At 63.9% G+C, this 115,343-nt stretch carries 93 protein-coding genes, 2 pseudogenes and 1 riboswitch (1 of these 96 running past the window's edge); of the genes and pseudogenes, 56 read left to right on the top strand and 39 right to left on the bottom strand.

From position 1 onward, the window contains the following. The 6 genes from MESS2_RS27315 to MESS2_RS27290 all read left to right on the top strand — a co-directional run. A protein-coding gene (locus tag MESS2_RS27315; protein ID WP_008877832.1) for a sugar ABC transporter ATP-binding protein crosses the window boundary here: on the top strand, nucleotides 1-1,077 show its 3' portion. Its footprint begins 432 nt before the window's first position; 1,077 of the gene's 1,509 nt are visible here — the last part of the coding sequence; the start codon falls outside the window, past its left edge; its stop codon occupies nucleotides 1,075-1,077. Between the two features lie 127 nt (nucleotides 1,078-1,204). Then, on the top strand, nucleotides 1,205-1,969 hold the full coding sequence (locus tag MESS2_RS27310) for an SDR family oxidoreductase (protein WP_008877831.1): 765 nt from the start codon (nucleotides 1,205-1,207) through the stop codon (nucleotides 1,967-1,969). A 12-nt stretch (nucleotides 1,970-1,981) separates the two neighbouring features. Next, nucleotides 1,982-2,767, top strand: coding sequence for a glucose 1-dehydrogenase (locus MESS2_RS27305; protein ID WP_008877830.1), 786 nt, complete (start codon nucleotides 1,982-1,984; stop codon nucleotides 2,765-2,767). Nucleotides 2,768-3,240: 473 nt separating this feature from the next. Further along, nucleotides 3,241-4,215 (top strand): ABC transporter substrate-binding protein, encoded by a 975-nt coding sequence (locus MESS2_RS27300; RefSeq protein ID WP_008877828.1) that lies wholly within the window; start codon nucleotides 3,241-3,243, stop codon nucleotides 4,213-4,215. A gap of 76 nt (nucleotides 4,216-4,291) precedes the next feature. Then, nucleotides 4,292-5,371 (top strand): quaternary amine ABC transporter ATP-binding protein, encoded by a 1,080-nt coding sequence (locus tag MESS2_RS27295; protein ID WP_008877827.1) that lies wholly within the window; start codon nucleotides 4,292-4,294, stop codon nucleotides 5,369-5,371. Then, nucleotides 5,368-7,347 (top strand): ABC transporter permease, encoded by a 1,980-nt coding sequence (locus MESS2_RS27290; RefSeq protein WP_008877826.1) that lies wholly within the window; start codon nucleotides 5,368-5,370, stop codon nucleotides 7,345-7,347. The genes MESS2_RS27295 and MESS2_RS27290 overlap by 4 nt, the downstream gene beginning before the upstream one ends. Before the next feature lie 15 nt (nucleotides 7,348-7,362). Here the strand turns inward: MESS2_RS27290 and MESS2_RS27285 are convergent, their stop codons facing one another. Next, complete coding sequence (locus MESS2_RS27285; protein ID WP_008877825.1) at nucleotides 7,363-8,721, bottom strand: NAD(P)-binding domain-containing protein; 1,359 nt, start codon at nucleotides 8,719-8,721, stop codon at nucleotides 7,363-7,365. A gap of 342 nt (nucleotides 8,722-9,063) precedes the next feature. Here MESS2_RS27285 and MESS2_RS27280 point away from each other — a divergent pair, with 342 nt between their 5' ends. Next, nucleotides 9,064-9,780, top strand: coding sequence for a helix-turn-helix domain-containing protein (locus MESS2_RS27280; protein ID WP_040594143.1), 717 nt, complete (start codon nucleotides 9,064-9,066; stop codon nucleotides 9,778-9,780). Nucleotides 9,781-9,946: 166 nt separating this feature from the next. Here the strand turns inward: MESS2_RS27280 and MESS2_RS27275 are convergent, their stop codons facing one another. From MESS2_RS27275 to MESS2_RS27260, 4 genes are read right to left on the bottom strand one after another with little or no spacing between them, the layout of a single operon-like run. Beyond that, a complete protein-coding gene (locus MESS2_RS27275) occupies nucleotides 9,947-10,987 on the bottom strand; it encodes a heme-dependent oxidative N-demethylase family protein (RefSeq protein WP_008877822.1) in 1,041 nt (346 codons plus the stop codon). A gap of 9 nt (nucleotides 10,988-10,996) precedes the next feature. Beyond that, entirely contained in the window at nucleotides 10,997-11,962 is a 966-nt protein-coding gene (locus MESS2_RS27270; protein ID WP_008877821.1) for a PDR/VanB family oxidoreductase, read from the bottom strand. Next, the gene (locus MESS2_RS27265) at nucleotides 11,959-12,555 is read right to left on the bottom strand and encodes a dimethylamine monooxygenase subunit DmmA family protein (RefSeq protein WP_008877820.1); all 597 of its coding nucleotides are present in this window, start codon (nucleotides 12,553-12,555) and stop codon (nucleotides 11,959-11,961) included. Before MESS2_RS27265 ends, MESS2_RS27270 begins: the two co-directional genes overlap by 4 nt. 40 nt (nucleotides 12,556-12,595) lie before the next feature. Continuing rightward, entirely contained in the window at nucleotides 12,596-13,729 is a 1,134-nt protein-coding gene (locus tag MESS2_RS27260) for an aminomethyl transferase family protein (protein WP_008877819.1), read from the bottom strand. Between the two features lie 285 nt (nucleotides 13,730-14,014). On the opposite strand from MESS2_RS27260, the gene MESS2_RS27255 reads away from it, so the two are divergent. The 18 genes from MESS2_RS27255 (at nucleotide 14,015) to MESS2_RS27165 (ending at nucleotide 35,639) form a co-directional block, all read left to right on the top strand. Next, nucleotides 14,015-14,302 (top strand): hypothetical protein, encoded by a 288-nt coding sequence (locus MESS2_RS27255; protein WP_008877818.1) that lies wholly within the window; start codon nucleotides 14,015-14,017, stop codon nucleotides 14,300-14,302. Nucleotides 14,303-14,312: 10 nt separating this feature from the next. After that, nucleotides 14,313-14,690, top strand: coding sequence for a hypothetical protein (locus MESS2_RS27250; RefSeq protein WP_008877817.1), 378 nt, complete (start codon nucleotides 14,313-14,315; stop codon nucleotides 14,688-14,690). A gap of 15 nt (nucleotides 14,691-14,705) precedes the next feature. After that, nucleotides 14,706-14,867: a hypothetical protein gene (locus tag MESS2_RS31600; protein WP_008877816.1), complete on the top strand. Its 162-nt coding sequence runs from the start codon at nucleotides 14,706-14,708 to the stop codon at nucleotides 14,865-14,867. A gap of 14 nt (nucleotides 14,868-14,881) precedes the next feature. After that, complete coding sequence (locus MESS2_RS27240) at nucleotides 14,882-16,276, top strand: APC family permease (protein WP_008877815.1); 1,395 nt, start codon at nucleotides 14,882-14,884, stop codon at nucleotides 16,274-16,276. Nucleotides 16,277-16,427: 151 nt separating this feature from the next. Continuing rightward, nucleotides 16,428-17,117 carry a hypothetical protein gene (locus tag MESS2_RS27235; protein WP_040594133.1) on the top strand — a complete coding sequence of 230 codons (690 nt, stop codon included), beginning with the start codon at nucleotides 16,428-16,430 and terminating at the stop codon, nucleotides 17,115-17,117. Continuing rightward, on the top strand, nucleotides 17,114-17,437 hold the full coding sequence (locus MESS2_RS27230; protein ID WP_008877813.1) for a hypothetical protein: 324 nt from the start codon (nucleotides 17,114-17,116) through the stop codon (nucleotides 17,435-17,437). The genes MESS2_RS27235 and MESS2_RS27230 overlap by 4 nt, the downstream gene beginning before the upstream one ends. 85 nt (nucleotides 17,438-17,522) lie before the next feature. After that, nucleotides 17,523-18,419 carry a class II glutamine amidotransferase gene (locus tag MESS2_RS27225; protein WP_008877812.1) on the top strand — a complete coding sequence of 299 codons (897 nt, stop codon included), beginning with the start codon at nucleotides 17,523-17,525 and terminating at the stop codon, nucleotides 18,417-18,419. A gap of 4 nt (nucleotides 18,420-18,423) precedes the next feature. Further along, nucleotides 18,424-19,155 carry a GltB/FmdC/FwdC-like GXGXG domain-containing protein gene (locus MESS2_RS27220; protein ID WP_008877811.1) on the top strand — a complete coding sequence of 244 codons (732 nt, stop codon included), beginning with the start codon at nucleotides 18,424-18,426 and terminating at the stop codon, nucleotides 19,153-19,155. A gap of 6 nt (nucleotides 19,156-19,161) precedes the next feature. Continuing rightward, nucleotides 19,162-20,490, top strand: coding sequence for an FMN-binding glutamate synthase family protein (locus MESS2_RS27215; protein WP_008877810.1), 1,329 nt, complete (start codon nucleotides 19,162-19,164; stop codon nucleotides 20,488-20,490). 34 nt (nucleotides 20,491-20,524) lie between these two features. Next, nucleotides 20,525-21,832, top strand: a complete 1,308-nt coding sequence (gene glnT / locus MESS2_RS27210) for a type III glutamate--ammonia ligase (RefSeq protein ID WP_008877809.1) — start codon at nucleotides 20,525-20,527, stop codon at nucleotides 21,830-21,832. A gap of 36 nt (nucleotides 21,833-21,868) precedes the next feature. Continuing rightward, on the top strand, nucleotides 21,869-23,122 hold the full coding sequence (locus tag MESS2_RS27205) for a sarcosine oxidase subunit beta family protein (protein ID WP_008877808.1): 1,254 nt from the start codon (nucleotides 21,869-21,871) through the stop codon (nucleotides 23,120-23,122). A 16-nt stretch (nucleotides 23,123-23,138) separates the two neighbouring features. After that, nucleotides 23,139-23,414, top strand: coding sequence for a sarcosine oxidase subunit delta (locus MESS2_RS27200; RefSeq protein WP_008877807.1), 276 nt, complete (start codon nucleotides 23,139-23,141; stop codon nucleotides 23,412-23,414). A gap of 253 nt (nucleotides 23,415-23,667) precedes the next feature. Then, entirely contained in the window at nucleotides 23,668-26,649 is a 2,982-nt protein-coding gene (locus MESS2_RS27190) for a sarcosine oxidase subunit alpha (RefSeq protein ID WP_008877805.1), read from the top strand. After that, nucleotides 26,642-27,271, top strand: coding sequence for a sarcosine oxidase subunit gamma (locus MESS2_RS27185; RefSeq protein ID WP_008877804.1), 630 nt, complete (start codon nucleotides 26,642-26,644; stop codon nucleotides 27,269-27,271). The genes MESS2_RS27190 and MESS2_RS27185 overlap by 8 nt, the downstream gene beginning before the upstream one ends. A 126-nt stretch (nucleotides 27,272-27,397) precedes the next feature. Then, a complete protein-coding gene (locus MESS2_RS27180) occupies nucleotides 27,398-29,770 on the top strand; it encodes a trimethylamine N-oxide demethylase (RefSeq protein WP_008877803.1) in 2,373 nt (790 codons plus the stop codon). A 247-nt stretch (nucleotides 29,771-30,017) separates the two neighbouring features. Further along, nucleotides 30,018-31,727 (top strand): trimethylamine N-oxide permease, encoded by a 1,710-nt coding sequence (locus tag MESS2_RS27175; RefSeq protein ID WP_008877802.1) that lies wholly within the window; start codon nucleotides 30,018-30,020, stop codon nucleotides 31,725-31,727. Nucleotides 31,728-31,928: 201 nt separating this feature from the next. Then, entirely contained in the window at nucleotides 31,929-34,031 is a 2,103-nt protein-coding gene (locus MESS2_RS27170) for an oxidoreductase (protein WP_008877801.1), read from the top strand. A gap of 69 nt (nucleotides 34,032-34,100) precedes the next feature. After that, on the top strand, nucleotides 34,101-35,639 hold the full coding sequence (locus MESS2_RS27165; protein WP_008877800.1) for a trimethylamine methyltransferase family protein: 1,539 nt from the start codon (nucleotides 34,101-34,103) through the stop codon (nucleotides 35,637-35,639). 33 nt (nucleotides 35,640-35,672) lie between these two features. On the opposite strand, the gene MESS2_RS27160 is transcribed toward MESS2_RS27165, so the two are convergent. From MESS2_RS27160 to MESS2_RS27105, 12 genes are all read right to left on the bottom strand, one after another. Next, nucleotides 35,673-36,344: a TetR/AcrR family transcriptional regulator gene (locus MESS2_RS27160; RefSeq protein ID WP_008877799.1), complete on the bottom strand. Its 672-nt coding sequence runs from the start codon at nucleotides 36,342-36,344 to the stop codon at nucleotides 35,673-35,675. Between the two features lie 43 nt (nucleotides 36,345-36,387). Further along, the gene (locus tag MESS2_RS27155) at nucleotides 36,388-37,950 is read right to left on the bottom strand and encodes an ABC transporter substrate-binding protein (RefSeq protein ID WP_008877798.1); all 1,563 of its coding nucleotides are present in this window, start codon (nucleotides 37,948-37,950) and stop codon (nucleotides 36,388-36,390) included. Further along, nucleotides 37,947-38,963: an oligopeptide/dipeptide ABC transporter ATP-binding protein gene (locus tag MESS2_RS27150; RefSeq protein WP_008877797.1), complete on the bottom strand. Its 1,017-nt coding sequence runs from the start codon at nucleotides 38,961-38,963 to the stop codon at nucleotides 37,947-37,949. The genes MESS2_RS27155 and MESS2_RS27150 overlap by 4 nt, the downstream gene beginning before the upstream one ends. Further along, complete coding sequence (locus tag MESS2_RS27145) at nucleotides 38,960-39,928, bottom strand: ABC transporter ATP-binding protein (protein ID WP_008877796.1); 969 nt, start codon at nucleotides 39,926-39,928, stop codon at nucleotides 38,960-38,962. The genes MESS2_RS27150 and MESS2_RS27145 overlap by 4 nt, the downstream gene beginning before the upstream one ends. Further along, complete coding sequence (locus tag MESS2_RS27140; RefSeq protein WP_244440096.1) at nucleotides 39,925-40,812, bottom strand: ABC transporter permease; 888 nt, start codon at nucleotides 40,810-40,812, stop codon at nucleotides 39,925-39,927. The genes MESS2_RS27145 and MESS2_RS27140 overlap by 4 nt, the downstream gene beginning before the upstream one ends. Continuing rightward, nucleotides 40,796-41,746: an ABC transporter permease gene (locus MESS2_RS27135; RefSeq protein WP_008877794.1), complete on the bottom strand. Its 951-nt coding sequence runs from the start codon at nucleotides 41,744-41,746 to the stop codon at nucleotides 40,796-40,798. The genes MESS2_RS27140 and MESS2_RS27135 overlap by 17 nt, the downstream gene beginning before the upstream one ends. A gap of 18 nt (nucleotides 41,747-41,764) precedes the next feature. Further along, on the bottom strand, nucleotides 41,765-43,774 hold the full coding sequence (locus tag MESS2_RS27130) for a CocE/NonD family hydrolase (RefSeq protein WP_008877793.1): 2,010 nt from the start codon (nucleotides 43,772-43,774) through the stop codon (nucleotides 41,765-41,767). Between the two features lie 125 nt (nucleotides 43,775-43,899). After that, nucleotides 43,900-45,393 (bottom strand): aldehyde dehydrogenase family protein, encoded by a 1,494-nt coding sequence (locus MESS2_RS27125; protein ID WP_008877792.1) that lies wholly within the window; start codon nucleotides 45,391-45,393, stop codon nucleotides 43,900-43,902. A gap of 124 nt (nucleotides 45,394-45,517) precedes the next feature. Further along, on the bottom strand, nucleotides 45,518-48,664 hold the full coding sequence (locus tag MESS2_RS27120) for an efflux RND transporter permease subunit (RefSeq protein ID WP_008877791.1): 3,147 nt from the start codon (nucleotides 48,662-48,664) through the stop codon (nucleotides 45,518-45,520). A 248-nt stretch (nucleotides 48,665-48,912) separates the two neighbouring features. Then, complete coding sequence (locus MESS2_RS27115; protein WP_008877790.1) at nucleotides 48,913-50,055, bottom strand: efflux RND transporter periplasmic adaptor subunit; 1,143 nt, start codon at nucleotides 50,053-50,055, stop codon at nucleotides 48,913-48,915. 58 nt (nucleotides 50,056-50,113) lie between these two features. After that, nucleotides 50,114-50,719 carry a TetR/AcrR family transcriptional regulator gene (locus tag MESS2_RS27110; RefSeq protein WP_008877789.1) on the bottom strand — a complete coding sequence of 202 codons (606 nt, stop codon included), beginning with the start codon at nucleotides 50,717-50,719 and terminating at the stop codon, nucleotides 50,114-50,116. A 304-nt stretch (nucleotides 50,720-51,023) separates the two neighbouring features. Next, nucleotides 51,024-52,664, bottom strand: coding sequence for an acyl-CoA synthetase (locus tag MESS2_RS27105; RefSeq protein WP_008877788.1), 1,641 nt, complete (start codon nucleotides 52,662-52,664; stop codon nucleotides 51,024-51,026). A 204-nt stretch (nucleotides 52,665-52,868) separates the two neighbouring features. On the opposite strand from MESS2_RS27105, the gene MESS2_RS27100 reads away from it, so the two are divergent. From MESS2_RS27100 to MESS2_RS34215, 5 genes and pseudogenes are all read left to right on the top strand, one after another. Then, complete coding sequence (locus MESS2_RS27100) at nucleotides 52,869-53,834, top strand: sugar-binding transcriptional regulator (RefSeq protein WP_008877787.1); 966 nt, start codon at nucleotides 52,869-52,871, stop codon at nucleotides 53,832-53,834. Nucleotides 53,835-53,926: 92 nt separating this feature from the next. Further along, entirely contained in the window at nucleotides 53,927-55,981 is a 2,055-nt protein-coding gene (locus tag MESS2_RS27095) for a bifunctional aldolase/short-chain dehydrogenase (RefSeq protein ID WP_008877786.1), read from the top strand. Nucleotides 55,982-56,092: 111 nt separating this feature from the next. Next, nucleotides 56,093-56,353, top strand: coding sequence for a type II toxin-antitoxin system ParD family antitoxin (locus tag MESS2_RS27090; RefSeq protein WP_413468400.1), 261 nt, complete (start codon nucleotides 56,093-56,095; stop codon nucleotides 56,351-56,353). Next, a pseudogene (locus tag MESS2_RS34220) lies at nucleotides 56,346-56,477 on the top strand (type II toxin-antitoxin system RelE/ParE family toxin); the annotation flags it as partial. The gene MESS2_RS27090 and the pseudogene MESS2_RS34220, both read left to right, overlap by 8 nt. A 40-nt stretch (nucleotides 56,478-56,517) precedes the next feature. After that, complete coding sequence (locus tag MESS2_RS34215) at nucleotides 56,518-56,634, top strand: hypothetical protein (RefSeq protein ID WP_008877784.1); 117 nt, start codon at nucleotides 56,518-56,520, stop codon at nucleotides 56,632-56,634. A 55-nt stretch (nucleotides 56,635-56,689) separates the two neighbouring features. On the opposite strand, the pseudogene MESS2_RS27080 reads toward MESS2_RS34215, so the two are convergent. The 3 genes and pseudogenes from MESS2_RS27080 to MESS2_RS27070 all read right to left on the bottom strand — a co-directional run bounded on the left by MESS2_RS27080 (nucleotide 56,690) and on the right by MESS2_RS27070 (nucleotide 60,398). Further along, nucleotides 56,690-57,743: pseudogene (locus MESS2_RS27080) on the bottom strand (substrate-binding domain-containing protein). A gap of 47 nt (nucleotides 57,744-57,790) precedes the next feature. Next, the gene (locus MESS2_RS27075; protein ID WP_008877781.1) at nucleotides 57,791-58,786 is read right to left on the bottom strand and encodes an ABC transporter permease; all 996 of its coding nucleotides are present in this window, start codon (nucleotides 58,784-58,786) and stop codon (nucleotides 57,791-57,793) included. An 85-nt stretch (nucleotides 58,787-58,871) separates the two neighbouring features. Continuing rightward, nucleotides 58,872-60,398 (bottom strand): sugar ABC transporter ATP-binding protein, encoded by a 1,527-nt coding sequence (locus MESS2_RS27070; protein ID WP_008877780.1) that lies wholly within the window; start codon nucleotides 60,396-60,398, stop codon nucleotides 58,872-58,874. A 136-nt stretch (nucleotides 60,399-60,534) separates the two neighbouring features. Here MESS2_RS27070 and mtnK point away from each other — a divergent pair, with 136 nt between their 5' ends. The 12 genes from mtnK (at nucleotide 60,535) to apnL (ending at nucleotide 76,123) form a co-directional block, all read left to right on the top strand. After that, complete coding sequence (gene mtnK, locus MESS2_RS27065; protein WP_008877779.1) at nucleotides 60,535-61,821, top strand: S-methyl-5-thioribose kinase; 1,287 nt, start codon at nucleotides 60,535-60,537, stop codon at nucleotides 61,819-61,821. Further along, nucleotides 61,818-62,912 (top strand): S-methyl-5-thioribose-1-phosphate isomerase, encoded by a 1,095-nt coding sequence (gene mtnA / locus MESS2_RS27060; RefSeq protein ID WP_008877778.1) that lies wholly within the window; start codon nucleotides 61,818-61,820, stop codon nucleotides 62,910-62,912. The genes mtnK and mtnA overlap by 4 nt, the downstream gene beginning before the upstream one ends. A 226-nt stretch (nucleotides 62,913-63,138) precedes the next feature. After that, entirely contained in the window at nucleotides 63,139-64,155 is a 1,017-nt protein-coding gene (locus MESS2_RS27055; protein ID WP_008877777.1) for an ABC transporter substrate-binding protein, read from the top strand. A gap of 78 nt (nucleotides 64,156-64,233) precedes the next feature. Continuing rightward, nucleotides 64,234-66,714: an ATP-binding cassette domain-containing protein gene (locus MESS2_RS27050; RefSeq protein ID WP_008877776.1), complete on the top strand. Its 2,481-nt coding sequence runs from the start codon at nucleotides 64,234-64,236 to the stop codon at nucleotides 66,712-66,714. Then, entirely contained in the window at nucleotides 66,711-67,730 is a 1,020-nt protein-coding gene (locus tag MESS2_RS27045; protein ID WP_008877775.1) for an ABC transporter permease, read from the top strand. Before MESS2_RS27050 ends, MESS2_RS27045 begins: the two co-directional genes overlap by 4 nt. Before the next feature lie 109 nt (nucleotides 67,731-67,839). Beyond that, nucleotides 67,840-68,667, top strand: a complete 828-nt coding sequence (locus tag MESS2_RS27040; RefSeq protein ID WP_008877774.1) for a phosphogluconate dehydrogenase C-terminal domain-containing protein — start codon at nucleotides 67,840-67,842, stop codon at nucleotides 68,665-68,667. Between the two features lie 279 nt (nucleotides 68,668-68,946). Next, nucleotides 68,947-69,888, top strand: a complete 942-nt coding sequence (locus MESS2_RS27035; RefSeq protein ID WP_008877773.1) for a D-ribose ABC transporter substrate-binding protein — start codon at nucleotides 68,947-68,949, stop codon at nucleotides 69,886-69,888. A 96-nt stretch (nucleotides 69,889-69,984) separates the two neighbouring features. Continuing rightward, complete coding sequence (locus MESS2_RS27030) at nucleotides 69,985-70,629, top strand: DUF2291 family protein (RefSeq protein ID WP_008877772.1); 645 nt, start codon at nucleotides 69,985-69,987, stop codon at nucleotides 70,627-70,629. Nucleotides 70,630-70,643: 14 nt separating this feature from the next. Beyond that, nucleotides 70,644-72,197, top strand: a complete 1,554-nt coding sequence (locus MESS2_RS27025; protein WP_008877771.1) for a sugar ABC transporter ATP-binding protein — start codon at nucleotides 70,644-70,646, stop codon at nucleotides 72,195-72,197. Beyond that, the gene (locus tag MESS2_RS27020) at nucleotides 72,190-73,254 is read left to right on the top strand and encodes an ABC transporter permease (RefSeq protein WP_008877770.1); all 1,065 of its coding nucleotides are present in this window, start codon (nucleotides 72,190-72,192) and stop codon (nucleotides 73,252-73,254) included. The genes MESS2_RS27025 and MESS2_RS27020 overlap by 8 nt, the downstream gene beginning before the upstream one ends. A 2-nt stretch (nucleotides 73,255-73,256) precedes the next feature. Next, entirely contained in the window at nucleotides 73,257-74,291 is a 1,035-nt protein-coding gene (locus tag MESS2_RS27015; RefSeq protein ID WP_008877769.1) for a Gfo/Idh/MocA family protein, read from the top strand. Then, complete coding sequence (apnL, locus tag MESS2_RS27010; RefSeq protein WP_008877768.1) at nucleotides 74,288-76,123, top strand: D-apionate lactonase; 1,836 nt, start codon at nucleotides 74,288-74,290, stop codon at nucleotides 76,121-76,123. The genes MESS2_RS27015 and apnL overlap by 4 nt, the downstream gene beginning before the upstream one ends. 2 nt (nucleotides 76,124-76,125) lie before the next feature. Here apnL and MESS2_RS27005 read toward each other — a convergent pair whose 3' ends face one another. Next, nucleotides 76,126-76,839, bottom strand: a complete 714-nt coding sequence (locus MESS2_RS27005; protein ID WP_008877767.1) for a transcriptional regulator NanR — start codon at nucleotides 76,837-76,839, stop codon at nucleotides 76,126-76,128. A gap of 165 nt (nucleotides 76,840-77,004) precedes the next feature. Between MESS2_RS27005 and oiaX the strand changes: the two genes are divergently transcribed. The 5 genes from oiaX (at nucleotide 77,005) to dhaL (ending at nucleotide 82,051) form a co-directional block, all read left to right on the top strand. After that, entirely contained in the window at nucleotides 77,005-78,255 is a 1,251-nt protein-coding gene (oiaX, locus tag MESS2_RS27000) for a 3-oxo-isoapionate-4-phosphate decarboxylase OiaX (protein WP_008877765.1), read from the top strand. Nucleotides 78,256-78,259: 4 nt separating this feature from the next. After that, the gene (locus MESS2_RS26995; protein WP_008877764.1) at nucleotides 78,260-79,594 is read left to right on the top strand and encodes a four-carbon acid sugar kinase family protein; all 1,335 of its coding nucleotides are present in this window, start codon (nucleotides 78,260-78,262) and stop codon (nucleotides 79,592-79,594) included. Nucleotides 79,595-79,627: 33 nt separating this feature from the next. After that, nucleotides 79,628-79,771: riboswitch (FMN riboswitch) on the top strand. 76 nt (nucleotides 79,772-79,847) lie between these two features. Further along, entirely contained in the window at nucleotides 79,848-80,321 is a 474-nt protein-coding gene (locus MESS2_RS26990; RefSeq protein ID WP_008877763.1) for a 6,7-dimethyl-8-ribityllumazine synthase, read from the top strand. A gap of 73 nt (nucleotides 80,322-80,394) precedes the next feature. Beyond that, the gene (locus MESS2_RS26985) at nucleotides 80,395-81,402 is read left to right on the top strand and encodes a dihydroxyacetone kinase subunit DhaK (protein ID WP_040594141.1); all 1,008 of its coding nucleotides are present in this window, start codon (nucleotides 80,395-80,397) and stop codon (nucleotides 81,400-81,402) included. A gap of 10 nt (nucleotides 81,403-81,412) precedes the next feature. Continuing rightward, on the top strand, nucleotides 81,413-82,051 hold the full coding sequence (dhaL, locus tag MESS2_RS26980; protein WP_008877761.1) for a dihydroxyacetone kinase subunit DhaL: 639 nt from the start codon (nucleotides 81,413-81,415) through the stop codon (nucleotides 82,049-82,051). A gap of 62 nt (nucleotides 82,052-82,113) precedes the next feature. Here dhaL and derI read toward each other — a convergent pair whose 3' ends face one another. From derI to MESS2_RS26965, 3 genes are read right to left on the bottom strand one after another with little or no spacing between them, the layout of a single operon-like run. After that, on the bottom strand, nucleotides 82,114-82,557 hold the full coding sequence (gene derI / locus MESS2_RS26975; RefSeq protein WP_008877760.1) for a D-erythrulose-4-phosphate isomerase: 444 nt from the start codon (nucleotides 82,555-82,557) through the stop codon (nucleotides 82,114-82,116). A 39-nt stretch (nucleotides 82,558-82,596) separates the two neighbouring features. Continuing rightward, nucleotides 82,597-83,355: a triose-phosphate isomerase gene (locus MESS2_RS26970; protein ID WP_008877759.1), complete on the bottom strand. Its 759-nt coding sequence runs from the start codon at nucleotides 83,353-83,355 to the stop codon at nucleotides 82,597-82,599. Between the two features lie 11 nt (nucleotides 83,356-83,366). Further along, nucleotides 83,367-84,134: a DeoR/GlpR family DNA-binding transcription regulator gene (locus MESS2_RS26965; protein WP_008877758.1), complete on the bottom strand. Its 768-nt coding sequence runs from the start codon at nucleotides 84,132-84,134 to the stop codon at nucleotides 83,367-83,369. Between the two features lie 294 nt (nucleotides 84,135-84,428). On the opposite strand from MESS2_RS26965, the gene fba reads away from it, so the two are divergent. Continuing rightward, complete coding sequence (gene fba / locus MESS2_RS26960) at nucleotides 84,429-85,493, top strand: class II fructose-bisphosphate aldolase (RefSeq protein ID WP_008877757.1); 1,065 nt, start codon at nucleotides 84,429-84,431, stop codon at nucleotides 85,491-85,493. 182 nt (nucleotides 85,494-85,675) lie between these two features. Here fba and MESS2_RS26955 read toward each other — a convergent pair whose 3' ends face one another. The 10 genes from MESS2_RS26955 to MESS2_RS26910 all read right to left on the bottom strand — a co-directional run bounded on the left by MESS2_RS26955 (nucleotide 85,676) and on the right by MESS2_RS26910 (nucleotide 97,451). After that, nucleotides 85,676-86,617 carry a sugar phosphate isomerase/epimerase family protein gene (locus tag MESS2_RS26955; protein ID WP_040594140.1) on the bottom strand — a complete coding sequence of 314 codons (942 nt, stop codon included), beginning with the start codon at nucleotides 86,615-86,617 and terminating at the stop codon, nucleotides 85,676-85,678. Continuing rightward, nucleotides 86,617-88,134, bottom strand: coding sequence for a glycerol-3-phosphate dehydrogenase (locus tag MESS2_RS26950; RefSeq protein WP_008877755.1), 1,518 nt, complete (start codon nucleotides 88,132-88,134; stop codon nucleotides 86,617-86,619). Before MESS2_RS26950 ends, MESS2_RS26955 begins: the two co-directional genes overlap by 1 nt. Nucleotides 88,135-88,183: 49 nt before the next feature. Continuing rightward, nucleotides 88,184-89,221, bottom strand: a complete 1,038-nt coding sequence (locus MESS2_RS26945; RefSeq protein WP_008877754.1) for a 2-hydroxyacid dehydrogenase — start codon at nucleotides 89,219-89,221, stop codon at nucleotides 88,184-88,186. A gap of 18 nt (nucleotides 89,222-89,239) precedes the next feature. Next, on the bottom strand, nucleotides 89,240-90,799 hold the full coding sequence (locus MESS2_RS26940) for an FGGY-family carbohydrate kinase (protein ID WP_008877753.1): 1,560 nt from the start codon (nucleotides 90,797-90,799) through the stop codon (nucleotides 89,240-89,242). Beyond that, the gene (locus tag MESS2_RS26935) at nucleotides 90,799-91,923 is read right to left on the bottom strand and encodes an ABC transporter ATP-binding protein (RefSeq protein WP_008877752.1); all 1,125 of its coding nucleotides are present in this window, start codon (nucleotides 91,921-91,923) and stop codon (nucleotides 90,799-90,801) included. The genes MESS2_RS26940 and MESS2_RS26935 overlap by 1 nt, the downstream gene beginning before the upstream one ends. Then, nucleotides 91,920-93,038: an ABC transporter ATP-binding protein gene (locus tag MESS2_RS26930; protein WP_008877751.1), complete on the bottom strand. Its 1,119-nt coding sequence runs from the start codon at nucleotides 93,036-93,038 to the stop codon at nucleotides 91,920-91,922. The genes MESS2_RS26935 and MESS2_RS26930 overlap by 4 nt, the downstream gene beginning before the upstream one ends. Before the next feature lie 4 nt (nucleotides 93,039-93,042). Then, the gene (locus MESS2_RS26925; RefSeq protein WP_008877750.1) at nucleotides 93,043-93,900 is read right to left on the bottom strand and encodes a carbohydrate ABC transporter permease; all 858 of its coding nucleotides are present in this window, start codon (nucleotides 93,898-93,900) and stop codon (nucleotides 93,043-93,045) included. A 9-nt stretch (nucleotides 93,901-93,909) separates the two neighbouring features. Beyond that, on the bottom strand, nucleotides 93,910-94,833 hold the full coding sequence (locus MESS2_RS26920) for a carbohydrate ABC transporter permease (protein ID WP_008877749.1): 924 nt from the start codon (nucleotides 94,831-94,833) through the stop codon (nucleotides 93,910-93,912). Between the two features lie 153 nt (nucleotides 94,834-94,986). Then, nucleotides 94,987-96,432, bottom strand: coding sequence for an ABC transporter substrate-binding protein (locus MESS2_RS26915; RefSeq protein WP_008877748.1), 1,446 nt, complete (start codon nucleotides 96,430-96,432; stop codon nucleotides 94,987-94,989). A gap of 44 nt (nucleotides 96,433-96,476) precedes the next feature. Then, on the bottom strand, nucleotides 96,477-97,451 hold the full coding sequence (locus tag MESS2_RS26910) for a sugar-binding transcriptional regulator (protein ID WP_008877747.1): 975 nt from the start codon (nucleotides 97,449-97,451) through the stop codon (nucleotides 96,477-96,479). Nucleotides 97,452-97,846: 395 nt separating this feature from the next. On the opposite strand from MESS2_RS26910, the gene MESS2_RS26905 reads away from it, so the two are divergent. Together MESS2_RS26905 and MESS2_RS26900 are read left to right on the top strand one after the other, a co-directional pair. Continuing rightward, a complete protein-coding gene (locus MESS2_RS26905) occupies nucleotides 97,847-99,265 on the top strand; it encodes an FAD-binding oxidoreductase (RefSeq protein ID WP_083918701.1) in 1,419 nt (472 codons plus the stop codon). Beyond that, nucleotides 99,262-102,729 carry an indolepyruvate ferredoxin oxidoreductase family protein gene (locus MESS2_RS26900; protein ID WP_008877744.1) on the top strand — a complete coding sequence of 1,156 codons (3,468 nt, stop codon included), beginning with the start codon at nucleotides 99,262-99,264 and terminating at the stop codon, nucleotides 102,727-102,729. Before MESS2_RS26905 ends, MESS2_RS26900 begins: the two co-directional genes overlap by 4 nt. Nucleotides 102,730-103,031: 302 nt before the next feature. Here MESS2_RS26900 and MESS2_RS26895 read toward each other — a convergent pair whose 3' ends face one another. The 4 genes from MESS2_RS26895 to MESS2_RS26880 all read right to left on the bottom strand — a co-directional run bounded on the left by MESS2_RS26895 (nucleotide 103,032) and on the right by MESS2_RS26880 (nucleotide 108,117). Then, entirely contained in the window at nucleotides 103,032-105,149 is a 2,118-nt protein-coding gene (locus MESS2_RS26895) for an acetate--CoA ligase family protein (protein WP_008877743.1), read from the bottom strand. 3 nt (nucleotides 105,150-105,152) lie between these two features. After that, entirely contained in the window at nucleotides 105,153-105,974 is an 822-nt protein-coding gene (locus MESS2_RS26890) for an enoyl-CoA hydratase/isomerase family protein (RefSeq protein WP_008877742.1), read from the bottom strand. A 71-nt stretch (nucleotides 105,975-106,045) separates the two neighbouring features. Further along, nucleotides 106,046-106,978: a pseudouridine-5'-phosphate glycosidase gene (locus MESS2_RS26885; protein WP_008877741.1), complete on the bottom strand. Its 933-nt coding sequence runs from the start codon at nucleotides 106,976-106,978 to the stop codon at nucleotides 106,046-106,048. Between the two features lie 29 nt (nucleotides 106,979-107,007). Further along, a complete protein-coding gene (locus MESS2_RS26880; RefSeq protein ID WP_008877740.1) occupies nucleotides 107,008-108,117 on the bottom strand; it encodes a carbohydrate kinase in 1,110 nt (369 codons plus the stop codon). A gap of 148 nt (nucleotides 108,118-108,265) precedes the next feature. On the opposite strand from MESS2_RS26880, the gene MESS2_RS26875 reads away from it, so the two are divergent. The 6 genes from MESS2_RS26875 to ftsZ all read left to right on the top strand — a co-directional run bounded on the left by MESS2_RS26875 (nucleotide 108,266) and on the right by ftsZ (nucleotide 114,339). Next, nucleotides 108,266-109,231: an isopenicillin N synthase family dioxygenase gene (locus MESS2_RS26875; protein ID WP_008877739.1), complete on the top strand. Its 966-nt coding sequence runs from the start codon at nucleotides 108,266-108,268 to the stop codon at nucleotides 109,229-109,231. Between the two features lie 66 nt (nucleotides 109,232-109,297). Beyond that, nucleotides 109,298-110,335: an ABC transporter substrate-binding protein gene (locus MESS2_RS26870; RefSeq protein WP_008877738.1), complete on the top strand. Its 1,038-nt coding sequence runs from the start codon at nucleotides 109,298-109,300 to the stop codon at nucleotides 110,333-110,335. Between the two features lie 105 nt (nucleotides 110,336-110,440). Continuing rightward, complete coding sequence (locus MESS2_RS26865; RefSeq protein ID WP_008877737.1) at nucleotides 110,441-111,502, top strand: ABC transporter ATP-binding protein; 1,062 nt, start codon at nucleotides 110,441-110,443, stop codon at nucleotides 111,500-111,502. Further along, nucleotides 111,499-112,365, top strand: coding sequence for an ABC transporter permease (locus MESS2_RS26860; RefSeq protein WP_008877736.1), 867 nt, complete (start codon nucleotides 111,499-111,501; stop codon nucleotides 112,363-112,365). The genes MESS2_RS26865 and MESS2_RS26860 overlap by 4 nt, the downstream gene beginning before the upstream one ends. Continuing rightward, a complete protein-coding gene (locus MESS2_RS26855; RefSeq protein ID WP_008877735.1) occupies nucleotides 112,362-113,144 on the top strand; it encodes an ABC transporter permease in 783 nt (260 codons plus the stop codon). The genes MESS2_RS26860 and MESS2_RS26855 overlap by 4 nt, the downstream gene beginning before the upstream one ends. A 229-nt stretch (nucleotides 113,145-113,373) precedes the next feature. Then, nucleotides 113,374-114,339 carry a cell division protein FtsZ gene (gene ftsZ / locus MESS2_RS26850; protein WP_083918703.1) on the top strand — a complete coding sequence of 322 codons (966 nt, stop codon included), beginning with the start codon at nucleotides 113,374-113,376 and terminating at the stop codon, nucleotides 114,337-114,339. 34 nt (nucleotides 114,340-114,373) lie between these two features. Here ftsZ and MESS2_RS26845 read toward each other — a convergent pair whose 3' ends face one another. After that, nucleotides 114,374-115,234 (bottom strand): MurR/RpiR family transcriptional regulator, encoded by an 861-nt coding sequence (locus MESS2_RS26845; protein WP_008877733.1) that lies wholly within the window; start codon nucleotides 115,232-115,234, stop codon nucleotides 114,374-114,376. Nucleotides 115,235-115,343 lie beyond the last annotated feature (109 nt).

The raw sequence follows: 115,343 nt of genomic DNA, 5'->3' as shown, positions 1-115,343 counted from the left end.
GAGCGCAAGGTGCGCACGCTGCGCATCGCCGCCCAGCAGCAGGTCGAGATCGCCAAGGCTCTGACGCTGAATGCCGAGCTGCTGATCTTCGACGAACCGACGGCCGCCCTTGGCGGCGAGGAAACGGAACTGCTGTTCAAGCAGATCCGCAAGCTCAAGGCGGAAGGCATGTCCTTCATCTATATCAGCCACCGGCTGGACGAGATCGCCGAGATCGCTGACCGTGTCGTGGTGATGCGCGACGGGCGCATCGTCGCCCGCCACGAGCGCGCCGACATCCCGGTGCGCACCGTGGTCGAGCAGATGGTCGGCCGTTCGGTCGAGCGGATGTTTCCGCAACTGTCGCCGCCGGGCGACCAGACGCTGCTTGAGGTCGAGAACCTGTCCTCGCCGGAGCGCAGCTTCAACAATGTCAGCTTTTCGGTGCGAGCCGGCGAAATCCTTGGCATTGCCGGATTGATCGGCGCCGGACGCACCGAACTGGTGCGGGCGATCGCCGGAGCCGATCCGATCTCGTCGGGCTCGGTGCGCGTCGCCGGCAAGCCGGTGCATCTCAATGGCCCGGCGGCGGCGATCAAGGCGGGCGTTGTGCTGGTGCCGGAAGACCGCAAGGCGCAAGGCGTGGTGCTCGACCAGACCATCGGCGAGAATCTGGCGTTCGGCAATTTCGACCATGTCGCGCCGAAGGGTTGGGTGTTTCCAAAGGCGGTGCAGAAATTCGCCGAGGCCGGCATCTCCAGGCTCGGCGTCAAGGGCAAGCCGAACCAGGCGGTGAGCAAGCTTTCCGGCGGCAACCAGCAGAAGGTGATCATCGCCAAATGGGTGCCGCGGCCACCCAAGGTGTTCATCCTCGACGAGCCGACACGCGGCATCGATGTCGGCGCGCGTGCGGCGATCTACGATGTGATCGCCGACCTTGCCCGTTCCGGCATGGCGGTGGTGGTGGTGAGCTCCGACCTCGAGGAGGTGCTCGGCCTGTCGCATCGCGTGCTGGTGCTGAGCCGCGGCCGCCAGCGCGGCATCCTCGACCGCAGCGAAGCCAGCAATGTCGCGGTGATGGAGCTCGCGACGAGCTGAGGTACGGCAAGGAATCGGAACAAAGCGCAGCAGGTGATACCCTCCCAGGCACCGGACCGCGCGGGGCGCCAGCAGAACTGGCGCTCCTTCATTTCAGAGGACGGCGGTTGGAGCAGAGGAACCGACGATGACATTATTCGATCTTCATGAAGAGGTGGCGCTGGTAACCGGCGCCGGCAGCGGCATCGGCCAGGCGATCGCCATCGGGCTTGCCGAAGCCGGCGCCGACATCGCCTGCTTCGGCCACGCCTCCAAAGGCGGACTGGAAGAGACGGCGCAGAAGATCACGGCGCTTGGCCGCAAGGCGCTGGTGCTGACCGGGACGGTGACTTCCGAAAACGATCTGGCGGCGGCGGTCGAGCGCACGGAAAAGGAACTCGGCGCGCTGAGCATCGCCGTCAACAATGCCGGGATCGCCGGAGCTGAGCCGGCCGAGACGCTGTCGCATGAAAAGTGGCGGAAGCTCTACGACGTCAATGTCGGCGGCGTGTTCCTGTCCTGCCAGGCCGAGGCGCGAACCATGCTCAAACGGCGCAAGGGCTCGATCATCAACATCGCCTCTATGTCAGGCTCGATCGTCAATCGCGGCCTGACCCAGGCGCATTACAATTCGTCGAAGGCGGCCGTCATCCACATGTCGAAGAGCCTCGCCATGGAATGGGCCGATCGCGGCCTGCGCGTCAACGTGGTCAGCCCAGGCTACACGCTGACGCCGATGAACAGGCGGCCGGAGGTTGCCGAGCAGATCAAGATCTTCGAGCGCGACACGCCGATGGGACGCATGGCGACGCCGGAGGAGATGGTCGGCCCGACCGTGTTCCTGGCCAGCCGTGCTTCGAGTTTCGTCACCGGCATCGACCTGATCGTCGATGGCGGCTTTGTCTGCTGGTAGGAGAACAGGAAAGTGCAGAAGCGGTTTCAAGGGAAGACGGCGGTCATCACGGGCGCCAGCGGCGGCATCGGCGCCGCCATGGCCAGGCGCTTCGCTGCGGAGGGTGCCGCCGTCGTCGTCAGTGCCATCGACCCGCGTGTCGATGAGGTCGCCGCCGGCCTGAAGGCGGAAGGCGCCAAGGTGGCGTCGCTGCGGATGGACGTGACCAGGAAGGAGGAGGTCGCCGCGCTCTACGATCTCGCCGAGCAGCAGTTCGGCCGCGTCGACATCTCGGTGCAGAATGCCGGCGTCATCACCATCGCCAGGATCGAGGCGATGACCGAGGCCGAATGGGACAAGGTGATGGCGGTCAACACCAAGGGCGTGTTCCTGTGCTGCCAGGAGGCAATCGCGCGCATGCGCAAGCATGGCGGGGGCGGACGCCTGATCAACACCGCTTCCGGCCAGGCGCGGCAGGGTTTCATCTATACGCCGCACTACGCAGCGTCGAAATTCGGCGTCGTCGGCATCACCCAGAGCCTCGCCAAGGAAGTGGCCAAGGAGAAGATCACCGTCAACGCGATTTGCCCCGGCATCATCGACACCGACATGTGGGCCTACAACGACGCCGCCTGGGGCAAGCTGATGGGCGACTACAAGCCCGGCGAACTGATGGCCGAATGGGTCGAGAACATCCCGATGGGCCGCGCCGGCAGCGGCGAAGACGTTTCCGGCCTGGTTAGCTTCCTGGCCAGCGACGACGCGGCCTACATCACCGGCCAGACCATCAATGTCGATGGCGGACTGATCATGTCGTGAGGATGGCCGAACGGCAGCATCCCGTTCGAATTGCACGATGTTCCTTGCTGGAGCGTCGGATTATCCGAAAAACCGCTTCACACTTTTCGGTCCGATGCTCTGATAGCAATATGCGTTGCGTGACATGAACGTTGGTATATATAATTTCATCTCATGAAAGGCCTCGGCCAGCCGGCGATTGTCCGACCGGCAGCCGAGATCATGGGACCTTGATGGCTCGCAGGTTTCGGAGCACCGCACGACCAACGATCGATCCGCGGACGACTGCTTACGCAGCACCCCACCTGATGCCATGACGCGGCCCGTCCCCGCACGACATCCTGATCAGATTTGGCGTCACCCTTCCGCGCCGGCATCGGCGGCGATAGCATTGTGGCGTCAAGGCCTTGCGCAGCGACCAGCTTTTCCAACACAATCAGAAAAAGACGCGAAAAGGGAACGAATCTTCACCAGAGCTTGACAGGAGAACAAGCATGTCACTTCGGAGCATGATTTCCAAAGCATCAATGGGAGCCTTCGTGCTTGCCGCGGCAAGCACACTGACGCCGGCGGCGCAAGCGGCCGCACCAGAATCCAACGACCCGATCAAGATCGCGTTGTTCGACTGGACCAGCGTCAATCTGAACGCCAAGATCCTCGGCGGCATCCTTGAAAAGCTCGGCTACACGGTCGAGTACCCGACCGCCGACTATCTCTCCAGCCTGACCACCGGCCTCACCAATGGCGACCTCGATGTCGGCATGGAGTTCTGGGACACGACCGCCGGCGAAGCCATGAAGGCCTCCGATGCGACCGGGCAGACCGAACGGCTCGGCAAACTTGGGCCCAAGGCCAAGGAAGAATGGTGGTTTCCCGAATATATGAAGGAGAAATGCCCCGGACTGCCCAATTGGGAAGCGCTGAAGGATCCCAAATGCGCTGAAGCGTTCTCGACGGCCGAGACGGCGCCGAAGGGCCGTTATCTCGGCGGCCCAGTAACCTGGGAAGGCTTCGACGACGAACGCGTCGAGGCGCTGAAACTGCCCTTCACCGTCATCCATGCCGGCACCGACGCGGCGATGTTCGCGGAACTCGATTCCGCCTATCAGCGCAAGGCGCCGATCATGCTTTGGGTCTATTCGCCACACTGGGCGCCAGCCAAATACAAGGGCGAATGGATCGAATTCCCCGAATATACGCCGGAATGCTACAGCGACCCGAAATGGGGCACGAACCCCGACGCCAAATACGACTGCGGCAAGCCGCATGGCGAGATATGGAAATATTCCTGGGCCGGCATGAAGGACAAATGGCCGGTCGCCTACAAGGTGGCGAAGGCCTACACGGTCGACACCGACGAGCTTAACAAGATGAGTGGCGACATCGATCTCGGCGGCAAGACGCCGGAGGAGGTTGCCGCTGCCTGGATAGCCGCCCACGAGGCCGATTGGAAAGCCTGGGCGCAGTGATCGTTCGACTGGAGAGGTGAGACCCGGCTGTTGACCAGCCGGGCCTCAATTCTTGATGTTCCAGAAGGACGATTGGATGACGGACAAGGCTGAACAGGGGTCAAAGGTGGCGGGCACGCCGAAGGGGCCGATAAAACTCGCCTGCCGCAATGTCTGGAAGCTGTTCGGATCGAACGCGGCGCATTTCATCCGCCAGCGCGACGGCAAGGCCAGCATGGCGGAGGTCGCTGCGGCCGGACTGGTCGGCGCGGTGCGCGCCGTCGACCTCGAAATCCGCCAAGGTGAGATCTTTATCATCATGGGGCTTTCGGGATCGGGCAAGTCGACGCTGGTGCGCTGCATGTCGCGGCTGGTCGAGCCGACGCATGGCAAGGTCGAGTTCGAGGGCAAGGATCTGCTCAAGATATCCGATGCCGCGCTGATCGAACTCAGACGCCATCGCATGGGCATGGTGTTCCAGAATTTTGCCCTGCTGCCGCATCTCAACGTGCTGGAGAACATCGCCTTTCCGCTCGGCATCCAGGGGCAGGACCGGCCGACGCGCGAGGCGCGCGCGCGCGAAGTGATCGAACTTGTGGGCTTAGGCGGCCGCGAGCATTTCTATCCGCGCGAACTGTCCGGCGGCCAGCAGCAGCGCGTCGGCATCGCCCGCAGCCTCGCCACCAAGCCGGAAGTCTGGTTCCTCGACGAGCCGTTCTCGGCGCTCGATCCGCTGATCCGCCGCGAGATGCAGGATGAGCTGATGCGGCTGCAGACCATGCTGCACAAGACCATCGTCTTCATCACCCACGATTTCGACGAGGCCATCCGGCTGGCCGACCGCATCGCCATCATGAAGGACGGCGAGGTCATCCAGATCGGCACGCCGGAGGAGCTGGTGGTCAATCCGGCGACCGACTATGTCGCCGAATTCACCCGCGATGTCCACCGCGCCAAGGTGATCTCGGCAAGGAGCCTGATGCGCGCCTGCGATGGCTCAGAGCATGGCGGCACGGTGGCGCCGGACGCCAGAATATCGAGCTTCTCGGCTGATATCGTTGCCGCCGGCAAGCCGTTCGCCGTGGTCAACGGCACCGGCAAGCCGATCGGCGAAGTGACGCCGCAAGCGGTAATCGATCTTCTGGCCGGCATAGAGCGCCCGAGAGCCGGCGCATGACGGTGACCGCAAGCGCCAGCGCATCCAGGCCGCCGGTTCAACGCTGGCTGGCGATCTGGGCCTTGGCGCTTGCCGCCGTGCTGGTCGTCTTCCTGTTGCGGGATAGCATGGCATGGGCCGTCAACTATCCGGCCGAGGCGGTCGTCCCGGTTGCCGACTGGGTCAGCGCGCTGATGCGCTGGATAAAGTCGAACTTCTCCTGGCTGACCCGTTCGATCACCGCCGTGCTCGGCGTGCCGCTCGATTTCGCGCTCAATCTTCTGGCCAAGAATTTCAAGATCGGCCACGGCGCCGACGCCTTCACCCTGCCCCGCCTGTCCTGGGTCGGGATTTGCGCTGCTGCCTTCCTCGCAGGTAATGCAGCCGGCGGCCGAAAACTCGGCGCGCTGGTCGGCGGCTGCTTCCTCTACATCGCGCTGTTCGGCCAATGGACCAGCGCCATGCTGACGCTCGGGCTGATCTCGATCGCGGTGCCGTTCTGCATCGTCACCGGCCTGTTCGTCGGCATCTGGGCATGGCGCAAGCCATGGGCCGAGAGGCTCATCGTCTCCCCTGCCCTCGACCTGATGCAGACGATCCCGACCTTCGCCTACCTGATCCCGATGCTGCTTCTGTTCGGTAACAGCCCGGTCTCGGCGATGATCGCGACGGCGATTTTCGCGACGCCGCCGATGGTGCGGGCGACGATGCTCGGCCTGTCCAGGGTGCCGTCCGAAATCGACGATTTCAGCGAGATGGCCGGCTGCACGGCGCGGCAGAAACTGTGGAAGGTGCTGTTGCCCTCGGCGCGGCCGACGCTGATGGTCGGCGTCAACCAGGTCATCATGCTGGCGCTGAACATGGTGATCATCGCCTCGATGATCGGCGCCGGCGGCCTCGGCTACGACGTGCTGCTGGCGCTCAGGGCGCTGAAGGTCGGCGAGGCGATGGAGGCCGGCCTGGCCATCGTCGCGCTGGCCATCGCGCTCGACCGGCTGAGCCAGGCCATCGCGCGCAACCACGCGCAGGGCCATGTCTATCAGGAGGTGAGCCCGAGCTTCTGGCGGCGCTACCCCAACCTGACGCTGGCAATCGCCATCCTCGCCATCACCACGCTGCTTGGCCTGTTCGTGCCGGCCTTCGCGGCGCTGCCGAAGGCGATGACCCTCACCACCGCGCCGCTTTGGAAGGCAGCGGTGAACTGGATCACGCTCAATTTCTTCGACACGATCGAAGCCTTCCGAGTGGCGCTCATCCTCAATGTGCTGAACCCGGTGCGCGCCTTCTGCGAAGGCTTTCCATGGCTGGGGGCAGTATTCCTGCTCGGCCTTGCCGGCTACCAGCTTTCAGGCCTGCGCCTCGCTGCTCTCGTCGCCGCGCTGACCGCCTTCTGCGCCGTTACCGGCCTTTGGGAAAAGACCATGGCGACGGTCTATCTCTGCGGCATTTCGGCCTTCATCGCTTGCCTGATCGGCATTCCCGTCGGGCTGATGGCGGCGCGCAGCGACCGCTTCGAGAAGATCGTGACGCCCATCATCGACACGCTGCAGGTGCTGCCGTCCTTCTGCTTCATCATTCCGGTGGTGATGCTGTTCAGGGTCGGCGACGTCACCGCGATGATCGCCACTGTCGCGTTCGCCGTGGTGCCGGCCATCCGCTACACCAATCTCGGCATCCGGCAGGTGCCGCCGGCGCTGATCGAGGCAGCCAAGGTCTCGGGCTGCACTCCGCGCCAAACTTTCTTTCGCGTGCAATTGCCGCTGGCGCTGCCTGAGATCATGCTCGGCGTCAACCAGACGATCCTGATGGCGCTGGCGATGATCATCATCTGCGCCATGGTCGGCACCCGCGATCTCGGCCAGGAGGTGTTCATCGCGCTGTCCAAGGCCGATTCCGGCCGCGGCATCGTCGCGGGCCTCGCCATCGCGTTCATCGGCATCGTCGCCGACCGGCTGTTCAACGCCTGGACGGCGAAGGCACGGGCAAGGCTGGGGTAGCTGGAAGCGCGACGGCTACTCCGCCGCAACCCCCTTCACTTCGAGATAGCTCTCCATCGAATCATCCATCGCCTGCAGCCAGGGAGTATGGTGCAGCGGCGCCATCGTGCCGGTCATCAGCGAGCGATAGGCGTGATCGCGGAAGCTCATAATGTCCTCCACCTTGTGATGCTCCCACTCCATGAAGGTCTGGTTGACTGCCTCGACATCGAAGCCGGGATAATCGGTCTGGTCCATCAATCCCTTGGTGTAGTCGCCCTGGAACCAGATCATCTGCTCGGCGTCTTCCAGCGTCTCCTCGCGCGCCCGCCATTTCGCGCCATGCGCCGCCATCGCCTCTGCCGAAGGCAGCTTGATGCGGCCCATGATGACGTCGCGGGCGAACCAGGCCTGCGCATCGAACATGTTGAAGGTGTAGAACTGGTCCTGCATGCCGATATAGGACAGCTGCGGGTTCTTCTCCCAGACGACGCCTTCGTAGATGCCGTCCGGCCACATGCGGTTGGCGGTCTTGAGCTTCAAATCGTCGGTGAGGAACGGGAAGGAATGGAGGTAGCCCGTGCACAGGATGATGGCGTCGACATCCCTGGTGGTGCCGTCCTTGAAATGCGCGGTCTTGCCGACGACCTTCTGCAGCAGCGGCACTTCCTTCCAATTCTCCGGCCATTTGAAGCCCATCGGCTTGGAGCGGTAGCTGGAGGTGATGGATTTGGCGCCGTATTTGTAGCATTGCGAGCCGATGTCCTCGGCCGAATAGGAGCGGCCGATGATCAATATGTCCTTGCCCTTGAATTCCATGGCGTCGCGGAAATCATGGCTGTGCAGGATGCGGCCGTTGAAGGTCGAGAAGCCTTCGAAATAGGGAACGTTGGGCACCGAGAAATGCCCGGAGGCGACGACGACATTGTCGAATTCCTCGGAATAGGTGACGTCGTTGGCGCGGTCGTGCGCGGTGACGGTGAACTTCTTCGTCTCATCCGAGAAAGTGACCATGCGCACCGGGCTGTTGAAGAGCACCCATTTGCGCACGCCTGACTTCTCGACGCGGCCCTTGATGTAGTCCCACAGCACGGCACGCGGCGGGTACGAGCCGATCGGCCGGCCGAAATGCTCCTCGAACGTGTAGTCGGCGAATTCCAGGCATTCCTTCGGCCCGTTCGACCAGAGGTAGCGGTACATCGAGCCGTGCACGGGGTCGCCATGTTCGTCGAGACCGGTGCGCCAGGTGTAGTTCCACAACCCGCCCCAGTCGGACTGCTTTTCGAAGCAGACCACTTCGGGAATATCGGCGCCCTTGTCGGCCGCAGATTTGAAGGCCCTGAGCTGCGCCAGACCGGACGGTCCGGCTCCGATGACGGCAACACGACTTTTCATTGCGGACCTCCCGTTCTGATTTCGACTTTTGTCTTGACGCAATTCCCAAGGGAAAGCGCTACGAGCTTTTCCCAGGAAAACCGTTTCACACTTTTCCTGGAATTGCTCTTACGAAACAAATTTCACTGACAGGGACAGTAATTGGCGCTCCCGTGCTGTCAACAGGCCTTGCGTCGAAACAGCGTTGCGCGATCGCAACTTTCGGGGAAAAGCGGCCACGGCCCAACAGCGGGAAAACCGGGCAATCCATCACGCAGGGGTTGTTGCAGCGGTTGCGCTATTGTATCGGCAACGAATATGTTCACCTTGAGTGAAATAAATCCACAGGTGCGGGGCGGCGACATGGCGAAAAAGTCTTCAGATTCCAGGCCTGGCATTGCCGCGGCCAAGGCCAAGCCATTGCCGAAGGCGGCCGACGGACGAACCATCCGCACACCACTCACCCAGAACCCGCACGCCATTCGCGACACCCGCGAAAAGGTGCTGGAAGTCGCGATCGGTCGCGAGGTGCGGGCGTTCCGCAAGAAGCTCGGCATCACTGTCGCCGATCTTGCGGTCGCCACCGACATTTCGCTCGGCATGCTGTCGAAGATCGAGAACGGCATCACCTCCCCGTCGCTGACCACGCTGCAGGCGCTGTCGCGGGCGCTCGGCGTTCCCGTCACCGCTTTCTTCCGCCGTTTCGAGGAGGAGCGAAGTGCTGTCTTCGTCAAAGCGGGCGAAGGGCTGGATGTCGAACGCCGCGGCACGCGCGCCGGCCACCAGTACAATCTGCTCGGCCATATCGGCTCCAACACCAGCGGCGTCGTCGTCGAACCCTACCTGATCACGCTGACCGAGGACTCGGATGTCTTCCCCACCTTCCAGCATGAGGGCATGGAATTCCTCTACATGCTCGAAGGCGAAGTGGTTTACCGCCACGGCAGCAACCTCTATCCGATGAAGCCCGGCGACAGCCTGTTCTTCGACGCCGACGCGCCGCATGGGCCGGAAGTGCTGACGGTCCTGCCGATGCGCTACCTCTCGATCATCTGCTATCCGCAGAACAGCGCGGGGTGAGCGCGGTCTGACGAAGGCCCCCTCACCCGGATTGCCAAGCGAATTGCAAGGGCAATTCGAGGCAATCCGACCTCTCCCCGAGGGGAGAGGAGATCTGCGTCGGTGCTCGCCTCTTCTCCCCAGCGGGGAGAAGGTGGCCGCGAAGCGGCCGGATGAGGGGGACTTTTTAGTCGGGCCCGAAACCCGGGCTCGTCGCACTCCCATCGTCGAGCTTCGACAGCCATTCGACCAACGTCGGGCGATAGCGGGTCAGGCCCTTGTAGGTGGCGAGCTCCTCGGGCAGGTCGCGGATGACGCGGTGCAGTCGCCGCGCCCATTTCGGCTGCGTTACCAGTTCGTCCATCTTGATCAGGTAGCAGCGGATCGGAAAGACGATGCCGTTCGAGCGCGGCAGGCGCCAGAAGCTTTGCAGCTCGACGCGCAGATGCACCTTGTCGCCGACATTCTCGGGCGTCACGGTCGTCCGGTCCGGTCCCCATTTGTGATAATTTTCCGGGCTGGTGTCGAGCCGCGGATTGATCGTCATCGTCCAGTTCAGCCGCCGCGCCGGCTTGCCCTGCTGGATGTTGGTGAGGAACTTCAGCGCCCGGATGAAAATCCCCTTCTCATGTGCCAGCGGCACCGGCGCGTGCCACTCGAAGAAGTTCATGCCGATGTCGAAATCGAGCGACCAGTCGGCCTGGGTGGTGACCATGCCGGCATCCATCCACAGATTGCCGTCGCGTTGGTCGAGGATGCAGAAATCGCCCTGGCTCTGCCTTGTGATGTATTCCATCGGCCCGTAGGGCAGCGTCGAGACATCGCCGAAGGTGAAGGTGTCGTCGATGCCAAGCGGCCGGTTGATCCAGCGCCAGTGGTCGCCCTCGCGCGTCAGCGTGAAATGCTCGGGATAGCCCAGCGCCTGCTGCTCCATCAGGAGTTCGAGCAGGTCCCAGCCGGCCAGCGTCATATGCGGCAGCGACTGGCAGCGCAGCGGATCCTCTGCCAGCACCAGAGCGCGGTCCTGCATCTCGGCGACATAGTGCTCGTCGACGTCGATCAGGTTTTCCAGCACGCTGCCCTTCGGCCCGACGACGTGCGGCTCGATGTTGACCGCATACATATAGCTGTCTTCGTGGAACGGAAATGGAAACCGCCTGATGTGCTCCGGGCTGTTCTTGAAGCTGAAGTCGTCGCGGAACGTTTCCTTGCGAAAGGTGATGCCCAAGCTCGCCTCCTATCTTTCCAGCACCAGCGACCGGCCTTCGAAGCGCGACACGCAAGGCATGATCTTGCAGCCGGACCGATGGTCTTCCTCGCTCAGCCAGTGATCATTGTGGATGAACTTGCCGTCATGCGAGATGACGTTGGTCTCGCACTGGCCGCAGACGCCGCCGCGGCAGAGATAAGGTGGATCGACGCCGGCCGCCTCGATCGCTTCGAGCAGGCTCTGTTGCTCGTCGACGCGGATCGTCTTGCCGGTGACGGCCAGCGTCACGTCGAAGGGAGCGCCGGGCTGCGGTGCCGCGAAATGCTCGAAATGCACGGTTTCCGACGGCCAGCCCAAGGCTGCGGCGCGGTCGCGCACCCAGCCGATCATACCGGACGGACCGCAGACATAGAGATGCGTGCCGAGCGGCTGCGACGAGAGCACCCGCTCGAGCTCGATGCGCTCGTCGCGGTCGTCGTGATAGAGCCTGACCCGGCGGTCGTAGCGCTCCCTCAGCGTATCGGCATAGGTGCCGAGCGAGGCGGTGCGGCAGGTGTAGTGCAGTTCGAAATTGCCGCCTTCGGCCGCCAATTGCGCGGTCTGCGCCATGAACGGGGTGATGCCGATGCCGCCGGCCAGCATCAGGTGTTTTTTGGCGCGTAAATCTAGCGAGAACAGATTGACCGGATAGCTGATCACCATTTCCAGGCCCGGCTTGACACTCCGGTGCATGAACAGCGAGCCGCCGCGGCCGACGTCGTCGCGCCGCACCGAGATCGTGTATTCGCTGGTATTGAGCGGTGAGCCCATCAGCGAATAGGGATTGAGCCTGGTGCGCTCGCCGTCGCGCATCTCGACCACGACATGGGCGCCGCCGGAAAATGTCGGCAACAGCTCGCCGTCACGCCGGCGGAAATGGAAGCGCGTCACCAGATCGTTGACCGGGACGACATCGCTGACCACGACATCAAGCTTGGTGGTGCCGGTGCTCATCGAAAGATCTCCTCCATGGGAGGAATTTCGCTGCGGTCCTCGGCGTTGATGCAGACGCCCTGGAACGCCGCAAGACGCCGCGAGTAGTGGTCGCGTACCAGAAGAAGCAGGCCACAATGCGAACAGGTGGCCGGCTGCGTGGTCACGTTTTCGGTGATGCCCTTGCAATGGACGCATTGCATGCGCCGCGCCAGCGAGCCGCGATGTTCGGTCTGCATCGAGGTGTGGTCGATGCCGGCTTCGAGTGCCGTCTGCATGGCCTGGCCGATCAGGCCTTCGGTGCCGGCGAGATAGAGGCGCAGCCCCATGTGCGCGTTGGCCAGTGTCTGTTTCAGCCGTGGCAAGGCACTGGCGAAGGAATAACCCTGGTAGAACTGCGCCGGCTTCAACGCTTCGAGCGTCGCGACATGCTTGCCGTCAGGACCGGGGATGAAGATGATGTGGGCATCGCCGAAAAAGCCTGCAGGCGCCTTGGCGGCCAAGTCCGTTATTGCGAGTGCCCCCTCGGCATCCGCGATGAAAAGATGGTGCTTGCCGGGCTGCGGAGACAAGGTTCCGTAAATGGGCCGGCTAATGATACTTTTGGCTGCCATTCTCTCTTTATGCCTCGAACCCCTCGCCGTTGACTATGCCTCAGCCTTTTGCCGTGCGCTTGGTCTTCTTCGGATCATCGAAGGGAAGCGGCTGCGCCGTGGCCTTGACGGCGCCGCTCTTGTTGCGGACCTCGAGCTTGGTGTCCTTGACGGCGCAGTCGACGTCGAGCCGGGCGATGCCCATCGATTTCTTGACCAGCGGCGAATACATGGCGCAGGTCACCACGCCAACCTTCTTGCCGTCGCGGTAGATCGGAGCGCCTTCATCGGCAGGCTTGTCGCCGTCCAGAAGAACGCCGAATATCTTGAAGCGCTCCCTGCCCTTGAGGCGATAGTGCTCCTCGGCGCCGCGGAAGCCGGTCTTGCCGGGGCTGACGGTGAAGTCGAGACCAAGCTCCCACAGCGTATCGCCGGGACCTTCATTCTCGAACGGATACTTTTGGGAGTTATCGTAGGGGTAGAACAGCAAATAACTTTCGACGCGCAGCATGTCGAGCGTGGTGAAGCGGCACGGAATGATGCCGGCGCTCTTGCCTTCGTCGAGGATCCTGTCCCAGATCGTGCCGGCGTCCTGGCCGCGGCAAAAGATCTCATAGCCGCGTTCGCCGGTGTAGCCGGTGCGCGAGATCATCACCGGAAAGCCGAAAAGCTGCGTCTGCAAGTGATGGAAATAGGGCAGATCGCGAATGCCCGGCACATGCTTCGAGAGATAGTCTACAGCGGTCGGACCCTGCAGCGACAGGTCATGCAGATTGTCGTCGAAGCGCAGCGAGACATCGCGCCCGACGGAAGCACGCTGCAATTCCTCGTGGCCGGTGCCCGAACCGTGCACGACCATCCACGAGTTCGGGCCGGTACGGTAGAGGATGCAGTCGTCGGTGAATTTTCCGGCCTCGTTCAGCATGCAGGCATAGGCCGACTTGCCGGGATAGATCTTTTCCACGTCGCGCGTCGTCGCCAAATCGATCAGGTGCGAGGCGTGCGGCCCGGTGATGTGCACCTTCTTCAGGCCGGAGACATCCATCAGGCCGGCCTTGGTGCGGATGGCGATGTATTCCTCGTCGGCGTCCTTGTCATAGGTCCAGGCGGTGCCCATGCCGCTCCAGTCTTCGAGCTTCGAGCCTAGCGCGCGGTGGCGATCCGCCAGGGTCGAAAATCTCCAGGATGCCGTCATCCGCTCGTCCTCCGTTTCGAAAATCTTTTGCTGTCCCCTGCTCTCTGCGCCGTGGCGAGAGCGTAGGCCGAATATTGACCGCAAACGCCGGAAGCCTGCAATACCCGCAAGCAAATAATTTCATTGTCAGGCAAAATTCGCCGCGTGGAACAAACAGTTAACTCAACGTAAAATCGGCTTGACAATTCCAGAATTCGGACTGAATTTATGAAAAAAATTTCACTCTCTTGAAAGAGGGCAGCGGGCGGCCAGTTCGGAGCCGGCGGCTGGAAAGGGGAGAAACCAATGGCCGACCTGCAGCAGCGCATTGAAGCGCTGTATCGTTCCGATGTGCGCGGCGCCGCGCTCCTGATCATCTGCCTGTGGGCGACGATCCTCTTCGTTCTTTTCATGACATGGCCATACATCCCGGACAGCGGGATCAAACTCGTCGTCGCGATCGCGGCCGCCGCCGTGCTGATCTTCAACACCGCCGCCATCATGGCGATGGTCAAGCACTACAAGGAAGACAAGGACTTCATCTACGGGCTCGATATCAAGAACGCCGATGCGTTCCACAACCGCAAGTCCTGAGGGGGAAGAGATGTCGCGCTACACACCACCGGTGCAAAGCAAGGCCGGGCAAGTCTTCGATATCGTCGTCGTCGTGGTGGCCATCTTCGTGGCGCTGTGGCTGCCGCTGAAGCTCGGGCTGGCAGGAGCGGCAAAATCCATCGATGCGCTCGAGACCAAGACCTGGGAAGCGCTGGGACAGAACCCAACCATGGCCTCGATCTGGGAAAAGCTCGGCTACACGCCGGAGACCGCGCACGACATCATCCAGAACCGCTTCCACTACATAATCGACTGGCCGACGCTGATCATCATGGCCGCGGTTCTGATCGGCTATTTCGTCTTCCTGTTCCGCGCATCCGACCGCGAATATCGCGACGTCATCAACGAAAAGTTCGAAGACAAGTAATCCGGGGGACGCATCATGTGGGTGGCACTCTCTTACGCATGCTGGGGCATCTCGATCGTGCTCGCGCTGTGGATGCTCTACGACTGGTTCAAGGTCGACACGACCTATTCCGAAGAGGTGCTGACCTCGTCGCGGGAAGGTGAACTTGAAGCCGTGTCCGAAAAACACCGGATCTGAGTGGGGACCGAACAATGACGATCGCGCTTGAACCGGCAGTGCATGGCGACAGGGTCTCGCTGCTCAGGGTGCTCGGCCCTGCCCATGTCTGGGCATTGGGTGTCGGCATCGTCCTGGTCGGCGAATTCACCGGCTGGAATTTTTCGGCAGACAAGGGCGGCGCGCTCGCCGCGCTGATCGTCTGCTGGATCGTCGGACTGCTCTACACCTCGGTGGCGATGATCGATTCCGAGGTGACCTCGACCGTCGCGGCGGCCGGCGGCCAGTATGCGCAGGCCAAGCACATTGTCGGGCCGCTGATGGCGTTCAACGTCGCGCTGTTCCTGGTGTTCGCCTATACGATGCTCGAAGTGTCGGACGCCATCCTGCTCGGCGACACCATCGTTGCCAAGGCGGGTGTCGATGGGCTCACCCACAATTCCTTCATCGCCGCCACTATCGTCGTGCTGGCATGGCTCAACTACCGCGGCGTGCTGATGACGCTGAACGTCAATTTCATCATCACCGCAATTGCCTATATCTCGATCGTCATCCTGTTCTTCTCGGTCAGCCCGTGGACGCAAGGCGCGGTGCTGAAGCTGAACGAGCTGGTGACCCCCGGCAATGCGCTGCCCTACGGCTGGATCGGCGTGATCGCCGCCTTCCAGTTCGGCATCTGGTACTATCTTGGCATCGAGGGCACCACCCAGGCCGCCGAGGAAGTGCGCTCGCCGGCGCGCTCGCTGCCCTACGGCACGATGGCCGGCATGATCACGCTTCTGATCGCCGCCGCGATGACCTGGTATGTCTGCGCCTCGCTGATGCCGTGGGAATACCTTGGCATCACCTACTATCCGCTGTGGGACGCGGGCAAACTGACCGGCAGCCCGCTGCTCGAGAATCTGCTGTTCATCGCGACGCTGCTGGCTGCAATTGCTTCGGCCAATGGCTGCATCAACGATGCCGCGCGCGCCTGGTTCTCGCTCGGCCGCGACCGTTATCTGCCGAGCTGGTTCTCGGCGGTGCATCCAAGATATCGCACGCCCTACCGCTCGATCCTGTTCCTGCTGCCGATCGCGCTCGCCTTCGCCTTCATCGCCGACCTCAACCAGGCAATCACTTTCTCGATCCTGTCGGGCGTGCTGCAATACACCTTCATGAGCATCAACATCATGATGTTCCGGAAGAAGTGGCCGCTCGGCTCGATCCGCCGCGGCTACACGCACCCCTTCCACCCGCTGCCGGCGATCGTGTTGTTCTGCCTGTGCGTGGTCACCTTCTTTGCCATCTTCCTCGGCTTCGGCTCGCAGCTGATCGCCATGGTCGCCTTCTATTTCCTGATCTCGCTATGGTTCCATTTCTACCGCTACAAATTCGTGCGCCGAGGCGACCAATTCACCATGCCGTGGCCGAAACCGCAGGGCTATTAGAGCGCCGCGTGTCCAATTGGGCACGCAAAGGACGCTCTAACAGCTTCTAAACTTGCGCATGGTCCTTTCCGGAAACAGAGTTTCCAGGGCCATGCGCTGAACGAGAAGATGAGGGCTCGCCCCAAGGCAGGGCGAGCCGCTGCATGACGGGATGTCTGAAGTGACGTCAGCATTACTCGTCGGGGCCGTCGCCCTGGCGCTCATCCCCCACCTCGCCTGGCTTGCGCGCGCCAGCCGTAACAGGGCTTCGGCCGCCCTTGCCGCTGAAGAAGCCAGCGTTCACGCCGTGATCAAGGACGCTGCCAATGTGTCCGACGGCACCGCTGGCGTCGTCACCTGGACCGGCTCCTGGAACGACCGGCGCGTGCAGGCGCGCACCATCGTCGACACGCTGGCGACGCGAAAGCTTCCGGCGCGTTGGCTCAGTGTCTCGATCACCGAAAAGGTCGCGGTATCCGGCACCTTGGACATGATGATGCGGCCGGGTTCGCCGACTACATTCTCCAATTTCGATCATCTTGACCACACGGTGCCGAAGGCCGCCGGATTCCCCAGCGAGGCGGTGCTGCGGACGGATCGAAAAGGCGTCCGTTTCCCTCTGGACGTCATCGCCAGCCATCTCGATATCTTTGCCGAGGGCCGCGCCAAGGAACTGTTGATCACGCCGAACGGCGTACGCATTGTCTGGCTGCTGGCGGAGGCCGAGCGGGCGCGCTACGGCGTGTTCCGGCAGGCGGATTTCGGCAACGCCAGGCTCGATCCCTTACTGATCGAGAGGCTGCTTTTATCCGCGTCGGCGCTTCGCGATGCCATCAACCAGAATGAACGGCAAGCCGCATGACCAGTTTCAGCGTCCGGCCGGCAAATCCGTACCTCGTTCTCGCCGCGGCGATCGTCTTGCCGGCGAGCGGGCATGTCATTCTGGGCTTGCCGGTGCGCGGTTTGCGGTTCCTTTTTTTCATGGTGATCCTGGCATGGGTGACGGTCAGGATCGCACCGCCCGATGCCAGCTTCATCGGCCGCCATGCCGGCGGCTTCCTGATCTATGCCTTGTCGATCCTGGATGCCTACAGGATGGCGCGCATCCGCTATGCGCAATGGGTTCACAGCGTCCGCGGCGACCGCGATAGCGCGAGCAGCGGCATTGAGCCGCACACGTAACTAGAGGAATATTTTTTTCATATGATTGAATTCCAAACACTCATTCGGTACATCATCTCTTAGCTAGAAACGCCGGGAGGCTGACATGTGTGGAATCGTCGGACTTTTCTTGAAGGACAAGGCGCTGGAGCCCAAGCTTGGCGCGATGCTTTCGGAGATGCTGATCTCGCTCAGCGACCGCGGTCCCGATAGCGCCGGCATCGCCATCTACGGCGCGCCGACCGGCAACGAGGCCAAGATCACCGTCCAGTCGGCGAAGCCGGAACGCGATTTCCGCGGTCTCGATACCGAGCTCGCCAAGGCCATCGGCGTGCCGGTGAGCGTGGCGGTAAAGTCGACGCATGCGGTTGTCAGGACCAAGCCCGACAAGATCGACGAGGCGCGTGAGGCCATCCAGGCGCTGAGGCCCGACATCCGCATCATGGGCGCCGGCGACGTGGTGGAGATCTACAAGGAAGTCGGCCTGCCGGAAGCCGTCGTCGAGCGTTTCGACGTCCGCCACATGACCGGCACGCACGGCATCGGCCATACCCGCATGGCGACCGAATCGGCTGTCACAACGATGGGCGCGCATCCGTTCTCGACCGGCGCCGACCAGTGCCTGGTGCACAATGGCTCGCTCTCCAACCACAACAATGTCCGGCGCGAGCTGGTCCGCGAAGGCATGACATTCGAGACCGAGAACGACACCGAAGTGGCGGCCGCCTATCTCTCCTCGCAGATGGCGCACGGCAAGAATCTCGGCGAGGCGCTGGAAGGCACGCTCAGCGATCTCGACGGCTTCTTCACCTTCGTCGTCGGCACCAAGAACGGCTTCGGCGTGGTGCGCGATCCGATCGCCTGCAAGCCCGCGGTGATGGCCGAGACGGACCAGTATGTCGCCTTCGGTTCGGAATATCGCGCGCTCACCAAACTGCCCGGCATAGACAATGCGAGGGTCTGGGAACCCGAGCCCGCGACCGTCTATTTCTGGGAGCATTGAGCTGATGCCGGCAACCAAGCTTTCAAAGACGGCAGCGCGCGATAATGCATCGCAGGTCTTCGACCTCGACGCGATGTCGCTGCGCGAGCTCAATCAGGCGCTTCACAAGCTGACGCCCGGCTCGAACGAAACGGCATGGGAGGTGCTGAACCCGAAAGGCAGCCACTCCGTCGCCGTCGGCGTCGACCAGCCGGTCACCATCGATGTGCGCGGCAGCGTCGGCTATTATTGCGGCGGCATGAACGATGGCGCCGCGATTACTGTCCACGGCTCGGCCGGGCCGGGCGTCGGCGAGAACATGATGTCGGGCTCGATCACCATCAAGGGTGACGCCAGCCAATATGCCGGCGCCACCGGCCGCGGCGGGCTGCTGGTCATCGAGGGCAATGCCTCGTCGCGCTGCGGCATCTCGATGAAAGGCATCGACATTGTCGTGCGCGGCAATATCGGCCACATGTCGGCCTTCATGGCGCAGTCGGGCAATCTGGTGGTGCTGGGCGATGCCGGCGATGCGCTGGGCGATTCCATCTACGAGGCGCGGCTGTTCGTGCGCGGCAAGGTCGACAGCCTTGGCGCCGACTGCATCGCCAAGGAGATGCGGGCAGAACATTTGGAACTGCTGCAGGGTTTGCTCGACCGCGCCGGCGTGACCGGCGTCAAGCCGGCTGAGTTCAAGCGCTACGGCTCGGCGCGCACGCTCTACAATTTCAATATCGACAATGCCGACGCATATTGAGGCAAAATGACTTATCGCAACCCGCCGACGACGCCGCGCAAATCCGCGACCTTCGACGACTACACGCTTTCCGAGATCCGCCGCGCCGCGGCGACCGGCATCTATGATATCAGGGGCGCCGGCGCCAAGCGCAAGCTGCCGCATTTCGACGACCTTCTGTTCCTCGGCGCTTCGATCTCGCGCTACCCGCTCGAAGGCTATCGCGAGCGCTGCGACACCAGCGTCGTGCTCGGTTCGCGCTATGCGAAAAAACCGATCGAATTGAAAATCCCGATCACCATTGCCGGCATGAGCTTCGGCTCGCTGTCCGGCCCGGCCAAGGAAGCGCTCGGCCGTGGCGCGACGCTCTCGGGCACCTCGACCACCACCGGCGACGGCGGCATGACCGAGGAAGAGCGCGGCCATTCCAAGATGCTGGTCTACCAATATCTGCCGTCGCGCTATGGCATGAACCCGCGCGATTTGCGCCGCGCCGATGCGATCGAGGTGGTGGTCGGCCAGGGCGCCAAGCCCGGCGGCGGCGGCATGCTGCTCGGCCAGAAAATCTCCGACCGCGTCGCCGAAATGCGCACGCTGCCGAAAGGCATCGACCAGCGCTCGGCCTCGCGCCACCCCGACTGGACGGGGCCGGACGACCTCGAGATCAAGATCCTCGAACTGCGCGAGATCACCGACTGGGAAAAGCCGATCTACGTCAAGGTCGGCGGCGCGCGGCCCTATTACGACACCGCGCTTGCGGTGAAATCGGGCGCCGATGTTGTCGTCGTCGACGGCATGCAGGGCGGCACCGCCGCAACTCAGGAAGTGTTCATCGAAAATGTCGGCCAGCCGACGCTTGCCTGTATCAGGCCGGCGGTGCAGGCGCTGCAGGATCTCGGCATGCACCGGAAGGTGCAGCTGATCGTCTCCGGCGGTATCCGCAACGGCGCCGACGTCGCCAAGGCGCTGGCGCTCGGCGTCGACGCGGTGTCGATCGGCACGGCAGCGCTTGTCGCGCTCGGCGACAACGACCCGCGCTGGGAAGCGGAATACAACGAACTCGGCACCACCGCCGGCGCCTATGACGACTGGCATGAAGGACGCGACCCGGCCGGCATCACCACGCAGGATCCCGAGCTAATGAAACGGGTCGATCCGATTGCGGCCGGACGAAGGCTGGCGAATTATCTTAAGGTGATGACACTTGAGGCTCAGACAATCGCCCGCGCCTGCGGCAAGAACAGCCTGCACAATCTCGAGCCGGAGGATCTTGTCGCCCTGACGATCGAAGCCGCCGCCATGGCCGGTGTGCCGCTGGCCGGCACCAACTGGATACCGGGCAAGAACGGCTTCTAAGACAAACCAAAATGCCAGTAAGCGAGGAACTATAATGGGGAACGATCTCGCCGCCTTCGCCAAGGAGAAGGGCGTCAAATATTTCATGATATCCTACACCGACCTGTTCGGTGGGCAGCGCGCCAAGCTGGTGCCAGCGCAGGCGATCCCCGACATGCAGCGGGACGGTGCCGGCTTTGCCGGCTTTGCCACCTGGCTCGACCTGACGCCGGCGCATCCCGACATGCTGGCGGTGCCGGATCCGGCCTCGGTGATCCAGTTGCCTTGGAAGCCCGAAGTCGCCTGGGTCGCCGCCAACTGCATCATGGACGACAAATCGGTCGAGCAGGCGCCGCGCAACACGCTGAAGCGGCTGATTGCCGAGGCGGCTGGCGACGGCATGCACATCAAGACCGGCGTCGAGGCCGAATTCTTCCTGATCTCGCCGGACGGCAAGACGATTTCCGACGAATACGATACCGCGTCGAAGCCCTGCTACGACCAGCAGGCGGTGATGCGCCGCTATGACGTCATCGCCGAGATCTGCGACCACATGCTGGCGCTCGGCTGGGGCGCCTACCAGAACGACCATGAGGACGCCAACGGCCAGTTCGAGATGAACTGGGCCTTCGATGATGCGCTGGCGACCGCCGACAAGCATTCCTTCTTTAAATTCATGGTGAAGTCGGTTGCCGAAAAGCACGGCCTGCGCGCAACCTTCATGCCGAAACCGTTCCAGGGCCTGACCGGCAATGGCTGCCATGCGCATATCTCGGTGTGGGACAAAGACGGCAAGACCAATGTCTTTGCCGACAATGCGATGGAACTCGGCCTGTCGGCCAAGGGCCGGAATTTCCTCGGCGGCATCATGAAACATGCCTCCGCGCTTGCCGCCATCACCAACCCGACGGTGAATTCTTACAAGCGCATCAACGCGCCGCGCACCATCTCCGGCGCCACCTGGGCGCCGAACACGGTGACCTGGACCGGCAACAACCGCACCCACATGGTGCGCGTGCCCGGCCCCGGCCGCTTCGAGTTGCGCCTGCCGGACGGCGCGGCAAACCCCTATCTGCTGCAGGCCGTCATCATCGCCGCCGGCCTCGACGGCGTCCGCTCGAAGGCCGATCCCGGCCGGCGCTACGACATCGACATGTACCAGTTCGGCCATACGGTCGAAGGGGCGCCGAAGCTGCCGCTCAACCTGCTCGACGCATTGCGCGAGTTTGACAACGACAAATCGCTCAAGGCGGCGCTGGGTGAGGAATTCTCGTCGGCCTATCTAAAGCTGAAGCACCAGGAATGGAATTCCTATGCTTCCCACTTCACCCAGTGGGAGCGCGACCACACGCTCGACATCTGATCCGGAATTGTTGCACGCCCGGCGCGAAACAGGTTCATGAAATACTCGATCTTCTCCCTCGCCCGGGCGGCATTTTCCGGCCACAAGAACTGGCAGCGCACCTGGCGCGACGCCAGCCCGAAGAGCCACTACGACGTGGTGATCATCGGCGGCGGCGGCCATGGCCTGGCGACGGCATGGTTCCTCGCCAGCGAATACGGCATCAGGAATGTCGCGGTGCTGGAAAAGGGCTGGATCGGCTCCGGCAATGCCGGCCGCAACACCACCATCATCCGCTCCAATTACGGGCTGCCCGGCAATACCGGTTTCTACGAGCTGTCGATGAAGCTGTGGGAACGGATGGAGCAGGACCTCAACTACAACACCATGGTCAGCCAGCGCGGCGTCATCAACCTCTATCATTCCGACGCGCAGCGCGACGCCTATGCCAGGCGCGGCAATACGATGCGCATCAACGGCATCGATGCGGAGCTGCTTGACCTTGCCGCGGTCAAGAAGATGATGCCGTTCCTGAACTTCGACAATGCGCGCTTCCCCGTGCAGGGCGGGCTGCTGCAGCGGCGCGGCGGCACGGCGCGGCATGACGCCGTGGTCTGGGGCTATGCCCATGCGGCGAGCGCGCTCGGCGTCGACATCATCCAGAACTGCGAGGTCACCGGTTTTGTCAGAGATGCCAATGGCAAGGTGACCGGCGTCGAGACATCGCGCGGCAGGATCGGCGCCGGCAAGGTCGGCATGGCCGTCGCCGGCAGTTCATCGCGCGTCGCCTCGATGGCGGGACTGCGCCTGCCGATCGAAAGCCATGTGCTGCAGGCCTTTGTCTCCGAGGCGATCAAGCCGCTTTTGCCCAACGTCATGACCTTTGGCGCCGGCCATTTCTACGTCAGCCAGTCCGACAAGGGCGGGCTGGTCTTCGGCGGCGACATAGACGGCTACAATTCCTATGCCCAGCGCGGCAACATGCCTGTGATGGAGGATGTCTGCGAGGGCGGCATGGCGCTGATGCCGATGATCGGCCGTGTGCGGCTGCTGCGCCAGTGGGGCGGCGTCATGGACATGTCGATGGACGGCACGCCGATCATCGACAAGACGCCGGTGGACGGGCTCTACCTCAACGCCGGCTGGTGCTATGGCGGCTTCAAGGCGACGCCGGGCTCCGGCTTTGTCTTTGCCCATCTTCTGGCGCGCGATGAATCGCACGAGGAAGCCGCAAGGTTCCGCCTCGACCGATTCCGGCGCGGCGCGATGATCGATGAAAAGGGCGTCGGCGCCCAACCGAACCTGCACTGAGGACGGCCGGGAAATCATGCGTATTGTCTGTCCTTTCTGCGGCGAACGAGAACTCGGCGAGTTCACCTATCTCGGCGACGCCAAGCCGCGACGCCCGGCGGCGGATGCCGGCGAAGATGCCGTCTATGACTATGTCTATCTGCGCGACAACATCGCCGGCGTGATGAGCGAGCACTGGTATCATGGCGGCGGCTGCCGGACCTGGCTGAAGATCGACCGCAACACGCTGACGCATGAGATTTCTTCGGTCGAGCCGGCGACGGGTGCTGGGGCGAGGCAGGTTGCGAAATGAATATTCCTGTCCAGGTCAGCGCTGCCCCTCACCTGCCTGCCGGCATCCTCTCCCCGTATAGTGACGGGGAGAGGGGCGCTGGCCGCAACCTCGGCGCGCTTCCTGAAGGCGTCCTTCTCCCCGTCACTATACGGGGAGAAGTGCCCGGTCCACCCTCCGCAGCTGCAGCGCAGCTGCTGCGGAGGACGGGCAGGGCGATGAGGGGCAGCGTAACCGTCTCGCATTTCATCGAACTCACGGAAGGCCGGCAATCGTGAGTTCCAACCAATCCCATCGCCTCCCATCCGGCGGCCTCATCGACCGCTCGGCGTCGCTGAATTTCCGTTTCGACGGCAAGACTTTTTCCGGCTTCCAGGGCGACACACTGGCTTCGGCGCTCGTCGCCAATGGCGTCAAGCTGGTCGGCCGCTCGTTCAAATATCATCGCCCGCGCGGTATCCTGACCGCAGGTTCGGAAGAACCCAACGCACTGGTTGAATTGCGGACAGGCGCGCGGCGCGAGCCGAACACCAAAGCGACCACGGCGGAACTCTATGAAGGATTGGAAGCCGCCAGCCAAAACCGCTGGCCTTCGCTGCGTCACGACCTGATGGCGGTCAACCAGCTGTTCGCTCCGATCTTCGTCGCCGGCTTCTACTACAAGACCTTCATGTGGCCGGCGAAATTCTGGGAAGCGATCTATGAGCCGGCTATCCGCCGCGCCGCCGGTCTAGGCCGCGCCGCCGGTGTTGCCGACCCCGACCATTACGACAAGGCCTGGGCGCATTGCGATGTGCTGATCGCCGGCTCCGGCCCGGCCGGACTGGCGGCCGCACTTGCCGCCGGCCGCTTCGGCGCCCGCGTCATCCTGTGCGAGGAGGATTTTGCGCTTGGCGGGCGGCTGCTGTCGGATGGCGGCACTATCGACGGCATGCCGGCGGCCGAATGGATTTCGCGCACGCTGGCGGAACTTGCGGCACTCCCCGACGTCCGCATCATGACCCGCACGACGCTGTTCGGTGTCTATGACGGCGGCACCTATGGCGCGCTGGAGCGCGTCAACGACCACCTGCCCTCGCCGCCGGAACACCAGGTGCGTCAGCGGCTGTGGCGGATCGTGGCCAAGCGCTGCGTGGTCGCCGCCGGAGCCATCGAACGGCCGATCGTCTTTGCCGGCAACGACACGCCCGGCGTGATGATGGCGTCCGGAATGCGGACCTATCTCGAGCGCTATGCGGCAACGCCGGCAAAACGCGCCGCGCTGTTCACCAATAATGAGGATGGCTGGCGCACGGTCGAAACCGCGCTTGGCGCGGGATTGCAGATCGCGGCGGTCGTCGATGCACGGCCTGATGTATCCCCTGCTCACCGCTCGCTCGCCTCGAAAAGCGGTTTCCCCGTGCTGAACGGTTCGGTCAGCGCAGTCGATGGCGGCAAGGACGGCGTCAGGAGGATCGCGGTGTCGCTGACGGGTGGCGCACGCGCTGAAGTCGAGGCCGACGGGCTCGCCGTCTCGGGCGGCTGGAACCCGGCGGTCGGGCTGACCTCCTACCATCGCGGCCGGCCGAAATGGCAGGAAGATATCGCGGCCTTCGTGCCGGATGGCGCTCCGCCGGGCATGGTTGCGGCGGGTGCCGCCAACGGCGCCTTCAGCCTCGGCGCCTGCCTGCGCGAAGGCTTTGCCGCAGGCGCGCAAGCGGCGCGGGATGCCGGGCGCAGCGGCAAGGCAGGCTCGGCGCCTGTCGCCGAGGATGAGGCGTTCTCGCTCACGCCGCTCTGGCATGTCGTCGGCAAGGGCAAGGCCTTTGTCGACCAGCAGCACGATGTCACCGCTTCCGACATCGAGCTGGCGCATCGCGAGGGTTTTGAATCGGTCGAGCATCTGAAGCGCTACACGACACTCGGCATGGCAACCGACCAGGGCAAGACCTCGAACGTCGCCGGCCTCGCCATCATGGCTGCCGTGTCAGGTAAATCCATTCCCGAGACCGGCACGACGATCTACCGGCCGCCCTTTGTGCCGGTTGCCATCGGCGCCTTCGCCGGCCATCACCGCGACGAAAATTTCCATGCGACCCGGCTGACGCCGTCGCATCACTGGGCGGCCGAACAGGGCGCGATCTTCGTCGACACCGGCCTCTGGAAGCGCGCGCAGTGGTATCCGCGCGCCGGCGAGAAGGACTGGCTGGAATCCGTCACCCGCGAGGTCAAGGCGGTGCGTGGCGGCGTCGGCTTCTGCGACGTCTCGACGCTCGGCAAGATCGATGTGCACGGTCCCGATGCCGGCGCCTTCCTCGACCGCGTCTACATCAACACCTTCTCAAATCTCGCTGTCGGCAAGGCCCGCTACGGGCTGATGCTGCGCGAGGACGGCATGGTCTATGACGACGGCACCACGTCGCGGCTGGCCGAGGACCATTATTTCCTGACCACTACCACCGCCAAGGCCGGGCCGGTGATGCAGCATCTCGAATTCTGCCGCCAGGTGCTGTTCCCTGAACTCGACGTACAGCTCACATCGGTCTCCGACCAATGGGCGCAGTTCTCGATCGCCGGACCCAAGACGCGTGATCTGCTCCGGGAGATGGTCGATCCGGCCGAGGATCTGTCGAACGAAGGCTTTCCCTTCATGGGCGCGCGCGAAGTGGCGCTGCGCGGCGGCATCAAGGCGCGGCTGTTTCGCATCTCCTTCTCCGGCGAGATGGCGTTCGAGATTTCCGTGCCGGCCCGCCATGGCGACGCGCTGGTCCGAAATCTGATGCAGGCCGGCAAACAATTTGGGGTGACGCCCTACGGCACCGAAGCGCTCGGCGTGATGCGCATCGAAAAGGGCCATGTCGCCGGGCCGGAATTGAGCGGCACCACAACCGCAGCCGATCTCGGCTTGGGCAAGATGATGTCGACCAAGAAGGATTTCATCGGCCGCGTCATGGCCGGGCGCGAGGCGCTGGTGGCAGCGGATCGGCAGGTCGTCGTCGGCATCAAGCCGACGGACAAGGCAAGCCGCCTGCGCTCCGGCGCGCATATCATTCCGAAGGGTGAGATTCCCGGTCCGGGCAACGACCAGGGCTACGTTACCTCCGTCTGTTTCTCGCCGATGCTCGACCAGTGGATCGGGCTCGGGCTGGTCGAACGCGGCCGCGAACGCATCGGCGAGATCGTCCATGCGCATGATCCGCTGCGCGGCGAGGACTATGATGTCGAACTCTGCAATCCCGTCTTCTACGATCCGGAAGGAGGGCGCCAGCGTGGCTGACTTTTCCTGGGCTTCCCGCAGTCCGCTGGAGCACGCTCTTGCCACCGGCGTCCACGGCGCGCGCGGTATCGAGGCCGGCGTTTCTTTGACCGAGATCCGCAATTTCGAGCTGATCCAGGTCATGGCGCGGCGCGGCAAATGGGCCGAACTGGCAAAGGCCGCCAAAACGCGTTTCGGAGTGGCAGCTCCGGAGGCGCCCAAAGCCATCCAGGCCAAGGACGCCGCGCTGATCTGGTCGGGCCCGCACCAGTTCCTAGTGCTGTCGAAGAACGGCAAGCACACGATGAACACGCTGGCGCCGGCGTTCTCCGGCCCCGCCTCGCTGTCAGACCAGTCGCACGCACGCGCCCTGATCAGCATCTCCGGAGCCAAGGCGCGCACCATGCTCGCCAAGCTGTCGTCGCTCGATCTGCACCCGGCGGTATTCCCGGTTGGTGCTGCGGCCGCGACCTCGATCGACCATACCAGCGTCACGCTCTGGCGCGGCGGCGACCAGCCGGATGGGCAGGCTGTGTTCAACCTTCTGGTGTTTGCGACCTTCGCCGAAAGCCTGTGGCACACGATGCTCGACGCTGCCGCCGAATACGGCATCGACATCCGATACTCCGAGGAATTGGCGTAGCTTTCATTCGCGCCGGCGACGAGTGGCCGACACCTTCGCCTTGCCAAATCCGGGCTTGCTGCCTATTCTTGCTGCTAAAATAATTTCACGTACAGGCAAACTTGTTTCTCAAGATTCAGAGTCGAGATGAGCCAGTCGCCCTACCCCGCCGTTGCAGCCGGACCACCCCGGCCAAGCCTGATTCTGCGGCCCGGCCAGATCGCGTTGCCGCCGGGCATGGAGCGCTATACGATCCAGGGCAACGAGGCGGTGCTCATCGAGGTCGAGGCCGGCGACACGATTACGGTGCGCAATGTCGAGGGCGGGCAGGCTTGCGAACTGCTGGCCTGTGACAAGACCGGCGTCACCGATCCCGGCATCTTCGGTGAAAAATCGAACAGCAATGCCGCCGGCATCAAGGCGTTGCTGGCGGAGGGCGACGACAGTCTCGCCTCCGTCCGCCGCGGGCTCGAGCGCCGGCAGGTGCGGCTTGATCATGCCAGGGCCGTGCGTGTCTTCGGCAGTGTCACCCCAGCCGGCACCGAACAGGGCTTTACCGTCGCCCGCGATGGCGCGATGCTGATCGCCGCGCCGGGCGGCCCGATGCTGGTCGACGGCCACGACACGGCGACACCGCTCAGCGTCATCGTGCGGCGCGCCACCATCCGTCCGGCGGCGAAGTCGCAGCTCGGCGATCCGCTGGCCGATCCGGTGCTCGATCTCAGGGTTCATTCGGCAACGGCTGAATCCTATTTCGTCAAGGCTGGCGACTATCTGCAGATCATCGATGTCGACGGGCGCCAGTGCACCGACTTCCAGTGCTTTTCGGCGCGCAAGCTGGACAAGGGCCGCGACCATCCGCTCGACGTGACGACGACCCGCACGCTGATGGGGTCAAGCTATCCGATGCCAGGCCTGCATTCGAAATACTATGACCAGGACATGGAGCCGCTGGTCGAGGTGGTGCAGGACACATGCGGCCGGCACGATGCCTTCGCGCTCGCCTGCGCGGCCAAATATTACGACGACATCGGCTATCCCGGTCACACCAACTGCTCGGAGAATTTCAACAAGGCGCTGTCGGATAAAGGGGTAACTCCCCGCGCGGGCTGGATGGCGATCAACTTCTTCTTCAACACGGCGATCGACGCGCATGGCGTGATGGTGTCCGACGAGCCATGGTCGCGGCCGGGCGACTATGTGCTGCTGCGGGCGCTCACCGACATCGTCTGCGTTTCCTCCGCCTGCCCCGACGACACGACGCCGGCCAATGGCTGGAACCTGACCGACATCCATGTGCGCACCTATTCCGGCCAGCACAAATTCTCGCGAGCGATCGCCAGACGCATGACGCCCGATTCGGAACCGAAAATGACCCGCGAGACAGCCTTTCATTCGAGCTTCGCCAAGCACACGCGCAACTTCGTCGAATACAGGGGCTACTGGCTGGCCAATTCCTTCGCCAAGGAAGGGCCAATCGCCGAATACTGGGCCTGCCGGCAGGACGCCGTGATCATGGACCTGTCGCCGCTGCGCAAATTCGAGGTCACCGGCCCGGATTCGGAAGCGCTGCTGCAATACACGCTGACCCGCGACGTCAAGAAGCTCGGTGTCGGCCAGGTCGTCTATTCGGCGATGTGCTACGAGCATGGCGGTATGATCGACGACGGCACGCTGCTGCGCCTCGGCAAGGACAATTTCCGCTGGGTCGGCGGCGACGATCTCTCCGGCGAATGGCTGCGCGAAACGGCAACGAAGCTCGGCGGCCTCAACGTCTTGGTGCGCTCGTCCACCGACCAGATGCACAATGTGGCCGTGCAAGGGCCTAAGAGCCGCGACATCCTGCGGGAGGTGATCTGGACCTCGCCGCTGCAGCCGTCGATCGACGAGCTCGAATGGTTCCGCTTCGCTGTCGCCCGCATAGGCGGCGGCAATGGCATCCCGGTCGTCGTCTCGCGCACCGGCTACACCGGCGAACTCGGCTACGAGGTCTGGTGCCACCCGCGCGACGCCGAAAAAGTGTTCGACGCCATCTGGGAGGCCGGCCAGCCGCATGGGTTGAAGCCGATGGGCCTGCAGGCGCTCGACATGGTGCGCATCGAGGCCGGGCTGATCTTCGCCGGCTATGAATTTTCCGACCAGACCGATCCGTTCGAGGCCGGCATCGGCTTTACCGTGCCGCTGAAGACCAAGACCGACGATTTCATCGGCCGCGAGGCGCTGATAAGGCGCAAGGAACATCCACAGACAAAGCTGGTCGGCCTCGACATCGACGCCAATGCAGCCGTCGGCCATGGCGACTGCGTGCATGTCGGCCGCGCCCAGATCGGCGTCGTCACCTCGGGCATGCGTTCACCGGTGCTGAACAAGAACATCGCGCTGGCGAGGCTCGATGTGACCCATGCGGCCACCGGCACCGAGGTCGAGATCGGCAAGCTCGACGGGCATGCCAAGCGGCTGCCGGCGCGCGTGGTCGGCTTCGCGCATTACGACCCACAGAAGACCAGGCCGCGTTCCTGACGGCAGCATCCCAGACGTGCAATGGTTTGTCGGCGGTGCTGGCCGGCCGGGTAGCAATGTGTTTCGCAAGCGTGATGTGCATAGGCTCACAAAACGCTTGACGTGAAAGCGCGGCGGATCAATCTTCACTGCCAAGAAAAAAATGCGACTGAGTGGAAACACAGGAGTCGTTGAGATCATGTGACGATGAAGCCTCGCACAGTCGGGGCCTTCGCTACGGGGAACAGCAAATGGGGAAGCCAAACACATGAGCACGATAACGACTGCCGTGGAGTTGCCTGTCGAAAGCAGGCTGCTTAGGCACATCGACTGGCGCGGCGCCTTCTGGGTGGCAAGCGGCGTTCCTGCCCTCGTCCTGTTTTCGATCGGCGGCATTGCCGGCACCACCGGCACGCTGGCCTTCGCGATCTGGATCGCGTCCATGATCATGGGCTTCCTGCAATCCTTCACCTATGCGGAAATCGCCGGCCTGTTTCCGAACAAGTCCGGCGGCGCCTCGATCTACGGCGCCACCGCCTGGTTGCGCTATTCCAAGTTCATTGCGCCGCTTTCGGTGTGGTGCAACTGGTTCGCGTGGTCGCCGGTGCTGTCGCTCGGCTGTTCGATCGCCGCCGCCTATATCCTCAACGCGCTGGCGCCAGTGCCGCTGTTCACCGACACCTCGCCGGAAGTGGCCGCCTATATCGCGGCGCATGCAGGAACGAGCGCTGCCGATGCGATTGCGGCGGTGACTGCGGCAGCCACGCCCGCGATCCGCAACTGGACGCTCTACGGTCACACGCTGGGGCCGGTCTCCTTCACCTTCAACGCCACCTTCTTCATCGGCGCGCTGCTGATGCTGATCATCTTCTCCATCCAGCATCGCGGCATCCTGGGCACGGCCAATGTGCAGAAATATATCGGCCTGCTGGTCATCATCCCGATGCTGATCGTCGGCCTGGTGCCGATCTTCACCGGCCAGATCAACTGGGCGAATTTTTCGCCGCTGGTGCCGCTGGCGGCCGCCTATGCGCCGGAGCCCGGGGCTTGGAACATCGCCGGCTGGACGCTCGTGCTCGGCGGCATGTTCATCGCGGCGTGGTCGACCTACGGTTTTGAGACCGCCGTCTGCTACACGTCGGAGTTCAAGAACCCCGGCACCGACACGTTCAAGGCGATCTTCTATTCCGGCCTGCTCTGCATGCTGCTGTTCATCCTGGTGCCGTTCACCTTCCAGGGCGTGCTCGGCCTCAACGGCATGCTGGCCACGCCGATCGTCGACGGCTCCGGTGTGGCCGACGCGCTGGCCGGAATGGTTGGTGGCGGACAGCTTATCCACAGCCTGCTGGTGATGCTGATGATCCTGGCGCTGGTGCTGTGCATCATGACGGCCATGGCCGGCTCCTCGCGCACGCTCTACCAGGGTTCGGTCGACGGCTGGCTGCCGCGCTATCTCAGCCACGTCAACGAGCATGGCGCGCCGACACGGGCGATGTGGACCGACCTGATCTTCAACCTGATCGTACTGGCCATCGCTTCGGCCGACGCGACGAGCTTCTTCTTCATCCTCGCCGTATCGAATTGCGGCTACATCATCTTCAACTTCCTCAACCTCAATGCTGGCTGGATCCACCGCATCGACAACGGCCATATCGCGCGGCCATGGCGCGCGCCGAGCTGGCTGCTCGGCATCGGAGCGATCTTCGCCTATGTCAATGCGATCTTCATGGGTGCGGGCGCCAAGGTCTGGAACCCGATGGCGCTGTGGGCGGGGCTGATCACCGCAGCGCTGATCATCCCGGTGTTCTGCTTCCGGCATTACATCCAGGACAAGGGTAAATTCCCCGACCATATGCTGGCCGACCTCGGCATGAAGTCGTCGGATCTCAGGGTCAAGAAGGCGGGAATCCTGCCCTATCTGACGCTGATCGCCGGCGTGGTGGTGATGCTGCTCGCCAACTGGTTTTTCGTCATCTGACGGCAGGCTGAATGGATCGGGCGCAGATCGGCGCGCTCGATCCGACCTCCCCTCTGAGCCCACCCTGATAGTATCGGGGTGGGCTTTTTCGTCTCGGTGGTGCCGGATCCAAGTCCGCCAAGTCATGCAGGCCATTGCGTTCCACGACCGGTGCGAATATGCTTGTTGTACGATCGTTCAACAAGCATTTCGCGAGCCCAGATGCAGTGCAATCCCCGCTACGAGATTCTGTTCGAACCGGTGCGCATCGGGCCCGTCACGGCGCCGAACCGTTTCTATCAAGTGCCGCACGCCAGCGGCATGACCAACGCACTGCCGCGGGTGCGCGCGGCCTTCCGTGAGGCCAAGGCCGAGGGCGGATGGGGCGTGATCTGCACCGGCGCCTGTTCGATCGACCCCAGCTCGGACGATGCACCGCTGCCTTTTGCCACGATGTGGGACGGCAACGACATCCGTGCGCATGCGCTGATGACGGAGGCGGTGCACCGCCACGGCGCGCTTGCCGGCGTGGAGCTTTGGCACGGCGGCGCATCGGTGATGAACCGGACAAGCCGCCTGCCTCCGCTGTCGCCATCCGGCATTCCGTGGATGGCCACCCATGTCGGTTTCATGGGCAATCTGCGCCCGAAGACGATGGACAGGGCCGATATACGCGACGTTTTGAAATGCCAGACTGAGGCGGCGCGCAAGGCGCGCACGGCCGGCTTCGACATCGTCTATGTCTATGCCGGCATGGGCTATCTCGGCTACGAATTCCTGCTGCCTGAATATAACAATCGCACCGACTGTTATGGCGGCTCGATCGAGAACCGGGTGCGCTTCGTGCGCGAGATGATCGAAGTCACCAAGGATGCGGTCGGCAAGGATTGCGGCGTCGCCTTGCGGGTAAGCCTCGAGGAACTGCGCGGCAGGCCGGGCCGCAACCAGCTTTCCGAGGCGCACGAACTGGTCGCACTGCTGGCGGACGTGCCGGACCTGTTCGACGTCAAGATGGATTCCAGCCCGACCGACTGTTCGGCATCGCGCTTCACCGGCGAAGGCAGCCATGAGCCGGTGATCGATTTCGTCAAATCGCTGACCAAAAAGCCGGTGGTCGGCGTCGGGCGTTTTACCTCGCCCGACACGATGGTATCGCAAATCAGGCGCGGCGTGCTGGACTTTATCGGCGGCGCGCGGCCTTCGATCGCCGATCCATTCCTGCCGAACAAGATCCGCGAGGGCCGCGAGGCCGAGATCCGCGAATGCATCGGCTGCAACATCTGCATTTCAAGCTGGCACGACGGCGTGCCGGTGCGCTGTACCCAGAACCCGACCGCCGGCGAAGAATGGCGGCGCGGCTGGCATCCCGAGCGCGTCGAGCGCGCCGACACCCCCGAGCGGATTCTGATTGTCGGCGGCGGGCCGGCCGGGCTGGAATGCGCGCTGACGCTCGGCCGTCGCGGCCATGAAGTCACACTCGCCGACAGCAACCGGACCTTCGGCGGGCGGCTGACCTTCGAGAAGACGCTGCCCGGCTTGTCGGCCTGGAACCGCGTCGTCGACTACCGCCTCGCGCGTCTCGACGAGATGAGCAACGTCTCGCTCTATGCCGAGAGCGCGCTTGGCGCGGACGAGATCATCGAGCTTTCGCCGGATCGCGTGGTGCTGGCGACCGGCGCGCGCTGGACAAACATGCTCTATTCCTCGCTGGAGATTCCGGTCGGCCGACTCGACCATCCCGATGTTTTCACTCCCGACGACATCGCCGGCGGCCGGCTTCCCCAGGGGCCGACGCTGGTCTTCGATTTCGACAACTACTATATGGGCGGCGTCCTCACCGAACATCTGGCAGCACACGGCATCCCGGTCAGCTACGTGACGCCGGCAGGCCAAGCTTCGGCGTGGACGATCATGACCAACGAGCTGCCGCTGGTGCATCGGGCGCTGGCGCGACGCAAGGTGGCGGTGACCACGCTGCATCTCTTAAAATCCTTTGACGGCGAGACGGCGACGCTGGCGCATCTGTTCACCGGGGAGGAGACACGCGTGGCTTGCCGCTCGGTGGTGATCGTCGGGTTGAGACTGCCGCGCGGCGAGTTGTTCGAGACGCTGACGGAACGGGCGGACGCTCTTGCGGACGCCGGCATCCGCAGCGTCGATCGCATTGGCGACACGCTGGCTCCGGGCGCCATCACCCATGCGGTCCACAGTGGCCACAAGCTCGCTCGCGAGATCGGCGCAGATATCCGCTGGCAGCCCTACCGCCGCGACACGCCGATCGTCGACGCGGTGGCGGATTTCGACATGCGTACGGCAGCCGAATAGAGCAATTCCAGGAAAAGTGTGAACGGTTTTCCGTTCGGAATTGCGTCAAACAAGGAGTTCTAGGACGCCATGGAACGCATCACGGCACGTCGCAGACCCGGCCGCCCGCAGCGCGAGGTCGGCGGCATCGAACAACGGCCGTGGAAGCAATTGATGCGGCCCTACGCGCCGATCGAGATCCTGTCGGCCGACCAGGTGCAGACCATCCACGATACGGGCCTCACCATCCTCGAGGAAATCGGCATGCGGGTGCTGCAGCCGCAGGCGCGCCAGCTCTATCGCGCCGCCGGCTGCGATGTCGACGAAGGCGAGATGCGGGTGCGCATCGACCGCGCCATGGTCATGGAGCGCATTGCCATGGCGCCCTCATCGTTCGAATTGCGTGCCCGCAATCCGCTAAAGAACGTCAAGGTGGGCGGACGGCACTGCATCCTGTCGTCGGTCGGCGGACCGGCCTATGTCATGGACAATGATCGCGGCCGCCGTCCCGGCACCTACGCCGAGATGTGCGATTACCTGAAGCTGATCCAGTCGTTCAACGTGCTGCACCAGGAAGGAGGCGGGCCGTTCGAGCCGCTCGACCTGCACCAGAACACACGCCACCTCGACCTCTACTATGCCGAGATCACGCTGCTCGACAAGAACTGGCAGCCACAGGCACTGGGCCGCGGACGCGCCATCGACGCGCTGGAGATGGTGGCGATTTCGCTCGGCACGACGCGCGAAAACCTTGCCAAGGAGACGCCTGTCTTCACCGGCATCATCAACACCAACTCGCCGCTGCAACTCGACGAGCCGATGGCCGAAGGGCTGATCGCGCTGGCCGAGCACGGCCAGGTCAATGTCATCACGCCGTTCACGCTGGCCGGAGCGATGAGCCCGGTGACGCTTGCCGGCGCGCTGTCGCAGCAGCATGCCGAGGCGCTGGCCGGCATTGCGCTGACCCAGATCGTGCGTCCCGGCGTGCCGGTGATGTATGGCGGCTTCACCTCCAATGTCGACATGAAGACCGGCGCTCCGGCCTTCGGCACGCCCGAATATACGCAGGCCGCGCAGATCACCGGCCAGCTGTGCCGGCTGATCGGCGTGCCGTTCCGCTCCAGCAACGTCACCGCCGCCAATTCCGTCGACGCGCAGGCGGCCTATGAGAGCGCGATGTCGCTGTGGGGCTGCCTGATGGGCGGCGCCAATCTGGTGCTGCATGCGGCGGGCTGGCTCGGCGGCGGTTTGACGGCGTCGTTCGAGAAACTGGTCATCGACGCCGAGATGCTGCAGATGATGTCGGCCTATTTCGACCCGCCGGTGGTCGATGTCGACACGCTGGCGCTGGAGGCGGTGCGCGAGGTCGGCCCGGCCGGGCACTTCTTCGGCGCCGCGCACACGATGCAGCGCTACGAGCGGGCCTTCTATTCGCCGCTGGTATCCAACTGGGACAATTACGACACCTGGATGGAGCGTGGCCAGGTGACGGCACGAGAGAGGGCCAACGTCGTCTGGAAACGCATGGTCGCCGAATACGAGCAGCCGCCGATCGATCCCGGCATCGACGAGGCGCTGCGCGACTATATGGAGCGCCGCAAGCGTGAGGGCGGCTCGCCGCTGAATTGATTTGAGGTCGTGCCTGGCGCTGACCTTGCAATGTCAACCCCGCAAAGGCCCAACCTGCGCCTCAAGCATCTCGAAGCCGGCGGCTTCGGCGGCTTGCGGCGTCACCACGCTTTCGTCGAGGCACCATTCGAGCCAGAGCCCGTCGACCAGGGCGATGAAATTGCGCGCCAGTGTTGGGGCATCGACATCCCTGCCGCGCGGCAATGCCACCGCCGCGATATCCTCTGCGAGTTCGGCCCGGTAGGCATCATAGAGCTCGCGATGCGCCGCTTTCAGGCGTGGATTGACCGCAATCTCGCCCCATAAAGAGAGCCAGATCAGAAGGTTGTCACGGCTGAAATAGTCGGGCGAGAAATTGGACTGCACCAGGGCGGCGAGCGACGCCTCGGGCGGCCAGTCGGATTTCTCGGCGCGGCGCCGTTTGGCCTCCGCGATCTGGTTGTTGACGCTGGCGTAGAGCGAGGATTTGTAGACCTCGACCAGAAGCCCATCGCGGCCTTCGAAATGGTGGTTGATCAGGCCGCGCGAGACGCCCGCCTCCTTGCAGATGCGATCGACGGTGAAGGCGCCGATGCCACCCACCGAGAGACATCTTGTCGCCGCCTCGATCAGCATGGCGCGGCGCACATCCGGCTGCTCCCGGCTGAAGCGCGGCGGCGTTTTCTTCGCGCCGCGCTTCCTTGTTGTGGGTTGGGCTTCCGTCATAGGCTCCAGCTAATCGATCGCACCTTTCGTGTCCACGGAGTGGTCACGCCTTCTTCTTGAACAACACCGGATTGGGGTGACCATCGGGATAGATCACCGGTTCAAAACTGGTCTTGTGGATGACGACCAGTGGCTGGTGACAGATGAAGACGAAACCGCCGGATTGCTCCATCAGATCTTCCATCCGGTTGGACAGCGCGACGCGTTTTGCCTGTTCGCTTTCCGCCACCAATTGCTGGTAGCTGGCTTCGAATTCGGGACTGTCGAAGCCGGACCAGTTGTAGGCGCCGATCTGATCGGGGCGGAACCAGACAAGGTTTTCGGAAGGGTCGACGCCGCCGGCGAAGTCCATCAATGCAAGGTCGATGTTCTTGTAGCCATCGCCTTGCGTCTTGTCGCCGACGCCCCAAAAGGCGGCTTCGTCATAGGGCTGGATCTCGACCTTGATGCCAGCCTGCTCGAGGCTGGCCTGGATGATCTGCGCGGTCGCGGTGCGGATGGAATCGTTCATCACCGTCAAGGTCAGCGACAGGTCGCTGACGCCTGCTTCGCTAAGCAGCGCGGCGGACTTTTCGTAATCGGGCGCTGCGATCAGATTGCTGGCGCGTGCGAATTTGGTGCCGGGCTGCACGACGCCGGTGGAACGCTTGGTGAGGTCGTCATAAACGCCGGTGAGTATCTGGCTGACGTCGACGCCATACTGCACCGCTTGGCGTACCTTCAGATCCTTGAGTCGGGGGCTCAGCATGTTGATGGTCAGCCAGACATAGCGTGTCGACTGCGCCTCGATGACCGCGGTGTTGGCTGGTGGGCTCGCCTTGACCGCCTTGGTCGCCGAAATCGCGATCTTGGTGTAGTCGAAGGCGTCGGCCTCGTAGGCGAGCTGCGCCGCCTGATCGTCGGCAACGATGTAGATCTCGACCTTGCCGAAATCCGGCTTCTGCCCCGGCCAGTCCGGATTGGCTGTCAGCGTCACCTTCTGCTTCTGCTGCCAGTCGGTGAAGAGATAGGGGCCGCATGTCGCAGGCGGCTCGGTGGTGAACTTGCCGCCGGCCCTTTCGGTGCCGGCACGGCTGATGATGTGACCGCCATAATAGGGCAGGCTGGTGACGAAGATCGGCTGGTATGGATCCTTGAGATGGATAATGCCTGACCTGGCGTCGACGACCTCGACACGATCGAGCTTTTCGAACTGGTAAGCCCAGGGCGACGAGAGTTTGGGATCGGCGATGCGCTCATACGAGAATTTCACGTCTTCGGCGGTGACGCGGCCGAGCCCGTTCGACCATTTCAGCCCGTCGATCAGGGTGAAGGCGATCGTCTTGGGTTCGGTCAGTTCGAGTTTCTCCGCGCCCCAGAGCGACCATGGCGAGCCTTGCCTGAGGTCGCCAAGACGGTTCAACGATACATAGATGCCGCGCATCATGACGTCCTCGATGCCGCCGATCATGAAGGCGGGGTCGAGCGTCTGCAGGTCGCCCTCCATGCGGATGCGCAGCGTGTCGCCGTCGGCCGACCAGGCAAAGCCGGGTTTCATGGCGAGACCGGCGCCGAGCGCGCCGGCCGCTTTCAGGAATGCACGTCTGTCGATGTTCCATCGTGTCATGGCAGTTTCCCCTTTGGTTGGTTTCGTGGTTCTTGCCCGCCTGTCTCAAGCGGGAAATGGCAGCGCACCATGCGGCCTGCGCTGATCTGTCGATAGGCCGGCGGCTCGGCCCGGCAGCGCTCCTGAGCGATCGGGCAGCGTGTGTGGAATTCGCAGCCCGAAGGCCGCCGGAACACGCTCGGGATCTCGCCGCTGACGGCCGGATTTTGGCTGCGCCGGCGCGGGTCGGGTATCGGCTCGGACTGGATCAGCGTCGCGGTGTAGGGATGCATCGGCGACGAAAACACGTCTTGCGTCGGACCAGTCTCGACCAACCGGCCGAGATACATGATGGCCAGCCGATCGCTGACATGGCGGATCATGGCCAGATTGTGGGTGACGATCATGGCGGCGAAGCCGAGCTCACGCTTCAACTCGCCGATCAGATTGAGCACGTCGCCTTGCACCGAAACATCGAGGCCGGCGGTCGGCTCGTCGGCGAGCAGCAGATGCGGCTTCATCGCCAGCGCCCGGGCGACGCCGACGCGGCGCGCCTGTCCGCCGGAGAGCTCATGCGGAAAGCGGTCGACAAAGGAGGCCGGCAGACCGACCAGCGCCAGCAGCGCCCTGGCGGCGGCGCGGCGGTCCGGTATCAGCACGCCCTGGATCACCTGCGGTTCGGTCAGCAGCATGCCGATGCGCAGGCGCGGACTGAGCGAGGCGACCGGGTCCTGGAACATCATCGCCGAGCGCCGGCGCATGGCGCGGAAATCGGCCTGCGTCCTGATGTCCCTGCCCTCGAAGGCGATGCGGCCGGCGGCTGCCCGCACAAGCCCGAGGATGGTGCGCGCCAGCGTCGTCTTGCCGGAACCGGATTCGCCGACCAGTCCAAGCGTCTCGCGAGGCAGCATCGACAGCGTCACGCTGTCGATGACGTTGAAGGCCGGCAAGGGGAACGGATTGATCAGGCGGTTGAGCACCCCGCCGCCGGTGAAGGAGACCGAAAGGTCCTCGATGGCGAGCAGAGGGCTCATGGCGTAGTCACCGCATGGCAGCGTGCGATGTGGGAAGCGGAGAGCTTCACCAGCGGCGGCGCGATGGTGTTGCACGGCGCGAAGGCACGGTCGCAGCGCGGCGCGTAGACGCATCCGGATGGCGGCTGGGTCAGATTGGGCAGCGAGCCGGGAATGGTCGGCAGCCGATCCAGCCGTTCATGAAAACGGGCCGGGTCGCAGGCGAGCAGCGCTTGCGTATACGGGTGTCTGGCGTCGTGGAAGATCGCATCGACCTCGCCGCCCTCGACCACCTCGCCTGCATACATGACATAGACACGGTCGCAGAGTTCGGCAATGACGCCGAGATGGTGCGAGACGACGATGATGATGCCGTTGTACTCGCGCCGGAGTTCGCGCAGCAGGTGGATGATCTGCGCCTCCATGGTCACGTCGAGCGCCGTCGTCGGCTCGTCGGCGATGAGCAGGCCGGGATCGGTCAGCAGTGCCGCGGCAATCGCGACACGCTGGCGCATGCCGCCGGAGAGCTCGTGCGGATAGCTCCGCATGCGCCGTTCCGCATCCGAGATCCCGACGCGGCCAAGCATGGCGGCGATCCGCGCCCGCTTTTGCGCCCGGCCAAGATCCCTGCGGTGATGCTGGAAGTCGACGAGCTGGTCGCCGATGGTCAGCACCGGGTTGAAGGCGGTCATCGGGTCCTGGCTGACCAGCGCGATCTCGTCGCCGCGCAGCAGGCGCTGGCGATGCGCGTCGAGCTTCGCCAGGTCGACGCCGTTCCAGGAAATGCAGCCGTCGATCCTTGCATTGGGCGGTAACAGGTTTGCCATGGCGGTGACCAGCGTGGACTTGCCGCAGCCGCTCTCGCCGACGATGCCGATGACCTCGCCCGGATGCGCCTCGATGTCGACATGGCGCAGCGCATGCACTGCGCCATGTTGCGTCTCATAACGGACGCTGAGATCGTGGGCGGCGAGCGCTCCGGTCATGCCGGCCTCCGCAACTGCAGGCGCGGGTCGAGATAGTCGCGCAGGCCCTCGCCGAGAAAGGTGAAGCCAAGCGTGGCGAGCACCAGGGGCAGGCCGCCGAAGATGACCATGAACGGTGCTGAGCGGATGCTGGTGTAGCCGTCATAGAGGATCGAGCCCCAGGACGGCGTCGGCGGGCGCACGCCAAGGCCGAGGAAGCTCAAGCCCGCTTCGACCATGATGACGACCGGAATGTCCATCGACAGAAGGATGATCAGCGGACCGACGACATTGGGCAGCAGGTGGATGAAGATGATGCGCGCCGCACTCGCATCGAGCAGGCGTTCGGCGAGGATGTAATCGCTGTTCTTCAGCGCCAGCGTCTGCGCCCGGATCAGCCTGGCATAGCTCGGGAACGAGGTCGCGGCGATGACGATGATCAGCGTTCCGGTCCCGGCGCCGAGCACGGTGATGATGGCCAGCGCGAACATGATCATCGGCAGCGAATTCAGGCTGTCGAAGGTCAGCACCAGGATGGCGTCGAGCCAGCGCGGGCCGTAGCCGGCGATCAGCCCGAGCAACAGTCCGATCGTACCGGCTATGGCGACGGAGACCATGGCGATCGTCAGCGCCGTGCGGGCGCCGTAGATAACGCGCGACAGGAGATCGCGGCCGAGATGATCGGTGCCGAACCAGTGCCCGAGCGATGGCGGCTGCAGCTTGTGCAGCACGTCGATCTTGACCGGCGAATAGGGCGCCAGCCACGGCGCGAAAACGGCGGTGATGAGAAAGCCGATGACCAAGAATAGCGCCACGCAAGTAAACGGATCGGCAAGCAGCGCACGCAGCAACGGAAATCGTTGTCGGTCCGGCATGGAGAGCGAGGCGTCAGCCACGGAAGACATCGCGGACCCTCGGATCGAGCCGCGCAATCAAGAGATCGGCGGCGATGGTGATGGAGACGTAGATCGTTGTCATGATCAGCACCGTGCCCATGACGACGGGATAGTTGCGGGTGTTGACCGCGTCGGTGATCAGCTTGCCGATGCCGGGCCGGGCGAACACCGCCTCGACGAAGACGGCGCTGGACAGGATGCTGCCGAGGCCGACAGCGACCAGTGAGATGGTCGGGATGATGGCGATGCGCAGCGCGTACTTTGAGACGATCTTCCACTCCGGCAGGCCGAAGGAGCGCGCGGTGCGGATGTGCGGCTCGCCCATCACCTCCATCATCGAGGCGCGCACCATGCGGGCGATGTAGCCAATCCAGCCGAGCGCGATGGCCGCCGCCGGCAGCACCAGCGCCCTGGCCTGGCTGGCGATGTCACCGGCCTCGCCGGCGCCGATAGCCGGCAGCCAGCGCAAGGTGACGGCAAAGAGCAGCAGCGAATAGATGGCAACGACGAAGGACGGCACGGCAATGACGCCGACGGAGAGCACGCCGATGACGGCATCGGCAAGCGTGCCGCGCCGCATGACCGAAAGGCAGCCGAGCGGAACGCCGACGAGAAGCGCGACGGCGAGCGCGGTCAGGCCGAGGACAAGTGTGTTCGGCAGTGCCTCCATGACCAGGGTGGAGACGGGCCGGTTCGACCAGACGTCGTAGCCGAGATTGCCGGTCAGCGCGTTGCGGAAGAATTCGACGATCTGCCACCAGACCGGCTGGTCGAGCCCCATGCGCTCGATCAGAAGCCTTTTCAGTTCCGGCGTGGCGCGCGGTCCGAGCGCCACGCTCGCCGGATCGCCGGGAACGAGGAAGACGGCCGCATACATGGCGACCATGACGAGGACGAGGATCAGGAGGCCGAGACCGATGCGCTTCACTGCATATGCAAGCATGGCCTCCCTCCCCTCTCCTCAGGCGAAATCGCGCCTGATGCGCCGCGTCGCCGAGGCGCTGTGGACAAGCTTGCCCCGTTCTCGCGCCTCGATATGCCAGCTCAGGCTGAAATGCGTCTCGTCCGATGTCAGTTCGGTGCGCGCTGTCGCTTCCGTGTCGGCGTCGCCGCTGGCGATGGCCCAGCGGTATTCGGTGATTAGCCGGGCCGACAGCGGGTCGTCGGCGTTGATGCTCATCGTGTCGGCGTTGGCCGAGGACACGGTGATGTCGCGGTCGTCGTAGCGTCTGCTGCCGTGGTCGGAGGTCAGCGCGATGGTCTGCAAGCCGGAGCCGACATCGTCGGTGACGATGCGGCGATCGAAACCGTCGTCCAGCGTCGTGGTGGGAACCGGCGGCGCGGTCTCGGCCGGCTCGAAGCGGACGTCGCGATCGCGCGGCGATGGCGGGCGCACCGGAAGCATCACCGTGCTTTCGCCGGTCGCCACCGACAGCGTCGACAGGTTCGGCTGCGGCCACAGGATCGGCCAGTGCTGATTGGCCAGCGCCAGTCGCATGCGATGGCCTTTGGGCACAATGCGGGCGAAATCATTGAGCTTCAGCCGCACCTGGAATGGTGTTCCAACCGGACACGGCGTCGGATGCTCGTGGCTGTTGCGGTGGCTGAGGTTGAGCACGCCATAGGTCATCAGCGCCGAGGTGCCGTCGGGATAGACGTCGCAGAGCCGGGCAGCGAGGTTGACATGCGGCTGATCGACGGTGACGACGAGATCCAGTTCCGGCGCACCGAGCAAGGTCAGGTCATTATCGAGCGGTTGGGTATCGAAGCACAGCGCCAGACCGTCCTCGCGACGCTGGTCGATGGCCATGTCCGGGCAGGAGCCGCCATAGCCGCCCCAGCGGCCGCAATCGCGCCCGGCGGTGGCCGGCGAGCGCACGGAACGCGTGGCGCCGGGTGCTGCCTGGCCACCCAGTCCGGCGGCATTCAAATACAGCGTGCGACGCTCGATGCGTGGCGACGGCCACGCATCCTCGGCCGCCCACGATCCCGCATGATCAGGGAGATAGAAGGGTTGCGGCCGCTCCTCGCCGGTGATCCAGACGCGGTAGAGCGGCTCGTCCGTGATGCCGGTGTTTTCGCCGCATAGCCAATGACGCCACCAGCGCAGAGCCTCCTGCAGATAGCCGATCAGCGGCCCCGGTGCGCCGCGACAGGGATAGGCATGCGACCACGGACCGACGACGCCGAGCTTCGGTCCCTTTAGATGTTCGAGCAGGCGCGGCACGAAATTGGAGTAGCTGTCCTCCCAGCCGCAGACGGCCATGACCGCGCATTCGATCGCGGAGTAGTCCTCGCAGATCGAGCCTTGCCGCCAATAGTCGTCGCGGCGCTGATGCGCGAGCCAGATTTCCGATAGCGAGCGCGTCGCCGCGAGACGGCTCGTCCACATGGCGCGCCAGGCGTCGCCGACGATCTGCGGATCGGGCGCCATCGCCTTCTTCACCAGCATGAAGTTCGACCACATCTCCTGCTCGGTGAGCAGCGCGCCGCCCATATAATGGATGTCGTCGGCATAGCGGTCGTCGGTGGCGCAGTTGCTGATGATGGCCTTCAAGGCAGGCGGCCGGCGCGCCGCCACCTGCAGCGCGTTGAAGCCGCCCCAGGAAATGCCGGTCATGCCGACATTGCCGTTGCACCAGGGCTGGGCGGCGAGATGGGCGATGATTTCGCAGGCATCCTCCTGCTCGCGCGGCAGATATTCGTCCGCCAGACCGCCGTCGGAATCGCCGGAGCCCCTGATATCGATGCGGGCGCAGGCAATGCCATGGCCGGCGAGCCAGGGATGGATGTCGATGTCGCGCGCCACGGTGCCGTCACGGCGGCGATAGGGCACCATTTCGACGACGACGGGCACCTTGGCGTCGATGCGCGGGCGCCACAGCGTGGCGGCGATGCGCGTGCCGTCGACCAGTGTGATCCAGAACGGATCGACGGTCTCGACGGCAAGCGGGAACTCGGTTCGTACCACGGCAGGTACTCGTTAAATCACCTTGTTGAACGTTCGTACAACAAGGTGATTTAACGCGCAATCCCGCTGCCCGCTTTTTGGCGTCAAATGCGAACTTGAGGCGGCTGAAGAATGTGCACGACCGCTCAGTCGATCTTGATGAACACGCCCTTGGTGTTGAGATATTCGTCGAGGTGCTCGGCGCCCCCCTCGCGACCGTAGCCGCTCATCTTGTAGCCGCCGAAGGATACGGCCGGGTCGATGGCGTGATAGGTGTTGACCCAGACCGAGCCGGCGCGAATCTTTCGGGATAGCTGGTGCGCGGTCGTGATATTGCGGGTGAAGATCCCGGCGGCAAGGCCATAGGGGGTGTTGTTGGCGCGTTCGACCGCTTCGTCCAGCGTGTCGAACGGCAACGCCGAAATGACCGGTCCGAAGATCTCCTCACGCGCGATCCTCATCTCGTCCGAGACGCCGGCAAAGACGGTCGGGGCGACGAAATTGCCGGCGGCGAGCGCGCCTTCCGTCAGCCGAGCGCCGCCAGTGACGAGCGTCGCGCCCTCGGCCGTACCGGCTTCGAGGTAGCCGGTGACCCGTTCGAGCTGCCGCAGCGAAACCAATGGGCCGATCTCGGTTGCCGGGTCGATGCCGTCGCCGATCCTGAGACCCTTGGCATAGGCCGCCAGCCGCTCGACGAACTCGTCATGGATGGAGCGCTCGACGAACAGGCGCGAGCCGGCAATGCAGATCTGGCCGGAATTGGCGAACACCGACATCGCCGCCACCGGCACCGCTCTGTCGAGATCGGCGTCGGCGCAGACGATGACCGGCGACTTGCCGCCGAGTTCCAGCGAAACGCGCTTGAGATTGCCGGCCGAAGCGCGGACGATCGACTGTCCGGTCGCCGTCGAGCCGGTGAAGACGATCTTATCGACGCCCATATGCTCGGCAAGGGCCGCGCCTGCCTCCGCGCCGGTGCCGGTAACGATGTTGACGACGCCCGGCGGCACGCCGGCCTCGTTCATGATGTCGGCGATCAGGAGCGGCGTCAGCGGCGCCTCTTCCGACGGTTTCAGCACGATCGTGCAGCCTGTCGCCAGCGCCGGTCCGATCTTCCAGGTTGAGGCGGCGGTCGGTGCGTTCCAGGGGATGATGGCGCCGACAACACCGACCGGCTCCTTGCGCGTGAAGGAGACGACCTCACCCGGCAGCGAGTTTTCGATCGTCTCGCCATGCAGCGCTGTCGCCATGCCGGCATAATAGCGCAACATGCCGATGACGCGGTTGCGGTTGGCGCGGGTGCGCACGACCGGCATGCCCATGTCGGTCGTGTCCGACCGGCTGATCTCCTCCCAGTGCTTTTCGAAAAGGTCGGCGATCCTGAGAAGCAGCACCTGCCGCTCATAGGGCTTGAACCGGCTCCACGGTCCATCGAAGGCTCTGCGTGCCGCGGCGACGGCCAAGTCGATATCCCGGCGGTCGCCGCGCGGCACGGTGGCGATGACCGCGCCGGTCGCAGGATTACGGGTCTCGATGGTCAGGCCCGAGCGGGCGCCGACCCAGGCGCCATCGATGAACATCTGCCGATGGCGCCCGTCGATCGGCAGGCGAAGTTCTATCGAGGCCTGAGCCAGGGTCATGATTTTCCTCCATGTGACAGGCAGCCAAGTGACCGCCCTGTAATGGAGGACGCCACAACGCCGCACGTCAGACGTACGGCGTTCTAGCATTTTTTGACCGGCGCATCCTATGCGCCAGCAAAGATCACTCGGCCGCCAGGGGCAGTTGCAGTTGCGGCCTTTCGCTTTCTTCCGCCTGCCCTGTCTCGGGCGCCTGCTCGGCAGCCTTCTTGGGCTCCCGGCCGAAGAACAGGGCGTAGCCTGCCGGAAGGACAAGGATGGTGAGCACGGTGGCAACCAGGATGCCGCCCATCATGGCATAGGCGAGCGGACCCCAGAAGACGGCGCGCGAGATCGGGATCAGCGCCAGCACCGCCGTCATCGCCGTCAGCACGATCGGCCGGAAACGGCGGACGGCCGAGCCGACGATGGCCTCCGAGCGCTCCATGCCTCTCGCTATATCCTGGTCGATCTGGTCGACCAGGATGATCGAATTGCGCATGATGATGCCGAGCAGCGCAATGACGCCGAGGATGGCGACGAAGCCGAACGGGGCGCCGCTGATCAGCAGTGCGGCGGCAGCACCAATGATGCCAAGCGGGCCGGTCGCCAGCACCAGCATCGCCTTGCCGAAATGCTGCAGCTGGATCATCAACAGCACGACGATGACGGCCAGCATGATCGGAGCTTTCGCGGCAATCGAGGCCTGGCTTTCGGCCGAATCCTCGGCACCGCCCTGGATCTCGATCTTGTAGCCGGGCGCCAGACCGTCGCGCAGGCCCTTGATGTCGTTGTACATCTTGGTGACGACATCGTTCGACTGCACGCCGTCCGGCAGCGTGGCGCGCACGCTGATGGTCGGCAGGCGGTCGCGCCGCCATTCGACGCCCTGCTCCAGCACCGGCACGACCTTGGCCACCTGCGACAGCGGCACGAAGCCGCCGAAATCCGTCGGGATGTAGACGGAGTCGACCGACGACAGCAGCTTGCGGCTTGCCTCCGGCTCTCGGGCGACGATGGAAACCGTCTCCTCGCCGTCGCGGAAATCGTCGAGCGGCGCGCCGGACATCGTCGCCTGCAGCATCTGGCGAATGCGTTGCGAGGTGACGCCGAGCGCACGGGCGCGATCCTGGTCGATGACCAGCTTCATCGCCGGCACCGGCTCCAGCCAGTCGTCGTGCACGGCGCCGAGCAGCGGATTTGCCTGGAACTTCGCCTTCACCTCGTCGGCGATGCGGCGCACCTCCTGGCGGTCCGGGCCCATGACGCGCATCTGCACCGGCCAGCCGGTCGGCGGACCGAGGAACAGGCGGTCGACCTTGGCGCGGATCGACGGGAAGTCCTGCGCCAGGATGGTGCGCAGCTTGATGATCAGCCGTTCGCGGGCCGGCTCGTCCTTGGCCATCACCAGGAGCTGGGCGAAGTTCGGATTGCGTAGCTGCTGGTCGAGCGGCAGGAAGAAGCGCGGCGCGCCTTCGCCGATATAGGTGGCGATGAAGCGCTTGTCTGGGTCGTCCATCATCCTGGCTTCGAGCGCCTTGGCCTGCGTCTCCACTTCCTTGATGCTGGTGCCTTCCGGCAGCCAGAGATCGACAAGGATTTCCGGACGCGACGATTGCGGGAAGAAGTTCTGCGGGATGAACTGGAATGCCCAGAGACTGGTGGCAAAGGTCATCAATGTCATGACCAGCACGATGACGCGGTGGCGCACGGCCCAGCCGACCGTGGCGCGCAGCCGGCGGTAGAAGCTTGTGTCGAAGGCATCGTGATGGCTGCCGGCATGCTTGCGCTGCTTGAGGATCATGTGGCCGAGCCAGGGCGTGAAATAAACCGCCACGAACCAGGACACGACCAGCGCGATGCCGACAACGTAGAACAGCGTGCGCACATATTCGCCGGCGGTCGATGCGGCAAAGCCGACGGGGATGAAGCCGGCGGTGGTGATCAGCGTGCCGGTCAGCATCGGGAAGGCCGTCGAGGTGTAGGCGAAACTCGCCGCCTCGATCTTGACCAATCCTTCCTCGAGCTTTCGTTCCATCATCTCGACGACGATCATGGCGTCGTCGACCAGAAGGCCGAGCGCAATGATCAATGCGCCGAGCGAGATGCGCTGCAGATCGATGCCGATCTCGTACATAATGGCGAAAGTGGCCGCCAGCACCAGCGGAATGGCGATCGCGATCACCAGGCCGGAACGCCAGCCGATCGACAGGAACGAGACGACGAGCACGATCAGCAGCGCCTCGCCGAGCGCCTCCATGAACTCGTTGACTGCGTCCTTGACGACCTCAGGCTGGTCGGAAATCTGGTCGACCGCAACGCCATAGGGCAGCCCTTCCTCGAAGCGCTTGTAGGTCGCCTCGACATCCTTGCCGACGTCTTTGACGTTGAAGCCCTTGGCCATGACGACGCCGAGCTGGACGCTGTCGTGGCCGTTATAGCGGTACTTGCGCTGATAGGGGTCTTCGAGGCCGGAGGTCACGGTCGCGATGTCGCCCAGCCGCGTCACCTGGTTGCCGGCGCGCAAGCGAAGTTCGCGGATGTCGGCAGCCTTGGTAACGTCGCCCTCGACCGAGATGCGCACCGAGTTCGTTCCGGTATCGACCGAGCCCGCCGGATCGACATTGTTCTGCCCCTTGATCGCATTCTGCAGATCGGTGAGCGTCAGGCCACGTTCGGCAAGCGTCTTTGACGAAACATCGATATAGAGCTTTTCGGGCTGGTCGCCGATGATGACAGCCTTTTCGACGCCGGGCGTCGTCAGCAGCATGTCGCGCGCCTGGATGGCGAATTTCTTCAGCTCGGGATAGCTGTAGCCGTCGCCGCTGATCGAATGCAGCGTGATGAAAGTATCGCCGAACTCGTCGTTGAAGTACGGGCCGAGCAATCCTTGCGGCAGATCGCCTGAAATGTCGCCGACCTTCTTGCGCACCTGGTAGAAAGCATCCGCCACCTGCGCCGGGTTGGTGTCGCCCTTGATCTGAACCGTAATGATGGCGCTGCCGGCGCGGGTGTAGGAGCGGACGAAATCGAGATGCGGCGTTTCCTGCAGCTTGCGTTCGATCTTGTTGACGACCTGGTCCTCCATCTCCTTGATCGAGGAGCCCGGCCAGACGGCCTGGACGACCATGACGCGGAAGGTGAAATCCGGATCTTCCTTCTGACCCATGCGCATCAGGCCGAGTGCCCCGGCAATGATGATCAGGCCGAACAGAAACCGCGCAATGCTCGGGTGGCCGATTGCCCAGCGCGAAAGATTGAAAGGCCGCTTTTCTGTACTGTCGGTGGTCATGACGCAGTCCTGTTCAATTGATCGGCAGCGTACCCGCTTGCTGCTCATGAATTTTCGATCTGGCTTCCGGGCGGCGAGGCTTTCCGAGCGGAGAGACACTCGTCGTGGTGGGGCACGAGGATCGATGTGGGGGGTACATCGACCTCGCGTCTCGACAATCGGGCACTCACCGCCCGGAAACCATGACCCACTCAACCCGTGGCTTGCGCCTGGGCAATGACAAGTGGGGCTTTCATTTCGCCTGCGCTTCAGCGCAGGCTGCTGGTGGTGTCGCCATCGGCCGATGCGGACTGCTGCGCCGCATCGCCGGAAAGCTTTACTTTCAGATTCTCGGTCATGAACTGCGTTCCGGCAGCGACGACGACGTCGCCGGGCTTCAACCCCTCGGCAACACGCACGCCGTCGGGAGCGAATTCGGCGATCTTGACCGGGCGCGCATGGACGGTGTCGCCGTTGCGGTCCACGGTCCAGACGATCTTCTGGCCGTCTTTCTGCGCCAGCGCGCTCAACGGGATCGCAACGCTTTGCTGGCTGTTAGACACAGAGGCTTCAATGGTCGCGGTCATGCCGAGAAGCACGCGCGGATCGTTTGGCAGGCTGACACGAACGGCAAAGGTACGCGATTGCTGATCGGCGCTGCCGGCGACCTCGCGGACCTTGCCGTCGAGTGTCAGCGCATCGTCGGACCAGAAGCCTGCCTTGACGTCCTTGCCCGGCTTGAACTGGGCGATATCCATTTCCGGAACGGCGATCAGCACTTCCTTTTCGCCATCGACGGCAACGGTTACCACCGGACTGCCGGAGCCGACCACCTGGCCGACATCGGCGGCAACTGATGTGACGATGCCGTTCCTGTCCGCCTTGAGGTCGGTGTAAAGGACCTGGTTTTTCGCCTGGTCCAGCGATGACCGGGCGGAATCCCGGGTGGCAACCGCCTGATCGTAGCTGAGGGTTGCCTGTTCGAGCTGCGATTTCGACGAGACGTTCCTGGCAAACAATTGTTCGGCGCGACGGCGCGCAAGACCTGCTGTCTCGACCCCCCTTTCGGCGGCATCAAGTGCCGCCTTGGCGCTGCCGACCGAGAGCTCGTAGTCGGCGGGATCGATGCGGGCAAGAACATCGCCCGGCTTCACCCGCTCGCCGATATCGACGAGGCGCTCGGTGATCTTGCCGTTGATGCGGAAGCCAAGATTCATCTCGGTGCGGGCTCGCACCGAGCCGGAGTAGGAGATCTCGCGGGTATCATTCGCCTTGGCGATCTCGACCACCTTGACCGGGCGAATGATCTCCTTGACTTCCGCCTTCTCTTGCGAGCAGCCGGCGAGCCCGAGCGTGGCGACGATCAGGCCAGCAACTGGCAGCCTGCGGATGATGGAACTGGACAAAGACACTTTCGCGCTCCTGACTGGAGATGAATTGTCGACACCGACGCCCGGCGGGCGGCGGCTATTACTTCAAGGCTCTGATCGCATAATCGATGAGATCGTCGGGCATTGCCCGGTTGGTCTTGGCAAGACACTGCGCCACCATCTGCGGGTGGCACAGGATGACCGTGGCGGCGCCGAAGCAGCGCGACGCGATCACCGGATCCTGGTCGGCAAACTCGCCGGCTTCGATGCCCTCGCGGATCACCTCGGCGAACAGATCGTGAATGCTGTCGATATGCTTGTCGATAACGCCCCAATCACGCTCGAGGGCGACGATGACCATCTCATGGACCTTCTGGTCGTCGAGCATGACCTCCATCGTCATCTTGTACTGCGCGTGCACGTAGCGCCGCAGCCGTTCCTCGGCGCTGATCGGCAGGCGGGAAATCTCGTAGGCCATCTTGTAGCTTGCGCCGAGCATCCGGCCACACACGGCCTGGTGGATTTCGACCTTGGAGGCAAAGAAACGATAGATGTTGGCCGGCGACATGCCGAGTTCGCGGGCGATGTCGGCGACATTGGTCTTGCCGTAGCCATAGTGGCGAAACAGGCGTTCGGCGCAGTCGAGAATGCGCGTCACATTCTCCTGGCGGGTGGGGTCGGCCACTATATGGGCAGCTTCAGACATGGCTCTCTGTCTTTTTTACGAGTAACGAATTTCAACTTTCGTCAATCGTAAATCGAAATTCGTCACTTGTCAAGCGGATTCGACGTACGCGTACGACTGGTGACAGATGGTGACAAGGATTGGGAAGTGGCGAAAAGATCCAGACGTAGCGATCCTTCACACCCCCTCTGTCCTGCCGGACATCTCCGGCAATTGGCGAAAGCAGGGGCGACATCCAATCTCCGCCCTTGCGGGGGAGATGTCCGGCAGGACAGGGGGGTGGGCGGGAACTCGACAGCGCGGGTTGATCCCGCTCCCGAAGACCCTAAGCCTCCTTCGCCATTTCCCACAGCCGGAACTTCTGGATCTTGCCGGTCGAGGTCTTCGGGATCTCGGCAAAGATCACCGCTTTCGGCACCTTGAAACGGGCAAGAAGCGAGCGGCAGTGCTCGATGATCTCCGCCTCGGTCGCCGTCTTGCCTGGCTTCAGCTCGACATAGGCGACCGGCACCTCGCCCCATCGATCGTCGGCTCTGGCGACCACGCCGCAGGAGGCGATGGCGGGATGCTTGTAGAGCGCCTCCTCGACCTCGATCGAGGAGATGTTCTCGCCGCCGGAAATGATGATGTCCTTGGAGCGGTCCTTGAGCTGGATATAGCCATCGGGATGCATGACGCCGAGGTCGCCGGAGTGGAACCAGCCGCCGGCGAAGGCTTCGTCGCTGGCCTTGCGGTTCTTCAGATAGCCCTTCATGACAATGTTGCCGCGGAACATGACCTCGCCGACCGTCTCGCCATCGGCCGGGGTTTTTTCCATCGTCGTGGGGTCCATCACCGTCAGGCCTTCGAGCGCGGCATAGCGCACGCCTTGCCTGGCCTTCTTCGCCGCCCTCGGACCCTTGTCCAGCCCGTCCCAATCGCCATGCCATTCGTTGACGACCGCCGGACCGTAGGTCTCGGTCAGGCCGTAGAGATGGGTGACGGCGAAGCCCGCATCGGCCATGCCCGACAGAACGGCTTCCGGCGGGGGCGCCGCGGCCGTGTTGAAGGTAACGGTTTGCGGGAATTCCCGCTTGTCCTCATCCCTGGCGTTGATCAGCACCGACATGACGATCGGCGCGCCGCATAGATGGGTGACGCGATGGTCGGCGATGGCGTCGTAGATCGGCTTTGGCCGCACCCAGCGCAGGCAGACATGGGTGCCGGCCTGTACGGCCAGCGTCCAGGGAAAGCACCAGCCGTTGCAGTGGAACATCGGCAGTGTCCAGAGATAGACGGCGTGCTTGGCCATGCCGGCATGGATGGTGTTGGCGTAGGCCATCAGTGCCGCGCCGCGATGGTGGGAGACAACGCCCTTGGGATTGCCTGTGGTGCCGGAGGTGTAGTTGAGCGCGATCGCGTTCCATTCGTCGTCGGGCATCGACCAGGCGAAATCCTCGTCGCCGCCGGCGACAAACGCCTCGTAGTCGAGCGTGCCGATGCGCTCGCCCTTGGGATAGGGCGCATCGGCGGCGTATTCGGGATCGTCATAGTCGATGACCAGCGGCTTGACCTTGGCCATGGCCAGCGCCTCTTTGACGACGCCGGCGAATTCGCGGTCGACAATCAGCACTTTCGTCTCGGCGTGGTCGAGCTGGAAGGCGATGACCGCGGCATCGAGGCGCGTGTTGAGTGAATGAAGCACTGCCTTGGTCATCGGCACGCCGAAATGCGCTTCCAGCATCGGCGGCGTGTTGGAGAGCATCACGGTGACGGTGTCGCCCTTGCCGATGCCATGTTTTGAAAGCGCCGAGGCGAGCCTGAGGGAGCGGCGCCAGAAATCGCGGTAGGTGGTTTGCTGGCGGCCATGAATGATGGCGACATGATCGGGATAGGTGCTTGCCGCCCGCTCCAGATAGGTCAGCGGCGTCAGCGGCTGATAATTGGCGGCATTCCTGTCGAGATCCTGTTCATACGGATTGCCCATCCCCGTCCTCCCCCATTTGTCTCTCGAGAACTTCTAATCACAGGCCTCGCGCGACGTCACCACCAACGATGCTACGACAAGACGCATTTGGCACAACGGTAAGCTAGATTCAGCCGGCGAAAGGACATTGTATACCCCTGCGTATATCCTGCCCCGGTTTGACTTTTGTCGAGAGCCGTGAATAATGTCAGATAGGGAGATGGCATGGCGATCCGACCGGCAGAACAGCTTATCCACAAGGCCGCCTGGCTCTACTATGCCCATGGCCTGCGCCAGGACCAGGTGGCCAGCCAGCTCAAGATTTCCCGTGCCTCGGTCGCCATGTATCTGCGCAAGGCGCGCGAGACCGGCATCGTCAACATCTCGACTTCGACACAGCTCTTCACCGACGACGTGCTGGCACGCAAGCTGGAAGACGCGCTGAAGCTCGATGCGGTCTGGATCGCGCCGGAGAACGGCCATGCCGCCGATCCCTCGACCGACATCGCGGTGCTGGCGGCCAACGTCTTTCTCGAACTGGTCAAGAAGGGCGACCGCATCGGCGTCGCCTGGGGACGGACCGTCTATATGATCGCCGACATCATGTCCTATGCCGACCTGCAGGACGTCACGGTGGTGCAGCTCTGCGGCAATCTCGGAGCCCCCTATTCGTACCGGCCCGACCAATGCACCATGGAGATCGCGCGCCGGCTCAACGCCAAGGGGCTCAATTTCTATGCGCCGCTGGTGCTGACGACGGAAGAACTGGCGCGTGGCCTGCGCGCCGAGCCGGTGATTCGCGAGCAATTGTCGGGCATTGGCGACTGCGACCTGGCGCTCTATTCGGCCGGCACCGTCGACGCCGACAGCCATGTCGTCAAATGCGGCGCGCTGACGGCCGAGGAGATGGGGGCATTGCGAAAGGCGGGGGCGGCCGGCGTCATCGCCGGGCAGATCATCGACGCCGAAGGCAAGGCGCTCGACTGCAGCTACAATCGCCGGGTCATTTCGGCGGAGCTGTCATCGCTGCGCAAGATCGAGAAACGGCTCATGGTCGTGCAGGAGGACAGCAAGTTCGAACCGCTGATCGCGGCGATCAGCGGCGGGCTGTGCACACATCTCGTGGTCGGCGCGCGAATGGCGCGGCGGCTGCTGGACCATGCCGGGCCTGCGGCAGAAAAGGCCTCATAGCAACCACATTTCTTGCCGCAAGCGCGTTGTCATCAAAGCGTCGCGGCATTCCTGTTCACAACGACAAAGACAACAATCGGGCCAAGCTAAAGATGAAAAACCTGTGGAATGACGGCGATGCGGAAAAGCTGGTTGCCGACTATGCGGAAAGGGGTGTCAGCCGGGATCTGGCGCTGCGCGTCTACACGACACGGCTTCTGGGAGGCGAACCCCGGCTTGTCCTGCATGGCGGCGGCAACACCTCTTGCAAGACGAAAGCGACCGACCTCGTCGGCGACGAATGGGACGTGCTCTGCGTCAAGGGCAGCGGCTGGGACATGGGCGTCATCGAGCCTCAGGGGCTGCCGGCGGTCAAGCTCGGCGCGCTGCTGAAGGCGCGGTCGCTCAAAAAACTCTCAGACGAGGACATGGTCGCCCTGCAGCGGGCGAACCTCATCGATCCATCCTCGCCCAACCCTTCGGTCGAAACGCTGCTGCATGCCTTCCTGCCGCACAAATTCGTCGACCACACGCATTCGACCGCCATTCTGGCCATCGTCGACCAGGACGACAGCGAGGCGCTGAGCGAGAAGGTTTTCGGCAGCAAGATGGGTTATGTGCCCTACATCATGCCGGGCTTCGATCTGGCGAAAGCAGCTGCCGATGTCTTCGAAGCCGACCCGACCGTCGAAGGCCTGATCCTCGACAAGCATGGCATCTTCACGTTCGGCGACGATGCCAAGCAGGCCTATGACCGGATGATCCACTATGTGAACGTCGCCGAGGATTTCATCGGCAGGCATGGCAAGCCGCGCACCGAAAAAGCCGTCCTGCCAGCGAGACTGGCGACGGCGGCGGATCTTGCGCCGATGCTGCGCGGCGCTGTGGCCGTGGCGCGCGGCGAAGGCCGCTTCGACCGCATGATCAGCGATTTCCGCACCTCGGACGCGATTGTCGATTTCATCAACTCGGCCAGGATTGCCGACTATGCCGGGCGCGGCGTGTCGACGCCCGACCTGTCGATCCGCATCAAGACCGGACCGATGGCGCTGCCGGCGCCCGACTTGGCGAAAATCGGCGACTACAAATCCGTCATCCGCAGCCACGTCGAGGCATTCGCCAAGGATTATCGCGCCTATTTCGAAAGCAATGACGGGCTCGACGACATCAAGCGCACGATGCTCGACCCGATGCCGCGCCTGACGCTGGTGCCGGGCCTCGGCATGTTCGGCCATGGCCGCACGCTGAAGGATGCCAGGATCGCCTCCGATGTCGGCGAGATGTGGATCGAGGCGGTGCGCGGAGCAGAGGCGGTCGGCGACTTCCGGCCACTGTCGAAAGCCGACCTGTTCCCGCTCGAATACTGGTCGCTGGAACAGGCCAAGCTCGCCTCCAACAAGCCGAAACCGCTGACCGGCCAGGTGGTGCTGGTCACCGGCGGCGCCGGCGCGATCGGCGCCGCCACCGCAAAGCTGTTCGCCGACAATGGGGCGCACGCCGTCATTGTCGACCTCGACGCAACGAAAGCCGCCGAGGCCGCAAGGAAGGCGGGCAACAACTCGATCGGCATCGGCACCGACATCACCGATCCGGGGGAGATGCGCGCTGCGTTCGACAAGGCCGTCGCCGTCTTCGGCGGTGTCGACATCCTGGTTTCCAACGCGGGCGCTGCCTGGGAAGGCCGGATCGGCGAGCTCGACGACGCCACTTTGCGCAAGAGCTTCGAGCTCAATTTCTTCGCCCACCAATCGGCGGCACAGAACGCCGTGCGCATCATGCTCGAACAGGGCACCGGCGGCGTGCTTCTGTTCAACACCTCCAAGCAGGCAGTCAATCCAGGTCCGAAGTTCGGCGCCTACGGCATACCGAAGGCGGCGACACTGTTCCTGTCCAGGCAATATGCGCTGGACTACGGCGCTCACGGCATCCGCTCGAATGCCGTCAACGCCGACCGCATCCGTTCCGGACTGTTGACCGACGCCATGATCGCCAGCCGCTCGGGTGCGCGCGGCGTGTCGGAGAAGGAGTACATGTCCGGCAATCTGCTCGGCCAGGAAGTGACGGCGCAGGATGTGGCGCAGGCCTTCCTGCATCACGCGCTGGCCGAGCGGACCACCGCCGATGTGACGACGGTGGACGGCGGCAACATCGCCGCGGCGCTGCGCTAGGCAAATCCCCTGCCATGAGCACGAGGATCAAGGCAGGGATGCTAGAAACCTAACAAATATTGTTAGTTCTTGTGAGGCGTGATATATATAGTCGGCATGAAAACCGAACCGATGCGCACCCTTACAATATCCCTCACCCCGCAGCAGGCGGCCCGCCTGCAAAGCGCTGTCGAAGGTGGGGGATATGCCTCCAACAGCGAGATTGTCCGGGACGCCTTGCGCCTGTGGGAACAGCGCGAGGAATTGCGCGCCTTGGAGCTGGAACACTTGAAACGGGCCTATGCCGATGGGATGGCCAGCGGCAAACCGGTGGAAGTCGAACCCGCCGAGTTTATACGTGGTTTGAAGGCAGAACGCCGCGCCCGTGGCTAGATATCGGCTCACGCCACGCGCCTCGCGGGATTTGCGGGATATTTGGCGCACCATCGCAGTCGACAATGAAAAGGCGGCCGACAAGCTGCTTATGCGCATTTTTGACAAGTTGGAGCTGGCGGCGGAACATCCCAAGATGGGGCACAGCCAGACCAGAGTTGAGCGTGACGGCCCGCGTGCTCATCGAAGGCCGCTACATCGTCATCTACGAACCGCAGTTGGAGAGCATCCTGGTCGTGGCGATCGTCCACGGGATGCGCGATCCGGAGCACTGGCTGTAAACCGAAGAAAAGAGCGGCTCGCGTGCCGCTCTTTCTTTCTGCCTGCGATGGAAAGCTATTTCGCGTTCGGGTTCGGCATCCAGGCCGGCATGGCGACATCGGCATGGGCGAATTGCGGCAGCTTGGCCGAGAGATCCTCCATGTTCTTGATGTCCTTGTCGACCAGGTCTTTCTGGGTGATCAGCGTCGGCGGCACGATGACGTTATGGCCGGGATCTTCGCCGGCAAGCAGCTGCGCCAGCACGCGCACCGAGACCTGGCCGACGACGGCCGGGTTGGTGGCTGCGGTCGCCGCCCAGGCGCTGTCGGGCTCGCGCATCGCGGCGATGTCGGACGTCGAGATGTCGGCCGAATAAATCTTGATGTCCTTGGACAGACCGGCCTCGTCGACGGCGATCTTCACGCCCTTGGCGAATTCGTCATAGGGGGCGAACATCACCTTGATGTCGGGATGGGCCGACAGCACCGAGCGGGCCTGGTTGGCGACCGAATTGGCGATCGGATTGTCGAGCGTGCCGAACATGGCGACTTCGTTGATGCCGGCAAACTTCTTCTTGACGTCGACCCAGGTCTCGTTGCGGCGGTCGAGCGGCGCGATGCCGGCGACATAGACATAGCCGGCTTTCCAGCTCTCGCCATTGTCCTTGACCGCCTGTTCGAGCGCCAGCCGCGCAAGGTCGCGGTCGGACTGCTCGACCTGCGGAATCTCAGGGTTCTCGACATTGACGTCGAAGGCGACGACCTTGATGCCGGCGTCGACGGCGCGCTGGGCGGCCTCCTTCATCGATTCCGTCAGCCCGTGCTGGATGATGATGCCCTGCACGCCGAGCGCGATGGCCTGGTCGACCATGTCGGCCTGAAGTGCTGCGTCCTGGCGGCTGTCGAGCACGCGCAGATCGACGCCGAGGGCCTTCGACTGCGCCTCGACGCCGGAGAGATAGGCCTGGAAAAAAATCACCGGTCGAGAGATAGCGGACCAGCGCGATCTTGACGCCCGGCTTGTCGAAGGGCGCCGGCTTGTCAGCGGCAAAAGCCGGGAACTGCATCAGCATTGTTGCACCGGCCAGCCCGAGGGCTGCCTTGGCCAAAAGTCTTCTTGTGATCTTCACGTCGTTTCCTCCACTTGTTGAACTCAAAAATCTGATCCGGCCGAAAGCTATCTCCTGCCCCTACCGGAAAGGGCGAAGGTGAAGACAAGGGCGACCACGAGCACCACGCCCTTGACGAAATCCTGCGTATAGTAAGGCGCGTTCATCATGGTCAGGCCTTGCAGCAGGATGCCGACGAACAGCGCGCCGACGGCCGTGCCGAAGGCGTTCGGCTTGGCGGCCCCGAGCACCGCGTAGCCGATCAGCGCCGCCGCGACAGCGTCGAGCAGGAGATTATTACCCGAGGCGATGTCGCCGCGTCCAAGCCGGGCAGCCAGCAAAATGCCGCCGATCGAGGCAAAAACTCCTGAAATAATGTAGGCCCAGATTTTGTATGCCTTGACAGGCGCGCCGGCGAGTTCGGCGGCCCGCTCATTGCTGCCGACCGCATACATCATGCGTCCGAAACGGGTGTATTCGAGAAAGAACCAGATCAGCGCCGCCAGCACGAGCAGCACGACGACCGACACCGGAATGAGGTTCGGGATGAAGAAATCGAAGCGGTGGCGTCCGAGCGCCAGGAAGGCGTCGGAGAACTTGCCGTTGGCGACCGAACCGTCGGGCATGGTCATGCCGGTGGCGATCGAGCGGCCCTCGGTTGGTATGCGCTGCAAGCCGACAAGCAGGAACATCATGCCGAGCGTCGCCAGCAGGTCGGGCACGCGCATATAGACGATCAACCAGCCATTGATGAGGCCGACAACGGCGCCGATCAGCAGACAGGCGATGACAGCGACGACGGCATTCTGCTCCAGCACCACCATCACATAGGCGGCCGCCATCATGGCACTGGTGGCGACGGAGCCGATCGACAGATCGAAGCCGCCGACGACCAGGGTGGCGGTGACGCCGAGCGCCAGCACGCCGGTGATGGCGACCGACTGGAAGATGAAGACGGCGCTCTGCGGCGAGACGAAGCCGTCGGCGGCGGTGGCGAAATAAGCGATCAGCCCGAACAGCAGAAGGATGAAGCCGTAGCGAATAGCGTGGTCGCGCAGCGTCATTCAGCGCTCCCGCGCGCTGCTGCCGTTTCTGGCCAAACTGAACTCATGCCGTCTCCGTTCCACGTCCCATTATCGGCTTGTGATCCTATGCCGCGCTGTGCAGCGGCCTACCCGCCACTTCGGCCAGCAGGCGCTCGAGATCGATGTCGGCGTTGCGATGTTCGCCGACGATCGTCTGCTCCGACATCACCAGGATGCGGTCGGCCGTCTCCAGCGCCTCGTCGAGTTCGGTGACGAACAGCAGTGTCGCCCGGCCGCTGGCGCTTGCCCTGAGCTTGGCCGCGATGTCGCGCCGGGCGGAGATGTCGACGCCCTGAAACGGCTCGTCCAGGATGAACAGTCTGGCGGCCTGCGACATCCAGCGTGCCACCATCACCTTCTGCTGATTGCCGCCGGAAAGGGCCGACATCTCGTCCTTCTCCGAGCGGCAGACGATGCCCAGTTCCTGGATCTGCCGGCGGGCCGTGGCGCGTTCGATACGGCGCCTGAGAACACCGAGGCGCGAGGTCCGCTTGAGGAACGGCAGGCTGACATTCCGCTCGATGTTGAAGTCGCCGACGATGCCGCTTGTCGCGCGGTCCTTGGCGACGAGGAACACGCCGGCCGCGATCGCCTCACCGGCCGATCCTGGTGCATAGGGCCTGCCGTTCATGGTCATGGTGCCGGCGAGCGGCTTGCGCACGCCAAACAGCATCTCGGCGAGCGCGGTCTTGCCGACGCCGACGAGGCCGGTGACGGCTACGACCTCGCCGTCGCCGAGCGTCAGCGAGAATGGCCGGGCGCCTTCCGCAATGCGCAGGCCGTCGGCCGTCAGGACAGCCTTGGCCGAGTTCCTCGCGACGATGCGGTCGAGATGGATCTTGCGGCCGAGCATGGCGTTGACCGCGCCTTCATAGTCGAGCGGCTTCTGGTCGAAGACGCCCGAGATGATGCCGTCGCGCATCGAGACGATGCGGTCGGCAAGCCGCCTGATGTCCGACACGCGATGCGAGATATAGAGGATCGCCACGCCTTGCTCGCGCAGCCGATCGAGCAGCGCGAACAGCCGGTCGGCCTCAGTGCTGGACAGGGAAGAGGTCGGCTCGTCGAGGATCAGCACTTTCGGCTGATGCGCCATGGCGCGCGCAATCGCCACCATCTGGCGGTCGGCCAGTGAAAGATCGCTGATGCGGGCCCTGAGGTCGATGACCAGCCCCATGCGGTCGGCAACGGCCTTCGCCTCGCGGCGCACCCGGCCCGGATTGAACAGGAACGGCGCACTGCTGCCGCTCAGCCGGTCGAGCGTCAGATTGGTGGCGACGTCGAGATCGGCGACGACGCCGTCATTGATGTTCTGGTGAACGGTGACGACGCCGGCACGGATCGCTTCCGCCGGCGTGTTCGGCGCAAAGGCTTTGTGGGCAAAATCTGGGCCTGCCAGGCCCATGGTGCCGCCGCCGCGCTCATAGACGCCGCTGATGATCTTGACCAGGGTGGATTTGCCGGCGCCGTTGGCGCCCATCAGCACGGTGACTTCGCCGGCATGCAGTTCGAGCGAGACGCCGCCAAGCACCTCGATATGGCCGAAGGATTTCCTCAGGCCGTCCACGCGGAACACGGCATGATTGCCCATTCGTTCCTCCCTGACCGTGACGCTATGGGCTCCACCGGCAATTGTCAACACGATTGACAATTGCCAGATGGCTTCCTAGCTTGGCCCCGCCGCCATGCCTCCGTTATATCAGGAGCGCATATGCGGGAGGATGACGATGACTGGGAAATTGCCGTTCGAAGCACTGTCGGTCGAGACGCTTTCGATGCGCCTTGGCACAAACGATGCGCTGTGCGCGCGGATCGGCAAGGACACGGCGAACTGGAAAGTCCGCGAAGTCGGCGACGGCAATCTGAACCTGGTGTTCATTGTCGAGGGCGACAAGGGCGCCGCAGTGGTCAAGCAGGCCCTGCCCTATGTCCGCCTGGTCGGCGACAGCTGGCCGCTGCCCTTGAAGCGCTCCTTCTTCGAATATCATGCGCTGACACGGCAAGAGGCGCGCGCGCCCGGCTCGGTGCCGGCCATCCATCACTTTGACGAAGGCCAGGCGCTGATCATCATGGAGTATCTGTCGCCGCACATCATCCTGCGGCGGGCGCTGATCGAAGGCCGGCAGTTGCCGAACATCGCGAGGGATATCGGCCTGTTCATGGCCCGCACTTTGTTTCGCGGTTCCGACCTCAGCATGGCGGCAAAGGATCGCAAGGCGGATCTGGCGCTGTTCGCCGACAATGTCGAGCTCTGCGACATCACGGAGAATCTGGTGTTCTCGGATCCCTATTTCGACGCCAGGATGAACCGGCATACGAGCCCGCAGCTTGACGGCCTCGTCGCCGAATTGCGCGCCGATCGCGACCTCAAGGTCGAGGCGCAAAGGCTGAAGCATCTCTTTGCCGCCAACGCGGAAACGCTGCTGCATGGCGATTTGCATTCCGGCTCGATCATGGTCACCGACACCGAAACCAGGATGATCGATCCCGAATTCGCCTTCTACGGTCCGATGGCCTTCGATGTCGGCATGCTGCTCGCCAATTTCTGGATGGCCTTCTTCTCGCAGCGCGGACATGAGCAAGCGGGGCACGAACAGAAGGAAAAGCGCGACGCCATGCGCGCCTATCTGCTCGATGTGACCGTCGAGACATGGTCCGTCTTCCGCGCCGAGTTCTCGCATCTGTGGCGAACCGAACGCACCGGCATGCTTTACCAGAAGAGCCTGTTCGAGGATCAGGGCGACAGGCTCGGCGCCGAACAGGCGCTCGATCATGTGCTGCATCAGATCTGGGACGATTTGCTGGGCTTTGCCGGGATCGAGATCCACCGGCGCATCCTCGGCCTCGCGCACAACGCCGATTTCGAGACCATTGCCGACGAGGACCTGCGCGCCGCATGTGAGGCCAAGGCGCTGAAATTCGGTCGCCACCTCGCCGTCAACCGGCGCCAGATCCACAGTATCGACGAGGTCAACAATCTGGCCGCGCTGATCGAGCAGGAGAGCAGGATTTGAACGTCGGCGACCGCCACTACCGCACCATCTGGCTGAGTGACGACAAGCGCTCGGTCGAGATCATCGACCAGCGCTGGCTGCCGCATGATTTCCGCATCGAAAAGATCGGCACCGTCGCCGGCATCGCCACGGCGATCCGCGACATGTGGGTGCGTGGCGCGCCGCTGATCGGCGTCACCGCGGCTTACGGCGTCGCCATGCAGGTGGCCGACGACCCCTCGGACGCCGCGCTCGACGTGGTCTGGGAGACGTTGCACGAAACCCGCCCGACAGCGATCAATCTGCGCTGGGCGCTGGATGAGATGCGGCGCTTCCTCAAGCCGCTGCCGCACGAACGGCGCGCCGAGGCCGCCTATCGGCGCGCCGGCGAAATCGCCGATGAGGATGTCGGCCTCAACCGCGCCATCGGCGCCAACGGTCTTGAAATCATCAAGGCGATCGCGGCGCGCAAGCAGACGGGTGAACCGGTCAACATCCTGACCCATTGCAATGCGGGCTGGCTGGCCACCGTCGACTATGGCACTGCGACGGCGCCGATCTATCTGGCGACCGAGGCCGGCATTCCGGTCCACGTCTATGTCGACGAGACGCGCCCGCGCAACCAGGGCGCGCAACTCACCGCGTGGGAGATGGCGGGCCACGGCGTGCCGCACACGCTGATCGTCGACAATGCCGGCGGCCATCTGATGCAGCGCGGCGAGATCGACATGGTCATTGTCGGCACCGACCGCACGACAGCCGATGGCGATGTCTGCAATAAGATCGGCACCTATCTCAAGGCGCTGGCCGCCGCCGACAATGACGTACCGTTCTATGTTGCGCTGCCCTCGCCGACCATCGACTGGACGGTGCATGACGGACTTGCCGAAATCCCGATCGAGCAGCGCTCGGCCGACGAGGTTTCGCTGGTCTGGGGCAAGACAGCATCCGGGGAAATTGCCCAGGTCCGGGTATCCCCGGAGGCGACGCCGGCGGCAAACCCCGCCTTCGACGTGACCCCGGCGCGGCTGGTCACCGGCCTGATCACCGAACGCGGCGTCGCCAAGGCATCGCGCGACGGCCTCAAGGCGATGTTTCCCGAACGGGGTTAGTGCACGGCGCGGAACTTGAAGCGCGTCAGCATCGCCAGGTCGAGTTTCTTCCCACCCCACTATCAAGCATTCTAAGCTGCCGCGGCGTCGGGATCATGTCCACGCGTTCAACATGCATGCGCTTGCCTATTTGGTATGCTGGTATAATATGTACCTGACATAGCGTGTCCTGGGAGGTGCGCTGTGCTCGAGTAGCGGCCAAGCCGATCGTTTTGGGAGGAAAATCATGAGGTTTGCAATTGTGGCGGCGCTTGCCAGCGCCGCGAGTGTTTTCGTGTTGCCGGCAATGGCGTCGCCCGACGCGCCGGTCATCGCGCTCGCCAATGCCTATTACGGCAACACTTGGCGGCATCAGATGGTGGAAGCATTCGAAGCCTCGGCCAAGGAGGCGAAGGCTGCCGGACAGATCGCCGATTACATCGTCATGAACGGCGACGGTTCGGTGGCTCAGCAAAACAGCCAGATCGCCGAACTGATCCTCAAGAAGGTCGACGTGCTCGCCGTCGATGCCGCCTCGGAGACCGCGGTCAACGGCATCATCGAGAAGGCGTGCAAGGCCGGCATCATCGTCATCACCTTCGACTCCGTTGCGTCGGCCCCTTGCAACTATCAGCTCAATTTCGATTTCAAGGGCTACAAGGCGGCCCAGGCCGAGGCAGTCTTCAAGATGCTCGGCGGCAAGGGCAACGTCATCCAGGTACGTGGCGTGAAAGGCTCGGCGCCCGACAACGACATGTTCAACGCGCAGCAGTCGGTGCTGGCGAAATATCCCGATATCAAGGTGGTCGCCACCGTCTATGGCCAGGCGACCGCTTCGGTGGCTCAGGCGGCCATCGCCAATGTGTTGCCTTCGCTGCCGCATGTCGATGCCGTACTTGGCCAGGGCGGCAGCGACGATGTCGGCATCGCGCAGGCCTTCGTCCAGTATGGCGGCGAATACCAGGGCAAGATGCCGATCATCGAAGGCGGCGGCGGCACCGATTTCGTCAAATGGTGGGCCGATGAAAATGCCAGGAACGGCTACCAGACCGTCTCGATGAACACCACGCCGGGTATCGGCGGCGCCGCGTTCTGGCTCGGCCTGTCGCTGCTGAAGGGCGCCCAGGCGCCCAAGCTGATGATCATGCCGGTGGCGACGGTCGACGCCGGCAATCTCAAGGAATACGCCAAGCTGCCGGGCGGCCAGATCATCAGCCCCAGCTATTCGCTGGACTGGGTGAAGCAGAACCTGCTGAGCAAGTAGCGCGCCAATCGTCCCTCGATCGGGCGCCGCCGGCTGGCCGCGCCCGATCTCCGCCATGCCAGGAAACGGAGGACGAAAATGTCCCACCTTGCCGTCGCCGATCAGGAAAACGCCGCGTCGGCGGAGCCTGTCGCACCCGGCCGGCAAGGCGTCGTCTCGCTCACTGGGATAACGAAGAGTTTCGGACCGACGCTCGCCAATGCGGGGATCGACCTTTCCGTTCGCGCCGGCGACGTGATCGGGCTGGTTGGCGGAAATGGCGCGGGGAAGTCAACCCTGATGCGCATACTGTGTGGCGCGATGTGGCCGACGCTGGGCTCGATTTCATTTGCCGGCGAACAGATCAGCTTCGCCGACTACAGCACTGGCGAGGCGCAGCGGCGCGGCATCCGCATGGTGCATCAGGAACTTTCGCTCTGCGCCAATCTATCGGTGGCCGAAAATTTCTTTCTGGAGATACCGGCGGAGGCGGCAAGCCGTCCAGGCTGGCGGTCACCTTACCGGGCGCGCGCCCGCGCCGCGCTCGATGCGGTGTTTCCCGAAAACGGCATCGATGCCGACGCCGAGGTCGCACATCTCTCCATCGCCGAACGGCAGATGGTGGAGATCGCGCGTGCGGCGGCAACGCCCGGTGTCAAGCTGATCGTCCTCGACGAGCCGACATCCGCGCTCGATCTCGACCGTTCGCGACAGCTGAGGGCCTTTATCCGCGAGCGGGCGAAGGCAGGGCTTGCCTTCATCTTCATCAGCCACAAGCTGCAAGAGATCATCGACATCGCCACCGAAATCGTGGTGTTGCGCAACGGGGGCACGGCGTGGCAGGGCCATGCCGCGGACGCCTCGATCGGCCGGCTGGTGCAGCTGATGGGCGGCGACGCCAATCCGGTGCACCAGCATACCGCCGCCGTCTCCACCCAGGACGTGCTGGTGCGGCTGTCCGGCCCGCTGACGGCCGAGCTTGGCCACGACATCGACATCGTGCGTGGCGAGATCGTCGGGCTGGCAGGGCTGGAGGGCAGCGGCCAGAAAGAGTTGCTGCATGCGATCTTCAATCCCGGCCGCAAACAGGATGCTGCGATCACAAGGCATGCGGAGGCCGGTTTCATTGCAGGAGACCGCCAGAAGGAAGGCGTGTTTCCCTTGTGGAGCGTACTGTCGAACATCAGCATCGGCAGCCTTGCCCGCCGCCCGGCGCTGAGCCTGGTTTCCGACCGCGTCAACCGCGCTACGGCTGCGAGCGCCGCCAGCCGGCTGCGGCTCGACGACAGGCGCTTCGATTCTGACATCACCGAGTTGAGCGGCGGCAATCAGCAAAAGGCGCTGGTCGCCAGGGCGCTGGTCACTGATGCGCCGATTGTCCTGCTCGACGATCCGACGCGCGGCGTCGATATCGCCACCAAGCAGGATTTTTACCGGCTTTGCAACGAGATCGCGCGTGGTGGACGGGCACTGATCTGGCTTACGACCGAGGATGCCGAACTGGTGGCCTGCGACCGCGTACTGGTCTTCGCCGGTGGGCGGATCGTCAGGGAACTGACGGGCGAGGCGATCACGGAAGCCGCGATCGTCGGGGCGTCCTTCGCGCAGCCGGGTGACAGGCTTGCCGGCGCAGGGCAACGGGAAACACCCGCGGCCAGGCTCGGCCGCAGGCTGGTGAATGCGGCGCCGTTCATCGGCCTTGCAGTGGTGCTCGCGGTCATGATCTCAGCCAATCCGGCCGTCGCCTCGGTATTCGGCCTCGACCTGCTGCTGATGCCGGCGCTGTCATTGGTGCTGGTGACGGCGGCGCAGATGTTCATCGTCGGCGGCAGCGAGATCGATCTCGGCGTCGGCGCCTTCGCCGGCCTCGTCAGCGTTCTCAGCGCCACGCTGCTCTATGACCAGCCATGGCTTGGCGCCGTTGCGCTGGTTGCGACGCTGGCTGCCTATGCCGGCCTCGGCGGGCTGATCCAGGCGCGCAAGATCCCGGCAATCGTCGTCACGCTCGGCGCATCGTTCATCTGGGTGGGGCTGGGCTATGCGCTGCAGCCGACGCCTGGCGGCGCCAGCCCGGAATGGCTGTCGGCGCTCTTCAACTGGTCGGTAGGCATGGTGCCCACCTCCATCATCCTCATAGCAGCCGTCGCGCTGGTCGTCCTGATCATCGACCGGCTGCCGCTCGGCGTCGTCCTGCGCGGTTTCGGCAACAATCCGGCGGCGATGATCCGGTCCGGATGGTCGCCGACCCGCTACGCGGTGGCGCGCTATCTCATCGCCGGCCTGTTTGCGGGTGCGGCCGGCCTGTCGCTGACGGCAATCAACACGGCGAGCGACATCAATTCAGGCAATTCGTTCACCTTGCTCAGCGTCGCCGCCGTGGTGATGGGCGGCTGTTCGCTGCTGGGCGGCATCATCTCGCCGGTCGGCGCCGTCGTTGGCGCCGTGACGCTGTCGCTGATCGGGGCGCTGCTCGGCACGCTGAATGTGAGCAGCGATTTCAACGCCGCGACGCAAGGGCTGATCCTGATCGCGCTGCTGACGCTGCGCAGCCTGACCGCCGACCGCAGGAGCGAACCATGAATGCTCCCTTCAGCATCTGGGCTCAGAGGAACCGCTGGATCTGGTCGGCGATCGGCGTGCTGCTTTTATGGCTCTTGCTGTCCGTCGTCACCAACCGCTTCAGCCTGTCCAGCCTGTCGGGCATCGTGCTGTCGGCGTCCTTCCTGACGATCGTCGGCATCGGCCAGATGTTCGTGGTGACGACCGGGCGCGGCAATATCGACCTCTCGGTCGCTTCGGTGATCACACTCAGTGCCTTTGTCGCGCTGCTCACCATCAAGGGGCAGGATGCCAACCTCGTCGTCGGCGTCCTTGCCGCAATCCTGCTTGGCCTTGCCGTCGGCGTGCTCAATTCGCTGCTCGTCGTCGGGCTGCGCATACCGGCCATCATCGCGACGCTGGCGACCGGCTACGTGCTGGCGACCGCGACGCTGCTGTCGAACAAGGCGATAGCCGGCTTCGCCGTCAGCCCGGCGCTGAAATACCTGGCTTCGGGTCGCATAGAAGGCGTACCGATCATGGCCATCATCGCCATTCTCGGCGTGGCGGCGACTTCCCTGGTGCTACGCTACACGGTGTTCGGGCAATTGCTGTCGGCGGTCGGCCAGAACCGCGCTGCCGCCCGGCTCGCCGGCATCCGCAACGGCCCGGTGATCGCTTCGGCCTTCATCATCTCGTCGGTGCTGGCGTCGCTCAACGGCTTGCTGCTCGGCGCCTATATTGGCGGCGCCTTCCTCGAAATGGGCCAGCCCTATCTCCTGCAGTCGATCGCCGCGGTGGTGCTTGGCGGAACGCTGATCTTCGGCGGCTCGGCTACGGCTGTCGGCACCTTGTTCGCCAGCATCCTTCTCATCCTGATCGTCACGACCATGCAGATCGTCGGCCTGCCGCCCGGCGCCCAGGATATCGTCCAGGGTATTGTCGTTATCTTCGTGCTGGCGCTTGCGGGCAGGCAAGCGCTGGCGCCGCGCTCCTCGGCAGAGCCCGCGAGCGACCAGAACAGTTCCGCGGCGCTGGCGAAGGATGGGTCGCCTTAAAAGGCGGAAGCCTGCAGCTTTCCAATTGCCAAATTATGGTAGCGTGATTATACCAGTTAACAAGATGACGATTGGCGATGCCATCGTTCGAGATCAGGAGTACTGTTAGATGACAACGATTGCGCTGTTTGGTGCCGGCGGCAAAATGGGTTACCGCCTGTCGACCAATTTTCGCGGCTCGGCCTACACGATACGCCATGTCGAGGTCAGCGACGCCGGCCGCGAGCGGCTGAAGGCCGGACTGGGCTTCGATACGGTCGGCCCCGACGAGGCGCTCAAGGGCGCCGATGTGGTGATCCTGGCGGTTCCCGACACGCATATCGGCAAGGTGGCGACCAGCATCGAGACCAAGCTTGCGCCGGGCACGATGGTCGTCGTGCTCGACGCCGCCGCTCCTTTCGCCGGCCATCTGCCGAAGCGGCCGGACCTGACCTATTTCGTCACCCATCCCTGCCATCCGCCGATCTTCAACGACGAGACCGACATGGCGGCCAAGAAGGACTATTTCGGCGGTGTCAAGGCCAAGCAGCACATGGTCAGCGCGCTGATGCAGGGACCGGAAGAAGATTACGCCAAGGGCGAAGCGATCGCCAAGATCATCTGGGCCCCGGTGATGCGGTCGCATCGCGTGACGGTCGAACAGATGGCGTTGCTGGAGCCGGGCCTGTCAGAAACCGTCTGTGCCTCCTTGCTCGTCGTCATGAAGGAAGCCGTCGACGAGGTCGTGGCGCGCGGCGTCGAGAAGCAGGCCGCGCTCGACTTCCTGCTCGGCCACATGAACGTGCTCGGCGCCGTCATCTTCGGCGAAACCAAGGGCGTGTTCTCCGACGCCTGCAACAAGGCCATCGAGTTCGGCAAGCCGGTGCTGATGCGCGACGACTGGAAGCGGGTGTTCGAGCCGGAAGAGATCGCCGCGAGCATTCAGCGCATCACCTGAGGCGCACCGACCTCGAACGGCTCATCAGGTACATGTCATCTGAATTTGTCATTGACTCATCATACCAGTTGGCTTAGCTGTTTAGTGGCTAGGAACAATCGGGCTTCGCAGCGAATTCAGACCTGAACGGATGGAGGATTGCTGGGAGCGACGATCCGCTGATGAAGCCGCAAACGGCTTTTGAACCCGAGGCGGTCCGTGGCCTGCGCTGCCTGGCGAATTGAATGCAGACAATGGCCTTGGTTGATCGAGGCACATTTTTTCAAACGGGAGGACTTCATGAAACTCACTCGCAGAATGACACTTGCGGCTTTTGCCGGCATGCTGGCGCTCGGCACCGCCGCGCCTGCCTATGCGGCGGACCTCATCGCCATCATCACGCCTTCACACGACAATCCGTTCTTCAAGGCTGAGGCCGTCGGCGCCGAAGCCAAGGCCAAGGAGCTCGGCTACGAGACGCTCGTGCTGGTGCATGACGACGACGCCAGCAAACAGTCGCAACTGATCGACACGGCGATCGGGCGCGGCGCCAAGGCGATCATCCTCGACAATGCCGGCGCGGATGCCACCGTCGCGGCCGTGCAGAAGGCCAAGGACGCCGGCGTGCCTTCGTTCCTCATCGACCGCGAGATCAACGCCACCGGCGTCGCCGTCGCGCAGATCGTCTCGAACAACTACCAGGGCGCCCAGCTCGGCGCGCAGGAGTTCGTGAAGCTGATGGGGGAGAAGGGCAATTATGTCGAACTGGTCGGCAAGGAATCCGACACCAATGCCGGCATCCGCTCAAAGGGCTATCACGACGTCATCGACGAATATCCTGATCTGAAGATGGTCGCCCAGCAGTCGGCCAACTGGAGCCAGACCGAAGCCTATTCCAAGATGGAGTCGATCCTGCAGGCCAATCCGGACATCAAGGGCGTGATCTCCGGCAACGACACGATGGCGATGGGCGCCTGGGCAGCGCTCGAGGCCGCCGGCCGCAAGGACGTGATCGTCGTCGGCTTCGACGGCTCGAACGATGTGCGCGACTCGATCAAGGCGGGCGGCATCAAGGCGACCGTGCTGCAGCCCGCCTATGCGCAGGCGCAGATGGCGGTCGAGCAGGCCGACGCCTTCATCAAGAACAAGAAATCTCCCGCCGAGGAAAAGCAGTTGATGGACTGCGTCCTGATCAATGGCGACAATGCCGCCAAGCTGGAGACGTTCGCGCTCACCAACTGAGCCGGCTGACATCAATCGCAAGGGACGGGCCTCGGGCTCGTCCCTTGCCTCCATTTTCAAGGGGCGCTCCGCGACCGCCATGCCGAACAGTCTGACATGTCCAACAAGCTGAACTGGCCGACCCTTGCCGGGATGGTCGGCCTCAGCCTGACTGCCTGCAAGATCCTGCCGACACCATCGGGGGAAAACGGCGGCAACGCGCCGGCCTTCAATCCCGACAAGATGGTCGAGGAGATCTGGGCGGCGAAGGTCATCCCCTATTTGCAGCAGAAGGCCGGACCGTTCGCCGAGGTCCATGCCCTGGCGAAAACCGATCCGGCCGCCGCCGGCGCCAAATATGGCAATCCGAAGAAGCAGGCGAATTCGCCGTGGACCTTCGCGGTTCGGCTGGAGGGCAAAATCGTTGCGGCAAATACGCAGTCCCGCGCCGCGACTGTCGATGTCGATGCCGACGGCGACGGCAAGGCGGATGCGCGGGTTCAGATCGGCCCCGCCATGCGCGGCACCGCGCTACGCGACAGCCTGGATTTCATCCAGTTCAACGATTTCACCAACCAGATCGACTTCGCCCAGTTCGGCAAGGCCCTCAACGCCCATGCCGACAAGACGGTGCTGTCCAAGCTGCCGCGCGAGGCGCTGGAGGGGCGGACAGCCAAAATACTGGGCGCCTATACGCCGGGCAGCGGCCAGGACCTGCCCCTGGTGACGCCGGCGGAGGCAGAGATCGGGCCGAAGCCATGACTTCTGAGCGAGAGATGGGGGCGACCGGTCATGACGTCATCCTGAAGCTGGAAGATGTCTCGAAGGTTTATTCAGGCACCGTCGCGGTCAAGCGCGCCAATTTCGAGGTGCGCAAGGGCGCGGTCAACGTGCTGGTCGGCGAGAACGGCGCCGGCAAGTCGACGCTGATGAAGATCATCGCCGGCGTCGAGCAGCCAACAGCAGGCCGCATTCTGCTCGATGGCGATGAGGTCTCGTTCTCGTCGTCCGGCGACGCAGTGAGCCGCGGCATCGGCATGGTGTTCCAGGAGCTGAACCTGTTCGGCAACATGAGTGTCGCCGAGAACATCTTCGCCACCCGCGAAATCACCAACCGCTTCCGCAAGATCGACCGCAAGGCACAGGAGCGCCGCGCGGCGGAATTCCTGGAGCGGCTGGAAGCCGGCATACGTCCGGACATGCTGGTCGAGGATCTGCGCATCGGCCAGCAGCAACTGGTCGAGATCGCCAAGGCGGTTTCGCTCGATGCGCGCATCCTGATCATGGACGAGCCGACCTCGGCGCTGAGCGCGGCCGAAGTCGAGATTCTGTTCAAGGTGATCGCTGACCTCAAGGCGCGCGGCGTGGCGATCGTCTACATCTCGCACCGGCTGGAAGAACTGATCCGCATCGGCGACTACATCACCGTGCTGCGCGACGGCCGCATCACAGGCCAGGAAGAGATGAAAAACGTCGACACGCAATGGATCGTGCGACAGATGATCGGCTCGGACGCCAAGGATTTCGCCAAGGCCGACGGCCATGTTGCGGGCGAAGAAATCTTCCGCGCCGAGGCGATCTGCCTGCCGCGCGCGACCGGCGGACTTGCCGTCGACCATGTCTCGCTGTCGCTGCGCGCCGGCGAGATCCTCGGCATATACGGGCTGATGGGCGCCGGGCGCAGCGAGCTGTTCGACTGCATCATGGGACGCCACGGCCAGGCGACCGGAGAGATCTTCATCGCCGGCAAGAAGGTGCGCGAGCGCGACACGACACGGCGCATCCGGCGCGGGCTGGCGCTGATCCCCGAAGACCGCCAGCGCGAAGGACTGGTGTCGATCCTCTCCGTCGCCAGCAATCTGACGCTGGCCAGCCTGTCGCGGTTTGTGCGGCTGTTCCACATCAGCGGAGCGGACGAACGCCAAGCGGTGACCGGGATGGTGCGGGAACTGGCGATCAAGGTGGCCGACCCGGCGCAGGAGGTCTCCTCGCTGTCGGGTGGCAACCAGCAGAAGGTGGTGATCGGCAAGGCGCTGCTCACCGGGCCGAAGGTGCTGTTGATGGACGAGCCCAGCCGCGGCATCGATGTCGGCGCCAAGGCGGATGTGTTCCGCACCATGCGCCGGCTTTCGCGAGACGGACTTGGCATCCTTTTCGCCACCTCCGATCTCGACGAGGTGATGGCGCTCTCCGACCGGATCGCCGTGATGAGCAATGGAAAACTGACCGGCATGTTCGATCGCGCCGAGGCAACGGAAGCGGCAATCGTCGCCGCCTCGGCATTTGGCCACGGACCGGTCCCGCATACGGAGAACAAGGCCCATGACTGACATCCCGGCCAAGGCGGCTGTCTCCTCCGCTTCGCGCGGCTCGGTGCTGCTGACGCTGATGAAGGCGAGGACCTTCATCGCGCTGATCGCGGTGCTGGTCTTCTTTTCGATCGCGGCGCCGAATTTCCTGTCGGCCGCCAACCTGATCCTGATGTCGAAACACGTGGCGCTGAACGCCTTCCTGGCGATGGGCATGACCTTCGTCATCGTCACCGGCGGCATCGACCTGTCGGTCGGCTCGATCGTCGGCCTGTGCGGCATGGTGGCCGGCTACCTCGTGCTCAACGGCATCGACCTGCAGATCGGCTATACGATCTATTTCAACGTCTTCGAGATCGCGCTGATCACGCTTCTGGTCGGCATATTGATCGGCGCCGTCAACGGATTGCTGATCACCAGACTGAATGTGGCGCCGTTCATCGCCACGCTTGGCGTGCTCTATGTGGCGCGCGGCCTGGCGCTGCTGTCATCCGACGGCCGCACCTTCCCGAACCTCGTCGGCAAGCCGGAACTCGGCACCACCGGCTTCGGCTTCCTCGGCGCCGGCCGGCTGCTCGGCCTGCCGGTCTCGATCTGGATCCTGGTGGTGGTGGCGCTGGGCGCGGCCTATCTCGCGCGCTACACGCCGCTCGGGCGCCACATCTTCGCCGTCGGCGGCAACGAACGGGCGGCGCGGATATCAGGCGTGCGCGTCAACATGGTGAAGATGTTCGTCTATATGTTTTCGGGCTTCTGCGCGGCCATCGTCGGCCTGATCATCTCGTCCGAACTGATGGCCTCGCATCCGGCGACCGGCGAAAGTTTTGAGCTCAACGCCATCGCGGCGGCGGTGCTCGGCGGCACCTCGATGTCGGGCGGCCGCGGCACGATCGGCGGCACCATCGTCGGCGCCTTCGTCATCGGCATTCTGTCCGACGGGCTGGTGATGATGGGGGTGAGCTCGTTCTGGCAGATGGTGATCAAGGGCCTCGTCATCATCGTCGCCGTCGTCGTCGATCAAGCGCAGCGCCGGCTGCAACAGCGGGTTACGCTGATGCAGATGGCAAAGGCAGGCTGAGCATGGCGGAGCTGCGCGGAGCGCTGATCGGCTGCGGCTTCTTTGCCGTCAACCAGATGCATGGCTGGCGCGACATCGAGGGTGTCGCGATCGTCGCCATCTGCGATCGCGACCCCGAGCGGCTGAAGATCGTCGGCGACCAGTTCGGCATTGCGAAGCGCTACACCGACGCGGCGGAAATGTTCGCTGGCGAGACGCTCGACTTCGTCGACATCGCCACCACCGCGCCAAGCCATCGGCCGCTGGTCGAGATGGCGGCCAGGCATCGCGTGCCGGTGATCTGCCAAAAGCCGTTCGCGCCGACGCTCGCCGACGCCAAGGCAATGGTGAAGGCGTGCACTGAGGCCGGCGTGCCGCTGATGGTGCACGAGAATTTTCGCTGGCAATCGCCGATCCAGGCGGTGCGCGCCGTAGTCGACAGCGGCGAGATCGGCACGCCCTTCTTCGGCCGCATCTCCTTCCGTTCGGCCTATGACGTGTTCTCCGGCCAGCCTTATCTGGCGACCGGCAAGCGCTTCATCATCGAGGATCTCGGCATCCACATCCTCGACATCGCCCGCTTCCTGTTGGGCGACGTGTCTGTCATCACCACGCGGACCGCGCGCATCAATCCCGCCATTGCCGGCGAGGATGTCGCCACCATGCTGATGGACCATGTCGGCGGCGCGACCTCGGTGGTCGACTGCAGCTACGCGACCAGGCTCGCCACCGAGCCGTTTCCGCAAACGCTGATCGAGATCGACGGCAGCGACGGCACGATCCGGCTGGCGCAGGGCTATCGGCTCACCGTTGCCGGCAAGAGCGGCACCGTGGTCAGCAATGTCTCGCCGCCATTGCTGCCTTGGGCGTCACGTCCCTGGCACAACATCCAGGAAAGCGTCGTCGCCATTCAACAGCACTGGGTCGACTGCCTGGCGAAGGGGATCGAGCCCGCAACCTCGGGTGCCGATAATCTCAGGACATTGGCGCTGGTCGAGGCCGCCTATGCCGGTGCCGAGAGCCGCGACCCGGTGTCACTCGAGAGTTTGCTGAGATGACGGCCGACGCCTTTCCGCTCTGCGGCACGCGCGCCGTCGAAGCCGAGCCGGTCAGGCTGAGGGCCGGTGCGCTCAGCGCCGACTTGGTCAACGGCAATCTACGCACCATCCGGCATGGCGACATCGAAGTGCTGCGCGCCATCGCCTATATCGTGCGCGACCGCGACTGGGGCACTTACGAGCCTGAACTGAGCGACCTAGTCATCGACCAGGGCGCTGATGCCTTCTCCGTCAGCTATTCGGCAAGCTGTGTGGGGTCGGGCGGAAGCCGGCTCGACTTCAGAGCCACCATCAAAGGCTCCGCCGACGGCACACTGGTGTTCGACGTCAGCGCCCTGCCCGAAAGCGATTTCGAGACCAACCGCTGCGGCTTCTGCATCCTGCATCCGATCGCCGGCCTGGCCGGCTGCCCGGTGACGGTCGAGCATACCGACGGCAGCGTGGTGGCGACAAAGCTTCCCGAACTGATCGACCCCTGGCAGCCTTTCAAGGATTTACGCGCCATCACCCATGAAGTCCGGCCCGGCGTCACCGCCGAATGCCGTATGGAAGGCGACACTTTCGAGATGGAGGACCAGCGCAACTGGTCGGACGCGTCCTACAAGACTTATGTCCGGCCGCTGGCGCTGCCATGGCCTTATGTGCTGCCCGCCGGACAATCCAACAGGCAGACAGTCAGCCTGCGCATCACCGGCGATAGCGCCCTGCCCGCCTCGGCGGCTGCCCCGCCGGTCCGCGTCGAGCTTGGCGAGGCCGGCGCGCGGCTGCCCGATATCGGGGTGATCATCTATCCGGACGAGGTCGAGACAGCGCTTGCCAACCTGCCAACGCTGGCCGAACTCGGCCCGCAGCAGCTGATCTTCCACTATGATCCGACGCGCGGTCACGGGCTCGCCGCCTTGCAATCCTTCGCCCGGCTAGCCGCCGCCTATCCGGCCGGGACAACGCTCGAATGCGTCGTTGCCTGCACAGGCGATCTCGATACCGAGCTCTCCGATGTCGCCGGCATGGTGCGCCAGGCCGGCTTGAAGCTTTCGGCCATCGCCGCCTCGCCTTCGGTCGACCGGCAGTCGACGCCGCCGGGCAGCGCCTGGCCCGAGTGTCCGCCGCTCGAAGGCGTCTATGCCGCGGCGCGGCGCGCCTTTCCCGGCATCCGCCTCGGCGGCGGCATGTTCAGCTATTTCACCGAGTTGAACCGCAAGCGCGTCCCGGCCGGCCAGCTCGATTTTGTCACCCATTGCACCTGCCCAATCGTGCATGCCGCCGACGATCTCAGCGTCATGCAGTCGCTGGAAGCGCTGCCCTTCATCACGAAATCGGCGCGGGCGATCTTCGGTGCAAAGCCATACCGCATCGGTCCGTCAACGATCGCCATGCGGCAGAACCCTTATGGCGGCGCGACCAAGGACAATCCCGGGGGGCAGCGCATCGCCATGGCCGACCGCGATCCGCGCCATGCCGGCCAGTTCGCGACGGCATGGACGATCGGCTATGCCGCACGTGTGGCGCCGGCCGGACTGGAACAGCTCACGCTGTCCGCCTTCACTGGACCGTTCGGTGTGCTGGCGGCGGCGGGCGAACCCGTCGCGGAAGGCAAACCCCGGCCGATCTTCGGGGCGATCAAGGGGCTATGCGGACTGGCCGGCCTTGCACATGTTGCGGCGAAAACGAGCGACGAGACCAAGGTGCTCGCGCTGGCCGGGCGCGCTGCGTCCGGCGAGACCGTGATGTGGCTGGCGAACCTGACGGCGGGCGACGTGACGGTTGATGGTTCCGTGCTTGGCCAAGGCCAGCTTGTGATGGCGCCTTACGCCATCACCCGGATCGGGTGAAATCAGCTGCCGGAATTCATGACATAGAGCGAACGCGAGCGTTCGAGATGCTTGATCATCGCCTTCTCGGCGCCATCGGCATCCCGCTTCTCGATGCGGTCGATGATCTCTTCGTGCTCGGTCAGCGTGAACTTTTCCTTGCCGGTCCAGATCAGCATTTCAGTGTGGTATTCCTTCAGCCAGCCCAGCATCGCTTCGCTGACGGCGACATAGATCGGGTTGCCGGATATGGCAGCGATCTGGGTATGGAACTTCATGTCGGCGGCGATGAAGGCCTCGGAATCGCCGCGCGCGCCGCGCTGCTCGGCTACCGTTGCCTTGAGCCGCAGCACATCCTCGGCGGTGGCCTTTTCGGCGGCTTCCTTGACCATGCCGCGCTCGAAGAAGATGCGCGCGTTCTTGAGGTGCTCCAGCGTGTCCTTCGACGACGACAGGATGATCTTGGCCGCGCCGTCGACCTGCCTGATGATCGACTTGGCGGTCAATTGCAGCACCTTGGCACGCTCGCCGTGCGAGATCGCGACCAGCCCCATATTGCTCAGCGCCTGCATCGCCTCGCGGATCGCCGGCCTGCCGACCTCGAAGCGCTCCATCAGCTCGCGCTCGGACGGCATGTCGTCGCCCGGCTGCAATTCGCCGCTGGTGATCAGGCGCTTCAGCCTGACAAAGACTTCGTCGGAAAGCTTGCGCCGGACGATCGGCTCCGAACGGTTCATCGTCGCGAATCACTCCCTTGACCGGTATCTATTTAGCATTGCCGCCATGATTCCCGGAATGCCCGCCGGGCGGGATATCGCTTGCAATACTTATGTACTCATTATACCAGATTTCGAAGATCAGGGAACCTTTTTCGAACTCCTCACGACCTGAGACAGCGGATCATGATCACCCTCACCTATCGCATCGAGACCTCGGGCAGCATCGAGGCATTGGCGGCCAAGATCGCCAGCGACCAGTCGACCGGCACTTTCGTTGCGCTGCCGGGCGAGACCGAGGAGTTGAAGGCGCGCGTGGCGGCGCGCGTGCTGGCGAGCCGCCACCTGTCCGAGGCGGAGCAGCCATCCATTCCCGAGGCAGGCGACGGGCCGTTCAAGCGCGCCGACGTCGACATCGCCTTCCCGTTCGACGCCATCGGCACCGACCTGTCAGCGCTGATGACAATCGCCATTGGCGGCACCTATTCGATCAGGGGTCTGTCCGGCATCCGCGTCGTCGACATGAAGCTGCCGGACGAATATCGCGGCGCGCATCCGGGCCCACAGTTCGGCGTCGCCGGCAGCCGCAAGCTGACCGGTGTCTCGGACCGTCCGATCATCGGCACCATCGTCAAGCCGGCACTGGGGCTGAGGCCGCACGAGACGGCCGAGATGGTGGGCGAGTTGATCGCCGCCGGCGTCGATTTCATCAAGGACGACGAGAAGCTGATGAGCCCGGCCTATTCACCGCTGGCTGAGCGGGTGAAGGCGATCATGCCGCTGATCCTCGACCATGAACAGAAGACCGGCAGGAAGGTGATGTATGCCTTCGGCATCTCGCATGCCGATCCCGACGAGATGATGCGCAATCATGATCTGGTGGCGAAGGCCGGCGGCAATTGCGCGGTGGTCAACATCAATTCGATCGGTTTTGGCGGCATGGCGTTCCTGAGGAAGCGCTCCAGCCTGGTGCTGCACGCCCACCGCAATGGTTGGGATATCCTGACCCGCCACCCCGGCCTTGGCATGGATTTCAAGGTCTGGCAGCAATTCTGGCGGCTGCTCGGCGTCGACCAGTTCCAGATCAACGGCATCGCCTCGAAATACTGGGAGCCGGACTGGTCCTTCGTCGAATCCTTCAAGGCGGTGACGACGCCGATCTTTTCGGCCGATGATTGCGCGCTGCCGGTGGCGGGGTCCGGCCAATGGGGCGGACAGGCGCCGGAGACCTACCGGCGGACCGGGCGGACGGTCGATCTGCTCTATCTCTGCGGCGGCGGCATTGTCAGCCATCCGGACGGGCCGGGGGCCGGCGTGCGCGCCGTGCAGCAGGCCTGGCAGGCGGCGGTCGACGGCATTCCGCTTGAGGATTTCGCCAAGAGCCATGTCGAGTTGGCACGCTCGATCGAGAAGTTCGGTGACGGCAAGGCGGCCTGAAATCATGCAAAGCCTGCTGCTCAGCTACTATGGCGACGACCTCACCGGCTCGACCGATGTGATGGAGGCGCTCGAACTCGGCGGCGTGCCAACCGTGCTGTTCATGCGCCAGCCGGACGCGGCACAGCTTGCGCGGTTCGCGCATTGCCGCGCCATTGGTCTCGCCGGCACCAGCCGCAGCGAGACGCCGCAATGGATGGAGACGCATCTGCGTGATGCCTTTGGCTGGCTGAAGACGCTGAATGCCGAGATCTGCCATTACAAGGTCTGCTCGACCTTCGATTCCAGCCCGACGATCGGCAGCATCGGCCGGGCAATCGAGATCGGCCGCGATGTGTTCAAGCAGGGCAGCGTGCCGTTGGTGGTCGGCGCACCGCAGCTCAAGCGCTACACCGCCTTCGGCCATCTGTTCGCCGCCTATCGCGACAAGTACTACCGCATCGACCGCCATCCGGTGATGAGCCGCCACCCGACGACGCCGATGGATGAATCCGACCTTTTGGTGCATCTGTCGCGGCAGACCGGGCTTGCCTCGGGATTGCTTGACCTGGCGACATTGCAGTCGGCCTCGCGGTCGCAAGCGTTCGATCGCCTGGTGGAAAATGGCGCGGCCATCGTGCTTGTCGACGTCGACAGCCGGGAGACCCAGGCGCTTGCCGGCAAGGAGATCTGGCGCACTCGCAAGACCGGCGGCTCCTTCGTCGCCGGCTCGTCCGGGATAGAGTATACGCTGCTCGCCGAATGGGCGTCGAATGACACCGTCGGGGCTATATCAAGCTTCGCGCCGCCGGGGGCCGCCGATCGCATCGCGGTCGTGTCGGGCAGTTGTTCGCCGACCACCGAAAGACAGATCCGCCATGCCCTGACCGACGGCTTCGACGGCGTCGAGGTCGATCCTGTCGAACTGGTCTCCGAGACTTCCGAACAGGCGATCGAGCGCGCGGCAGCAAGCGGCCGTGCCAGCCTGCAAGCCGGACGCAGCGTCGTCCTCTATACAGCGCTCGGCCCCGCCGCCGACCGGGGCGCCGAGATCGACCGGCAGGAGGGCGCGCGCCACAAGCTCGGCCGCGGCCTCGGCGCGCTGCTGCGCGACCTGACGATCCAGCAAGAGCTCACGCGCGTCGTCATCGCCGGCGGCGACACGTCGAGCCACGCGCTCGGCCAGATGGGGGTCGATGCGCTGACGGTCAGGATGCCGCTGCCGGCATCGCCGGGCTCGCCGCTGTGCGTCGCGCATTCGCGCATCGAGGCGATCGATGGGCTGGAGGTCGCGCTCAAGGGCGGGCAGGTCGGGACCGATCGCTATTTCTCAGCCATCCGCGACGGCCTCGGCGGTTGACAGCGGCGCCCTGCCCTTCCATACCAGCGACGTTAATGTTCTCAGGGCGGGGTGAAAGTCCCCACCGGCGGTAAAGGTTTCGGCCCAAGCCCGCGAGCGCTTCTCAGTTACGGGAAGGTCAGCAGATCCGGTGTGATTCCGGGGCCGACGGTATAGTCCGGATGGAAGAGAACGAGCGAAAGACGGACCGTCTCGACGGGCCGGATTCCGTATCGTGCGTCCTGATTCTGGTTCGAAACGGAAGGATGGACCCATGAATCTGCATTCCCACAAAAACTATGAAACTGTTCGCGTCGCCGTTGTTCGCGCGCGCTGGCATGCCGACATCGTCGACCAGTGCGTGCAAGCGTTCGAGGCGGAACTGGCGGTGCTCGGGGAGAACCGCTTTGCCGTCGATGTCTTCGACGTGCCGGGCGCCTACGAAATCCCGCTGCATGCCAAGACATTGGCCGCGACCGGTCGCTATGCCGCGATCCTCGGCACGGCCTTCGTCGTCAATGGCGGCATCTACCGGCATGAGTTCGTGGCGGGCGCCGTCATTGACGGCATGATGAACGTGCAATTGTCGACCGGCGTGCCGGTGCTTTCGGCGGTGCTCACGCCGCACAATTACCATGACAGCGCCGAGCACCATCGCTTCTTCTTCGAGCACTTCCAGGTCAAAGGAAAAGAGGCGGCCAGGGCCTGTGTCGAAATCCTCGCCGCGCGCGAACAGGTCGCGGCGTAAGATCCATTGCCGGGTGGAAATCCGGGTAGCACCCGGTAGTATCCCGGAAAATACCGAAGGCGGGAGGATGCCGGTGCAGACCAAGAAGATCATCAACGACGGCAACCGTTCCGTCGACGAGATGCTGGAAGGCGTCCTCGCCGCGCATCCGCGCCACCTCAAAAGTGCTGCCGGCAGCCCGCGCTCGATCATCGCCCGCGACGGACCGCGCGCCGGCAAGGTCGGCCTCGTCATCGGCGGCGGTTCGGGCCATGAGCCGACCTTTCTCGGCTTCGTCGGCAAGGGGCTGGCGGATGCGGCGGCAATCGGCAACGTCTTTGCCTCGCCGCCGCCGGACCCGATCCTCGAATGCGCCAAGGCGGTCAGCGGCGGCGCCGGCGTGCTGTTCATGTATGGCAACTATGCCGGCGACGTGATGAATTTCGACATGGCGGCAGAGATGGCAGCCATGGACGACATCGAGGTGCGCACGGTGCTGAGCACCGACGATGTCGCTTCGGCACCGCGCGACCAGCGGCAGAAACGGCGCGGCGTCGCCGGCAATTTCTTCATCTTCAAGGCAGCGGGTGCCGCCTGCGACCGGATGCTCTCCTTCGACGAATGCGAGCGCATCGCCCGCAAGGCCAACGACCACACCTTCACCATGGGCGTGGCGCTGTCGCCCTGCTCGCTGCCGCAGACCCGCCGGCCGAATTTCGAAATCGGGCCGGACGAGATGGAGATCGGCATGGGCATCCATGGCGAGCCGGGTATCGCACGCGGAAAACTGAAAACGGCCGACGAGATCACCGACGAGATGCTGGACAAGATCCTCGCCGAGATGGCCCCAGTGCGCGGCGACAAGGTCGCCGTGCTCGTCAATTCGCTCGGCTCGACGCCGCTGATGGAACTCTACATCATGAACCGCAGGCTCAGGCGGAGGCTCGACGACATCGGTGTCTCGGTGCACGCGACCTGGGTCGGCAATTACTGCACCTCGCTGGAGATGGCCGGCGCCTCGGTGACGCTGATGCATCTCGACGGCGAATTGCAGACCATGCTCGACCACCCTTGCGATTGCGCCATGTTCCGCGCCGGCTGAGAGCAGTTCCATGACAGCCATCGATACGGCCGGCCTGAAGACAATGTTCGATGAAATCGCGGTGGCGATCGAGGCCGACAAGGACCGGCTTTGTCAGCTCGACGGCGTCATCGGCGACGCCGACCATGGCATCGCCATGGCGCTCGGCTTCGGTGCGGTGCGCGATGTGCTGGCCGCGCTCGACCTTTCGGCGATCGAGCCTACGGCATTGCTCAACACCGCGGCGAAATCGTTCCTGAATGCCGTTGGCGCGTCGTCCGGCCCACTCTATGCCACGGCTTTCATGCGCGGTGCCGCCGCCGTCAAGGGCAAGGCGGCGCTGGCGGACGCGGATGTGGTCGCCATGTTGCAGGCGATGGCGCAAGGCATCAGGGATCGCGGCAAGGCCGAGCTCGGCGAAAAGACGATGGTCGATGCCTGGCAGCCGGCGGCCGAAGCGGCGGCCACCGCGCATGCCGCCGGCAGGACGCTGGCCGAAAGTCTTGACGCGGCGTTCGCCGCCGCTGAGCGCGGCGCCGAGGCGACCAAGGACATGATCGCCGCGAAGGGCCGCTCGTCGCGGCTCGGCGAGCGGTCGCTCGGGCACATGGATCCGGGCGCAGCGTCGGCTGTCACCGTCATCGGCGCGATGCGCAAAGGCCTGGCTTAGAGCGACGAATCAGCCTGCCGCTCTAGCTCTTTGTTTGAGAGTCGGAATTTGGGTCCGATACTCTAGCCTGCCTTGGCCGCATCAAGCTTGTCGATCGCCTGGACATTGCCGGCCGACAGGCCCTTTTCGTCGAACTCCGAGGCCAGCCAGGCATCGACGATCGCCTTGGCAAGTTCCGGACCGATGACGCGGGCGCCCATGGTGATGATCTGGGCGTTGTTGGATTTCGCCGCGCGTTCCGCCGAATAGGTGTCGTGGGTGAGCGCGGCGCGAATGCCCGGCACCTTGTTGGCCGAGATCGAAACACCGATGCCGGTGCCGCAAAACAGGATGCCGCGATCGTTCTCGCCATCGACGATCGTCTGGGCGAGTTTCTGCGACAGGTCGGCATAGTAGCCGGCCTGGCTGAGATCGCTCACGGTGAGGCCAGACTTGGTGGCGAGATGAGCTGCGATCACGTCGAGCAGCGGCTTGCCGGCGCTGTCGGCTCCAATGGCTATTTTCATGGTCGTGTCCTTCCTTGATTGAATGAGAATTCGATCGGTTCAGATCGCCGCCGAGGCGCGTTGGAGGATGTCGATGTAGCCTTCCGCCTGCCAGGCGGAACGGCCGATGAACAGGCCGTCGACATGCGGCTGGCCGATCAGTTCGGCGGCATTCTGGGGGTTGACGCTGCCGCCATAAAGCACCGGCGGTGTGGCAGGGATCAGCGCGGCGGCGACCTGCTTGATCAGCGCCTGCTGCCTGTCGGCGTAGTCGGAGCTGGCTGGAATGCCCTTGTCGCCGATTGCCCAGACCGGCTCGTAGGCAAACAGGATTTTTTCGCCCCTTGCCTCGCCTTCGAGGAATTGCAACGCGCCTTGCACCTGCGCGGTCAGCACGGCTTCGGCCCGCCCGCCTTCGCGCTCGGCAAGCGTCTCGCCGACGCAGATCAGCGGTATCAAACCATGCTTTACCGCCGCGGCGGTCTTGAGGCCGACGGCATGATCGGTTTCGCCGAAATGCTCGCGCCGCTCGCTATGGCCGAGCTCGACGAGGTCGAGCCCGCAATCGGTCAGCATCAGCGGCGAGATCTCGCCGGTCCAGGCGCCTGCGTCGTCCCAATGCATGTTCTGGGCACCGACCTTGATCCGCGTCGGCGACAGCGCCTGCTTGACCTCGCGCACCGCCGTGAAGGGTGGAATGACGAAGGGCTGGATACGATCGTCGAAGCCCGGCACGAAGCCGGCCAACGCTTTGGCGAAGGCAAGCGCCTCGGCCAGCGTCTTGTTCATCTTCCAGCTTGTACCGACCCAGTAAACCACGCGTATCCCTCTCAGTCCTTGTCGACAATCGTTACCGAAACACCGGCACCATCCAGCGCCTCGCGCATCGACGGCTCCAGTTCGCGACCGGTGAAGACGGTATCGAACGCCTTGAGATCGGTCAGGAAATGCAGCGCGGTGCGATCGAACTTGCCGTGATCGACCAGCAGATATTTGCGCGCCGCGGCGGCCATCATCAGCCGCTTGGTCTGGACCACTTCCTGGTCCTGATGGAAGGCGGAGGCGCCGTGGATGGCCGACGACGACAGGAATGCCACGTCGGCGCGCAGTGATTTCAACGTATCCTCGGCCAGCAGGCCGAAGAAGCCGTGAAACTTCTTGCTGTACTGGCCGCCAAGCGCGATCAGGGTGATGCCGCCAACGCCGGCCAGTTCCTGGATGACGGCCAGATTGTTGGAGATCACCGTCAGCGGGCGCAGATCGGCCAAATGTCCGGCAATACCGCCCGCCGTCGAGCCGTCGTCGATGATGACGGTCTGGCCCGGTTCGATCATCGCCACCGCGGCAGCGGCCAGGCGCTGCTTCTCCTCGCCCGCCTGTTTCTGACGGTAGCGGAAATCGCTCTCGAACAAGCCGCTCGGCTGGATCGAGGCGCCGCCGCGCACCTTGCGCAGGAAGCCGCTTTCCTCGAGCTCATCGAGGTCGCGATGGACAGTCATCTTCGACACGCTGAAACGCGAGGCAAGGTCGTCGACACTCGCCGTTCCCGCGTCCATCAGAAAATCCATGATGCCTTGCCGCCGGCTGTCGCTTTTCATTGCTGAGCCTATTTTTGCGAACCCTGGCTCGCCCTGAAACTTATCGTGGCCATGCCCAGATCCGATATTATTATAACAGAAAAAGTCGCACCTACACCAAAATTGTTGTGATAATGTTATATTTCTTTGGGATATTTTTCTGCCTTTGATCACTGTCCTGTAACAAGAATTGCTGCGGGCGGCGTGTCCAAAGGTTGCGGTTCGGTGGAAATCCGGCCAGAAGCATCAGCGGGCTGAACGACGACCGGACAGCCAGCAAACACGGGTTCGAAACCAGACACGGGAGACTATTGGGTGGCTCGCATCACACTGAGACAATTGCTCGACCATGCCGCCGAACACGGCTATGGCGTGCCGGCCTTCAACATGAACAACATGGAACAGGGCCTCGCCATCATGGAGGCCGCCGAGGAGACCAAGTCGCCGGTGATCCTGCAGGCGAGCCGCGGGGCGCGGGCCTATGCCAACGACGTGGTGCTGGCCAAGCTGATCGATGCGCTGGTCGAGATCCACCCCGACATCCCGGTCTGCATGCATCTCGACCATGGCAACAACGAAGCCACCTGCGTAACCGCGATCCAGTACGGTTTCACCTCGGTGATGATGGACGGCTCGCTCAAGGAAGACGGCAAGACGCCGGCCGACTACGGCTATAATTCCGGCATCACGCGCCGCGTCGTCGACATGGCGCATTGGGGCGGCGTGTCGGTGGAAGGCGAGATCGGCGTTCTCGGTTCGCTGGAGATGGGCGGCGGCGAGCAGGAGGACGGCCATGGCGTCGAAGGCGCCGTCAGCCACGACCAGCTCTTGACCGATCCGGAACAGGCGGTGGAATTCGTCAAGGACACGAATGTCGATGCGCTGGCCGTCGCCATGGGTACCAGCCACGGCGCTTATAAATTCTCGCGCAAGCCGGACGGCGCGGTTCTGGCCATGAACGTGATCGAGGAGATCCACCGTCGCCTGCCGAATATGCACCTGGTCATGCACGGCTCGTCCTCGGTGCCGGAAGAGCTGCAGGAGATCATCAACAAATATGGCGGCCAGATGAAGCCGACCTGGGGCGTGCCGGTCGAGGAAATCCAGCGCGGCATCAAGCACGGCGTGCGCAAGATCAACATCGACACCGACAACCGCATGGCGCTGACCGGCGCGATCCGCAAGGTGCTGACCGAGAACCCGAGCGAGTTCGATCCGCGCAAATATCTGACGCCGGCGATGGCGGCGATGCGGAAGCTGTGCAAGGAGCGCTTCGAGCAGTTCGGCACCGCCGGCAACGCGCCGAAGATCAAGCCGCTGCCGGTCTCGGAAATGGCCAAGCGCTACAAGTCGGGCAGCCTCGATCCGAAATTCGGCTGAGTCTCGTATGTGAGGTTCCCCCTCATCCGGCCGCTTCGCGTCCACCTTCTCCCCGCTGGGGAGAAGAGGCTTAGCGCCAACGCCGGCGATCTCCTCTCGCCTCGGGGAGAGGTCGGATTGCCCCGAATTGCCCTTCGCAATTCGGTTGGCAATCCGGGTGAGGGGGCACTTGCCCTGTCGTTCTACTCGGCTTGCGGCAGAATTGCCGCCCTGCCAGCGTCGATGAAAGGCGCCCAGTAGTCGACCGATTCACGGATCATGGCGACGACCTGGTGATCGACCGGCTCACGCTCGCGGAACGACAATTCGAGGCAGATCTCATTGTCGGTGCCGCCACCGCGCCGCATCGTCTCCAGGAATTTCTCCGGCGTGATGCGGCCATCCCTGTTGTAGGCGGCGGTGAAGGGCCAGTGGCCGCCCTTGTTCATCGATGACTGCTTGATGTGGATGATCGGCGACACCAGAGGAAACGCCTCGGCCCAGGCATAGGGATCGATGTCGGCGGGGTTGCTCGAGGTGACGTCGCCATGATCGATGTCGACCATCATCTTCAGCGGAATGGCCATGCCGGCGGCTTCGATCTCCCGATGCAGCGTCCGGCAGTTCTCGATCGTGTGGCCGAATTCGCGGCCGACCGACATCGGCTCCCAGAACAGATAGGTCAGTCCGGCCGCCTTCGCATGTTCGGCGACCTCGCGCCAGCATTCCATGGCGATGTCGAAAAGCCGGGCGCGGCGCCCGGCATCGTCATAGTCGCGGTGGGTGAAGATCGCGAACTGCGTGCCCATGCCGCTGGCGCCGAGCTCCGCCGAAATGTCGGCGAAGGTCTTGAACCAGTCGACATAGTAGCGGCGCACATCGGCGTCGGGATGGCCGAAATGATTGAGCCGGCCATAGGGGCCGGTCATCCCCGATGTCACGCGCACGCCGGTGCGGCCGAGCGCGGTGCGGAACAGCCGGATGAATTTTATGATCGTCGCCGCCGGCCAGCCGGGATTGACGAATTCATGCGTGAGCTGAACGTCCCTGATGCCGATGTCGTAAGCGATCGTGTCGATCAGATCGTCCGGGTCGGCAAAACGGTTGACCAGCGGATTGGTGTTGAGGGACAGCGTGAAGGTCATCAGCCTGCCTTTGCCAGCCGGCTCGCGCACCAATTCTCGAAGGCGTTTTTTTCCGCGGCCGACAGATGCAGGCCATGCTTGGTGCGCCGTTCCAGAATATCGGCCGATGTCAGCGCCCATTCGTGCTCGAACAGGTAATTGGCTTCGCGTTCGAAGAAATCCTTGCCGAAACGCCGTCCCAGATCGGCGAGCGCGCGCGCCGAACCGACCAGAACGCGCGTCCGTGTGCCGTAGAGCCGGCCATAGTGCTTGGTGAGGGATGCCGGCATCCAGGGATAGTCGCGACCGAGATCGCCGAGGAATTGTTCGAAATCGGCATTGGCGATGTCGCCGCCGGGCAGATGCCCTTTCGATGTCCAGGGCTTGCCCATCGCTGGAAAGAAGGGCGCGATACGGTCCAGCGCGTGTTCGGCCAGCTTGCGGAAAGTGGTGATCTTGCCGCCGAAGACCGAGAGCAGCGGCGCCTGCCCCGCCGAAGCGTCGAGCTCGAAGATGTAGTCACGGGTCACCGCGCTCGGATTGTCGGCGTTGTCGTCATAGAGCGGCCTGACCCCGGAAAACGAATGGACGACATCCTCGCGGGCAAGCCCGCGCTTGAAGTAGCGGTTGACGACCCTGATCAGATAATCGATCTCGCTGTTCTCGGCCTTGACGTCTTCCGGCCGTCCTTCGTAGGGAATGTCGGTCGTGCCGATCAAAGCGAGATCGTTCTGGTAGGGATTGATGAAGATCACCCGCTTGTCGCTGTTCTGGATGAGATAGGCCTGCCGCCCTTCCCAGAATTTCGGCACGACGATGTGGCTGCCCTTGACCAGGCGGACGTTGCGCCTGGAGTTCTGGCCGGCGACGCGGTTGATGACGTCGTTGACCCAGGGACCGGCGGCGTTGATCAGCGCCTTTGCCCGCACCGTGGTTTTGATACCGGTCCTACCGTCGCGCATCTCGACCGACCACAGGCCGTTTTCGCGACGAGCGGCGGTGCAAGCGGTCCGGGTCAGGATCCTCGCTCCCCGTTCGGCCGCGTCCAACGCATTGAGGAGGACGAGGCGGGCGTCGTCGACCCAGCAGTCGGAATACTCGAAGCCGCGCCTGAAGGCGTCCTCGATTGGCGCGCCTTCGGGCGCGGTGCGCAGGTTGAGCGTGCGGGTGGCCGGCAGCCGTTTGCGGCCGCCGAGATGGTCGTAGAGGAACAGGCCGAGCCGGACCAGCCAGGCCGGCCGGTCGTCGGGGCTGTGCGGCAGCACGAAGCGCATCGGCCAGATGATGTGCGGCGCCGATTCCAGCAGCACCTCACGCTCGATCAGCGCCTCGCGCACCAGGCGGAACTCGTAGTATTCGAGATAGCGCAGGCCGCCATGGACGAGCTTGCCGGAGCGCGAACTGGTGCCTTCGGCGAGATCATCCTTCTCGCAAAGGGTGACGGAGAGGCCGCGGCCGGCGGCGTCGCGCGCGATGCCGGCGCCGTTGACGCCGCCGCCGATGACGAAGAGGTCGACGATTTCGGTATCGCCGCTCATCTCACTGGGCCCTCGATGCGTAGCAAGTCCTTCATGGCTTCTGCGGCTTTCAGCACGGATTGACCGGCGGCAGACCGGCGAGGTAGCGGCGCACCTCCTCGGCGGCCTGCTCGGCGGCATAGGTGACGGTGCGCACCGAAGCGCCGGCGATGTGCGGCGTCAGGGTCACGTTCGGCAATTGCAGCAGCGGCCAGTCGGCAGGTACCGGCTCGACCGCGAAGGTTTCCAGCATGGCGCTGGCGATATGACCGGACACCAATGCCTCATAGAGCGCGTCATAGTCGACCAGGGGTCCGCGCGCGGTGTTGATGAAGATCACCCCCGGCTTCATCCTGGCGATGGTGCCCCTGTTGATCAGGCCACGGGTCTCTTCGGTCACCCGGGAATGCAGCGTCACCACGTCGGAGCGAGCGAGAAGATCGTCGAGCGCGACAAGCTCGACGCCGGCTTTGCGGTCGTCCGCGCTCAACTGCACATAGGGGTCGGAGACCAGGATATGGCAACCGAAGGCGCGCAGCAGGCGCACCAGCCTGGTGCCGATATTGCCGTAGCCGATGACGCCGACGGTCAATTCGTTGAGCTCGCGGCCGGTGCGGTCGGCGCGGTAGAGATCGCCGCGCCATTCCCCCTTGCGTAAGGCCTCGTGCCCGACCCGGATCAGCCGCGTCTCGGCAAGGATGGCGCCGATGGTGAACTCGGCCACAGCACTCGCATTGCGGCCGGGAACATTGACGACAGTGATGCCGTGCGCTTTGGCGGCGGCCATGTCGATGTTGATCGGACCGCCGCGCGACACTGCAACCAGCTTGAGGGCCGGCAAGCGCCGCATCATGGCCTCGGAGACCGGCGAGAGCTGAGTGACGAAGATTTCGGCATCGCCGATGAAATCCACCACCTCGTCCGGATCGCCAAAGTACTCCTTGACCTTGTCGAGGCCGAGGGCGGTATTGCCGAACTGCATCGGCTCGTCGGGCCAGGCGGTCTCAAGCGTGCGGATGTCGAGATGGTCGCCGCAGGCTTCCTCGATTTTCGCGCGGAATACTTCGGGAAGCATGAAACGGTCGCCAATGATCGCTATCTTGCGCATACTCGACTTCTCAACTCGTCACGTCGGTTTTGTCCTGGGCGCGGCCATCGAACGCCAGACCGGCCGCAGCGCCTCATGCGCCAATGTGTAGGATGGAACAAGCCGCTCGTAGATGGCGGCAAGTTTTTGGTCGCTCGGCTCGGCCGCGCCAAGCAGCGGGGTGACCCATTCGCCGACGCATTCATCCATCGATGCGTATTGGCCGACACACACCGCCGCGATCATGGCGGCGCCTGCGGCACCCGCCTCCTCGCGCTCGCTGGTGCGAATATCTGAGCCGATCGCAGCGCCCAGTATCTTGCGCAAGGCCGGACTTCTGGCCGCGCCGCCCGTCAAACGAACCTCCATGGGCAGCGGACCCATGGCGGCGTAGCAATCGCGGGCCGCGAAGGCCAGCCCCTCGAAAACGGCGCGGACCAGGTCGGCATAGCCATGCCGCGACGAAATGCCGACAAAGCCGGCCCTGGCATTGGCATCGACGAACGGGCCGCGCTCGCCTGCTTCCGACACATAGGGCTGATAGAGCAGCGAGGCCGGCTCCGCCGACGCTATCCATTTGTCGACCAGCGCGATCATCTCGCCATTGCTGCGCGTGATGCCTTGCGAGGCGAGAATGCCGGAGGCCAGACCAAGCACCCAATCGATGTTGAGCGTCGCCGCCATGTTCGACTGCATCTGCGCAAAGACGCCGGGCGCCGGCATCGTCATCGTGTAGCCGGTCGCCGCCTCGTTGAGCAGCACTTCGTCCGGCGTCCGCGCCAGCCGCATATGCATGCCGGTGGAGCCTATGATGGAGCAGCCGGGCTTGCGCTCGCGGTCGAGCAGGCCGGCGCCGAGCGCCGTGCAGACCACATCGACATAAGCGAGCACGACCGGCGTGCCGGCGATGAGGCCGGTGGCATCGGCCGCTGCCTGCGACAGGCCGGCGCTCTGCCTGGTTCCGTCGACGATCGGCGGCAGAAGATGCCTCAGATCGGTGACGCCGAGCACATCGAGCACCTCGTCGCTGTAACCGCGCGTGCGGAAGTCGCCGAAGGTGAAAGTCCCTTCCGACGGGTCGGTGGCCCGCTCGCCGGTCAGCTTGAAATAGAGCCAGTCCTTGCAGTGAAACGCCGTCGCCGCCTTGGCAAGCATTTCGGGCATGTTGCGCTTCATGAGGGCGAACTGCGATCCCTGCTGGCAGGCGGCGAGACCGCTGCCGGTCTTCTCAAAACGCAATCGATCCTCTGGTCGCGCGCGGATTTCCTCGACGACCCCCGCGGCGCGCGCGTCGAGCCACAGCCAGCCCTTGGCGACCGGCTCGCCCTTCCTGTCGATCAGCCAGGTGCCGTCGCCCTGCCCGGTCACTGCGATCGCGATCACCCGACTGGCGAGGTTTGGCACCTTGTCGGCGAGCTGGCGCAAGGTAGCAGCGGTATCGAGCCAGGTGCGCGCGAGATCCTGCTCGGCGCCGCCGCCCGGCAATGTCTCATATTTGTTCGGCAGCGCGGTGGCCGCGAGCTGTCGGCCCGCCGTATCGAAGGCGACGGATTTGATGACAGACGTGCCGGCGTCGATGCCGATCAGCACATCCCGCATCAGGCAAGCTCCATACCGTGCGAAATGGCCTTGCCGCTGACCTGGTCGAAGACGTGCAGGTTCTTCGGATCAATGCTGACATTGATCGGCGCGCCAAGCTCCAGGCGGGTCCGGTCATGCTCGACCAGCACCAGCGAGCCGCCGGCGAAATCGGCAGCGATATGCGTTTGGTCGCCGAGCCATTGATTGGCCGAGACGGTCGCCGGCACGCCGTCCTTCGAGCGGCGGACCGCATAGGGCCTGACGCCGATCACAACCCGCTCGCGGTTGAGCAGCTCATCACGTACGGGGGCGCTGAAAGCATCCTTGTTATAGTCAAGCGAGAGCCCGTCGGGGAGCCGCAGATTGATCTTGCCTGCAGTCGTGCCGACATAGGCTTCGAAGACATTCATCGGCGGTTCGCCGACGAAAGTGCCGGTGAACAGGTTCGCCGGCCGCTGCTTGATCCTGTCTGATGTATCGAACTGCTGCAGCACGCCGCCTTCCATGACCGCGATGCGATCGGCGAGCGCATTGGCCTCGGTCTGGTCGTGGGTGACCAGGATTGCGGTCAGACCGCGCTCCTTGATGAAATGCTTGATGCGGCCGCGCAGCACGGCGCGGAGCTGCGGCTCGAGCTGGCCCATCGGCTCGTCCAGGAGATGCAGGTCGGCCTCGCGGATCAGCGCCCGGCCAAGGCTGGCGCGCTGTTGCTGGCCGCCCGAGATGGAGCTTGGATAGCGCTCAAGGATGTCGTCGATCTCGAGCAATTTGGCGATGCTGGCGACCTTGGCGTCGACCTCGCTCTTCGGCAATCTGGCCGCCTTCAGCGCGAAAGCCATGTTCTCGCGCACGGTCAGCGGCGGATAGAGCGAATAGCCCTCGAACGCCATCGCCACATTGCGCTTGACCGGCGCCAGCCTGTGTACCTGGCGGCCGGCGACCGAGATCGTGCCGCGCGAGACCTCTTCGAAGCCGGCTATCATGCGCAATGTCGAGGTCTTGCCGCAGCCGGACGAGCCGAGCAGCGCGACGATCTCACCCTTGCCGATCTCCATCGTCAGGTTCTGGACGGCGTGCACGCCTCTGTCGATCGGGCCGTAGAATTTGTCGACGCCGGAAATGGTCAGTGCGCTGGCGCTCATGCCGCTTCTCCATTGCGCAAGCTGACGACGTTCTTCGAGCCTATCCGCTCGCCGCTTGCATGATCAAACAACAGCGCGCTTTTGCTGTCGACGGCGATATGGGCCTTGCCTTCGGTCTGGCCCGGCGTTCCGGCTGGACGCGACACCAGGATTTCGCGACCGCGCACGGTGCGCACCAGCGTGACGATCTTTTCGTTGAGCGGCGTCTCGGCTTCGACGGTCACGGGAATGGCGCCGGGCGCTCCTCCATCGACGAAGCTCAGCGCTTCCGGGCGCAACCCGATGACGCAGTCGCGGCCGACCGCCGTCTCGTAGGCAGCTGGCAGATGAACCTGGACATTCGACAGGCCGACATAGACGCCCTTGGCATCGCGCGACGGCTTGACGTCGAGCAGGTTGATGGTCGGATCACCGAACAGCCGCGCGATCTCGATGTTCGCCGGCTCACGATAGATCTGCTCGGGCGTGCCAAGTTGCTTGATGACACCTTGCGACATCACCGCGATGCGATCGCCGAGCGCCATCGCCTCCTTGTAGTCCTGGGTGACGTAGACGACCGTCGCGCCACGATCAGCCAGAAGCCGCGGCAGTTCGAGCCTCATCTCGAAGCGCAGTTTGGCATCGACGTTGCGCAAGGGATCGTCGAGCAGCAGTAGCGGCGGCGCGCCGACCAGGGCGCGGGCGAGCGCGGTACGCTGTTTCTGACCGTTGGACAGGGCGCGCGGCTTGTGACTGAGGACATGGCCGATCTTGAGCAGCTTGGCGACGCTCTCGACACCTGCCTTGATCGTCGATTGAGAGGAGTGCCTGGCCTCAAGCGGCGTCGCAATGTTGTCGAAGGCACTCATATGCGGAAACAGTGCAAAGTTCTGGAACGCCATGCCGACGCCACGGAACTCGGCATCGACATCGGTCATGTCCTCGCCGCCGATCAGGATATTGCCTTCGTCGGGATCGATGACGCCGGCGACCAGTCGCAGCAGCACGGTCTTGCCGGCTCCTGAAGGCCCGAACAGGACCAGCGTCTCGCCATCGGCGACGGTCAGCGACAGGTTGTCGAGGACGGTCTGGCTCTTGTAGCGCTTGACGATGTTTTTCAGTTCAAGGCTTGCCATCGGACTATCCTTTCACAGCGCCGAGCGACAGGCCTTCGACGAGATAGCGCTGCGCGTAGAGCGCGAGCGCCAGCGTCGGCGTGATCGACAGCACGATGGCCGCCGAGATCTGGCCATACTGGATGCCCGAAGAGGTGATGAAGGCAAGCGCCCCGACCGTCACCGGCTGCTTGTCGGCCGAGGCGAGCACGAGGGCGAAGACGAAATTGTTCCAGGCGAAGATGAAGGCGAGCAGGCCGGCGGCCGCGATACCGGGACCGGCGAGCGGCAGCGCGATCTTGCGGAAGGTGGCGAACCAGGAGTGGCCGGCAATGCGATAGGCGTATTCGATGTCGGCCGGAATGTCCTCGAAATAGCCACGCACGATCCACAGGATCAGCGGCAGGCAGATCAACTGATAGACCCAGATCAGTCCGATATAGGTGTTGGCGAGGCCCAGCTTCTGGAAATAGAGGGTGAGCGGCAACAGCACCAGAAGCGCCGGCGCGAAGCGGAACGACAATAGCGTGAAGGCGATGTCCTCAGAGCCACGGAACTTGTGCCGCGCAAAGGCGTAGGCCGCGGGAACGCCGAGCAGCAGCGCGACAGCGACCGAGGTGACCGACAGAAACACGGAATTCCAGAGGTTGCGCATGAAGGCGATATCGAGCGTGCCGGCCGCCGTCGTCAGCTTTCCGGTAATCAGAGCGGTATAGTTGGCGAGCGTCGGTTCGAAGACAAGCTGCGGCGGAATGCGCAGGATGGTCTCGTTGGTCTGGAACGACATCATGAAGATCCAGACGATCGGGAACATGAAGAAAATGACGACCAGCGTGAGTGCCGCGCCGCGCAGGAAGCGTTCGAGAAGCGAGGTGTGTTCCATCCCGGCCTCCTATGCCTGGCCGCGGGCGCGCTCGCGCAGGCGCAGCCAGTTCTTGATGAAGATGTTGGACAGGAAATAGGTGATCGCCCACAGGATGATCATCAGCGCTGCTGAACGGCCGACATTGGTCGACTGGAAGAAGTTGAGATAGGCCTCGACCTGGAAGACGGTCAGCGTGTCGCCAGGCCCTCCTTGAGTCATCGCATAGATGATGTCGAACTGCTGGATGGAATCGAGCAGGCGAAACAGCGTTGCCGTCAGGATATAGGGCGTCAGCATCGGCAGGGTGATGCGGAAGAAGACGAAGCTCCTCGGCACGCCGTCAAGTGCGGCCGCCTCGAAAGGCTGCGTCGGCAGACTGCGCAGGCCGGCAAGCAGCAGGATCATGATGAAGGGCGTGTAGACCCAGATATCGACCAGCACGACGGTGAAAAGCGCTGTCGACGGCGACGAGGCCCAGCGAAAATCCTGCAGACCGATGAGGCTGGCCAGGTAGCTCAGCACGCCGAAACCGGGATTGGTCATCAGCTTCCACATCAAGGCGGCAAGTGCGGGCGCCGTCATCAACGGCATCAACAGCATGATCGAGATGAAATTGTTCAGCGTCGAGCGCTTTTGCAGCAGCATGGCGATGGCAAGGCCGAGAAGCAGTTCGAGCACGACGGTGATGCCTGCATAGAGCAGCGATATCTGGAGCGTGTTCCAGAATTTCGGATCGGTGAAGAAGTTGAGGTAATTCTCGCCCCAGTTGAACTGCCGCGCCCAGGGCTGGCTCAGCCGGTAGCGCTGGAACGAATAGACCACCGAGGTCAGAAACGGGATCAGGATGCCGATGCAGACCAGCAAGGCCGGCAGGCTGAGCACATAGGGCAGCACCCGCTTGCTGATCCTGAAGCCGGAGGGCCTGTTTCTTTGCATTGTCGCAGCAGTCATCGTGGTTCACCCGTCATTCCTGTGCTTCGCCCTGCCGGCCGCCCAAGGGAGCAAGGCGGCCGGGTCGGGCGAATAGGCGGCACCGGGAGCGCCGCATCGCAAAACGTAGAAGTGCCTTGGCTGGCCCGCCCGAACGGGCCAGCCGTCGCTGGCCTAGCCGAGCCCGGCCTCCTTGAGCTGGCCGTTGATGCTCTCGGCCAGCTTGTCCAGGCCTTCGTCGACCGGCACTTCCTTGGCCACCATCTTCTGCAGTGTCGCCGCCCATTCGGTGGTGAGATCGAAGAACAGCGGCTGCGGCGTGAACTTGATGCTGGCTCCCGGCGCCGAAGCATCGAACATCTCGACATAACCGGGATAGCCCTTGTTCAGCTTCTCGCGGAACACCTCGTCCTTCCAGACCGACTGACGAACAGGATTGACGAAGTCCATCTTGGTGGCGCCGAACAGCGCATGCTCGGGTCCGGATGCCCATTGCATGAAGTACCAGGTGGCGTCCTTGTCCTTCGAGAAGTTGGACATCGACAGCGCCCAGATCCAGATGTTGGGCGTCGGCGCCTTGGCCGCGGGATTGGCCTTGAAGCCAGCGAAGGCCAGCTTGCCGGCCATCTTGTTGTCGCCGCCATTCATGAAGTAGCCGAGGATGTCGGCGTCGAAGATCATCGCCGAGGCGCCGGCGCCGAGATCGGTGCCGACCTGATACCAGGTGTAGGTCGACCAGTCCTTCGGGCCGCTCTCCTGGATCATCTGGACCCACTGCTTGTGGAAGGCCTTGGATTCGGCGGTGTTCATGGCAGCCGACAATTTTCCGTCAGCCGACAGATTCAAGTCCTTCTGGTCGAAGTTGGCGTAGGCCGACAGGAAGCCCGGATGGATCGTCGCCCAGGAGCGCGAGCCACGCACGCCGATGCCGTAGACGCCGCCACCGACGTCCTTGGTGAGCTTGGCCGCCGCGGCGACCATCTCGTCCATATTGCCGGGAACGGCGACGCCGGCCTTGTCAAACATGCCCTTGTTGTAGGTGATGTTGTTCTGTTCGAAGCCCCACGGAATGCACCACTGCTTGGCGTCCTCGGAACCGAGCGCACCGCCCGGCTGGCCATTCCAGGCACAGGACTTCCAGACGCCGGGCAGGAAGTCGTCCCAGGCATAGTTCGCATTGGTCTTGGCCGGATCCTTGACCCACTCGTTGAGATCGGTGATCCAGCCTGCCGGGCCGTATGTCCAGGTCATGTAGGCGCCGGTCATGAACGCATCGTATTCGGGCGAACTGGCCGAGAGCGCGGCTGTGACCTTGTCGAAATAGACGTCTTCCGGGAACACGTCATAGACGACATTCATGCCGGTCAACTGCTTGAAATTTTCGAGGTTGGCGATCATCGCATCGGCGTAAGGATGCTTGTTGAGCAAGAGCTTGATGGTCTTGCCCTGATGCGCCTTCCAGTCGAAATCCGCAGCCAGTGCCTGGGTCTGCCCCAGATTGAGCAGCGTGCCGGCCGTGCCGGCAGCAAGGCCCATTGCGCCAAGGCCCTTGATCAGCCCACGACGATCGACTTGTCCGCGCAGGAACGCATCAATCAGGTCTTTTTCTTTCTCGTGCATTTTTCTTCTCCTCCACAGGGTAGTTTCAACTTGGATGTTGCCGGCTACCCGACCGGCGTTTCTCCCACGAGCGCTCGCGCCGTCCGCTCATCGGTGACCAGGCCCTTGAGATAGCGGCCCTCCAACACCGATTTGATGGCACGAACCTTCACCTTGCCGCCGGCAACGGCGACAATCCTGCGATTGGCGATGTCTTCGCGCGCCAGCGCCAGCGCGCGGTTGGAAAGCGTCGTTTCGACTGCGCCTCCGGTGTCATCGAAGAAATGGCCGAGCAGTTCGCCAACGCCTCCCTTGCGACGGGTCTCCTCCATCTCGCCCTTCTCGATCATGCCGGTGGCGACAAGCGAGGCCTCGCGCTCGGCGGTGCCGATGCCGGCAATCAAAAGGTCGGCCGACCTGGCGAGATCGAAGACCTCGCTGATGCCCTTCTGGCCGAGCAGCACGGCCCGATCCTCGACCGTGTTGGCGAACATCGGCACCGGCATGACATAGGCTTCCGCGCCAGTGCGTTCGGCCAGGCGATGAATGACGTCGTGCGGGTTGGCCGAGAACTTGCGCGTCAAGCCGCCCAGCAGCGACACAAAGCGGATCCCGTCGGCCGCAATGCGCGGCAGATACTCCACGCAGGCGGCCAGCGTGCGGCCATGGCCGACGCCGATCAGCGTGCCCTCGCCGCGTTCGATCTCACGCTTGAGAAACTGCGCGCCGGCGATGCCGAGCGCCTTGAGCGGCAATTCTTCCGCATCGAAATCCGGGACGACTTCGCAATAATCGAGGCCGTACCGCCCGGACAGGTCGTCTTCGAGGGCGACGCATTCCGAGACTTCGCCGTCGATATAGACCTTGACCAGACCTTCCTGATTGGCCTTGGTGATGAGGCGGTGCGCCTTGAGGCTGGTCAGGCCGAGCCGCTTGGCGACCTCGGACTGGGTCAGCCCGCCGGCATAATGAAGCCAGGCGGCCCGTGTCGCCATGCTGGATTCATCGTCGCGCAGGAGACCGTTGCCAAAACCAACCATTTCCGCCCTATGATATTTTTATCAGTTGATGCGAAATTTTTCACAGGGCGCCGCCGAAGTCAAGCGCGGTGTGGTCTTGGAGACCAAAAACAGCGCCATCTCGCAGCAGCCAGGCGATCCTGGCGCAAGTGAAGACATATCGGCGAAACCGGCGGCTGTTTCACCTGGACGCCGCAATGGCGATCGAGTTGCCAAAGGTTTGACAAATGGCAGGCCGCGCCTATGGTCGGCCTGTTACAGGAGCGACGCATGGCGAAGACAACCGGCTGCATTTTTGACGGGGTTTCCGCACGTTCGCCCGACGGAAAGAATCGGCAGCAGCCGCTTTCTCAGCCTTCGCCCTTCCCTCTTCCGGATGCGTCGATGCGTCCGGCCCATGCATGTCCTTGAACCGCATGTCCCAGAGAATTGTCGCGCTTCTGTCGCGCCTTGAAGGGCGGCTGGACAGGTCCGCGATTGTCTCGGCAGAAGAGGCCGGACCGCGCTATCAAGAAGACCCCGACGGCAAGGACGGCGCGCCGCCGGCGATCGTCCTGCGTCCGCGCACGGCCGACGAGGTGTCGGACATTCTGCGACTATGCAACGAGGCCGGGCAGCGGCTTGTGGTCCAGGGCGGCCGAACCGGGCTTGCGGGTGCGGCGCGCATTCAGCCCGGCGAAGCGGTGCTGTCGCTGGAGCGCATGACGGCGGTCGCGGCTCCCGACCGCGAGACGGCGACGATCATCGCCGAGGCCGGCGCGCCGCTGCAGATAGTGCAGGATGCGGCCGACGCCGCAGGCTTGCTGTTCGGCGTCGACATCGGCGCGCGCGGCACATCCACTGTCGGCGGCAATATCGCCACCAACGCCGGCGGCATCCGCGTGCTGCGGTACGGCATGTACCGCGCGCAGGTGCTCGGGCTGGAAGCGGTGCTTGCCGACGGCAGCGTGCTCACGTCGCTCAAGGGCTTGCCCAAGGACAATTCCGGCTATGACCTCAACCAGATCTTCATCGGCAGCGAAGGCACGCTCGGTGTCGTCACGCGCGCCTGCCTGCGGCTGCATCCGAAACCGGCCACCGAGGTCAATGCCTTCTGCGCGCTGGCCTCGCTCGATGCGGCGATCGCGCTGCTTGCGCTGCTCAGGCGGAAGCTCGGGCCGCTGCTGTCGGCCTATGAGGTGAATTTCGCGCCGCTCTACGGCGCCATGGTCGCCGGCATGGACGCGCCGGCGCCGCTGCCGGTCGGCTCGCCCGTCTATGTGCTGGCCGAGATACAGGGCAACGAGCCCGATCGCGATGGCGACCGCTTTGCCGCGGTGCTGATGCAGGCGGTCGAGGACGGCGTGGTCGACGACGTGGTCGTCTCGCAGTCGCCGCGCGAATTCCGCGCGCTCTGGGCGGTGCGCGAAGACGCCAACCGCTTCCTGTTTTCGATGAAGGGCCTGATCGGCGTCGACATCAGCATCCCCCTGGCCAGGATGGGGATCTTCCTGCGGGAGGCGGAAGCGGCGATCCGGGCTGTCGACCCCAGCGCCGAGATCTATGTCTTCGGCCATCTCGGCGACGGCAATCTGCATTATCAGGTCGGCACCGTGGATCCGGCGGCGGCGTATGACATCATTTATCGTGGCGTCGCCGCTGCCGGCGGCGGCGTCTCGGCCGAACACGGCATCGGCCTCGACAAGAAGCAATGGCTGCACCTGGCGCGCAGCGATGCCGAGATCGCCGCCATGCGGCGCTTGAAAGCAGCCTTCGACCCGAACAATATCCTCAATGCCGGTCGCGTCTTCGATCTCGTATCGGCAGATGTTGTGCGCGATGGAGTGCCCCAATGACGGCTGCCGCTCTCCCGAAAACCGGACAGGCGAATGCGGTCCCGGCCAGCCTCGACGACCGCTACGCGCTCGAGCGCGGCCGCATCCTGGTCTCGGGCACGCAGGCGCTGGTGCGGCTGCCGCTGGTCCAGCGCCAGCGCGATCTTGCCGCCGGCCTCAATACCGCCGGCTATGTTTCGGGCTATCGCGGCTCGCCACTGGCCGGCTTCGACCGCGAGATGCAGCGCGCCGGCAAATATCTCAGGGCGAACCATGTCGTCTTCCATCCCGGCCTCAACGAGGACATGGCCGCGACCGCGGTCTGGGGTACGCAGCAGACCGGCATGTTCGCGGGTTCCCGCTACGATGGCGTGTTTTCCATGTGGTACGGCAAGGGTCCCGGCGTCGACCGGACCATGGATGTCATCCGCCACGCCAATGCCGTCGGCACCAATCGCCATGGCGGCGTGCTGCTTCTGGTCGGCGACGATCACGGCGCCGTCTCCTCGACGCTGCTGCACCAGAGCGAGCACAATCTGATCTCGGCCATGGTGCCGCTGCTGTCGCCGGGCGGCGTCGGCGAATATATCGACTACGGCCTGCTCGGCTGGGCGATGAGCCGTTACTCCGGCGCCTGGATCGGCTTCAAGTGCCAGACCGAGATCGTCGAATGCACGGCGACCGTCGATGTCGACCCGGCGCGGCTCGGCATCGTCATGCCGGAGCTGGCGCTGCCTGCCGACGGCCTGTCGCTGCGCTGGCCGGACGGCCCGCACGCAATGGAGCGCCGCATCGAACACAAGATGGCGGCGGTGCATGCCTTTGCCCACGCCAACGGCATCGACCGCATCGTGCACGGCGGCAGGGCGCGGCTCGGCATCGTCTCGACCGGCAAGTCCTGGCTCGACCTGCTCGGCGCGCTGTCGGCACTCGGCATCGATGAGCAACGCGCGGCCGAACTCGGCATCCGGCTGTACAAGGTCGGCATGGTCTGGCCGCTCGAGCCGCGAGGACTCAGGGCTTTCACTGAGGGGCTGGAGGAAATCCTCGTCGTCGAGGAGAAGCGGCCGGTGATCGAGGACCAGATCAAGGCGCTGCTGTTCAACGCACCGGATCGCCCGCGCGTCTTCGGCAAGACGGACGAGCGCGGCGCGCCGCTGCTGCCTTCGACTGGCGAGATCAGCGCCGTTTCGGTCGCCCGCGCCATCGTCTCGCGGCTCGGCGCGCCGGACGCGGAGCTTGGCCTGCATATGAAGACGATCGAGGCCGTTGCGGCGTCAGCATCCGGCGAGGTGATCGCGCTGAAGCGCGAGCCCTATTTCTGCTCCGGCTGCCCGCACTCGATCTCCACCGTGGTGCCCGACGGCAGCCGCGCCTCGACCGGCATCGGCTGCCACATGATGGTCATCGGCATGGAGCGCGAAACCTCCACCTTCACCCAGATGGGCGGCGAAGGCGGCGCGTGGATCGGCCTGTCGCCGTTCACCGACGAGAAGCACATTTTCGTCAATATGGGCGACGGCACCTATTTCCATTCCGGACTGCTGGCGATCCGAGCTGCGATCGCCGCCAAGGTCAGCGCCACCTACAAGATCCTCTACAACGATGCCGTCGCCATGACCGGCGGCCAGCGCCATGACGGCGAGGTTTCCGTGCCGTCCATCGTCGAGCAGACGCTGGCGGAAGGCGCGAAACGCGTCGTCGTGGTGTCCGAAAAGCCCGAGGCCTGGGCGGGCGTCCTGCCGCGATCCGTGACTGTCCACCATCGCGACGAGCTCGACGCCGTGCAGCGCGAGCTCAGGGAGATCGAGGGCGTGACGGTGCTGGTTTTCGACCAGGTCTGTGCCGCCGAAAAACGCCGCCGCCGCAAGCGCGGCGCCTATCCGGTCTCGCCAAAACGAACCTTCATCAATGAACTGGTCTGCGAAGGCTGCGGCGATTGCTCGGCCGTCTCCAACTGCATTTCGATCGAGCCCGAGGAAACCGAGTTCGGCCGCAAGCGCAGGATCAACCAGTCGAGCTGCAACACCGACCTGTCCTGCATCAAGGGCTTTTGTCCGAGCTTCGTGACGGTGGAAGGCGGCGCCATCCGCAAGCCGAAGGCGCGCGCGGTGGCGGCTGGTTCCGACGAGTTGCCGATGCCGGCGCTGCCGGCGCTCGATCGCCCCTACAACATGCTGCTGGCCGGCATTGGCGGCACCGGCGTCATCACGGTCAGCGCCATACTGTCCCAGGCAGCCCATCTCGACGGGCTCGGCCTGCTGACGCTCGACCAGACCGGGCTGGCGCAGAAGAACGGCGCGGTGGTTTCGCATATCAGGCTGGCGCGCGATCCCGATATGCTCAACGCGGTCAGGATCGGCCCCGGCGAGGCCGATCTGGTGCTTGGCTTCGACATCGTCGTGTCGGCGGCGGCAGCTTCGCTTGCGACCTTCGCGCATGGCCGCACAAGAGCCGTGCTCGACGATCATTTCGCGCCGACCGCGTCCTTCGTGCAGAACACCGCGATCGACTTCCGCCAGGAAGCGACGCTGAAGCAATTGCGCCGGGCGGCCGGCGAAGAGGCGATCACGTTGATCCCGGCGACCAGACTCGGCCTCGCGCTGATGGGCGACGCCATCGCCGCCAACATGTTCCTGCTTGGCAATGCCTGGCAGCGCGGACTGGTGCCGATCAGCCTGGAGGCGATCGAGAGAGCGATCGAGATGAACGGCGCCGGCGTCGCCATGAACCGCGCCGCCTTCGGCTGGGGCCGCCGCGCGGCGATCGACCTTGCGGCGGTGCTGGGTGCTGCGCAAACGGGTAGCACCGAGGCGCCAAAAGTAGAGACGCTCGATGAAATGATCGCGCGCCGGATGGCATTCCTGACCGGCTACCAGGACACCGCCTATGCGAACCGCTACCGCAAACTGGTCGACGCCGCCCGCGCCGCCGAAGCCGGAATGTCGTCTGGCGCCGAGGACTTCGCCAGGGCCGTGGCGATCGGCGCCTTCAAGCTGATGGCCTACAAGGATGAGTATGAAGTGGCGCGGCTGCATCGCGACCAATCCTTCAGGAAAAAACTGGCCGAACAGTTCGAGGGCGATTTCAGGATCAGGCATCATCTTGCGCCGCCGATGATCTCACGCATCGACCCGCGCACCGGCCATCCCGGCAAGATCGCCTTCGGCGCCTGGATCAACCCGGTCTTCGCCATGCTGGCGCGGTTGAAGGGCCTGCGTGGAACGCGCTTCGATCCGTTCGGGCGCACAGAAGAGCGGCGGATGGAACGGCGTCTGGTTGCCGATTATGAAGGGCTGATCTCGGATCTTTCGGCGCGGCTGACGCAAGGCAATCATGCCGTGGCGACCGAGCTTGCCCGGCTGCCGGAAGAGGTGCGCGGCTTCGGCCACGTCAAGCTGGCGGCGGTCGAACGCTTCGAGAAGAAGAAGGCGGCGCTGCTCGCAAAATTGGGCAAAGAAAGCCGCCTGGAAACAGCGGCTTAGGATGTGTTGATATTCAGGCCTTACTCAGACCTTTTCGAACGTTTGCGCTGCCCCTCACCTGCCTGCCGGCATCCTCTCCCCGTATAGTGACGGGGAGAGGGGCGCTCTCGTAGACGATTTCGCCAATCACAAGCGTTGCAAGAGGGCGCCGAAGTTGCGGCCAGCCCCCTTCTCCCCGTCACTATACGGGGAGAAGTGCCCGGCAGGGCGATGAGGGGCGGCGCTGAGGTCAACAATTGGCGAAAGCGCAGGGAACCTCATGCAGGCTGGAACTACTTGAATATCAACAGGCCCTAAGCGCCTCAGGAGATCACCAGCGCATCGAGAACGCAGACGCCTCTCTCGAACACGACGACCGGATTGAGGTCGACGGCCTCGATCAGGTGGCCGTAGCGGCCGGCGAAATTCGACAGCGCCACAATCGTCTCGACCAGCGCTTCCCGGTCGGCTGGCGGCGCACCGCGAAACCCCTTGAGCAGAGCGGCCAGCCGCGTCCGGTCGATCAGCGCTTCGGCGACATCGCGGTCGACCGGCAGCAGATCGAAAGCGGCGTCCTTGACCAGTTCGACCAGAACGCCGCCGATGCCGACGACAATTCCGAGGCCGAACGGCTCGTGCCGGACCAAGCCGACCAGCGCCTCGACGCCGCGCCCGGCCATTTCCTGCACGACGACGCCACGCAGATCCGCATCCGGCGCGTGAGCGCGAGCACTTTGCATGATCGCCGTGAAGGCTTCAGCCGCTTCGGCGGCACTGCCTATGCCGAGCCGCACGCCGCCGGCTTCGGTCTTGTGGGGAATGTCAGGCGATTCGATTTTCAGCACGACCGGAAAGCCGATCGCCTCGGCCGCCGCCACTGCATCCTGCGCGGTAACGGCCAGACGCTCGCGCGTCACTCTCAGCCCGTTCTCGGCCAGCCACTGCTTGGCCTCCCGCTCAGTCAATCTCTTGCCGGTGGCGAGACGCATTGCCCAGGGATCGTTTTCACCGGCCGGTTCGATCGCCGGGGCGTTCGGTATCGTGGCGCCGGTCGCGCCCAGCAGCCGCCGCACGGCATTGAGCGCGGCGCGCGTGCCGTTGAGCACCGGCACGCCTGCAAGCCGCTCCCTGACGGCTGGATGGTGCCCTGAGGACAGGTTGCTGATGAAGGCAACCGGAACCGTCGCGTCCTTCGCATAGGCGGCAACGGCGTCGGCAATGCCGGTGTATTCGGCAGCGCCCGTGGCGTCGAGGCCGACAGGCGCATCCTGCGCGGCGACGATCAGGCCGACGGCGGGATCCTGCGCCAGGATGTCGAGCACGCCGCGATAGATCGAACCATCGGCGAAAACCACGCCCGTCGTGTCGACCGGATTCCGCGGCGTGGCGAAGGGCGGCAGCAAGGCCTTCAGCCGCGCGATGGTGTCTTGCGAAAATTCCGGCAGGTCGATGCCGGCCTGGTCGGCGATGTCGGAGACATGGGCGACCCCGCCGCCGCTGACGCCGACAACCGCGACGCCCCTGCGCGCCGGTCTCGCCTTCAGCGACAGACAAAGCGTGGTGGTCTCGACGAACTCGTCCATGTCGGCGACCTCGATCACGCCGGTGCGCCGGAAAAAGGCTTCATAGGCCTCGTTGGCGGCGGCGAGCGAACCGGTATGCGCGGCGGCGGCTTCCGCGCCTTTGCTGGACTTGCCGGCGCGCAAGGCAATCACCTGCTTTCCGGCGGCATGCACCGCCTGCATCGCGGAGGTGAAGGCGGCGGGATCGCGGATCGCTTCCACGACAAGTCCGATGACGCGCGTCGCCTCATCACCGGCGAGATAGGAGAGATAATCGGGAAGATCGGTCGCAGCGCTGTTGCCGCAGGAGACAATGTGGCTCAGGCCGAAGCGTCCGGAATTGGCGAGTGCGATGGCGCTGGCGCCGGAATGCGACAGGATGGCAAGCTGGCCTTTCCTCAGATTGGGCGACAGCGTCGAGGAGTAAAGGGCGGCACCGCTTTGCAGATTGAACAGGCCGAGGCAGTTCGGCCCGCAGACCGCCATGCCGTATTTTCGCGCGATCCCAACCAGCGCCTGCTGGCGCGCCTTGCCGTCCCCGTCGGTCTCGGCAAAGCCGCTGGCCAGCACCACGGCCGCCTTGACGCCGGCCTTCCCTGCGTCTTCAAGCGCGTCCAGCACGTGCGCCGCGCCGATGCCGATCACCGCCATTTCGGCCGGCGCTTCGAGCCGGTCGAGCGAGGGAATGGCCGCGATGCCAAACACCGTTTCGGCCTTGGGATGCACGGGGATGATGGCGCCGGAAAATCCGAACGCCATCAAATTGCGCATGACATAGCTCGACGACGCATCGGCGCGTTCGGTGGCGCCGATGACGGCGACCGAACGCGGCGCCATCAGCGCCCGCATCGCCTCACGCGAAGCGGCAAAGCCGGTCACGGCTCAGTCGAGGCCCTTGAAGGGGCCGTCGCGGAAGGCGAGGTATTCCTTGAGGCTCATCTTGGCGAGGTTGGCCATCCATTCGCGGCCCCGTTTGGTGACATGAAGTGCCGCGATCGCCTCGATATTGTACTGGAAGGACGGCAGCAACCCGGCCACCATCTGCTGGTTGTTGATCGAGGCCTTGGTGAATTTCAACGCCGGCACCGGCATGCGCGCCAGCTTGCGGGCGAGGTTTTCGGTCTTTTCCTTCAACTGATCGGCCGGCACGATCCGGTTGATCAGATGCATGCGCAGCGCCTCCTCGGCGTCGACCAGATCGCCCGTATACATCAGCCAGCGCACGTCGCGCGTGGCAAGCAGCCAGGGCATCATCAGCGCCGGCGGGCCGGAATTGTGACGCACCTCCGGTTCGCCGAATTTCGCATTGTCGGCGGCGATCGCCAGGTCGCAGCACATCATCAGTTCCAGCGCACCGGCCAGCGCGTAGCCGTTGACCGACGCGATGACGGGGATCGGCGCGCGCCAGATGTTGAGCAGCGCTTCGGCGTTCTCGCCCATATCCGCGCGCCAGAAATCGATGTCGACGTCGAAGTCGCCGCCCTGCAGATCGTAGCCGGAGGAAAAGGCGCGGCCGGCGCCGGTGATCACCAGCGCATTGACGTCCGGATCGGCCACGGCGGCGGCGAGCGCCTTGTCGATCTCGCGGATCACCGTCTTGTTCATCGCATTGAGCTTGTCGGGACGATTGATGGTGATCGTCGCGAACTTGTCGGTCGCATCCTTCTCGTAAAGGATCGTCTCGTAGGTGGCCTGCGCGCTCATGCGGTTCTCCTGGATATGTCGAAAATCGGAGGAACGTTACAGCCGGCAAGGCGCCGACTGGTTCTTCGCCTCTACGCCGCCACGCGCTTCGATCCCGCATGCGCCACGGCGATGCGGGCGGCGAGTGCGGCGTTGTTGCGGACCAGCGCGATGTTGGCCTTCAGGCTGCGGCCTTGCGAGAGCTCGTTGATGCGGGCGAGCAGGAACGGCGTCAGATCCTTGCGGCCGATGCCGCGTTTCTCTGCTTCCGCCACCGCAGCCGCGATCGTGCCGTCGATGAAGGCTGGATCTAGCGCGTCCGCCTGCGGAATTGGATTGGCGATCAGGATGCCGGTGCCCGAGCCCATCTGCTCGTGCAGCAGCATGGCCCGCGCAATCTCCTCCGGCGTGTCGAAGCGATGATCGGCCTTGAGTCCGCTCGATCGCGTGTAGAAAGCCGGGAAGTCGTCGCTTTGGAAGGCAATCACCGGCACGCGCTGGGTCTCCAGATATTCCAGCGTCTTGGCGATATCGAGAATCGATTTCACGCCGGCGCAGACGACGGTCGTGCCGGTCTGGCCGAGTTCGGTCAGGTCGGCCGAAATGTCGAAAGTGGCTTCGGCGCCGCGATGCACGCCACCGACGCCGCCGGTGGCGAAAATGCCGATGCCGGCGAGCGCGGCGATCCGCATCGTCGCCGAGACCGTGGTTCCGGCCGAGCCGCCGCGCACCATGATGGCGGCGAGGTCGCGTCCGGATGCCTTGACCACGTCCTTCGCCGCTGCCAGTCGCTCCAGCTCATTGTCGTCCAGCCCGACCTTGATCTTGCCCGCGACCACGGCGATCGTGGCGGGCACGGCGCCGTTCTCGCGCACGACGGCTTCGACGCCGCGGGCGGTCTCAAGATTCGCGGGATAAGGCATGCCGTGGGTGATGATCGTCGATTCCAGCGCCACCACCGCGCGGCCTTCGCGAAGTGCTGCCGCAACCTCATCGTTCAGGTGAACAAGGGAAGAAGGTTTCATGGTCGTCTCGCTTTCGGGTCGTCTCGCCTTCAGGCGGGAATGCGGTACATGCCGGCGGTGAGGAAGCGCGGCGACAGATCGGGATGAACGCTGGATTCGCTCTCGGTGGTCAGCGTGGCGAGCAGCGCGCCGGTGCGCGCGGCATGCGGCACGGGATCCCCGGAAAGCACCTTGTACATGGTGCCGGCGATCATCGCATCGCCGGCGCCGGTGATGTCGACGGCGCGGGCCGGCACGGAGCGCATCGTCGCCACGCCGCTCTCGGTCGCCACCGCAAATCCATGCGCGCCCATCGTGACGATCACTTCGGCGGCACCGGCCGCGCGCAGCGCCGCTGCCGCCTCCTTCGGCTTCAGCCGCTTGTCGGCATCGGCGATGCCGAGCATCGAATTGGCCTCGTCGTGATTGGTGAACAGAAGGTCGATGCCGGTCAGGTCCTTAGGCAGGCGCGCCGATTTCGGCGACGATACGGTGTCGACGGCGAGCTTGAAGCGCGCGCCCTGCTTGCGCGACATCAGCGCCTCGATCGTCGCGGCCGGCAGGTTGCAGTCGATGAACACCCAGGTCGCCGAAGCGAGATGCGGCCAGAAGCGGTCGAGATAGGATGGCGAGAACAGATCGAAGATCTCCATATCGGCAATGCCGAGCACGAGATCGTTGTTGAGATCGAGGATGGCCGCATATTCGGCCGTCGGCCGCTCCGTTGTGGTGATGACCTGGCTGACATCGGCACCTAGGTCGCGCAGATGCCGCACCAGCGAGCGGCCGGTTTCGTCATCGCCGACAATCGAGACGAAGCTGACGTCGACGCCGAGGCGGACAAGGTTCTCGGCGACGTTGCGGGCGACGCCGCCGAAGCTGCGATAGCCGTCGACCGGGTTCGACGTCTCGAAGATCAGATCCTTCTTGGCGTGGTACTTGCGATCCAGAACCGCGCCGCCGATGCAGATCATGCGCTTGGAGGCTGGCAAGACATAGCCGCGGCCGAGAATGTAGCCCTTGTTGACAAGCTGCATGATGTGGGCCGCAACGGTGGAGCGGGCGATGCCGAGCGCGGTGGCTATGTCCTGCTGGCCGGCGAACGGGTTCGCCGCGATGAGATCCAGAACCGCCTGCTCCTGTGCTCCAAGGTCGTCCATCGTCCCCGTCCAATTCGTGGCTGAACATTTTCGATATGGACAACAACAGATGATCTTGTCAACATTCGTTTGTAGCTATAACGTTTCGTTCAACCGGCGTTTCCATCGTCTGTCCCGAAGGCGGAACAACAGGAAGGTGATCGCGATCATGCAGCCCGCACCTCAAGCCGAAGCAACAGATCAGGGAATCCCCGTCGTCGATGTCGGGCCTTTCATCCGCGGCGAGGCCGGCGCCGGCGCTGTCGTCAGGGCTATCGAGACCGCCTGCCGGGATACCGGTTTCTTCCTGGTCACCGGCCATGGCGTATCGCCGGAAAGGACGATGCGGCTCTACAATCTGGCGCGCGCCTTCTTCGATTTGCCCGAGGACTACAAGCGCGGCCATGGGCGTGGAACCGGCTTGACCGGCGGAATGGCCTTCTCGCCGATCGCCGATGAGGCGCTGGCCGCCACCAAGGGCATCAAGACGCCCGGCGACTACAAGGAAAGCCTGAATTTCGGCCTGCGCCTCGAGGGCGACACATGGCCTGGCCAGCCCGAAAACATCGAGAGCGCCTTTCGTGATTATTTCTCTGAGATGGAAACGCTGGCGAGGCATTTGCGCCGCATCTTCTGCCAGGCGATCGGGCTTGAACCCGACCATTTCGAGCCGGCCTTCGAGAACCATCTGTCGGCGCTGCGGGTCATCAACTATCCAGAGCAGGACGTGGATCCCCTGCCCGGCCAGCTTCGCGCCGGCGTCCACAGCGACTACGGCTTCATGACCATCCTGCGTTCGGAAGCCTCGTCCGGTGGCTTGCAGGTGCAGACGCGCGACGGCCGCTGGCTCGATGCGCCATCGATCGACGGCGCCTATGTCGTCAACATCGCCGACGCCTTCATGCGCTGGAGCAATGACGAATGGGTGTCGACGCCGCATCGCGTCGCCAATCCGCCCCGCAACAAGAAAGGCAGCTCGCGCCGCCAGTCGATCCCGTTCTTCGTCAATCCTGCCAAGGAGACGCTGATCTCCTGCCTGGAGCCGTTCTGCGCGAATGGCAAGCAGGCCAAATACGAGCCGATCACCTATGGAGACTATATCGAGATGAAGACCCGACAGGCTTTCGGCCGCTGACCGATGGAGGGCTTCGGCCGTCCCAAAGAACGAATCGATTAAAAGAAATCAACAAGGGGAATTGTGATGACGAAACTCACCAGACGACAGACGCTTGCCGGAATGGGCGCGCTCAGTGCGGCCGGACTGATCGGAATGCCTGCCATCGCGCAGGAAAAGACGCTGATCGTGCCGACGCTCGGCGGGGTCTGGGAGCAGTTCTGGCGCTCGACCATCGCACCAGCCTTCGAAAAGGCCTCCGGCGCCAAGGTGACGCTCGATGTCGGCAATGGCCGCGTCTTCGGCGCCAATCTGCGCGCCGCGGGCGTCGACAAGCCACCCTATTCGATCATCATGACCAATGAGGTCTTCGCCTCCGGCCTGCGCAAGGAGGGCTTCTTCGAAAAGCTCGATCTGACCAAGCTGCCGAATTACAACGACCTCTATCCTTTGGCCAAGATCGCCGACGGCTTTGGCGCCACCGGCGCCATCTCGCCGATCGGCATCGGCTACCGCACCGATCTGGTCAAGACGCCGCCCAAGGCCTGGAAGGACCTTTGGAACAACGAGGAATTCAAGGGCAAGATCGGCCTCTATAATTTCGCCAACAGCGCCGGCAAGATGGAGCTGCTGCTGGCCTCGAAGATCTTCGGCAAGGACCAGTACGATGTCGATGCCGGCTTTGACGCGCTCGCCAAGCTGGGCCAGGTGATCCAGGTCGACTTCAACCTGTCCACGGCCCTGTCGTCGGGCGAAATCGTCGTCGCGCCGTTCGATTTCGGCGAGATCGCGCGGCTGCGCAAGCAGGGCCTGCCGGTCGATTGCGTCGTTCCCGAGGAAGGCATGTTCATGTTCGACCAGACGGTCTCGATCCTGGCCAATGGACCGGAAAAGGAGCTCGCCTATCAATATGCTGACTTCCTGCTGTCGCCGGAAACCCAGATGCTGATGGCGAAGGAATTCTTCGTGTCGCCGACGAACTCGAAGGTGATCATTCCCGACGACCTCAAGGCCGATGTCCCGGTCTCCGGCGAGGCAATGACCAAGATCCTCACCTGGGACTGGGATTTCGTCAACGAGAAGCAGGCCGAGCTGGCCGAGCGCTGGGCCAAGACGATCCTTTAAGGCTGATATTGAACCGGGATTGGCGCGTCTCGCTTTCAGGGCGCGCCTCCCGCCAGCCGCGCCGCATCTGCGGTGGCGGTCGATCGCCTGTGAAGTGGAGCATTCATGACCGAGGTTAGCATCGAGCGGCTGACCAAGACCTTCGGCAGCGCACGCGCGGTCGATGGCATCTCGATCCGCATCGCCGATGGCGAGTTCATTTCGCTGCTCGGCCCGTCGGGCTGCGGCAAGACGACGACGCTGAAGATGATCGCCGGCTTCGAGGAGGCGAGCGAAGGCGCGATCCGCTTTGACGGCAAGGATGTTGTCAACGTGCCGGCCGAAAAGCGTGACATCGGCATGGTGTTCCAGAACTACGCGCTGTTTCCGCATATGACGGTGGACCAGAACCTCGCCTTCGGGCTGGAGATGCGCAAGATCGCCAAGCCCGAAATGCGCAGCCGCATCGCTGAGGTGCTCGACATGGTGCAGCTCGGCGGCTATTCCGACCGCTATCCGAACCAGCTTTCGGGCGGCCAGCAGCAGCGCGTGGCGCTGGCGCGGGCGCTGGTCATCGAGCCGAAGATCCTGCTGCTCGACGAGCCGCTCGCCAATCTCGACGCCAAGCTACGCGAGGAAATGCGCGTCTTCATCCGCGATTTGCAGCGGCGCGTCGGCATCACCACGGTCTATGTCACGCATGACCAAGCCGAGGCGATGACCATGTCCGACCGGGTGGTGGTGATGTTCGGCGGCCGCATCGCCCAGATCGGCCCGCCGTCCGACATCTATGAGCGCCCCGAAAACCTCGAAGTGGCGCAGTTCGTCGGCCAGGTGAACCTGATCAAGGGCACGATCGCCGGTGCGGCTGGACCCGGCAAGAGCCGTGTCGCGTGCGTATTTGGCGACGTCACCGTCGACAGCCGCACGGACCACACGCCGGGGGCCGCGGTCACGTTGTCGCTTCGTCCGGAGGCGATCGAACTCAAACCCGCTGGCCAGGGCGGTGCGCAGGGCAAGGTCACGGCGCGCTACTATTCCGGCAGCATCATCGACTACCGCATCGCGCTGGATTCGGGCGAGACGCTGCACGTCCAGACCTTTCCAAACATCAGGATTGCCGAAGGCGACCGTGTCAGCGTGCATGCGCCGGCGGATGGATTCTGGCTGCTCGGGGCAGCCAAATGACGCCGATGCGCCGCAAGGGCCTTGGACCGCTGATCCTGATCGCGCCGGCGGCCGTGCTGCTCGGCGTATTCCTGGTCCTGCCCTATCTCAACATCGTGGTGATGAGCTTTCGCATGCCGGGGCAAGGCACGCCTTACGGTCCGGGCTATACGATCGGCAATTACACGAAGTTCTTCGCCGACAGTTTCTATCTGCTCCAGGTCGCCAACACGCTGTGGATCGGCCTCGTCACCACCGCCATCTGCCTCGTCGTGGGCTTTCCCGTCGCCTGGCAACTGGCGCGCGGCGCCATGCGTTTTCGCGCCCTGGCCTACGGGCTGGTGCTGTCGCCGCTGCTGGTCGGCATCGTTATCCGCTCCTATGGCTGGACGATCCTTCTGGGCAATGCCGGCCTCATCAACCGCATGCTGACCGGCATGGGCCTGATCGATCGACCGCTGCCGCTGATGTACAATGCGCTCGGCATCGTCATCGCGCTGGTGCACGTCTTTCTGCCCTTCATGATCCTGCCGATCATGGCGGCGATCCAGGGCGTCGACCCGTCGCTGGAATCGGCGGCGCGCTCGCTCGGCGCGTCGCGCTTCACCGCTTTCCGCCGCATCGTCCTGCCGCTATGCACGCCGGGTATCCAGGCCGGCTGCATCCTCGTCTTCGTCTTGTCGCTCAGCGCCTATGTGACCCCGTCGCTGATCGGCGGACTCAGGGTCAAGACCATGGCCGTCACCGTCGTCGATGCGCTGATCGACACGTTCCAGTGGCCATGGGGCTCGGCGCTGGCGCTGATGCTGTCGGCCACCGGCGCGCTCTGCGTCGTCATTTTCGCGCGGCTGACGCGCATGAAATGGAAAGTGGCGCGACCATGAAGCGACCGGTGCTCACGCTCTACTGCCTGCTGGTCTATGCATTCCTGCTGGCGCCCATCCTGGTGGTTGTCGGCGCTTCCTTCAACGCCGGCAATTTCCTGACATTCCCGCCGCAGGGCCTGTCGCTGCGCTGGTATGTGACCTTCTTCCACAATGACGTGTTCATGCGCGCGATCCGCACCTCGCTCTGGGTGGCGGCGGTGGCGACCGTCATTTCCGGAACCATCGGCACCATGGCCGCGCTCTATTATGTCCAGCATGCCGGCCGCTGGAAGGAAGCGGTGCGCATCGCCATGCTGGCGCCGCTGCTGCTGCCGGAAGTGCTGACGGCGATCGCGCTGCTGTTCTTCGTCTATGCGATCGGCATCGGCACCACGACCATGATCGGCATGGTCGCCGGCCATGTGTTGATCACCCTGCCGTTCGTCTTCATCAACGTTTCGGCCTCGCTGGAAAGCTTCGATCCGTCCTGGGACATGGCGGCGCGCTCGCTGGGCGCCGACCGCCTGACAAGGTTCCGGCGCATCATGCTGCCGCTGATCAAGCCGGGCGTCATCGGCGGCGCGCTGTTTGCCTTCATCATATCCTTCGACACCTTCACCATCTCTTTCATGCTGAAGGGGATCGGGACGTCGACGCTGCCGATCCAGCTCTTCGATTATCTGCGTACCAATTTCACGCCGGAAGCGGCAGCCGTCTCGACCGTGTCGATCGCGCTGACGCTGGTGGTGGTGATCGTGTCGGAGAAGGTCCTGGGGCTGCGCATCCACCGTTTCTGACCGATCGCGCATTGGCCCGAGCAGCGCTAAGCAGGGCAAATCTCGACAGCGGCACTTGCAGGCGCGTTCGCGCTCTGATTCCTTGATGGTGGGGAGCATGGCCTGATTCGCGAGCTTGCTGCATCGGATCCCAGACGGTTTCGCAAAAGCACCTGATTGCTTGCAGCGCCCAGAATTTTCAACGGAGGGACGGGCAGTGAACGCCAAGAAGAGGCCGGAAATCTCCGAGATGAGACCGCAGATAACCGTTATCGGGGTCGGCGGCGGCGGTGGCAACGCCGTCAACAACATGATCGCCGAAGGCCTGCAGGGCGCGGAGTTCATCGTCGCCAACACCGATGCCCAGGCGCTCACCATGTCGAAGGCATCCCGGCTGATCCAGCTGGGAGCCCATGTGACGGAAGGCCTGGGCGCCGGATCCCTGCCCGAGGTCGGCCGTGCGGCAGCCGAAGAAACGATCGACGAGATCATGGACCATCTTGCGGGAACGCATATGTGTTTCGTGACGGCAGGCATGGGCGGCGGAACCGGTACTGGTGCCGCACCTGTCATCGCGCAGGCTGCGCGGGCAGCGGGCATTCTGACGGTGGCGGTCGTGACCAAGCCCTTTACCTTCGAAGGAAAACGCCGGATGCAATCGGCCGACGAAGGCATCGAACGGCTGCGCGAGAGCGCCGATACGGTGATCGTCATCCCGAACCAGAATCTCTTCAGGGTCGCCGATGCCAAGACGACGTTCGCGGACGCCTTCATCATGGCGGACCGCGTCCTCTATGCGGGTGTCGGCTGCATCACCGACCTCATCGTCAAGGAAGGGCTGATCAATCTCGACTTCGCCGACGTGAAATCCGTGATGCGCGACATGGGCCGCGCAATGATGGGCACAGGCGAAGCCACGGGCGAAGACCGCGCCAGGAAAGCGGCCGAAGCGGCAATCGCCAACCCGCTCCTGGACGAGGCCTCCATGGCTGGGGCCAAGGGTGTCCTTGTCTCGATATCGGGTGGCACCGACATGACGCTGTTCGAGGTCGATGAAGCGGCTACCCGTATACGAGAAGAGGTCGACACCGACGCCGATATCATCGTCGGTGCCATTTTCGACAAGGCGCTGGCGGGAAAATTCAGGGTGTCGGTAGTCGCGACGGGGTTGCGCCAGGGCACGGAAGTGTTTCAGCTCGGGCGGATGACCGCTTGAGCGTTTGAGTTGGCAATCCAGCCTTCATACAGCGTTATGAGGACCGGTCCGCCTTCAGCACCGACACCGCCATCTCGCTGTTGTGGACATAGTCATTGGCGTCCGGCTGCCTCTGCACCAGCAGGATGAACAGCAGGTCGGTCAGCGTGAGCTGTGCGTCGCGCGCGGTGATCGAGGAAGAACGCGCGCGCTCCTCGTCGGCGATGGTGTAGAGGCGGATGTCGGCGACGCGGCTCAGCGGATTGTCATGCAGGCCGGTGACGGCGATTACCGTGGTGCCGCGCTTGCGGGCAAGTTCGGCGATGCGCAGGGTTTCGATGCTGGCGCCGGAATAGGAGAGCGCGAACAGCACGTCGCCGGGTCCGAGCGTCGAGACATTGGCCATCTGCACATGGCTGTCGCTGTCGTGCAGGACATTGCGGCCGAGCTTCATCAGCTTGTAGGAGAAATCGCGCGCCACCAGCGAGGAGGCGCCGACGCCGACCAGATGGATGCGGCGCGCGCCATCCAGCATTTCCAGCGCCCTGGAGATGACCCGCTCGCTGTTGGCGGCGACGGTCTGCTGCATCGACAGAAGCTTGCTGCCGATCAGCTTCTTCAGGATGACCTGGAAGCTGTCGCCGACCTCGATCGAGCCGTGGATCACGCCGGCCGGCACCTGCCATTCCTGCGCCTTGGCCTCGGAGACCGCGAGCTTGAGTTCCTGGTAACTGGCATAGCCGAGCTTCTGGCTGAATTTGACGACGCTCGACTGGCTGCGGCCGATCTCGGCGGCGAGTGCCGCCGTCGACAGGCGCAGCATCTGGTCGGGATTGCCGACGATATATTGCCCGATCTCGCGATCGCCGGGCGCCATCGCTTCGAGCTTGGCCTCGATCTTCTTCAGGACAGACATGCATTCCCCCGCGGCGTTGACGATGCCGGCGGATGGCCGGCTATCGGCGATGCGATTTCAAGGAATAAATTATTCCAAATCCAATTGACAGCCAAGAATGATCGATCGA

Origin of the sequence: Mesorhizobium metallidurans STM 2683, from assembly GCF_000350085.1 — a bacterium.
Lineage (GTDB): Bacteria > Pseudomonadota > Alphaproteobacteria > Rhizobiales > Rhizobiaceae > Mesorhizobium > Mesorhizobium metallidurans.
The sequence above is the reverse complement of the archived record's forward strand: the minus strand, read 5'-3'. Positions and strand labels throughout refer to the sequence as shown.

What these genes read in the sequence shown, in the direction of transcription:
- MESS2_RS27100 (WP_008877787.1), top strand. Translation starts at nt 52,869, where the DNA reads ATGGCGATCCGACCGGCAGAACAGCTTATCCACAAGGCCGCCTGGCTC.
- MESS2_RS27295 (WP_008877827.1), top strand. Translation starts at nt 4,292, where the DNA reads ATGACGGACAAGGCTGAACAGGGGTCAAAGGTGGCGGGCACGCCGAAG.
- MESS2_RS27020 (WP_008877770.1), top strand. Translation starts at nt 72,190, where the DNA reads ATGACTGACATCCCGGCCAAGGCGGCTGTCTCCTCCGCTTCGCGCGGC.
- MESS2_RS26855 (WP_008877735.1), top strand. Translation starts at nt 112,362, where the DNA reads ATGAAGCGACCGGTGCTCACGCTCTACTGCCTGCTGGTCTATGCATTC.
- apnL (WP_008877768.1), top strand. Translation starts at nt 74,288, where the DNA reads ATGACGGCCGACGCCTTTCCGCTCTGCGGCACGCGCGCCGTCGAAGCC.
- MESS2_RS27270 (WP_008877821.1), bottom strand. Translation starts at nt 11,962, where the DNA reads ATGAGCACCGGCACCACCAAGCTTGATGTCGTGGTCAGCGATGTCGTC.
- MESS2_RS27035 (WP_008877773.1), top strand. Translation starts at nt 68,947, where the DNA reads ATGAAACTCACTCGCAGAATGACACTTGCGGCTTTTGCCGGCATGCTG.
- MESS2_RS27070 (WP_008877780.1), bottom strand. Translation starts at nt 60,398, where the DNA reads ATGGGCAATCATGCCGTGTTCCGCGTGGACGGCCTGAGGAAATCCTTC.
- MESS2_RS27300 (WP_008877828.1), top strand. Translation starts at nt 3,241, where the DNA reads ATGTCACTTCGGAGCATGATTTCCAAAGCATCAATGGGAGCCTTCGTG.
- MESS2_RS27105 (WP_008877788.1), bottom strand. Translation starts at nt 52,664, where the DNA reads ATGGGCAATCCGTATGAACAGGATCTCGACAGGAATGCCGCCAATTAT.
- MESS2_RS26845 (WP_008877733.1), bottom strand. Translation starts at nt 115,234, where the DNA reads ATGTCTGTCCTGAAGAAGATCGAGGCCAAGCTCGAAGCGATGGCGCCC.
- MESS2_RS27180 (WP_008877803.1), top strand. Translation starts at nt 27,398, where the DNA reads ATGAGCCAGTCGCCCTACCCCGCCGTTGCAGCCGGACCACCCCGGCCA.
- MESS2_RS27005 (WP_008877767.1), bottom strand. Translation starts at nt 76,839, where the DNA reads ATGAACCGTTCGGAGCCGATCGTCCGGCGCAAGCTTTCCGACGAAGTC.
- MESS2_RS26885 (WP_008877741.1), bottom strand. Translation starts at nt 106,978, where the DNA reads ATGAAACCTTCTTCCCTTGTTCACCTGAACGATGAGGTTGCGGCAGCA.
- MESS2_RS26950 (WP_008877755.1), bottom strand. Translation starts at nt 88,134, where the DNA reads ATGAGCGGCGATACCGAAATCGTCGACCTCTTCGTCATCGGCGGCGGC.
- MESS2_RS27075 (WP_008877781.1), bottom strand. Translation starts at nt 58,786, where the DNA reads ATGACGCTGCGCGACCACGCTATTCGCTACGGCTTCATCCTTCTGCTG.
- MESS2_RS27155 (WP_008877798.1), bottom strand. Translation starts at nt 37,950, where the DNA reads ATGACACGATGGAACATCGACAGACGTGCATTCCTGAAAGCGGCCGGC.
- glnT (WP_008877809.1), top strand. Translation starts at nt 20,525, where the DNA reads ATGGGGAACGATCTCGCCGCCTTCGCCAAGGAGAAGGGCGTCAAATAT.
- MESS2_RS27255 (WP_008877818.1), top strand. Translation starts at nt 14,015, where the DNA reads ATGGCCGACCTGCAGCAGCGCATTGAAGCGCTGTATCGTTCCGATGTG.
- MESS2_RS26925 (WP_008877750.1), bottom strand. Translation starts at nt 93,900, where the DNA reads ATGGAACACACCTCGCTTCTCGAACGCTTCCTGCGCGGCGCGGCACTC.
- MESS2_RS27290 (WP_008877826.1), top strand. Translation starts at nt 5,368, where the DNA reads ATGACGGTGACCGCAAGCGCCAGCGCATCCAGGCCGCCGGTTCAACGC.
- MESS2_RS27165 (WP_008877800.1), top strand. Translation starts at nt 34,101, where the DNA reads ATGGAACGCATCACGGCACGTCGCAGACCCGGCCGCCCGCAGCGCGAG.
- MESS2_RS27200 (WP_008877807.1), top strand. Translation starts at nt 23,139, where the DNA reads ATGCGTATTGTCTGTCCTTTCTGCGGCGAACGAGAACTCGGCGAGTTC.
- MESS2_RS27160 (WP_008877799.1), bottom strand. Translation starts at nt 36,344, where the DNA reads ATGACGGAAGCCCAACCCACAACAAGGAAGCGCGGCGCGAAGAAAACG.
- dhaL (WP_008877761.1), top strand. Translation starts at nt 81,413, where the DNA reads ATGACAGCCATCGATACGGCCGGCCTGAAGACAATGTTCGATGAAATC.
- MESS2_RS27015 (WP_008877769.1), top strand. Translation starts at nt 73,257, where the DNA reads ATGGCGGAGCTGCGCGGAGCGCTGATCGGCTGCGGCTTCTTTGCCGTC.
- MESS2_RS27205 (WP_008877808.1), top strand. Translation starts at nt 21,869, where the DNA reads ATGAAATACTCGATCTTCTCCCTCGCCCGGGCGGCATTTTCCGGCCAC.
- MESS2_RS26910 (WP_008877747.1), bottom strand. Translation starts at nt 97,451, where the DNA reads ATGGTTGGTTTTGGCAACGGTCTCCTGCGCGACGATGAATCCAGCATG.
- MESS2_RS27225 (WP_008877812.1), top strand. Translation starts at nt 17,523, where the DNA reads ATGTGTGGAATCGTCGGACTTTTCTTGAAGGACAAGGCGCTGGAGCCC.
- MESS2_RS26880 (WP_008877740.1), bottom strand. Translation starts at nt 108,117, where the DNA reads ATGGACGACCTTGGAGCACAGGAGCAGGCGGTTCTGGATCTCATCGCG.
- MESS2_RS27220 (WP_008877811.1), top strand. Translation starts at nt 18,424, where the DNA reads ATGCCGGCAACCAAGCTTTCAAAGACGGCAGCGCGCGATAATGCATCG.
- MESS2_RS27280 (WP_040594143.1), top strand. Translation starts at nt 9,064, where the DNA reads ATGGCGAAAAAGTCTTCAGATTCCAGGCCTGGCATTGCCGCGGCCAAG.
- MESS2_RS26905 (WP_083918701.1), top strand. Translation starts at nt 97,847, where the DNA reads ATGTCCCAGAGAATTGTCGCGCTTCTGTCGCGCCTTGAAGGGCGGCTG.
- MESS2_RS27215 (WP_008877810.1), top strand. Translation starts at nt 19,162, where the DNA reads ATGACTTATCGCAACCCGCCGACGACGCCGCGCAAATCCGCGACCTTC.
- MESS2_RS26875 (WP_008877739.1), top strand. Translation starts at nt 108,266, where the DNA reads ATGCAGCCCGCACCTCAAGCCGAAGCAACAGATCAGGGAATCCCCGTC.
- MESS2_RS27095 (WP_008877786.1), top strand. Translation starts at nt 53,927, where the DNA reads ATGAAAAACCTGTGGAATGACGGCGATGCGGAAAAGCTGGTTGCCGAC.
- mtnK (WP_008877779.1), top strand. Translation starts at nt 60,535, where the DNA reads ATGACTGGGAAATTGCCGTTCGAAGCACTGTCGGTCGAGACGCTTTCG.
- MESS2_RS31600 (WP_008877816.1), top strand. Translation starts at nt 14,706, where the DNA reads ATGTGGGTGGCACTCTCTTACGCATGCTGGGGCATCTCGATCGTGCTC.
- MESS2_RS26965 (WP_008877758.1), bottom strand. Translation starts at nt 84,134, where the DNA reads ATGAAAAGCGACAGCCGGCGGCAAGGCATCATGGATTTTCTGATGGAC.
- MESS2_RS26865 (WP_008877737.1), top strand. Translation starts at nt 110,441, where the DNA reads ATGACCGAGGTTAGCATCGAGCGGCTGACCAAGACCTTCGGCAGCGCA.
- MESS2_RS26990 (WP_008877763.1), top strand. Translation starts at nt 79,848, where the DNA reads ATGAATCTGCATTCCCACAAAAACTATGAAACTGTTCGCGTCGCCGTT.
- MESS2_RS27110 (WP_008877789.1), bottom strand. Translation starts at nt 50,719, where the DNA reads ATGTCTGAAGCTGCCCATATAGTGGCCGACCCCACCCGCCAGGAGAAT.
- MESS2_RS26935 (WP_008877752.1), bottom strand. Translation starts at nt 91,923, where the DNA reads ATGAGCGCCAGCGCACTGACCATTTCCGGCGTCGACAAATTCTACGGC.
- MESS2_RS27230 (WP_008877813.1), top strand. Translation starts at nt 17,114, where the DNA reads ATGACCAGTTTCAGCGTCCGGCCGGCAAATCCGTACCTCGTTCTCGCC.
- MESS2_RS27025 (WP_008877771.1), top strand. Translation starts at nt 70,644, where the DNA reads ATGGGGGCGACCGGTCATGACGTCATCCTGAAGCTGGAAGATGTCTCG.
- ftsZ (WP_083918703.1), top strand. Translation starts at nt 113,374, where the DNA reads ATGAGACCGCAGATAACCGTTATCGGGGTCGGCGGCGGCGGTGGCAAC.
- MESS2_RS27170 (WP_008877801.1), top strand. Translation starts at nt 31,929, where the DNA reads ATGCAGTGCAATCCCCGCTACGAGATTCTGTTCGAACCGGTGCGCATC.
- MESS2_RS27260 (WP_008877819.1), bottom strand. Translation starts at nt 13,729, where the DNA reads ATGACGGCATCCTGGAGATTTTCGACCCTGGCGGATCGCCACCGCGCG.
- MESS2_RS26940 (WP_008877753.1), bottom strand. Translation starts at nt 90,799, where the DNA reads ATGCGGGATGTGCTGATCGGCATCGACGCCGGCACGTCTGTCATCAAA.
- MESS2_RS26995 (WP_008877764.1), top strand. Translation starts at nt 78,260, where the DNA reads ATGCAAAGCCTGCTGCTCAGCTACTATGGCGACGACCTCACCGGCTCG.
- MESS2_RS27030 (WP_008877772.1), top strand. Translation starts at nt 69,985, where the DNA reads ATGTCCAACAAGCTGAACTGGCCGACCCTTGCCGGGATGGTCGGCCTC.
- MESS2_RS27120 (WP_008877791.1), bottom strand. Translation starts at nt 48,664, where the DNA reads ATGACCACCGACAGTACAGAAAAGCGGCCTTTCAATCTTTCGCGCTGG.
- MESS2_RS27045 (WP_008877775.1), top strand. Translation starts at nt 66,711, where the DNA reads ATGAATGCTCCCTTCAGCATCTGGGCTCAGAGGAACCGCTGGATCTGG.
- MESS2_RS27150 (WP_008877797.1), bottom strand. Translation starts at nt 38,963, where the DNA reads ATGAGCCCTCTGCTCGCCATCGAGGACCTTTCGGTCTCCTTCACCGGC.
- MESS2_RS27265 (WP_008877820.1), bottom strand. Translation starts at nt 12,555, where the DNA reads ATGGCAGCCAAAAGTATCATTAGCCGGCCCATTTACGGAACCTTGTCT.
- MESS2_RS26860 (WP_008877736.1), top strand. Translation starts at nt 111,499, where the DNA reads ATGACGCCGATGCGCCGCAAGGGCCTTGGACCGCTGATCCTGATCGCG.
- MESS2_RS26890 (WP_008877742.1), bottom strand. Translation starts at nt 105,974, where the DNA reads ATGAGCGCGCAGGCCACCTACGAGACGATCCTTTACGAGAAGGATGCG.
- MESS2_RS27090 (WP_413468400.1), top strand. Translation starts at nt 56,093, where the DNA reads ATGCGCACCCTTACAATATCCCTCACCCCGCAGCAGGCGGCCCGCCTG.
- derI (WP_008877760.1), bottom strand. Translation starts at nt 82,557, where the DNA reads ATGAAAATAGCCATTGGAGCCGACAGCGCCGGCAAGCCGCTGCTCGAC.
- MESS2_RS27285 (WP_008877825.1), bottom strand. Translation starts at nt 8,721, where the DNA reads ATGAAAAGTCGTGTTGCCGTCATCGGAGCCGGACCGTCCGGTCTGGCG.
- MESS2_RS26920 (WP_008877749.1), bottom strand. Translation starts at nt 94,833, where the DNA reads ATGACTGCTGCGACAATGCAAAGAAACAGGCCCTCCGGCTTCAGGATC.
- MESS2_RS27135 (WP_008877794.1), bottom strand. Translation starts at nt 41,746, where the DNA reads ATGCTTGCATATGCAGTGAAGCGCATCGGTCTCGGCCTCCTGATCCTC.
- MESS2_RS26915 (WP_008877748.1), bottom strand. Translation starts at nt 96,432, where the DNA reads ATGCACGAGAAAGAAAAAGACCTGATTGATGCGTTCCTGCGCGGACAA.
- MESS2_RS27240 (WP_008877815.1), top strand. Translation starts at nt 14,882, where the DNA reads ATGACGATCGCGCTTGAACCGGCAGTGCATGGCGACAGGGTCTCGCTG.
- MESS2_RS27040 (WP_008877774.1), top strand. Translation starts at nt 67,840, where the DNA reads ATGACAACGATTGCGCTGTTTGGTGCCGGCGGCAAAATGGGTTACCGC.
- MESS2_RS27050 (WP_008877776.1), top strand. Translation starts at nt 64,234, where the DNA reads ATGTCCCACCTTGCCGTCGCCGATCAGGAAAACGCCGCGTCGGCGGAG.
- MESS2_RS27175 (WP_008877802.1), top strand. Translation starts at nt 30,018, where the DNA reads ATGAGCACGATAACGACTGCCGTGGAGTTGCCTGTCGAAAGCAGGCTG.
- MESS2_RS26930 (WP_008877751.1), bottom strand. Translation starts at nt 93,038, where the DNA reads ATGGCAAGCCTTGAACTGAAAAACATCGTCAAGCGCTACAAGAGCCAG.
- MESS2_RS26955 (WP_040594140.1), bottom strand. Translation starts at nt 86,617, where the DNA reads ATGACCTTCACGCTGTCCCTCAACACCAATCCGCTGGTCAACCGTTTT.
- MESS2_RS27140 (WP_244440096.1), bottom strand. Translation starts at nt 40,812, where the DNA reads ATGTCTTCCGTGGCTGACGCCTCGCTCTCCATGCCGGACCGACAACGA.
- oiaX (WP_008877765.1), top strand. Translation starts at nt 77,005, where the DNA reads ATGATCACCCTCACCTATCGCATCGAGACCTCGGGCAGCATCGAGGCA.
- MESS2_RS27145 (WP_008877796.1), bottom strand. Translation starts at nt 39,928, where the DNA reads ATGACCGGAGCGCTCGCCGCCCACGATCTCAGCGTCCGTTATGAGACG.
- MESS2_RS27055 (WP_008877777.1), top strand. Translation starts at nt 63,139, where the DNA reads ATGAGGTTTGCAATTGTGGCGGCGCTTGCCAGCGCCGCGAGTGTTTTC.
- MESS2_RS26945 (WP_008877754.1), bottom strand. Translation starts at nt 89,221, where the DNA reads ATGCGCAAGATAGCGATCATTGGCGACCGTTTCATGCTTCCCGAAGTA.
- MESS2_RS27250 (WP_008877817.1), top strand. Translation starts at nt 14,313, where the DNA reads ATGTCGCGCTACACACCACCGGTGCAAAGCAAGGCCGGGCAAGTCTTC.
- MESS2_RS27310 (WP_008877831.1), top strand. Translation starts at nt 1,205, where the DNA reads ATGACATTATTCGATCTTCATGAAGAGGTGGCGCTGGTAACCGGCGCC.
- MESS2_RS27125 (WP_008877792.1), bottom strand. Translation starts at nt 45,393, where the DNA reads ATGACCCTGGCTCAGGCCTCGATAGAACTTCGCCTGCCGATCGACGGG.
- MESS2_RS27235 (WP_040594133.1), top strand. Translation starts at nt 16,428, where the DNA reads ATGTCTGAAGTGACGTCAGCATTACTCGTCGGGGCCGTCGCCCTGGCG.
- MESS2_RS26870 (WP_008877738.1), top strand. Translation starts at nt 109,298, where the DNA reads ATGACGAAACTCACCAGACGACAGACGCTTGCCGGAATGGGCGCGCTC.
- MESS2_RS26900 (WP_008877744.1), top strand. Translation starts at nt 99,262, where the DNA reads ATGACGGCTGCCGCTCTCCCGAAAACCGGACAGGCGAATGCGGTCCCG.